The sequence below is a fragment of the Fodinicola feengrottensis genome (genome assembly GCF_039530045.1).
Taxonomy (GTDB): domain Bacteria; phylum Actinomycetota; class Actinomycetes; order Mycobacteriales; family HKI-0501; genus Fodinicola; species Fodinicola feengrottensis.
Genome location: NZ_BAAANY010000009.1, coordinates 665,169 through 774,450 on the forward strand (window position 1 = coordinate 665,169; position 109,282 = coordinate 774,450).

At 65.9% G+C, this 109,282-nt stretch carries 125 protein-coding genes, 5 tRNA genes, 1 other RNA gene and 1 pseudogene (2 of these 132 only partly in view); 68 read left to right on the top strand and 64 right to left on the bottom strand.

The window, feature by feature from the left end; translation table 11 throughout:
• From ABD301_RS15650 to ABD301_RS15675, 6 genes are all read left to right on the top strand, one after another.
• Nucleotides 1-549, top strand: partial view of a hypothetical protein gene (locus ABD301_RS15650; protein ID WP_344310981.1) — the 3' portion only. It extends 75 nt beyond the left edge of the window; the window shows 549 of its 624 coding nt (coding positions 76-624); its start codon lies off the left edge, out of view; its stop codon occupies nt 547-549.
• A gap of 158 nt (nt 550-707) precedes the next feature.
• Nucleotides 708-1,310, top strand: coding sequence for a hypothetical protein (locus ABD301_RS15655; RefSeq protein ID WP_344310983.1), 603 nt, complete (start codon nt 708-710; stop codon nt 1,308-1,310).
• A gap of 162 nt (nt 1,311-1,472) precedes the next feature.
• Entirely contained in the window at nt 1,473-2,498 is a 1,026-nt protein-coding gene (fbaA, locus tag ABD301_RS15660) for a class II fructose-bisphosphate aldolase (protein WP_344310985.1), read from the top strand.
• A gap of 2 nt (nt 2,499-2,500) precedes the next feature.
• Complete coding sequence (locus ABD301_RS15665; RefSeq protein ID WP_344310987.1) at nt 2,501-3,028, top strand: SigE family RNA polymerase sigma factor; 528 nt, start codon at nt 2,501-2,503, stop codon at nt 3,026-3,028.
• Nucleotides 3,025-4,320, top strand: a complete 1,296-nt coding sequence (locus tag ABD301_RS15670; protein ID WP_344310989.1) for a hypothetical protein — start codon at nt 3,025-3,027, stop codon at nt 4,318-4,320. The genes ABD301_RS15665 and ABD301_RS15670 overlap by 4 nt, the downstream gene beginning before the upstream one ends.
• Before the next feature lie 64 nt (nt 4,321-4,384).
• Nucleotides 4,385-4,795, top strand: a complete 411-nt coding sequence (locus tag ABD301_RS15675; protein WP_163572309.1) for a DUF3151 domain-containing protein — start codon at nt 4,385-4,387, stop codon at nt 4,793-4,795.
• Here the strand turns inward: ABD301_RS15675 and rocD are convergent.
• Both rocD and ABD301_RS15685 read right to left on the bottom strand, forming a co-directional pair.
• Nucleotides 4,792-5,991, bottom strand: a complete 1,200-nt coding sequence (rocD, locus tag ABD301_RS15680; protein WP_344310992.1) for an ornithine--oxo-acid transaminase — start codon at nt 5,989-5,991, stop codon at nt 4,792-4,794. The genes ABD301_RS15675 and rocD overlap by 4 nt on opposite strands.
• Nucleotides 5,992-6,474: 483 nt before the next feature.
• On the bottom strand, nt 6,475-7,110 hold the full coding sequence (locus ABD301_RS15685) for a bifunctional 4-hydroxy-2-oxoglutarate aldolase/2-dehydro-3-deoxy-phosphogluconate aldolase (RefSeq protein WP_344310994.1): 636 nt from the start codon (nt 7,108-7,110) through the stop codon (nt 6,475-6,477).
• A 105-nt stretch (nt 7,111-7,215) separates the two neighbouring features.
• On the opposite strand from ABD301_RS15685, the gene ABD301_RS15690 reads away from it, so the two are divergent.
• Nucleotides 7,216-7,548, top strand: a complete 333-nt coding sequence (locus ABD301_RS15690; RefSeq protein ID WP_344310996.1) for a hypothetical protein — start codon at nt 7,216-7,218, stop codon at nt 7,546-7,548.
• Between the two features lie 3 nt (nt 7,549-7,551).
• On the opposite strand, the gene ABD301_RS15695 is transcribed toward ABD301_RS15690, so the two are convergent.
• The 3 genes from ABD301_RS15695 to ABD301_RS15705 all read right to left on the bottom strand — a co-directional run bounded on the left by ABD301_RS15695 (nt 7,552) and on the right by ABD301_RS15705 (nt 9,967).
• Nucleotides 7,552-8,421: a polysaccharide deacetylase family protein gene (locus ABD301_RS15695; protein ID WP_344310998.1), complete on the bottom strand. Its 870-nt coding sequence runs from the start codon at nt 8,419-8,421 to the stop codon at nt 7,552-7,554.
• An 89-nt stretch (nt 8,422-8,510) separates the two neighbouring features.
• Nucleotides 8,511-9,530 (bottom strand): LacI family DNA-binding transcriptional regulator, encoded by a 1,020-nt coding sequence (locus ABD301_RS15700; protein ID WP_163572313.1) that lies wholly within the window; start codon nt 9,528-9,530, stop codon nt 8,511-8,513.
• A 176-nt stretch (nt 9,531-9,706) separates the two neighbouring features.
• Nucleotides 9,707-9,967 (bottom strand): UBP-type zinc finger domain-containing protein, encoded by a 261-nt coding sequence (locus ABD301_RS15705; protein ID WP_163572314.1) that lies wholly within the window; start codon nt 9,965-9,967, stop codon nt 9,707-9,709.
• Between the two features lie 175 nt (nt 9,968-10,142).
• Here ABD301_RS15705 and ABD301_RS15710 point away from each other — a divergent pair, with 175 nt between their 5' ends.
• Both ABD301_RS15710 and ABD301_RS15715 read left to right on the top strand, forming a co-directional pair.
• Nucleotides 10,143-11,741: a Na+/H+ antiporter gene (locus ABD301_RS15710; RefSeq protein WP_163572315.1), complete on the top strand. Its 1,599-nt coding sequence runs from the start codon at nt 10,143-10,145 to the stop codon at nt 11,739-11,741.
• Nucleotides 11,738-12,367 (top strand): phosphoribosyltransferase, encoded by a 630-nt coding sequence (locus tag ABD301_RS15715; protein ID WP_344311001.1) that lies wholly within the window; start codon nt 11,738-11,740, stop codon nt 12,365-12,367. Before ABD301_RS15710 ends, ABD301_RS15715 begins: the two co-directional genes overlap by 4 nt.
• A 168-nt stretch (nt 12,368-12,535) precedes the next feature.
• Here ABD301_RS15715 and ABD301_RS15720 read toward each other — a convergent pair whose 3' ends face one another.
• Complete coding sequence (locus ABD301_RS15720) at nt 12,536-13,246, bottom strand: hypothetical protein (protein ID WP_344311003.1); 711 nt, start codon at nt 13,244-13,246, stop codon at nt 12,536-12,538.
• Nucleotides 13,247-13,359: 113 nt separating this feature from the next.
• Between ABD301_RS15720 and ABD301_RS15725 the strand changes: the two genes are divergently transcribed.
• The 6 genes from ABD301_RS15725 (at nt 13,360) to ABD301_RS15750 (ending at nt 17,087) form a co-directional block, all read left to right on the top strand.
• Nucleotides 13,360-15,144: a phosphatidylglycerol lysyltransferase domain-containing protein gene (locus ABD301_RS15725; protein WP_344311005.1), complete on the top strand. Its 1,785-nt coding sequence runs from the start codon at nt 13,360-13,362 to the stop codon at nt 15,142-15,144.
• Nucleotides 15,145-15,232: 88 nt separating this feature from the next.
• Nucleotides 15,233-15,322 (top strand) — tRNA-Ser (locus ABD301_RS15730).
• Nucleotides 15,323-15,361: 39 nt separating this feature from the next.
• A tRNA-Arg gene (locus ABD301_RS15735) sits at nt 15,362-15,434 on the top strand.
• Between the two features lie 257 nt (nt 15,435-15,691).
• The gene (locus ABD301_RS15740; RefSeq protein ID WP_344311007.1) at nt 15,692-16,333 is read left to right on the top strand and encodes a type IV toxin-antitoxin system AbiEi family antitoxin domain-containing protein; all 642 of its coding nucleotides are present in this window, start codon (nt 15,692-15,694) and stop codon (nt 16,331-16,333) included.
• A gap of 1 nt (nt 16,334) precedes the next feature.
• Nucleotides 16,335-16,511, top strand: coding sequence for a hypothetical protein (locus ABD301_RS15745; RefSeq protein WP_344311009.1), 177 nt, complete (start codon nt 16,335-16,337; stop codon nt 16,509-16,511).
• 12 nt (nt 16,512-16,523) lie between these two features.
• Complete coding sequence (locus ABD301_RS15750) at nt 16,524-17,087, top strand: nucleotidyl transferase AbiEii/AbiGii toxin family protein (protein WP_279582371.1); 564 nt, start codon at nt 16,524-16,526, stop codon at nt 17,085-17,087.
• Between the two features lie 58 nt (nt 17,088-17,145).
• Here ABD301_RS15750 and ABD301_RS15755 read toward each other — a convergent pair whose 3' ends face one another.
• On the bottom strand, nt 17,146-17,682 hold the full coding sequence (locus tag ABD301_RS15755; protein ID WP_163572318.1) for a GNAT family N-acetyltransferase: 537 nt from the start codon (nt 17,680-17,682) through the stop codon (nt 17,146-17,148).
• A gap of 118 nt (nt 17,683-17,800) precedes the next feature.
• On the opposite strand from ABD301_RS15755, the gene ABD301_RS15760 reads away from it, so the two are divergent.
• Nucleotides 17,801-18,154, top strand: a complete 354-nt coding sequence (locus tag ABD301_RS15760; RefSeq protein WP_163572319.1) for a hypothetical protein — start codon at nt 17,801-17,803, stop codon at nt 18,152-18,154.
• Nucleotides 18,155-18,185: 31 nt separating this feature from the next.
• Here ABD301_RS15760 and ABD301_RS15765 read toward each other — a convergent pair whose 3' ends face one another.
• Nucleotides 18,186-18,767 carry a hypothetical protein gene (locus tag ABD301_RS15765; RefSeq protein WP_163572320.1) on the bottom strand — a complete coding sequence of 194 codons (582 nt, stop codon included), beginning with the start codon at nt 18,765-18,767 and terminating at the stop codon, nt 18,186-18,188.
• A 231-nt stretch (nt 18,768-18,998) separates the two neighbouring features.
• On the opposite strand from ABD301_RS15765, the gene ABD301_RS15770 reads away from it, so the two are divergent.
• From ABD301_RS15770 to ABD301_RS15785, 4 genes are all read left to right on the top strand, one after another.
• Nucleotides 18,999-20,357, top strand: coding sequence for a serine hydrolase (locus tag ABD301_RS15770; protein WP_344311013.1), 1,359 nt, complete (start codon nt 18,999-19,001; stop codon nt 20,355-20,357).
• Nucleotides 20,358-20,435: 78 nt separating this feature from the next.
• Entirely contained in the window at nt 20,436-21,365 is a 930-nt protein-coding gene (locus ABD301_RS15775) for a GNAT family N-acetyltransferase (protein ID WP_163572323.1), read from the top strand.
• 67 nt (nt 21,366-21,432) lie between these two features.
• Entirely contained in the window at nt 21,433-21,996 is a 564-nt protein-coding gene (locus ABD301_RS15780) for a TetR family transcriptional regulator (protein ID WP_344311016.1), read from the top strand.
• Nucleotides 21,993-22,892: an SDR family oxidoreductase gene (locus ABD301_RS15785; protein ID WP_344311018.1), complete on the top strand. Its 900-nt coding sequence runs from the start codon at nt 21,993-21,995 to the stop codon at nt 22,890-22,892. Before ABD301_RS15780 ends, ABD301_RS15785 begins: the two co-directional genes overlap by 4 nt.
• On the opposite strand, the gene ABD301_RS15790 is transcribed toward ABD301_RS15785, so the two are convergent.
• From ABD301_RS15790 to ABD301_RS15820, 7 genes are all read right to left on the bottom strand, one after another.
• On the bottom strand, nt 22,889-24,715 hold the full coding sequence (locus ABD301_RS15790; protein ID WP_344311020.1) for an AMP-dependent synthetase/ligase: 1,827 nt from the start codon (nt 24,713-24,715) through the stop codon (nt 22,889-22,891). The genes ABD301_RS15785 and ABD301_RS15790 overlap by 4 nt on opposite strands.
• Nucleotides 24,716-25,122: 407 nt before the next feature.
• Entirely contained in the window at nt 25,123-26,562 is a 1,440-nt protein-coding gene (gene gndA / locus ABD301_RS15795; protein ID WP_344311022.1) for an NADP-dependent phosphogluconate dehydrogenase, read from the bottom strand.
• A gap of 202 nt (nt 26,563-26,764) precedes the next feature.
• Nucleotides 26,765-27,787, bottom strand: a complete 1,023-nt coding sequence (locus ABD301_RS15800; RefSeq protein WP_344311024.1) for a PHP domain-containing protein — start codon at nt 27,785-27,787, stop codon at nt 26,765-26,767.
• Nucleotides 27,788-27,796: 9 nt separating this feature from the next.
• A complete protein-coding gene (locus tag ABD301_RS15805) occupies nt 27,797-28,159 on the bottom strand; it encodes a hypothetical protein (RefSeq protein ID WP_344311026.1) in 363 nt (120 codons plus the stop codon).
• Nucleotides 28,160-28,236: 77 nt separating this feature from the next.
• Complete coding sequence (locus ABD301_RS15810; RefSeq protein ID WP_344311028.1) at nt 28,237-29,178, bottom strand: prephenate dehydrogenase; 942 nt, start codon at nt 29,176-29,178, stop codon at nt 28,237-28,239.
• Nucleotides 29,171-30,205: a LacI family DNA-binding transcriptional regulator gene (locus tag ABD301_RS15815; protein ID WP_344311030.1), complete on the bottom strand. Its 1,035-nt coding sequence runs from the start codon at nt 30,203-30,205 to the stop codon at nt 29,171-29,173. The genes ABD301_RS15810 and ABD301_RS15815 overlap by 8 nt, the downstream gene beginning before the upstream one ends.
• A gap of 269 nt (nt 30,206-30,474) precedes the next feature.
• Nucleotides 30,475-30,765, bottom strand: coding sequence for a hypothetical protein (locus tag ABD301_RS15820; RefSeq protein WP_279582379.1), 291 nt, complete (start codon nt 30,763-30,765; stop codon nt 30,475-30,477).
• A gap of 508 nt (nt 30,766-31,273) precedes the next feature.
• Here ABD301_RS15820 and ABD301_RS15825 point away from each other — a divergent pair.
• The 8 genes from ABD301_RS15825 to ABD301_RS15860 all read left to right on the top strand — a co-directional run bounded on the left by ABD301_RS15825 (nt 31,274) and on the right by ABD301_RS15860 (nt 36,386).
• Complete coding sequence (locus tag ABD301_RS15825) at nt 31,274-32,524, top strand: helix-turn-helix domain-containing protein (RefSeq protein WP_163572332.1); 1,251 nt, start codon at nt 31,274-31,276, stop codon at nt 32,522-32,524.
• Between the two features lie 32 nt (nt 32,525-32,556).
• Nucleotides 32,557-33,366, top strand: a complete 810-nt coding sequence (locus ABD301_RS15830) for a creatininase family protein (RefSeq protein ID WP_344311033.1) — start codon at nt 32,557-32,559, stop codon at nt 33,364-33,366.
• A complete protein-coding gene (locus ABD301_RS15835) occupies nt 33,344-33,673 on the top strand; it encodes a hypothetical protein (protein ID WP_163572333.1) in 330 nt (109 codons plus the stop codon). The genes ABD301_RS15830 and ABD301_RS15835 overlap by 23 nt, the downstream gene beginning before the upstream one ends.
• Nucleotides 33,674-33,771: 98 nt before the next feature.
• A complete protein-coding gene (locus tag ABD301_RS15840; RefSeq protein ID WP_344311036.1) occupies nt 33,772-33,939 on the top strand; it encodes a hypothetical protein in 168 nt (55 codons plus the stop codon).
• 2 nt (nt 33,940-33,941) lie between these two features.
• Complete coding sequence (locus ABD301_RS15845; RefSeq protein WP_163572334.1) at nt 33,942-34,445, top strand: tRNA adenosine deaminase-associated protein; 504 nt, start codon at nt 33,942-33,944, stop codon at nt 34,443-34,445.
• Nucleotides 34,446-34,502: 57 nt separating this feature from the next.
• Nucleotides 34,503-35,228 (top strand): tRNA adenosine deaminase-associated protein, encoded by a 726-nt coding sequence (locus ABD301_RS15850; RefSeq protein ID WP_344311038.1) that lies wholly within the window; start codon nt 34,503-34,505, stop codon nt 35,226-35,228.
• A 20-nt stretch (nt 35,229-35,248) separates the two neighbouring features.
• Complete coding sequence (locus ABD301_RS15855) at nt 35,249-35,680, top strand: nucleoside deaminase (protein WP_344311140.1); 432 nt, start codon at nt 35,249-35,251, stop codon at nt 35,678-35,680.
• Between the two features lie 37 nt (nt 35,681-35,717).
• On the top strand, nt 35,718-36,386 hold the full coding sequence (locus tag ABD301_RS15860; RefSeq protein ID WP_344311040.1) for an alpha/beta fold hydrolase: 669 nt from the start codon (nt 35,718-35,720) through the stop codon (nt 36,384-36,386).
• A gap of 11 nt (nt 36,387-36,397) precedes the next feature.
• Here the strand turns inward: ABD301_RS15860 and ABD301_RS15865 are convergent, their stop codons facing one another.
• A complete protein-coding gene (locus tag ABD301_RS15865; RefSeq protein ID WP_344311042.1) occupies nt 36,398-37,186 on the bottom strand; it encodes an HAD-IIA family hydrolase in 789 nt (262 codons plus the stop codon).
• Between the two features lie 68 nt (nt 37,187-37,254).
• Between ABD301_RS15865 and ABD301_RS15870 the strand changes: the two genes are divergently transcribed.
• A tRNA-Ser gene (locus ABD301_RS15870) sits at nt 37,255-37,344 on the top strand.
• An 82-nt stretch (nt 37,345-37,426) separates the two neighbouring features.
• Here the strand turns inward: ABD301_RS15870 and ABD301_RS15875 are convergent.
• On the bottom strand, nt 37,427-37,906 hold the full coding sequence (locus ABD301_RS15875; protein WP_163572338.1) for a DinB family protein: 480 nt from the start codon (nt 37,904-37,906) through the stop codon (nt 37,427-37,429).
• Between the two features lie 114 nt (nt 37,907-38,020).
• On the opposite strand from ABD301_RS15875, the gene ABD301_RS15880 reads away from it, so the two are divergent.
• Nucleotides 38,021-38,596 carry a hypothetical protein gene (locus ABD301_RS15880; protein WP_344311044.1) on the top strand — a complete coding sequence of 192 codons (576 nt, stop codon included), beginning with the start codon at nt 38,021-38,023 and terminating at the stop codon, nt 38,594-38,596.
• Nucleotides 38,597-38,611: 15 nt separating this feature from the next.
• On the opposite strand, the gene ABD301_RS15885 is transcribed toward ABD301_RS15880, so the two are convergent.
• Nucleotides 38,612-38,842, bottom strand: coding sequence for a LuxR C-terminal-related transcriptional regulator (locus ABD301_RS15885; protein WP_163572339.1), 231 nt, complete (start codon nt 38,840-38,842; stop codon nt 38,612-38,614).
• Nucleotides 38,842-40,011, bottom strand: coding sequence for an acyl-CoA dehydrogenase family protein (locus ABD301_RS15890; protein WP_344311046.1), 1,170 nt, complete (start codon nt 40,009-40,011; stop codon nt 38,842-38,844). The genes ABD301_RS15885 and ABD301_RS15890 overlap by 1 nt, the downstream gene beginning before the upstream one ends.
• Before the next feature lie 68 nt (nt 40,012-40,079).
• Here ABD301_RS15890 and ABD301_RS15895 point away from each other — a divergent pair, with 68 nt between their 5' ends.
• The 3 genes from ABD301_RS15895 to ABD301_RS15905 are packed head-to-tail and all read left to right on the top strand — an operon-like array spanning nt 40,080 to nt 43,037.
• Complete coding sequence (locus tag ABD301_RS15895; protein WP_344311048.1) at nt 40,080-40,736, top strand: TetR/AcrR family transcriptional regulator; 657 nt, start codon at nt 40,080-40,082, stop codon at nt 40,734-40,736.
• The gene (locus ABD301_RS15900; RefSeq protein ID WP_163572341.1) at nt 40,733-41,719 is read left to right on the top strand and encodes a DUF4240 domain-containing protein; all 987 of its coding nucleotides are present in this window, start codon (nt 40,733-40,735) and stop codon (nt 41,717-41,719) included. The genes ABD301_RS15895 and ABD301_RS15900 overlap by 4 nt, the downstream gene beginning before the upstream one ends.
• A gap of 43 nt (nt 41,720-41,762) precedes the next feature.
• Nucleotides 41,763-43,037, top strand: a complete 1,275-nt coding sequence (locus ABD301_RS15905; protein WP_344311051.1) for a hypothetical protein — start codon at nt 41,763-41,765, stop codon at nt 43,035-43,037.
• 78 nt (nt 43,038-43,115) lie between these two features.
• Here ABD301_RS15905 and ABD301_RS15910 read toward each other — a convergent pair whose 3' ends face one another.
• The 3 genes from ABD301_RS15910 to ABD301_RS15920 all read right to left on the bottom strand — a co-directional run bounded on the left by ABD301_RS15910 (nt 43,116) and on the right by ABD301_RS15920 (nt 45,500).
• On the bottom strand, nt 43,116-43,901 hold the full coding sequence (locus ABD301_RS15910; protein ID WP_163572342.1) for a hypothetical protein: 786 nt from the start codon (nt 43,899-43,901) through the stop codon (nt 43,116-43,118).
• A gap of 126 nt (nt 43,902-44,027) precedes the next feature.
• A complete protein-coding gene (locus ABD301_RS15915; protein WP_344311053.1) occupies nt 44,028-44,915 on the bottom strand; it encodes a bifunctional helix-turn-helix transcriptional regulator/GNAT family N-acetyltransferase in 888 nt (295 codons plus the stop codon).
• A gap of 9 nt (nt 44,916-44,924) precedes the next feature.
• Nucleotides 44,925-45,500 carry a TetR/AcrR family transcriptional regulator gene (locus ABD301_RS15920; protein WP_344311055.1) on the bottom strand — a complete coding sequence of 192 codons (576 nt, stop codon included), beginning with the start codon at nt 45,498-45,500 and terminating at the stop codon, nt 44,925-44,927.
• A gap of 96 nt (nt 45,501-45,596) precedes the next feature.
• Between ABD301_RS15920 and ABD301_RS15925 the strand changes: the two genes are divergently transcribed.
• Nucleotides 45,597-46,718 (top strand): DHA2 family efflux MFS transporter permease subunit, encoded by a 1,122-nt coding sequence (locus ABD301_RS15925; protein WP_344311057.1) that lies wholly within the window; start codon nt 45,597-45,599, stop codon nt 46,716-46,718.
• Nucleotides 46,719-46,729: 11 nt separating this feature from the next.
• Nucleotides 46,730-47,026: an MFS transporter gene (locus ABD301_RS15930; RefSeq protein ID WP_344311059.1), complete on the top strand. Its 297-nt coding sequence runs from the start codon at nt 46,730-46,732 to the stop codon at nt 47,024-47,026.
• Nucleotides 47,027-47,171: 145 nt separating this feature from the next.
• Here the strand turns inward: ABD301_RS15930 and ABD301_RS15935 are convergent, their stop codons facing one another.
• A complete protein-coding gene (locus tag ABD301_RS15935; RefSeq protein WP_344311061.1) occupies nt 47,172-47,606 on the bottom strand; it encodes a PIN domain nuclease in 435 nt (144 codons plus the stop codon).
• Nucleotides 47,603-47,818: a type II toxin-antitoxin system VapB family antitoxin gene (locus ABD301_RS15940; protein WP_163572343.1), complete on the bottom strand. Its 216-nt coding sequence runs from the start codon at nt 47,816-47,818 to the stop codon at nt 47,603-47,605. Before ABD301_RS15940 ends, ABD301_RS15935 begins: the two co-directional genes overlap by 4 nt.
• 631 nt (nt 47,819-48,449) lie before the next feature.
• Between ABD301_RS15940 and ABD301_RS15945 the strand changes: the two genes are divergently transcribed.
• Nucleotides 48,450-49,481, top strand: coding sequence for a Fic family protein (locus ABD301_RS15945; RefSeq protein WP_344311064.1), 1,032 nt, complete (start codon nt 48,450-48,452; stop codon nt 49,479-49,481).
• 1,182 nt (nt 49,482-50,663) lie between these two features.
• On the opposite strand, the gene ABD301_RS15950 is transcribed toward ABD301_RS15945, so the two are convergent.
• The 3 genes from ABD301_RS15950 to ABD301_RS15960 all read right to left on the bottom strand — a co-directional run bounded on the left by ABD301_RS15950 (nt 50,664) and on the right by ABD301_RS15960 (nt 52,694).
• A complete protein-coding gene (locus ABD301_RS15950) occupies nt 50,664-51,248 on the bottom strand; it encodes a flavoprotein (protein WP_344311066.1) in 585 nt (194 codons plus the stop codon).
• Nucleotides 51,245-52,282, bottom strand: a complete 1,038-nt coding sequence (locus tag ABD301_RS15955; RefSeq protein WP_344311068.1) for a hypothetical protein — start codon at nt 52,280-52,282, stop codon at nt 51,245-51,247. The genes ABD301_RS15950 and ABD301_RS15955 overlap by 4 nt, the downstream gene beginning before the upstream one ends.
• Nucleotides 52,283-52,397: 115 nt before the next feature.
• Nucleotides 52,398-52,694 carry a helix-turn-helix domain-containing protein gene (locus ABD301_RS15960; RefSeq protein ID WP_163572347.1) on the bottom strand — a complete coding sequence of 99 codons (297 nt, stop codon included), beginning with the start codon at nt 52,692-52,694 and terminating at the stop codon, nt 52,398-52,400.
• 422 nt (nt 52,695-53,116) lie between these two features.
• On the opposite strand from ABD301_RS15960, the gene ABD301_RS15965 reads away from it, so the two are divergent.
• A complete protein-coding gene (locus tag ABD301_RS15965) occupies nt 53,117-53,464 on the top strand; it encodes a hypothetical protein (protein ID WP_344311071.1) in 348 nt (115 codons plus the stop codon).
• On the opposite strand, the gene ABD301_RS15970 is transcribed toward ABD301_RS15965, so the two are convergent.
• Nucleotides 53,435-53,522 (bottom strand) — tRNA-Ser (locus ABD301_RS15970). The two genes, ABD301_RS15965 and ABD301_RS15970, sit on opposite strands and share 30 nt — an antisense overlap.
• An 86-nt stretch (nt 53,523-53,608) precedes the next feature.
• Between ABD301_RS15970 and ffs the strand changes: the two genes are divergently transcribed.
• The 5 genes from ffs (at nt 53,609) to ABD301_RS15995 (ending at nt 58,302) form a co-directional block, all read left to right on the top strand.
• Nucleotides 53,609-53,705, top strand: an RNA gene (gene ffs, locus ABD301_RS15975) — signal recognition particle sRNA small type.
• 47 nt (nt 53,706-53,752) lie between these two features.
• Nucleotides 53,753-55,807 (top strand): DNA polymerase III subunit gamma and tau, encoded by a 2,055-nt coding sequence (locus ABD301_RS15980; protein ID WP_344311073.1) that lies wholly within the window; start codon nt 53,753-53,755, stop codon nt 55,805-55,807.
• Nucleotides 55,808-55,870: 63 nt separating this feature from the next.
• Complete coding sequence (locus tag ABD301_RS15985; RefSeq protein ID WP_163572348.1) at nt 55,871-56,218, top strand: YbaB/EbfC family nucleoid-associated protein; 348 nt, start codon at nt 55,871-55,873, stop codon at nt 56,216-56,218.
• A gap of 21 nt (nt 56,219-56,239) precedes the next feature.
• Nucleotides 56,240-56,839 carry a recombination mediator RecR gene (recR, locus tag ABD301_RS15990; protein WP_344311075.1) on the top strand — a complete coding sequence of 200 codons (600 nt, stop codon included), beginning with the start codon at nt 56,240-56,242 and terminating at the stop codon, nt 56,837-56,839.
• 230 nt (nt 56,840-57,069) lie between these two features.
• A complete protein-coding gene (locus tag ABD301_RS15995; RefSeq protein WP_344311077.1) occupies nt 57,070-58,302 on the top strand; it encodes an MFS transporter in 1,233 nt (410 codons plus the stop codon).
• A 149-nt stretch (nt 58,303-58,451) separates the two neighbouring features.
• On the opposite strand, the gene ABD301_RS16000 is transcribed toward ABD301_RS15995, so the two are convergent.
• From ABD301_RS16000 to ABD301_RS16045, 10 genes are all read right to left on the bottom strand, one after another.
• A complete protein-coding gene (locus ABD301_RS16000) occupies nt 58,452-59,672 on the bottom strand; it encodes an MFS transporter (RefSeq protein WP_344311078.1) in 1,221 nt (406 codons plus the stop codon).
• 273 nt (nt 59,673-59,945) lie between these two features.
• Nucleotides 59,946-61,676 (bottom strand): 2-isopropylmalate synthase, encoded by a 1,731-nt coding sequence (gene leuA, locus ABD301_RS16005; protein WP_344311079.1) that lies wholly within the window; start codon nt 61,674-61,676, stop codon nt 59,946-59,948.
• A 730-nt stretch (nt 61,677-62,406) separates the two neighbouring features.
• Entirely contained in the window at nt 62,407-62,973 is a 567-nt protein-coding gene (locus tag ABD301_RS16010; protein WP_344311080.1) for a hypothetical protein, read from the bottom strand.
• Nucleotides 62,970-63,509 carry a DUF6286 domain-containing protein gene (locus ABD301_RS16015; protein WP_163572355.1) on the bottom strand — a complete coding sequence of 180 codons (540 nt, stop codon included), beginning with the start codon at nt 63,507-63,509 and terminating at the stop codon, nt 62,970-62,972. Before ABD301_RS16015 ends, ABD301_RS16010 begins: the two co-directional genes overlap by 4 nt.
• The gene (locus ABD301_RS16020; RefSeq protein WP_344311081.1) at nt 63,509-63,907 is read right to left on the bottom strand and encodes an Asp23/Gls24 family envelope stress response protein; all 399 of its coding nucleotides are present in this window, start codon (nt 63,905-63,907) and stop codon (nt 63,509-63,511) included. The genes ABD301_RS16015 and ABD301_RS16020 overlap by 1 nt, the downstream gene beginning before the upstream one ends.
• A complete protein-coding gene (locus ABD301_RS16025; protein WP_344311082.1) occupies nt 63,904-64,089 on the bottom strand; it encodes a DUF2273 domain-containing protein in 186 nt (61 codons plus the stop codon). Before ABD301_RS16025 ends, ABD301_RS16020 begins: the two co-directional genes overlap by 4 nt.
• 15 nt (nt 64,090-64,104) lie before the next feature.
• Nucleotides 64,105-64,341: a hypothetical protein gene (locus ABD301_RS16030; RefSeq protein WP_163572328.1), complete on the bottom strand. Its 237-nt coding sequence runs from the start codon at nt 64,339-64,341 to the stop codon at nt 64,105-64,107.
• Nucleotides 64,338-64,643 carry an Asp23/Gls24 family envelope stress response protein gene (locus ABD301_RS16035; protein WP_344311083.1) on the bottom strand — a complete coding sequence of 102 codons (306 nt, stop codon included), beginning with the start codon at nt 64,641-64,643 and terminating at the stop codon, nt 64,338-64,340. The genes ABD301_RS16030 and ABD301_RS16035 overlap by 4 nt, the downstream gene beginning before the upstream one ends.
• Nucleotides 64,640-65,119, bottom strand: a complete 480-nt coding sequence (locus ABD301_RS16040) for an Asp23/Gls24 family envelope stress response protein (protein ID WP_344311084.1) — start codon at nt 65,117-65,119, stop codon at nt 64,640-64,642. Before ABD301_RS16040 ends, ABD301_RS16035 begins: the two co-directional genes overlap by 4 nt.
• Nucleotides 65,120-65,212: 93 nt before the next feature.
• On the bottom strand, nt 65,213-65,983 hold the full coding sequence (locus ABD301_RS16045; RefSeq protein ID WP_344311085.1) for a hypothetical protein: 771 nt from the start codon (nt 65,981-65,983) through the stop codon (nt 65,213-65,215).
• A gap of 72 nt (nt 65,984-66,055) precedes the next feature.
• Between ABD301_RS16045 and ABD301_RS16050 the strand changes: the two genes are divergently transcribed.
• From ABD301_RS16050 to ABD301_RS16080, 7 genes are all read left to right on the top strand, one after another.
• On the top strand, nt 66,056-66,904 hold the full coding sequence (locus tag ABD301_RS16050) for an EamA family transporter (protein WP_344311086.1): 849 nt from the start codon (nt 66,056-66,058) through the stop codon (nt 66,902-66,904).
• A 134-nt stretch (nt 66,905-67,038) separates the two neighbouring features.
• The gene (locus ABD301_RS16055; RefSeq protein WP_344311087.1) at nt 67,039-68,304 is read left to right on the top strand and encodes an aspartate kinase; all 1,266 of its coding nucleotides are present in this window, start codon (nt 67,039-67,041) and stop codon (nt 68,302-68,304) included.
• On the top strand, nt 68,301-69,374 hold the full coding sequence (locus ABD301_RS16060; RefSeq protein WP_344311088.1) for an aspartate-semialdehyde dehydrogenase: 1,074 nt from the start codon (nt 68,301-68,303) through the stop codon (nt 69,372-69,374). Before ABD301_RS16055 ends, ABD301_RS16060 begins: the two co-directional genes overlap by 4 nt.
• Before the next feature lie 142 nt (nt 69,375-69,516).
• Complete coding sequence (locus tag ABD301_RS16065; RefSeq protein ID WP_163572360.1) at nt 69,517-71,034, top strand: FAD-dependent oxidoreductase; 1,518 nt, start codon at nt 69,517-69,519, stop codon at nt 71,032-71,034.
• A gap of 229 nt (nt 71,035-71,263) precedes the next feature.
• A tRNA-Arg gene (locus ABD301_RS16070) sits at nt 71,264-71,335 on the top strand.
• 25 nt (nt 71,336-71,360) lie between these two features.
• On the top strand, nt 71,361-72,578 hold the full coding sequence (locus tag ABD301_RS16075; RefSeq protein WP_344311089.1) for an RtcB family protein: 1,218 nt from the start codon (nt 71,361-71,363) through the stop codon (nt 72,576-72,578).
• 195 nt (nt 72,579-72,773) lie between these two features.
• Nucleotides 72,774-73,145: a YccF domain-containing protein gene (locus ABD301_RS16080; RefSeq protein ID WP_163572373.1), complete on the top strand. Its 372-nt coding sequence runs from the start codon at nt 72,774-72,776 to the stop codon at nt 73,143-73,145.
• On the opposite strand, the gene ABD301_RS16085 is transcribed toward ABD301_RS16080, so the two are convergent.
• The 5 genes from ABD301_RS16085 to ABD301_RS16105 form a co-directional block, all read right to left on the bottom strand.
• The gene (locus tag ABD301_RS16085) at nt 73,142-74,230 is read right to left on the bottom strand and encodes a GDSL-type esterase/lipase family protein (RefSeq protein ID WP_344311090.1); all 1,089 of its coding nucleotides are present in this window, start codon (nt 74,228-74,230) and stop codon (nt 73,142-73,144) included. The genes ABD301_RS16080 and ABD301_RS16085 overlap by 4 nt on opposite strands.
• Before the next feature lie 89 nt (nt 74,231-74,319).
• Nucleotides 74,320-75,111, bottom strand: a complete 792-nt coding sequence (locus tag ABD301_RS16090) for an amino acid ABC transporter ATP-binding protein (protein WP_344311141.1) — start codon at nt 75,109-75,111, stop codon at nt 74,320-74,322.
• A 19-nt stretch (nt 75,112-75,130) separates the two neighbouring features.
• A complete protein-coding gene (locus tag ABD301_RS16095; RefSeq protein ID WP_344311091.1) occupies nt 75,131-75,934 on the bottom strand; it encodes an amino acid ABC transporter permease in 804 nt (267 codons plus the stop codon).
• Between the two features lie 89 nt (nt 75,935-76,023).
• A complete protein-coding gene (locus tag ABD301_RS16100) occupies nt 76,024-76,875 on the bottom strand; it encodes an ABC transporter substrate-binding protein (protein ID WP_279582396.1) in 852 nt (283 codons plus the stop codon).
• Nucleotides 76,876-76,988: 113 nt separating this feature from the next.
• On the bottom strand, nt 76,989-77,813 hold the full coding sequence (locus ABD301_RS16105) for an ABC transporter substrate-binding protein (protein ID WP_344311092.1): 825 nt from the start codon (nt 77,811-77,813) through the stop codon (nt 76,989-76,991).
• Nucleotides 77,814-78,021: 208 nt separating this feature from the next.
• Here ABD301_RS16105 and ABD301_RS16110 point away from each other — a divergent pair, with 208 nt between their 5' ends.
• Together ABD301_RS16110 and ABD301_RS16115 are read left to right on the top strand one after the other, a co-directional pair.
• Entirely contained in the window at nt 78,022-78,240 is a 219-nt protein-coding gene (locus tag ABD301_RS16110; RefSeq protein ID WP_163572364.1) for a hypothetical protein, read from the top strand.
• Between the two features lies 1 nt (nt 78,241).
• Complete coding sequence (locus ABD301_RS16115) at nt 78,242-78,412, top strand: hypothetical protein (RefSeq protein WP_344311093.1); 171 nt, start codon at nt 78,242-78,244, stop codon at nt 78,410-78,412.
• Here ABD301_RS16115 and ABD301_RS42425 read toward each other — a convergent pair.
• The 5 genes from ABD301_RS42425 to ABD301_RS16135 all read right to left on the bottom strand — a co-directional run bounded on the left by ABD301_RS42425 (nt 78,409) and on the right by ABD301_RS16135 (nt 85,032).
• The gene (locus ABD301_RS42425) at nt 78,409-78,510 is read right to left on the bottom strand and encodes an MFS transporter small subunit (protein WP_425551942.1); all 102 of its coding nucleotides are present in this window, start codon (nt 78,508-78,510) and stop codon (nt 78,409-78,411) included. The two genes, ABD301_RS16115 and ABD301_RS42425, sit on opposite strands and share 4 nt — an antisense overlap.
• Nucleotides 78,507-79,901: an OFA family MFS transporter gene (locus ABD301_RS16120; RefSeq protein ID WP_344311094.1), complete on the bottom strand. Its 1,395-nt coding sequence runs from the start codon at nt 79,899-79,901 to the stop codon at nt 78,507-78,509. The genes ABD301_RS42425 and ABD301_RS16120 overlap by 4 nt, the downstream gene beginning before the upstream one ends.
• Nucleotides 79,902-79,996: 95 nt before the next feature.
• Nucleotides 79,997-80,983: a methylmalonyl Co-A mutase-associated GTPase MeaB gene (gene meaB / locus ABD301_RS16125; RefSeq protein WP_344311095.1), complete on the bottom strand. Its 987-nt coding sequence runs from the start codon at nt 80,981-80,983 to the stop codon at nt 79,997-79,999.
• A 3-nt stretch (nt 80,984-80,986) separates the two neighbouring features.
• Entirely contained in the window at nt 80,987-83,191 is a 2,205-nt protein-coding gene (scpA, locus tag ABD301_RS16130) for a methylmalonyl-CoA mutase (RefSeq protein ID WP_425551943.1), read from the bottom strand.
• Nucleotides 83,188-85,032, bottom strand: coding sequence for a methylmalonyl-CoA mutase family protein (locus ABD301_RS16135; protein ID WP_344311096.1), 1,845 nt, complete (start codon nt 85,030-85,032; stop codon nt 83,188-83,190). Before ABD301_RS16135 ends, scpA begins: the two co-directional genes overlap by 4 nt.
• A 139-nt stretch (nt 85,033-85,171) precedes the next feature.
• On the opposite strand from ABD301_RS16135, the gene ABD301_RS16140 reads away from it, so the two are divergent.
• Entirely contained in the window at nt 85,172-85,678 is a 507-nt protein-coding gene (locus ABD301_RS16140; RefSeq protein WP_344311097.1) for a DinB family protein, read from the top strand.
• An 82-nt stretch (nt 85,679-85,760) separates the two neighbouring features.
• The gene (locus ABD301_RS16145; RefSeq protein ID WP_344311098.1) at nt 85,761-85,997 is read left to right on the top strand and encodes a hypothetical protein; all 237 of its coding nucleotides are present in this window, start codon (nt 85,761-85,763) and stop codon (nt 85,995-85,997) included.
• Here the strand turns inward: ABD301_RS16145 and ABD301_RS16150 are convergent.
• On the bottom strand, nt 85,984-86,499 hold the full coding sequence (locus tag ABD301_RS16150; RefSeq protein WP_344311099.1) for a hypothetical protein: 516 nt from the start codon (nt 86,497-86,499) through the stop codon (nt 85,984-85,986). The genes ABD301_RS16145 and ABD301_RS16150 overlap by 14 nt on opposite strands.
• Before the next feature lie 113 nt (nt 86,500-86,612).
• Between ABD301_RS16150 and ABD301_RS16155 the strand changes: the two genes are divergently transcribed.
• Nucleotides 86,613-87,059: a hypothetical protein gene (locus tag ABD301_RS16155; RefSeq protein WP_163572368.1), complete on the top strand. Its 447-nt coding sequence runs from the start codon at nt 86,613-86,615 to the stop codon at nt 87,057-87,059.
• A complete protein-coding gene (locus ABD301_RS16160) occupies nt 87,028-87,420 on the top strand; it encodes a VOC family protein (RefSeq protein WP_163572369.1) in 393 nt (130 codons plus the stop codon). Before ABD301_RS16155 ends, ABD301_RS16160 begins: the two co-directional genes overlap by 32 nt.
• Here the strand turns inward: ABD301_RS16160 and ABD301_RS16165 are convergent.
• Entirely contained in the window at nt 87,417-87,917 is a 501-nt protein-coding gene (locus ABD301_RS16165; protein ID WP_344311100.1) for a GNAT family N-acetyltransferase, read from the bottom strand. The genes ABD301_RS16160 and ABD301_RS16165 overlap by 4 nt on opposite strands.
• A gap of 74 nt (nt 87,918-87,991) precedes the next feature.
• On the opposite strand from ABD301_RS16165, the gene ABD301_RS16170 reads away from it, so the two are divergent.
• Both ABD301_RS16170 and ABD301_RS16175 read left to right on the top strand, forming a co-directional pair.
• Nucleotides 87,992-88,885, top strand: coding sequence for a S66 peptidase family protein (locus ABD301_RS16170; protein ID WP_344311101.1), 894 nt, complete (start codon nt 87,992-87,994; stop codon nt 88,883-88,885).
• Entirely contained in the window at nt 88,885-89,637 is a 753-nt protein-coding gene (locus ABD301_RS16175) for a hypothetical protein (protein WP_344311102.1), read from the top strand. Before ABD301_RS16170 ends, ABD301_RS16175 begins: the two co-directional genes overlap by 1 nt.
• A 40-nt stretch (nt 89,638-89,677) precedes the next feature.
• On the opposite strand, the gene ABD301_RS16180 is transcribed toward ABD301_RS16175, so the two are convergent.
• Nucleotides 89,678-90,334: a class I SAM-dependent methyltransferase gene (locus ABD301_RS16180; protein WP_344311103.1), complete on the bottom strand. Its 657-nt coding sequence runs from the start codon at nt 90,332-90,334 to the stop codon at nt 89,678-89,680.
• 313 nt (nt 90,335-90,647) lie between these two features.
• Here ABD301_RS16180 and ABD301_RS16185 point away from each other — a divergent pair, with 313 nt between their 5' ends.
• The gene (locus ABD301_RS16185) at nt 90,648-91,160 is read left to right on the top strand and encodes a hypothetical protein (RefSeq protein ID WP_344311104.1); all 513 of its coding nucleotides are present in this window, start codon (nt 90,648-90,650) and stop codon (nt 91,158-91,160) included.
• A 148-nt stretch (nt 91,161-91,308) separates the two neighbouring features.
• On the opposite strand, the gene ABD301_RS16190 is transcribed toward ABD301_RS16185, so the two are convergent.
• From ABD301_RS16190 to ABD301_RS16210, 5 genes are all read right to left on the bottom strand, one after another.
• Nucleotides 91,309-91,515, bottom strand: coding sequence for a hypothetical protein (locus tag ABD301_RS16190; RefSeq protein ID WP_344311105.1), 207 nt, complete (start codon nt 91,513-91,515; stop codon nt 91,309-91,311).
• A 640-nt stretch (nt 91,516-92,155) separates the two neighbouring features.
• On the bottom strand, nt 92,156-92,617 hold the full coding sequence (locus ABD301_RS16195) for a nitroreductase family deazaflavin-dependent oxidoreductase (protein WP_344311106.1): 462 nt from the start codon (nt 92,615-92,617) through the stop codon (nt 92,156-92,158).
• Between the two features lie 43 nt (nt 92,618-92,660).
• A complete protein-coding gene (locus tag ABD301_RS16200) occupies nt 92,661-93,227 on the bottom strand; it encodes a dihydrofolate reductase family protein (RefSeq protein WP_344311107.1) in 567 nt (188 codons plus the stop codon).
• Nucleotides 93,228-93,300: 73 nt separating this feature from the next.
• The gene (locus tag ABD301_RS16205) at nt 93,301-93,459 is read right to left on the bottom strand and encodes a hypothetical protein (protein WP_344311108.1); all 159 of its coding nucleotides are present in this window, start codon (nt 93,457-93,459) and stop codon (nt 93,301-93,303) included.
• Between the two features lie 150 nt (nt 93,460-93,609).
• The gene (locus ABD301_RS16210) at nt 93,610-93,786 is read right to left on the bottom strand and encodes a dihydrofolate reductase family protein (protein ID WP_344311109.1); all 177 of its coding nucleotides are present in this window, start codon (nt 93,784-93,786) and stop codon (nt 93,610-93,612) included.
• Nucleotides 93,787-94,168: 382 nt separating this feature from the next.
• Between ABD301_RS16210 and ABD301_RS16215 the strand changes: the two genes are divergently transcribed.
• Together ABD301_RS16215 and ABD301_RS16220 are read left to right on the top strand one after the other, a co-directional pair.
• Entirely contained in the window at nt 94,169-97,039 is a 2,871-nt protein-coding gene (locus tag ABD301_RS16215) for a helix-turn-helix transcriptional regulator (RefSeq protein WP_344311110.1), read from the top strand.
• A gap of 809 nt (nt 97,040-97,848) precedes the next feature.
• Nucleotides 97,849-98,109 (top strand): hypothetical protein, encoded by a 261-nt coding sequence (locus ABD301_RS16220; protein ID WP_344311111.1) that lies wholly within the window; start codon nt 97,849-97,851, stop codon nt 98,107-98,109.
• Nucleotides 98,110-98,182: 73 nt separating this feature from the next.
• On the opposite strand, the gene ABD301_RS16225 is transcribed toward ABD301_RS16220, so the two are convergent.
• From ABD301_RS16225 to ABD301_RS42430, 4 genes and pseudogenes are all read right to left on the bottom strand, one after another.
• On the bottom strand, nt 98,183-98,371 hold the full coding sequence (locus ABD301_RS16225) for a hypothetical protein (protein ID WP_344311112.1): 189 nt from the start codon (nt 98,369-98,371) through the stop codon (nt 98,183-98,185).
• Between the two features lie 157 nt (nt 98,372-98,528).
• Nucleotides 98,529-98,969 carry a VOC family protein gene (locus ABD301_RS16230; RefSeq protein WP_344311113.1) on the bottom strand — a complete coding sequence of 147 codons (441 nt, stop codon included), beginning with the start codon at nt 98,967-98,969 and terminating at the stop codon, nt 98,529-98,531.
• A gap of 333 nt (nt 98,970-99,302) precedes the next feature.
• Nucleotides 99,303-99,695: an SCO6745 family protein gene (locus ABD301_RS16235; protein WP_344311114.1), complete on the bottom strand. Its 393-nt coding sequence runs from the start codon at nt 99,693-99,695 to the stop codon at nt 99,303-99,305.
• Between the two features lie 67 nt (nt 99,696-99,762).
• A pseudogene (locus ABD301_RS42430) lies at nt 99,763-100,173 on the bottom strand (SCO6745 family protein); the annotation flags it as partial.
• Nucleotides 100,174-101,576: 1,403 nt separating this feature from the next.
• On the opposite strand from ABD301_RS42430, the gene ABD301_RS16240 reads away from it, so the two are divergent.
• Entirely contained in the window at nt 101,577-102,362 is a 786-nt protein-coding gene (locus tag ABD301_RS16240) for a hypothetical protein (RefSeq protein ID WP_344311115.1), read from the top strand.
• A 41-nt stretch (nt 102,363-102,403) separates the two neighbouring features.
• Here ABD301_RS16240 and ABD301_RS16245 read toward each other — a convergent pair whose 3' ends face one another.
• Nucleotides 102,404-103,516, bottom strand: a complete 1,113-nt coding sequence (locus ABD301_RS16245; RefSeq protein ID WP_344311116.1) for an XRE family transcriptional regulator — start codon at nt 103,514-103,516, stop codon at nt 102,404-102,406.
• Between the two features lie 238 nt (nt 103,517-103,754).
• On the opposite strand from ABD301_RS16245, the gene ABD301_RS16250 reads away from it, so the two are divergent.
• Entirely contained in the window at nt 103,755-103,988 is a 234-nt protein-coding gene (locus ABD301_RS16250; RefSeq protein WP_344311117.1) for a hypothetical protein, read from the top strand.
• Nucleotides 103,989-104,125: 137 nt separating this feature from the next.
• Entirely contained in the window at nt 104,126-104,602 is a 477-nt protein-coding gene (locus tag ABD301_RS16255; protein WP_344311118.1) for a GntR family transcriptional regulator, read from the top strand.
• Here the strand turns inward: ABD301_RS16255 and ABD301_RS16260 are convergent.
• Genes ABD301_RS16260 through ABD301_RS16270 form a run of 3 tightly spaced genes read right to left on the bottom strand, consistent with a single transcriptional unit; the run spans nt 104,599 to nt 106,966 of the window.
• A complete protein-coding gene (locus ABD301_RS16260) occupies nt 104,599-105,429 on the bottom strand; it encodes a phosphotransferase (RefSeq protein ID WP_344311119.1) in 831 nt (276 codons plus the stop codon). The two genes, ABD301_RS16255 and ABD301_RS16260, sit on opposite strands and share 4 nt — an antisense overlap.
• Entirely contained in the window at nt 105,426-106,106 is a 681-nt protein-coding gene (locus ABD301_RS16265; RefSeq protein WP_344311120.1) for an HAD family hydrolase, read from the bottom strand. Before ABD301_RS16265 ends, ABD301_RS16260 begins: the two co-directional genes overlap by 4 nt.
• Complete coding sequence (locus tag ABD301_RS16270; protein ID WP_344311121.1) at nt 106,103-106,966, bottom strand: GntR family transcriptional regulator; 864 nt, start codon at nt 106,964-106,966, stop codon at nt 106,103-106,105. Before ABD301_RS16270 ends, ABD301_RS16265 begins: the two co-directional genes overlap by 4 nt.
• Nucleotides 106,967-107,101: 135 nt before the next feature.
• On the opposite strand from ABD301_RS16270, the gene ABD301_RS16275 reads away from it, so the two are divergent.
• From ABD301_RS16275 to ABD301_RS16295, 5 genes are all read left to right on the top strand, one after another.
• Nucleotides 107,102-107,545 (top strand): hypothetical protein, encoded by a 444-nt coding sequence (locus tag ABD301_RS16275; RefSeq protein WP_344311122.1) that lies wholly within the window; start codon nt 107,102-107,104, stop codon nt 107,543-107,545.
• Between the two features lie 48 nt (nt 107,546-107,593).
• Nucleotides 107,594-107,758: a hypothetical protein gene (locus tag ABD301_RS16280; RefSeq protein ID WP_344311123.1), complete on the top strand. Its 165-nt coding sequence runs from the start codon at nt 107,594-107,596 to the stop codon at nt 107,756-107,758.
• A 52-nt stretch (nt 107,759-107,810) separates the two neighbouring features.
• Nucleotides 107,811-108,095: a hypothetical protein gene (locus ABD301_RS16285; protein ID WP_344311124.1), complete on the top strand. Its 285-nt coding sequence runs from the start codon at nt 107,811-107,813 to the stop codon at nt 108,093-108,095.
• 3 nt (nt 108,096-108,098) lie between these two features.
• Complete coding sequence (locus ABD301_RS16290; protein WP_344311125.1) at nt 108,099-108,923, top strand: hypothetical protein; 825 nt, start codon at nt 108,099-108,101, stop codon at nt 108,921-108,923.
• A 79-nt stretch (nt 108,924-109,002) separates the two neighbouring features.
• Nucleotides 109,003-109,282: part of a hypothetical protein coding region (locus tag ABD301_RS16295; protein WP_344311126.1), annotated on the top strand (this coding region is incomplete at its 3' end). The annotated region continues 767 nt past the right edge of the window; the window shows 280 of its 1,047 annotated nt.

Sequence of the window (109,282 nt, forward strand, 5' to 3'; positions counted from 1 at the left end):
GCCGAGCCGGACTGCTATGAGATCATTCTGGGCTACGGGACGGTCAGCCTGCAGCGAGAATCCTTCCTGACGTGGGTCTCGGCCTTCGCCGACATCGACGTGCATTCCAAGCTGGAGCTGACCCGGGATCGGCTCATTCAGACCGCCGGGTCGATGGCCGGCGTGCTGGACGCTGCGGCGGCGGTGCAGCGGCTGGTCGACACCGGGCTGCTGGTCGAATTCGATCCGGCTGCGGACTCGATGATCGAGTTTCTTCGGTCACACCGACTTTTCCCGACCGGTGAGGGATTGGGGAACACCAGAGAGTCCCCGGAATACTTCCGGATTGGCCGGGACGGCAACGTGCTTTTTCACGTGTTGAGCGAGGTCTACACGCTCTGGGGCCTTTCTCATAACAACAAGTCGATGTGGGACAGCGTCGGAGAATTTTTCCGTGGGCTTGACCAAGATCCCGTCATCCCGTACGACAGGGCAGGCCTCGGATCAATTTTCGCCGCCGCGATTCCGCTGCTGGTGGCCGGTCGCTGCGCCTATCTGCAACCGCTATGACCGTTCCGGGGGTCGGGTCTAGTGAGCCGACCCGGTCCGGATTCGCCGCCGGAATGCGGAAGGCTTCCGCTGCCCAGAAGAGATTTCAAGGGAGCCGCCCGAAAACCTGGGCGCTGTTGGGTGCCGGCGGGGAGAGTCTAAAGAAAAGCAGCGTTGACGTGATCGCCCGAGCCGCCACGTTGGCGGCGTACAACGAAGCCGTGTATGCCGGTTGGTTGGCGACGCAGACGGTCCACGTGGACCTGGCCACTTTCGCGGTGCCGGCCGCAGCCACCGTGGTGGGCACTTTGCTGACCAAAGGTCCGGAGAATCTTCGGGCTATCGGCAAAGGCAAGGTTGAGCAGGAAAGGACCCGCAATGCCGAAAAGTTGCTCACCGAGCTGACCGAGGCCAGGGACGCCGCCTATCACCTCATCGCGACTCAAGGTCAACAGATCGACCAGCTAACCGGGGCGGTCGCGGAGCTGATCGCCAGCTCCAGCCGGCAACAGCTGGTCATTGACGGGTTGGTCGCCCGAGCTGTCGGGCAGCCGACGAGTCCCGCGGCGGTTAGTCCGCAGCGGTCCGCGGCTCCGCCGGATCCGTATCTGGTCCAGCTGGACCCGGGCATCACGGCGCGTACGTACCGAATCAACGAGCGCGCACGCCAGGCCGCGCAGGAAGCGCGGCGGCGGAATGTCCGGAGCGGCCCGGAACCGCCGGACCAAGGCAACCCACCGCCGCCTCGACCGTCACCCAGGCCGCAGTCGCCCCACCCGTAACGTGCGTAAGCGACCGCGCGTACGCGCGGCGGACCCGGGCGTGAACACCGACGCACCCTGCGCTGCGTCGAGACCCCGGCCGGTAGGGTAAACGCAGGTCGACCTGGCTGCGGCTGGGTGACCCGCGGAACGTATCTGGCTCGATACAGAGGAGCGGTTGGAATGCCTATCGCCACGCCCGAGGTCTACGCCGAGATGTTTGACCGGGCCAAGGACGGATCCTTCGCCTATCCGGCCATCAACGTCACCTCGTCGCAGACGCTGACCGCGGCGATCCGCGGCTTCGCCGAGGCCGAGAGCGACGGCATCGTGCAGGTGTCGACCGGCGGCGCCGAATACCTGTCCGGGTCGACGGTCAAGAACATGGTCGTCGGAGCGCAGGCGCTGGCCGAGTTCGCGCACCACGTGGCCGCGCAGTATTCGGTGAACATCGCGCTGCACACCGACCACTGCCCCAAGGACAAGCTCGACGCGTACGTACGACCGCTGCTCGCGATCTCCGCGGAGCGGGTCAAGAACGGCCAGGAACCGCTCTTCCAGTCGCACATGTGGGATGGCTCGGCGGTGCCGCTGGACGAGAACCTGACGATCGCCAAAGAGCTGCTGGCCCAGGCGGCCGCGGCGAAGATCATCCTGGAGATCGAGGTCGGTGTGGTCGGCGGCGAGGAGGACGGCGTCGCCAACGAGATCAACGAAAAGCTCTACACCACCGTCGAGGATGGCCTGAAAACCGTCGAGGCGCTCGGGACCGGTGAGAACGGCCGCTATATCACCGCCTTGACTTTCGGCAACGTGCACGGAGTTTACAAGCCAGGCAACGTAAAACTGCGGCCGGACATCCTGAAGGAGATCCAGGAAGCGGTGGGCGCCAAGGTGGGCAAGGAAAAGCCGTTCGACCTGGTTTTCCACGGCGGATCCGGTTCGCTGCCGGAAGAGATCGCGGCCGCGGTGAGCTACGGCGTGGTCAAGATGAATGTAGACACCGACACGCAATATGCGTTCACCCGCCCGGTCGTGGACCACATGTTCAAGAATTACGACGGCGTCCTGAAAATCGACGGAGAGGTCGGCAACAAGAAGGCGTACGACCCGCGGGCCTGGGGCAAGGCGGCCGAGGCGGGCCTGGCTGCCCGAGTGGTCGAAGCCTGCCAGAACCTCAGTTCGGCCGGGACTTCGCTGAAAAACTAGTGGTGGCCGAAAAATCGGGGCGGGCGAAGGAAAAACAGCGGCAGTACGAGGAGGAGTTCGAGGCCTTCCTTACTTACCGCTATGCCGTCCTGCTCCGGTTCGGCTATTTGCTGACCGGTGACATCGGTGCTGCTGAGGACATGCTCGACTCGGCGCTGGCTGGTGCGTACCGGCACTGGCGCAGCACCCGGCTCGCCGGCGCCGAGCAGGTCGTCCGCAAGACGATGTTGTCCGGCGCGCTTTCATCGTGGTGGCGGGAATCCCTGACCCAGCTGACTGGTTGGCAGGGGCGTCGCCCACTGCCGGTACGGGCGGAATTGCCGGGCGCCCCAGCGAGCGAGGAAGCCGAGGATCTCTGGCATCGGCTGGCTGGGCTGCCGCGGTTGCAGCGGGCGCTGATGGTGTTGCGCTACGACGAAAATCTGGAGCTCGACGCGATCTCCGAGCTGATTTCCCAACCGCCTCGCCGGGTCACCCGGCTGATCGAGGAGGCGCTGCATTCTTTGGCCGTGCGGGAGGTCGTCGAATGAGCCTGCCGGACACCCAGGAATCGGCCACCGAGACCTTGCTGCGGGAGTCGTTCGCGGCGCCGGCCCGTACGCCCCTGGTGCCGGTCGATCCGCGGCCGGCGATCCTCGCGCTGGATCGTCGGCAGCGCCGCCGCTTCCTCGCAGTTTTCGTTGCGGTGGTGGTGATTATCCTTGCCGCGGTGGGCATTCCAGCGGTGACCACCGCGCTGTCCGCCGACCCGGCGGTGGCGCTGGAGGCGCCGGCCGCTGGCAGTGGCCTGCTGCCTTGGGCGCCGCGTGGCGACCGGGTGACGGACAAGACCGCGATCGCCGTCGCCGAGCGGTCCTGGGTGCGCCGGGCGGAGGCCGATCCGGCCGTACGCGATGTCCATCTGCTCTACGCCAACACGTCTTCGGAAGGCGTTTGGGTTGTCCTGCAAGGCATCGACAAGAACGGCCAGCCGACGGCCGCGCAGATCCGGTACGCGGCTGGCGGTGCTTTTGTTGAGTGGGCTGCCAAAGTGCCCAAGCCGGCGCCGCTCGCGATTTACCTGCCGGACGGCCTGTTGGCCACCCGACTGCTGTTCGCGCCGGGTCTGGCCGCCAGCAAGGTCACCTTGCGCGAAGACGGCTGGCCGGCTCCTGACGCCGGCCCCAGCGCGGGCGTAGCCGCCGATGGGCTGTCCCAGCCGGTGCCGCTGGCGACCGAGATGCCGTCGAACGATCCGTTCGACTTCGACGTTTCGGGGATCCGCGGCGGCCGGCTCGTACCGATCGCGTCCGGCACCGCCGCCTACGGCTCGCTGTTCACCACCTCGAATGCCATCAGCATCAGCCCGCCGCCCGCCGGCTGGTCGTCCGACGCGCTGCCGTCCGGCCGGATGATCTCCCTGGCCAAGGCCGCCCGCGCCCAGTTGGGCGTACGGTCCCTGGACGTGGCCGAGCTCGGCCAGTTCACGCCGGCCACGGTTGCCGGCAAGCAGGTCACCGGTGAGGCGCTGCTCGTACGTGACGGCGGCCGGTCGTGGCTGGTCACCGGTTTCGCGGTCGGCGACGACACGATGCCGTGCGTACGAGTCGAGGCCATCGCCGCCGTTCCCAACGTCGTCGCGGGCAGCTGCCAGAGTGGGTCCGTACACGCTCTTATGGGCTCCGCCGCAACGCCCGCGGCCTCTTTATGGCTGGCCGGCAGCAAGGTCGCCGACCAGTCGTCGGTGACGGTCGCCGACCCCGCGCCCGGCACCGCCGGCCGGCACCTCCAGGCCCGCTCCGCCACCGGCCAACCCCTCGGCGCCGCCCCCATCCCCAACTAGCGATGACGGCTGCTTCGGCCAGGTCGCGTCGTCGCCGGTCTGGTGACCTGAGCATGATGGGGTCATGACTCACAACCTGCTGGGCGAACCCGCTCCCACCCTGCTGCCCGTGGACCCCGCGACCGCCGCGCTGGAGTCCCTCGGCGACGGCGACCTGTCGTCGGTGGCGGCGCGGTTCCCGTCTTCCAGCGCGGCCTGGGGAGCGCTCGCTGATCGGGCCTTCGCGGCCGGCGATCCGGTGGCTTCGTACGCGTACGCGAGGACCGGCTATCACCGCGGCCTGGACCAGCTGCGGCGGTCCGGCTGGAAGGGCTTCGGCCCGGTGCCGTGGTCGCACGAGCCCAACCGCGGGTTCCTGCGTGCGCTGCACGCGCTGGGCCGCGCCGCCGCCACGATCAACGAGGCAGACGAAGCGGCCCGCTGTGCCCAGTTCCTGAAGGACTCCGACCCGGTCGCAGCTGACGCCCTCCGCTAGGAAACGACGGCGCGGATCTGCTCGACGGCCCAGTCGATCTCGTCGGCGGTGATGACGATCGGCGGGGCGAGCCGGATGGTGGAGCCGTGGGTGTCTTTCGCCAGCACTCCACGCTCGGCCAGCCGCTCGCAGACCTGCCGGCCGGTGCCGACCGACTCGGCGAACTCGACACCGGCCCACAACCCGCGGCCGCGCACCGCGACAACCGCCTCGGACGGCAGCTTCGCCAGAGATTCATGCAGGTGGGCGCCCAGCTCGGTGGCGCGGCGCTGGAAGTCGCCGGTGGCCAACAAGTCCACCACGGCGGTGCCGACCGCGCACGCGAGCGCGTTGCCACCGAACGTGCTGCCGTGCTCACCCGGCTTGATCACCCCGAGCACCGGCCAGTCAGCCACCACAGCGGAGACCGGCAGGATGCCGCCGCCGAGCGCTTTGCCCAGCACGTACATGTCGGGCACCACGTCTTCGTGGTCGCAGGCGAAGGTCGCGCCCGTACGCCCAAGGCCGGACTGCACCTCGTCGGCAAGCATCAGCACGTTGTGCCTGGTGCAGGCCTCCCGGATGCCTGCGAGGTAGCCAGCCGGCGGCACGATCACGCCGGCCTCGCCCTGGATCGGCTCGACCAGGATGGCGACCGTACGCGGATCGGCGATCTCCTTGACGGCGGCTTCCAGATCGCCGAAGGGCACCACGACGAAGCCAGGCGTGTAGGGGCCGAAGTCGGCGCGGGCTTCCTCGTCGGTGGAAAACGAGATGATGCTGACCGTACGGCCGTGGAAGTTGCCTCCGCAGGTGACGATCCGGGCCTCGCCGTCCGGCACGCCCTTGACCCGGTAGCCCCACTTGCGGGCCACCTTGATCGCGGTCTCCACCGCCTCCGCGCCGGTGTTCATCGGCAGCACGGCGTCCTTGCCGGCGAGCCGCGCCAGCTTTTGGCAGAACTCGCCGAACCGGTCGTGGTGGAAGGCTCGGCTGGTCAGCGTTAGCCGGCCGAGCTGGTCGGTGGCGGCGGCGACCAGCGCGGGGTGCCGGTGGCCGAAGTTGAGCGCCGAGTAGCCGGCGAGCAGGTCGAGATAGCGCCGACCGTCCACGTCGGTCACCCAGCTGCCTTCGGCTTCGGCGATGACCACCGGCAGCGGGTGGTAGTTGTGCGCGGCATGCTCTTCCGCGTACGCCACCGCGTTCGATCCGGTCATGGGCACAGGGCTACTGGTCAACGAGGTCACGCTGTCAGTATCAGGGCCGACCGGGCGACCGCAACAGCGGCTCACCTCATCATCCTGCGCAAGAACATTGCGTAGCAGCCGTACGAACCGGTGGTTCGTTGCGTCCCTCGCGAACTCGGCGTTCCGGTTGCCGACTCGCCTGTGGTGACGACAAGCTCGCGGATGGTGAAATTTTTGACGCGCGCGCGTCCTCAAACCCACCCCCCACCCGATCACTGGGTGGGGGCTAGGGCGCGTCTCCTCATCCCAGGCGGCGAGGGCCGAGCCCAAACGCCGCCTGCGAGCACCGGACGATCACACTCATACAACAAAGGTATGAGCGCGACCGCCCGGCACTCGCAGGACGACGCTTGGATCTCGACCCTCATCCACCTGGAATGAGGAGACACGCCCTAGAAAACAGTGTGGGTACGACAGTTTCGCGCCGCACCTGGGTCAATCGGCGGGTCCTTGTTATTCGGCCAGCATCGCGAGGAAGGTGCGGGCTCGCTCGCGCAGTTCGGCCTGGTTGCCGCCCGAGGCGGCGTCGCCGACCAGAGGTGAGCCGACGCCGACCGCGAGCGCGCCCGCGTTGAGGTAGGCGCGTACGACGTCAGCTCCCACCCCGCCGACCGGGACGAAGTGCAGGTCCGGCAGCGGGTCGCGGAGGGCCCGTAAGTAGCTGGGTCCGCCGGCGGAGGCGGGGAAGAGCTTGACGGCGGTAGCGCCGGCGGCGTCCGCGGCGAGTGCCTCGGTGGCGGTGAAGGCGCCGGCTAGTACGGGCAGACCGGCGTCGACGGCGGCCGTGACGCCGGCCGAGAGGCCGGGGGTGACCACGAAGGTCGCGCCGGCGTCGCGGGCGCGGTGGGCGTCGTCAGCGGTGCGTACGGTCCCGGCGCCGACGCCCAGGCCGGCGGCACCCAGCTCGGCGGTCGCGGCGGCGATGACCTTCGGCGCGTCCGGGGTGTTCAGCGACACCTCGACCAGCGGCACGCCGGCCGTCACCAGCGTGACGACCGTACGCAGGGCCGCGTCCGGGTCGGCGCCCCGCACGATCGCCACCAGCCGGTGGGCCGCCAACTGGTCGCGAAGTTCCTGGCTCGTCAGCATGTCCCTCATCATCGCTGGCCGCCGGCCCGCACCTGCCGGCGGCAAAGCAACGGTGACGGATTACCTTGACGGAGCACTTACAGCGATCGAGATGGGGCGAGCGAGATGCCACGCGGACAGCGGCTGGCGACGGCGGCTGTGCTCGCCGTGATGGCCGCCGGGCTGGTCACCGGCTGCGGTCAGACCAGCGGCCAGGCCACCTGTCAGGGCACCACCTGCACGGCCACCCTCTCCGGGGCTGGCGCGCTGATCACGATCGACCGGATCAAGACGGTCGTACGGCTGGATTCGGTCGGCGACGACGGCGCGACCGTGTCGATCAACGCCAAACCCGTGCCGCTGCGCGTCGGTCAGACGACGACCATCGCGCAGACGCAGGTCACTCTCAAAAGCGTGAGCGACGGCACGGTGATCGTCGTCCTGCAGCCGGCTGACTGACATCTATTCCGGTCGTGGTGTGACGAAGGTCAGGCCACGGGATTTCAGTGCTGGCAACGCTTTCTGCAGCGCCGCATAGGTCTGGGTACGATTCCCGCCGCCGTCGTGGCAGAGAATGATCGACCCGGGTTTGGCGTTCTTGATCACCGTGGTGATGTGGGCGACCCCCGGCCGGGACCAGTCGCGCGGATCCACGCTCCAGTCCAGCGGGGTGAGTCCGACCTTGCGGGATTCGGCGAGCAGCCGTGAGGTCCAGTTTCCGCCGGGCGCCCGGAAGAACACCGGACGGACGCCGCCGCTGGCCTTCATGATCACCGCGGTGGTGGCGGTGATGTCCTGGTGGATGGTGCTGGTGCTCTTGGTGCCCAGGTGCTCGTCGTGATGCATGGTGTGGTTGCAGAGCAGGTGCCCGCCGGCCACGATCTGCTTCACCAGATTCGGATACCGCTGGACATTCTCCCCAATAAGGCAAAAAACCGCCTTTATGTGAAGTTTGGCCAACAGGCGCAGGTATTCCGGGGTGTACGTGGGGCTCGGGCCGTCATCGATCGTCAACGCGATGTTCTTGCCGCCGACCGTACGCAACGGGGATTTTCCGCCGCCTGGCAGCGATGCCGGCTGTCCACGGAACTGCGCGGTGGGCGGCTGCGAGCCGTCGACCGCGCCGCCGTCATCGTCGGATGAACCTGAAGGTGAGGGTGACACCGATGGGGTGGGCGAAGGAGATGCCGGTGCGGACGGGGAGCTGATCGACGGCCGCGGGGTGCTCTCGGCGACGGTTTTCTTGCCGCACGCACTCACCAGCAGGAGCCCACTGAGCGCGAACACCAAAGCGAACAGCGGCCATCGCCGGCCATTTTGCCGAGTAGTCATAAATCCTCAGACGCTTGGGAGCAAGATCCGGTTGCCCAGTAGTTGCCGCCAACCGGTCGGATATTACCGTACCCGCCCCTGCGCAGAAATTATTCGGCCGTCCGGCCGCCGGTGCTTTCCCTTTCCATCAAACGGAAATCCGCCTGCACCTCGCGAGGTGGCGCGTCCCGGTCGCCGTCGATCCTGGACTGCAGGAATTCCAGCGACAGCCGGGCGATCTGTTCCTTGTCGGGCGAGATCGTGGTCAGTGTCGGAGTGGAGAAACGGCCGTCCTCGATATCGTCGATGCCGACGATCGCGATGTCGTCCGGCACTCGGGCGCCTATCTCGTACGCACCCCGAATGGCACCGAGTGCCAGCAGGTCGTTGAAACAGAAGACTGCGTCCGGCGGCTCAGGAAGCGACAGCAGGTCCTTGACCGCCTGGATGCCATCCGCGCGGTGGAAGGTCGCTCCCTGTTGGATCAGGTCCTCGTCCACTGGCAGCCCAGCCGTCGACAGGGCGTCCAGGTAACCCTGCAGCCGCAGCCGCGCGGTGCCCTGGCCGTCCGGCGGCTGGACGCCGATGGCCGCGATCCGGCGCCGGCCGAGGGCGACCAGGTGCTCGGTGGCGATGCCGGCGGCGGCCACGTTGTCGATGGCGACGTGGTCAGCCGGCCCTTCGAAAACCGTCTCACCCAACAAGACCATCGGCGTGTTGTCCGTACGCGCCGCGAGTTCCTCTCGACCAACCGACAGTGGGCTCACGATCAGGCCGTCCACCAGCTGCGGCCGGATGCCGGCCAGGACGTGCCGCTCGCGCTCCAGCCGCCCGTCGGTCTGGTCGATCAAAACCGTGTAACCGCGCTCTTCGGCGGCGCGGATGACGCTGCGGGCGAGCTCGGCGAAATACGGCGAGTCCAGCTCCGGCAGCGCCAGCGCGATGATGCCGGACTTGCCGCGGCGCAGGTTCCGGGCCGACAGGTTGGGCCGGTAGTTCAGCTCCTTCAGCGCCGCCTCGACCTTGGACCGGGTAGTTGGGGTGACGTGCTCGTACCCATTGACCACGTTTGAGACGGTTTTCACCGAAACGCCGGCCCGCAGTGCCACATCTCGCAAACTGGCACCCATCGAGTGGGCCTCCCCTCATCGCCGCAAACCGCACAACCGGGTCGTACGTACGCGTTAAGTATCACGGATACGCTTTACAAGCGCACGCCCGATACTGTTAACTTCTCACAACCTGCTGTGGTGAGTGGTTCCCGCGGCACGAAGAGCCAGACCCTGGTGTGCGGTGCCGGACTCCCTCACACCAGGGTCTGATCAACGAAACACCATCTCCAGTTCTCGCCCGGTTCGGCCGAGGCCATCACCGGGTGGTCGTCGGCGGCGAAGTGCGCGCTCGCGTGCCGGGACGGCGACGAGTCGCAGCAGCCGACCTTTCCGCAGCTCAGGCACAGTCGAAGATGGACCCAGCGGGTGCCGGCGGCGAGACAGTCCTCGCAAGCGCCCGGTGTCCGCGGCTCGATGTCCGGGTTGACAGTGCCCACATGAACGCAACTGGGCATTGGCGATCTCCCCTACTGAAGTCAGATGGTGGTCAAAGTAGTGCCCCGGCGGACCAGCGTAGGCCGGTGACGCGCCAACTGCCGGAATAGCCTTCGACCGGGCCCGCTTGGGTGGGAGTGCGGCCTGCTTCATCATGGGGGCGAGCACCGGTCAGGCAGCAGCGCAAGGAGAACAATGCACGGTACTTTCACCCTGTTTGGGCTGGTCGTCGGCGCTGTGCTGGTGGCAGGAGCGGCCCGGAAGCTGAAGCTGTCGGCGCCCATCCTGCTCGTCCTGGTCGGCCTCGCGGCCGCTTTCGTGCCCGGTTTGCCGGACTACTCCCTCACTCGCCTGGATCCAGAGGTCTTCCTCTTCCTGGTGCTGCCGCCGCTGCTTTATTCGGAGGCGGTGGACAGCTCGTACATGGGCTTCCGGCGAAACATGCGGGCGATCGGGCTGCTGTCGGTCGGCCTCGTACTCATGACGACCATCGTCGTCGGGGTGGTCATGCACATGGCCGTGGGCCTGTCCATCGCGGCGGCTTTCATGCTGGGCGCGCTGGTGGCGCCGCCGGACGCGGTCGCGGCCATGTCCATCGGTCGTACGCTCGGGCTGCCGCGGCAGATGCTGACCGTGCTGGGCGGCGAGAGCCTGCTCAACGACGCCACCGCGCTGACCGCGTACAGGGTGGCGCTGGCCGCGGTCCTCGGCGGTGGCGTCTCGCTGTTGGAGGGCGCGACCGGCTTCCTGATCGCGGCCGCCGGCGGTGTCATCGTGGGCCTGATCGCGGGCCCGATCCTGCACTGGGTCCGGATGCGGCTGGCCGATCCGGTGCTGGAGAACGTGCTGGCACTGCTCATCCCGTTCGTGGTGTACGCGTTGGCCGAATCGCTGCACCTCGGTTCGTACGCGGCATCCGGGGTGCTCGCGGTGGTGGTCGTGGGGCTCTATCTCGGGCACCGCAACTCGCAGACGACGTACGCGGCCCGGCTGATCGCCGGCGGGGTCTGGAAGATGGTCAAGTTCTTCCTGGAGTCGATCGTGTTCGCGCTGATCGGCCTGCAGCTGCCGAGCGTGCTGGCCGGGCAGACCGGCAAGTCCGCGACCGTCCTGATCATCAGCGGGGTGGGGATCGTGCTGCTGGTGATCGTGATCCGTTTCGTGTGGGTGTTCCCGGCCTCGTACCTGCCGCGGATCCTGGTGAGGCGGATCCGGGAGGACAACCCGAACTACAGCTGGCGGAACCCGACCATCGTGTCGTGGTCCGGGATGCGCGGAGTGGTCTCGCTGGCCGCCGCGTTCGCGATCCCGACGAACGTGCCCGGCCGCGGCACGATCCTGTTCCTGGTTTTCTGCGTGGTGCTCGGCACCCTGGTCGTCCAGGGCCTGACCCTGCCATCGCTGATCCGCCGGATCGGCATTTCCACCAACGACACCTTCTCCGACAACCTGGCCGAGGCGAACGCCCAGCATGCCGCGATCCGGGCCGCTGTCGACCGGTTGGACACCGTCTTGGAATCCGAGGACATCGAGCCGCCGGACGGTGTCGCCGACCGGCTGCGAGCATGGGCCGACAGCCGGCAGTTGGGCGCCTGGGAGCGGCTCGGCTCCGGGCCGGGACGCGATGCCAAGGAGACCCCGTCGGCGGCCTTTCGAAGGCTTCGTCGGGAGATGCTCACCGCGGAACGGGATGTCTTCGTGTCGATGCGGGACAGCGGCAGCATCGATGACGAGGTGCTTCGGCGGGTCTTCCACGAGTTGGATCTCGAAGAGGCCATGCTGGCTCGGGAATGATCTACGCAAACCGCCATAATGCCGGCGTACGACTGGCCGGGCTGGTCGCCGACTTCGTACCGGCCCACCCGCTCGTCCTCGCGCTGCCCCGCGGTGGAGTGCCGGTGGCGGCTCCGGTGGCAGCCGCGCTGGGCTGCTCGCTGGATGTCCTGGTCGTACGCAAGATCGGCCTGCCCTGGCAGCCCGAGATGGGTGTTGGCGCGATCGCCGAGGGTGGTGCGTCCGTGCTGGATGAGGACGTGTTGCGGCAGCTGCGGCTGGACCGGGCGGCGCTGGAGCCCGTCCTCGCGCGGGAACGGGCCGAGCTGGACCGGCGGGTCGCCGCGTACCGGGATGGGCTCGCCCTTTCGCTCGCCGGCCGTACGGTCGTCCTGGTCGATGACGGCTTGGCGCGCGGGGTGACGGCCCGGGCGGCCGTGGCGGCGGCTGGCGCGCTGGGAGCGACGGCGGTGTGGCTCGCGGTGCCGGTCGCCGCGCCGGCCGGGTTGGCCGGGGTGGTGTGCGATCGGGTGATCTGCCCGTGGCAGCCGGCCGGGTTTGGGGCGGTCGGGCAGTATTACCGGGATTTCGCGCCGGTCCCGGACAGCGAAGTGCAGGAGCTGCTGCGTGCCGCTCGTCCGTGCTGACGGGACGTTTTACGCGGGTCGTCGTTGCTTACGCGCGCGAAACGCGTGGCTTTTTGTGGTGACGTCTTAGACCCACGTACCCACCCCCCGCCCGTTGGGTGGGGGCCCACCATGGCACATAAGAAATCGGCAAAACGGGCATTTGGTCTGTTGTCCACAGGCCGAGCTTTAGCTGGGTTCGGGTGCGATCGCCGTACGTCCGCTGCCCCGGCGCTGCTCGTACATCGCGATCGTTTTGCGGGCAAGCTGCTTGGTCGAGTGCGCGTTGCCCATCGCGGCGAGCGGTACCGAAAGGACGGGTACGGCCCGCAGGAGGGCGCGTTTGCCCAGCTTGAGGCCGACCATCACGGCCAGCCGGCGGGCCACGTCCCAGGTCGAGCCGCCTCCTCCGTGCGCCAGCAAATCCGTCGCGGGCGTGCGGCGGGCGGCCACCCTGACCGCCGTCTCGGCCAGGCTCATCGCCTCGTGGACGCCGGTCAGCACCAGGATCTCGGCGGCCCGCTCGCGGTCGCACGGGTCGAGCTCGTAGACCGCCGACAGGAAGATGATCATCCGCGCCTGGTTCCAGGCCAGCACGCCCACGTCGGCGACCGCGCCGGGCAGGCCGAGGACGCCACCGGCGGCGCCGGAATAGCGGGAGAGCCGGGTGAAGCGGTCACGGACCCGCTTCGCCAGCCAGCGCGGAGTCGTACGCCCCGACCGCGCGCGTGCGAACCAGTCGCGCGCCTCGGGCCCGGTCCGGCGTACCGCCTCCAGCGCCAGATGTTCCGGCGCGTGCAACGGGTCGGCGCGCAGCTCAGCGAACAAGCCATCGGGCAGAATTGGCCGGCCGGCGTCCGGGTCAGGGGCTGGAACGTTCTGCTGGGCTGCGGCGTTCACCCTGTTCAGGATAGGGACTGCGAAGTCCACGTTGGCTCACCCGACCGCGCCGCCGCGCCGTAGCTGAAGGCGCCTGCGCGCGGATCGCGGGGCACCGGGCAAACTGGAGCATTGTGGAGACAAAGCACGGGGAAGGCACGACTCCGTGGTGGCTCAGTCAGCGACGCTGGCTGCCCGCCGCGCTCGCCGTCCTTTCCGCGCTCTACGGGGTAATCAGCATTTGGAGCGCGGTCAGCCCGCACGACCGCTACCGGTTCAAGATGCTCGCGGAGTTCGTGCCGGGGCCAGTCACGTTAACGGCCGGGCTGTTGGTGGTGGCCTCTGGAATGGTCCTGATCCTGCTCGCGCACGGCCTGCGTCGGCGCAAGCGGCGGGCTTGGCGGCTCGCGGTCGGTATCTGCGCTGTGCTGATCGTCACGCATGTCGGCAAAGGGCTCGACCTTGAAGAGGCGTTCCTCGCGCTGGTCCTGTTGGCGCTGCTGGTGTACGGCCGGGCCGAGTTCACCGCCAAGGGCGACCGCTCGACCCGGTTGATCGCGGTTGCCGCGGTGGTCGTCATCTACGCGGTCGGGTTCATCGCCGGCATGCTCGCCATCGGCGTCTACCACCGCAAGCTCACCGGTCATCCGACCCTGTTGGCGGCGGCCTGGACCACCGTGCGGGGATTCATCGGGCAGACCGGCCCGGTGCAATACCGGAACGTCCGCTACGAGAGTCTCGCGACGACTTTTCTCGTCAGCGTCACCGTGCTGGCGATCATCATCGGCGCGTACTTGCTGCTCCGCCCGTTGGAACCCAAGGCGTACCTGACAAACGACGACTCCAAGCGCCTGCACGAGCTGTTGGACAGGTTCGGCTCCCGCGACTCACTCGGATACTTCGCCCTGCGTACGGACAAAAGCGTGGTCTGGTCGCCCACCGGAAAGGCCGCCGTCCCGTACCGGGTGGTCGCCGGAGTGGCGCTGGCCAGCGGTGATCCGATCGGTGATCCGGAGGCCTGGCCGGGCGCGATCAAGCCGTTCATCGAGCTCTGCCGCGAATACGCCTGGCTGCCGGCTGTCATTGGCTGCTCGGAACAGGGCGGCACTGTGTACGCCCGTGAAGCCGGCCTGCACGTGCTGGAGATCGGCGACGAGGCGGTCGTTCAAGTCGCTGACTTCAGCCTGTCCGGTCGCACCATGCGCAACGTCCGGCAGACCGTCAACAGGGTCAAGCGCGCCGGCTATGTGGCCCGCGTACGACGGTTGAGCGAACTCACCCAGGCCGAGGTCGCCGAGATCGCCCGGGTGGCGGCCGCCTGGCGCGGCGCTGAGACCGAGCGCGGTTTCTCCATGGCGCTGGGCCGCTTCGGTGACCCTGAGGACGGCGACTGCGTCGTCGTCACCGCCCACACAGTGGACCCTGAGGAGCCCGGAGCCGAGCGACTGCGTGCGCTGCTCAACTTCGTACCGTGGGGCCCCGATGGCCTGTCTCTGGACCTCATGCGGCGAGACCGGGACGCCGACGGCGGCCTCAACGAGTTCCTGATCTGCTCGCTGATGGAACAGTGCGGCGGCCTCGGGGTGAAGCGAGTGTCCCTGAACTTCGCGATGTTCCGCTCAGCCCTCGCCCGCGGCGAGAAACTCGGCGCTGGCCCGGTCAGCCGGATGTGGAGCCGGCTGCTCACCTTCGCCTCCCGCTGGTGGCAGATCGAGTCTCTCTACCGCTTCAACGAGAAGTTCGCCCCCACCTGGATGCCGCGGTTCGTCTGCTACCCCTCGGCCGGCTCACTGATCCGCATCGCCATGGCCGCCATGGAAGCCGAGGCATTCTGGACCCGCCCCGCCGCCATCCGCCGACTCGCCGGCCGGGTCCCGCTCGGCTACGGCGAGCGCCAGGCCGTACAGAACAGCCAGTGACCGCCGTCACTGGCCGACCCTGCTTTACCCGGCAGTTAGCTGGCTGTGTATCGTCATTTGCCGGTGGCCCGTTGATTACGAGGCACCGGGAGGCTTCGCCTAGTTGGCCTATGGCGCCGCACTGCTAATGCGGTTGGGGGCTTAAACCCCCTCCCGGGTTCGAATCCCGGAGCCTCCGCGCACCATCGCACTATTGTTGTATCGCAGCGAAAGCTGTGCGCCCGTAGCTCAACGGATAGAGCACTTGACTACGGATCAAGAGGTTGTAGGTTCGAATCCTACCGGGCGCGCGTCAGGTTGAGACAGGTCAGAGGCCCTACACCGGATCACGGTGCAGGGCCTCTGTTCTGTCCAGGGAGCCAGGTGCAGCAGCAAAGTGCAGCAGCGAAGTAAAAAAACTGCCTACGCGACCTCCGGGCCATTGTTGAGGCGCTTCGGAGCCTCGCGGGTCTGCTTGGATGAAGCTCGGAGCGTGTCAGCCATGGCCGACCCTGTTGGGCTCATCACTGGCATATCTGTAGTGTTAGACACTACGGAGGTGACACTCATGGCCACTCAAGTCGCTGCACGAGTACCCGCTGATCTGTTGCTTCGTGGCCGGGTGCTCCGGCCCGTTGACGCCGAGCACATTTACAGCAATCCTCGGGCCGAGTTCGCTCGGCTGGAGCGAGCAGGAGCGCTCCACCGGCTCGCCCCTGGGCTTTTCGCCGCTGTCCCGGACGATCACGTAGGCAGGAAGTGGCGACCACCGCTCGAGGCCGTCGCGCTCGGCACCGCGGGCACCGGCGGCCACACGACCAGCAGCGCGTTGATGGGCATCAGTGCAGCGCGCGTTCATGGCGCTTTGCCGCGCGCTCTCAATGTCGCGGTCGTCGCCGTGGAACGCCATAGAAACACTTTGCAACTCACCGACCGCAAGGCCGCAGTCCTTTTCGTCCGCCGCGCCGTCGCGCGCCTCGACGTTCAGCGTCACCAGACCGAACTCGGCCAAGGCTGGGTCACCACCGTTGAGCAGACTCTGCTCGACCTCATCGCCCGTCCTGAACTGGGTGACGTTCCAGACGCTGCGAGAGAAGCCGTGGCGTCCTTGATTCCGCGCGCCGACATGGCGCTGCTACGCGACCTCGCAACCCAGCAACGCCGACGCCGCGCGCTCGATGACGCGCTTGACGCTCACGAGGCAGCCTGACGTGCTCGAACCGACCGAACTACGGGACGTCTCCGCCGCCTTCGGCGTCGACGAGGGCCAGGTTCTGCGGGATCACCTGATCTCGCATTTACTTGCCGCGATCAGCGCAGAGGCCGTTCATGAAATCGTGTTTTTCGGCGGCACAGCGTTGGCCCGCAGCGTCGTCCCCGACGGCTGACTTTCGGAGGACATCGATCTACTCGCGATCGGCAGACGTTCCGAGGTCGCGGCACAGCTCACGGCAACGCTCCCACGAGCGCTGCGACGGGAGTTCCCCGACCTCGGCTGGGATCCCGCACTGACCGAGGTACGAGAGCCCGCACCAGCCATTCTCCGCAGCGCCGACGGCCTGATGGTCCGCATCCAGCTGCTTAGCGCCACAGGATATCCACGGTGGCCCACCGAAGAGGTCAATCTAGTGCAGCGCTATTCCGACGCCGGGCCTGCTCGGCTCGTCGTGCCGACCGCTCCCGGATTCGCCGCAGCGAAAGCGACGGCCTGGTACGACCGCCGCGCCTCCCGCGACCTCTGGGACCTGTGGGCTCTCGCCGTGCGCGGCCACATCAACCGTAAGGCGGCCGACCTCTACGCTCGTTTGGGTCCGACCAACCGCACGCCCAACCCCAAGGACTATGCGACACCACCGGGCCAGGATCGCTGGAACCGGGACCTTGGCGCTCAGATCCGGCTGACAGTCACCGCTGCGGAGGCCGCGGAGACAGTCGCTGAGGCTTGGCGCGAAGTGGGCAGCTAACCACGGAATCAATGGAGAAGGTGGATGCCCGCGCATCGACTACTTCGCTCGCTCCAGCTCATGAAGAGAGTTCCCGCTCGACGTCGAGGAGCCCGAGAATGACCTCGTCGATGAATTCCCCGTTTACCCATGCCGCGCGGCGCAAGGTTCCTTCGAGTACGAATCCTGCGTGGCCGGCCGCCCGAATCATCGCGGCATTGTCGGCCAGTGTCTCGATCTGCAACCGGTGCAGGCCACGGACCTGGAAACCGTAATGGCACAGCACCCGTACCGTGTCGGTGCCCAGCCCACGGCCGCGGAACGCCGGGCGCAGCGAGAGCCCGAGGTGGGCTGTTCTGTTGTGGACATCGATGCCCCACAACAGCGCCTCACCCGCCAGCTCGCCGTCAGCGAGGTGGACCGCGGAGAAGAACGCCACCTCATCGGAAGGATCGGCGACGGCGTAGGGCGACGCGGAGGAGCCGGGCGCGATGGGTCGCCATGGACGTGAATCTGCCCGTGACCGGGTCGCCACATCGTCATAGAGCTCAGACTGTAGAACGGGGACGTCGGTTTGGAACCGGGCACGCAGTCCGATCTTGTCACCACGGAGCATGCCGTGATCCTGCCTGACGCGACAGGCCGGACCAACCTCATTCTCGGCGTGCTCCTGCGGGGCAAGCTGCGCGCGTACGTCTCGGGGACGGTGGCGTGGGGCCGGTAGAGTCGGGCAAATGGTGCCACCGGTCGTACGTGCCAAGGAATGGGACGACACGAGCTGGGACGACCCGTCCGAGGAGAAACTGCACGACCTGCTCGCTGACCTGAACTTGCGGTCGAGGTTCGTCATCGTTGACCGGCTGGACCGCGAACCTGAGGGCCAGCATTACATGCAGGCCTATCTCAACGACGACCTGAGTTACACGGTGGAATACCGCGATGGTGGCGAGGACCGGCACTTCCGGGCCGAGGTCCCGGCGCAGCCGACGGTGATCGGGTGTGAGCCGGTCGCGCGGGTGGTCAACGACTGGATCGCCGACGGGCCGAATTGGCGCCAAGCGCTGGCGTGGAGCCGAATTCGCCTCTGATCGGGCCGCGGTGCCGTCTGCAAACCGTGCCTTATATCGGGCGAAAGTTGACGACGAACCCAGCTGCTAAAGAGCCGACCGCCAAGAGGCCCAGGACCACAAAACCGGCGATCATGACGCGTTTTCGGTAGGTCGCCAGAAGACTCGTCTTTCCGTACGTGCAGAGATAAACAGCGAGCCAAAGTGCTGCCCAGATGGCCGCGATCCAGACGAAGACTCCGGCCAGTGCGGTCAGAGCGTACGAAAAGCTGCGAGGAACGGCCTCGCTGTTTCCGATCATCGCGACCGAAACGGTGTCGCCAAGCGCGTGCTGAGCGCCGTCGTCGAGAAGAACTCCCGGAAGGGCCGTGCCATCGGCCAGGTGCACCGTTCCCACCGCGGCCGACCTGCTCCCATGCCCACTGGAAATGGTCCGATGGGAGGCCACGGTCAGGACACCCTGCTGGCCGCCGACCCCGAGAGCGCGAGCTACCGAAGTCACGGACTTCGCCCCTTGTGCGCAGCCCAGCAGCGACAGGACGCAAATGACCCCGACGAGAATGACGAGCCAGCCGATGGGGAGCCGCTGTCGCTGCTCAAATGACGATGTCTGCTGCCGAGGCGGCACCCGCATGCCCTTTCCGACTTGGGGTTGATATTTACGAGTATGAGCCGGCCGCGACCCTCGGGCTTTGGGTACGGATCACGGGATCCCCTGCGGCCTCCAGTGATGGCCCTTTCGGGCGATACGGGAGATTGATTCGCGTTTCGCCGGTGCGGCCAACTGTTCTTGAGCCTGGCTCTGGAACAGCCCTCTGACCTGCGTACGCTTCGCTGAACGACGTCGAAGTCCACAGGGGGACCGATGGCAGCGGGGGCCTATCCACGATGGCTGGCGGCCGCGGCCGCGCTGGTGTTCCTGGCCGGCTGTACGTCCGCGCTTCCGGCACCCAGCAGGGGCAGCGGTAGCCCGTCGCCCGCGGCCTCGCCGACACCGACGGTGGATCGAAATGGTCGGTTGGCGACCGAACTGTTACAAGCGGTGCGGCAACAGAATTTTCGCGGGGTGACCGATACGGCCTTGCCTGGCGGCGGGTCGGGGCCGGCCCGCCAAGTTCCCAATGTGGACGTGACCGTCGTTGAGCTGGCCACCGACGGGCGGCCGCTGTCGACCGCGGATGTGCTGCTCAGCCCGCGTTATCCGGACGGCAAGGTGGTGCCGGTGGACACGAATCTGGCCACCGACCAGGTCCGCTGGCGCTATTGGGACGACTCGGAATGGGACCGCCAAAACGGGCAGGGCAGCAGGGATGTGTTGCCAGGGCTGGAAAAGGCGCCAATCGACTACATGTCGCCCTATCCTGCCTCCATTCTCAAGCTGATGGTCGGCTATGGAATTCTGCGACTGGTCGATCGCGGCCAACTGTCGCTCGACCAGACGTATTCGTACGAGCCGACGCTTCCCGACGGCTTCTGCGGCGGTTCGGTGAGCCGCAAGGTAAGGCAGTTTTTCGATGACATGATCACGGTTTCCAGCGATGCCTCGACTTGTGCGCTGATCCAGGTGCTGCGGGACCATGGCGGGATCGACGCGCTCAACAACCAGTTCACCCAGCTCGGCATGCCGACGCTGAAGCTGGTCGGCGGGTTCACCGGCTCGAACATGGGCGCGCTGGACACCGCGAAGCTGTTGCTGCTCATTTCCGGCGGGCCCGGCACATTATGGACCGCGCCAGGCGGAAGAGCCGTCACGGCCGCGGAGCTGACCGCAGCCTCTCGCCAGTTTTTTCTCTCTGAACTGGGAAACCAAGGCCTGAACCAGGTGCTGTCGACCAGTAACTGGTGTGGCCGCGGCTATCCGTCGGCCGGAATTCCGCAGGTCACCCCGTCCCGGTGGATCAATCCCAGCAATGGCACGGTGACCGCCGACGGTCGTTATTACGGCCGGGACGTACGTCCCTGCAACGCCACCGCGGAGGTCACTTTCGCGCACAAGACCGGCCTGGTCGTACGCGCCGGTGGCGATGCCGGGATCGTCCATTCACTGCCCGGGAAACCTGGCCGGAACTACATCATCGTGGTGCAGTCCCATCTCGGAAACCGGTATGTCGACCCGCATCGGCCGGCCGATCCGTCCGGTGTCTATCCGGTGGCGTACACCCAGAAATTTGGTCAGCTCGGGCTCGCCATCGACCAGATCGTCACCGCCCACCACAACAGCTGAGGGCAGCAGAAAACCTGTCGACACCTGTGAGAGCCCGTCCTACGCTCAGCCGAGTCTCTTACGGGCGGGGTGGTACGGATGCGCGTACAAGTTCAGCGATGCACGGAAGAACAGCTGCCGGAGGCCGCGAAACTGGCCGCTGACCTGTGGGCGAGGGCGCGGCTGGACGAGCCGCTTCTGCCGGTCTCGCACGAAGATCCCATGCTGGTACGGGAATACCTGCGCGATCAGGGGGAAATCTGGGTGGCCACCCGCGGCGCTGAGGTGGTGGCGGTGCTGGCCGCGACTCTCGGGACGTACGGCGCGTATTCGCCGCAACTGGGGGTGGCCGGTGATCCGGACGCGCTGCCCGAGCTGTACGCGCAGGCCGCGGTGGAATGGGTGGCCAAGGGCGAGTTGACGCATGCCGTACACATTCCACTGGTTGCTCGCGAACTCATCGAACCCTTCCTGCGGCTCAGTTTTGGTTACCAGTCCGAAGTCGGCGTGCACGCTTTGAAGACGCTGCCGTTGGCGCCTGAGGTTCCTGATCTGACCGTTTCCCTTGCGGACATGGACGATTTCGAAGACGTGGTCCGGCTGGTTCACGCGCTGCCCGAGCACCTTGCCGAGTCACCGGTTTTCATGCGCCGGCCGGACAAGTATTACGGGTCGCTCCGAGGCGTCCATGCGGGCAATTTCCGAGCCGCGAAGGGGCAGTATTTCCTCGCGCGGGTGGCCGGTCAAGCCGCCGGCCTGGTGGTCGTGCACGGGGACGACCTTGAGCCGTTGGAGCCACTGGGCTGTCGATACCTGAACATCGGTGTGGTCTTCCCGGAGTATCGCGGCACCGGCGTCGGGCTCGCGCTGACGCGTGCGGCGCTGGCGGACGCGGTGGAGCGGCGGGCGACCTCGATGAGCAGCGACTGGCGGACGACGAACCTGCGGGCTGCCCGGTTCTGGCCGGCGGTCGGATTCCGGCCAACGTGCGTACGGCTGAGCAGGAGCATCGACCTGACGCCTCGCTGATCGCTGTTGACGGAAGCGAGCTCTTGAGGTTCAATAATGAACAGTCATTATTGAATGGAGTTGAGGCATGGCCGGTCGGCCACGGACGATCACCGATGAGCAGTTGCTGGCGGCCGTTGGGTCGGCCGTACGAGCGATCGGGCCGATCAAACTCACCATGGCCGACGTGGCGCGTACGGCTGGCGTCTCGACTGGTGCGCTCGTGCAGCGGTACGGGTCCAAGCGCGGGATGCTGCTCGCGTTCCTGAAAGCGGGCAGTGTCGGACCTGGTATGCGGGCCGCTTTCGAGGCGGCGGCCGATCCCGTCGACGGCATTCAGGCTGCGCTGGCGTACGGGATGGCCGCCGACCAGTCGCCGGACGAGTTCGCGAACAGTCTCGCCTTCCTGCATCTGGACCTCTCGGACCCGGAGTTCCGCGAGGTTTTGGCGGGCTATCAGGAAAGTCAGCTCGCGGATCTCCGGTCGTACCTGGTCATCGCCGGGGTGGAGAGGGCTGGGCTGGCGGAGGTCCTGACCGCGCTGCGACACGGGACGCAGATCGCTTGGGCGATCAGTCGGGATGGCGTGCTGCTGGATGCCTTGCGCGCAAATGTCGAAACCGTACTTGCGCCTTATCGGAAGAAAAAATGACCCTCAGCAATGCGGTGGTGCTGGTCGCGGGTGGTACGCGCGGCGGCTCGCGGGCGATCGCGGTGCAGTTCGGCGCCGCTGGAGCGACCGTCTACGTCACCGGCCGATCGAGCCGGGCCGGGCGTTCGCCGATGAATCGGCCGGAAACCGTTGAGGAAACCGCGGAAATGGTGGACGCGGCTGGCGGCCGGGGGATCGCCGTCGCGGTCGACCATCAGGATGAGAAGCAAGTCCAGGAACTTGTCGAGCGTATCGACCGCGAGCAGAATGGCCGGCTGGACATCCTGGTCAACGGCATTTGGGGCGGCGATCCGCTGGCGCATTGGGACGTACCATTCTGGGAACAGCCGATCGGCGACGCGATCCAGCTGCTCCGGCAGGGCGTCGAAACCCATTTGATCACCAGCCGATTCGCGGTGCCGTTGATGGTGGCGCGAAAATCCGGCTTGATCATCGAGCTGACGGACGGCACAGCCGACAGTTATCGTGGCAGCCTTTACTACGATCTGGTGAAAAGCTCGGTCAATCGGCTCGCGCTCGCGCAGGCCGCGGACCTGCGTTCGTACGGGATCACCGCGGTCGCCCTGTCGCCGGGATTCCTGCGGTCCGAGGCGATGCTGGACCATTTCGGAGTGTCCGAGGAAAACTGGCGGGACGGCACCCAGAAAGATCCGCATTTCATCATTTCCGAAACGCCAACCTATCTGGGCCGTGCGGCGGTTGCGCTCGCCAGCGATCCGGATCTGCGACGCTGGAGCGGAAAAGCCGTAGGAACGCAGGAACTTTCCAGCGTTTACGGCTTCACCGACATCGATGGCACTCGCCCGGACACAGAGCGGTATTTCGCCGAGGTCGTCTACGGAAACAAACCCCCGAGCGAAAACTACCGGTCTTAGGAGTCCGAAGCCTTGCTGCCCTTGCGAGGGGCGTAGAGAGCTTCGATGTCATCCGCGAAGTCGCGGGTGATGATAGCGCGCTTCAGCTTCAGAGACGGCGTGATGTGGCCGCCTTCCTCGGTGAAGTCAACGGAAAGTACGCGGAAACGACTGATCTTCTCGGCGGCTGACACCGTCGCGTTCGCGGCGTCGATCGGCTTCTTCAGCTCCGCCAGCAGGGCCGGGTCCTCGACCAGGTCGGCGACCGCGGTGTTCTTGTCCCGGCCGTGGGTTTCCAGCCACTGCGGGAGCGACTCGGTGTCGATGGTGATCAGCGCGGCGATCGAGTTGCGACCGTCGCCAACGACCAGCGCCTGGCTGATCAGCGGGTGCGCTCGTACGACATCCTCCAGTGGTCCTGGCGAGACGTTCTTGCCGGCCGTGGTGACCAGGATTTCCTTCTTTCGCCCGGTAATCGTGAGGTAGCCGTCGGCGTCGAGCTTGCCGAGGTCGCCGGTACGGAACCAGCCGTCGTCGGTCAGCGCTTCCTTGGTGCCGGTCTCGTTGTTCCAGTACCGGTGGAAAACGTGGCCGCCGCGGAGCAGGATCTCGTTGTCCTGCCCAATGCTGATCTCGAACCCGGGCAGCGCGCGACCGACTGTCCCAACCTTGATGTGGCCGCGGGTGTTCACCGCGGCGGCCGCGGTCGTCTCGGTCAGGCCGTACCCTTCCAGCACGGTCACGCCGGCGCCGCGGAAGAAATGCGCCAGCCGGGAGCCGAGCGCGGAGCCGCCGGAAACCGCCCAGCGGACCTCGCCGCCCATCGCGTCCCGCAGCTTGCTGTAGACCAGCTTGTCGAAGAGCGCGCGCTGGGCCGCGACGATTGGTCCGGGACGGCCCTTTTCCAACGCCTTGCTGTAGTTGATCGCGGTGTTCACCGCGCGATCGAAGATCTTCTCCTTGCCGCCGGAGACGGCCCGGCTGCGGGCCCGGTCGTACACCCGCTCGAAGACCCGCGGCACGGCCAGGACGAAGGTCGGCTTCACCGGGATTAGGTCGACGGTCAACCGGCCGACATCGCTGTGCGCCAGTTTGGCCGCGGACATCAGCACGGCCATTTGGATCATCCGGCCGAAGACATGCGCGAGCGGCAGGAACAGCAGCGTACTGGCGTCCTCGCTCTCGAAGAGTTCTGGCAGCGCCTCGATCGCGCTGGTGATCTCGGCCAGGAAGTTGCCGTGGGTGAGCTCGCAGCCCTTCGGTCGGCCGGTCGTGCCCGACGTGTAGATGATGGTGGCGAGCTTGTCTGCGTTGAGGTTCGCGCGGCGGCGGTCCAGCTCGGCGTCGTCGACCTCGCGGCCGGCCTCGATCAGGCTGGCCAGCGTGTGGCCGGCGTCCTTGCCGTCGATCACCCAGTGGTCGCGCAGCTCCCGGAGCCGTTCGGTGAGCCCGGCGAGGCGGCGGTCGTGCCCGGGCGTCTCGACGATCGCGGCGACCGCGCCGGAGTCGCCCAGGATCCACTCCAACTGGTCGGCTGACGAGGTCTCGTACACCGGCACGGTCACCGCGCCGGCGGCCCAGATCGCCGCGTCGCAGAGCGTCCACTCGTACCGCGTCTTGGACATCAGCGCCACCCGCTCGCCCGCCCCGACCCCGCGCGCGATGAGTCCCTTGGCGACCTCGACCACCTCGGCGTGGAACTGCGCGGCGGTGACCTGCTGCCATTCACGGTCGACGCGGCGCTGCATCACCACCTTGTCCGGGATCTTCTCCGCATGCCGGACGGTGATGTCGGCGAGGCTACGCGGGGCGGTCGGACCGATCCACCAGGTGTCGAGGCTCATCGGGCGCATCCCTGTCGGGTAGTCGAAGTCACGCAGGGACCTTACGAAACATGGCGTTAACGGTCCAGGACGGCCACCCTAACGCACCAAAGCATGTTCTTCTTTCGCCACCTGAATGATGGGGTATGCGGTGTTTGGCAGCCTTCGCCGAGTGTCCTTTAGGGAGCCCGTCGGCTCGGGAGCCCTGACGGCACTTGCCTCTGGGTTCTCGTACGTTGGGTGTGCGCTTACTCGCGCGTGTTACTTAGGTGACGTCTAAAACCCACGTACCCACCCCCCGCCCTTGAAGGGCGGGGGCCAAAAATTTCACGTCGGTACGACAGTTTCGCGCCGCACCCGGTCTGGGAAACGCGGAATGGGGTGTCCGTTTCCGGGCTCGGAACCGATGACGTGCGGGTCGGGTCAGGTCAGTCGGCGGAGATTTCCGGGCGGCCCTCTTCGGCCCAGAGGGTGTGGAAGGTGCCGTCCTTGTCGATGCGCCGGTACGTGTGGGCGCCGAAGAAGTCGCGCAGGCCCTGGGTCAGCGCGGCCGGCAGTCGAGACGCCCGCAGGCCGTCGTAGTAGCTGAGCGCGGAGGCGAAGCCGGGGACCGGCAGGCCGTACTGCGCGGCGCCGGCGACCACTCGCCGCCACGCCGACTGCGCCTGCCCGACGACCGACGAGAAATAGTCGTCGACCAGCAGGGTTGGCAGGTCGGCCTGCTTGTCGTACGCCTCGCGGATGCGGTTCAGGAAGCGGGCCCGGATGATGCAGCCGCCCCGCCAGATGGTGGCCATCTCACCGAGGTGCACGTCCCATTCGTACGCCTGCGAACCCGCCCGAATCTGGTCGAATCCCTGCGCGTACGCGACAACCTTGGAGGCGTAGAGCGCTTCCCGTACGTCCGAGATGAAGGCGTCCCGGTCGGTCACACCCCAGCCGCCGGACGGGCCGGGCAGCTCGCGGGCCGCGACCCGCTGCTCGGCGTGGCCGGACAGCGCCCGGGCGAACACCGCTTCGGCGATGCCGGTGACTGGTACGCCCAGGTCCAGGGCGGACTGGACGGTCCAGCGGCCGGTGCCCTTCTGCTCGGCGGCGTCGGTGATCACGTCCACCAGCGGCTTGCCGGAGTCGGCGTCCACGTGGCCGAGCACCTCGGCGGTGATCTCCACCAGGTACGACTCCAGGTCGCCGGTGTTCCACTGCCGGAAGACGCCGGCGATTTCCGCGGGCGTCATGCCCAGGCCGCTGCGAAGCAGGTCGTACGCCTCGCCGATGAGCTGCATGTCGGCGTACTCGATGCCGTTGTGCACCATCTTCACGAAGTGGCCGGCGCCGTCCGGGCCGACGTGCGTGCAGCACGGGGTGCCGTCCACGTTAGCCGCGATCGACTCCAACAACGGGCCGAGCGACTCGTACGCCTCAACCGACCCGCCAGGCATGATGCTCGGTCCGTTGAGCGCGCCCTCCTCGCCGCCGGAGATGCCGGCGCCGACGAAGTTCAGCTCGTGTTTACGCAGCTCGGCCTCGCGCCGACGGGTGTCGGTGAACAGCGCGTTGCCGCCGTCCACGATCACGTCGCCGGGTTCCATCAGCGGGACGAGCTCGTCGATCACCGCGTCGGTGGGGCCGCCGGCCTTCACCATGATGATCACCCGGCGCGGCTTCTCCAGGGAGGCGACGAACTCCTGCATCGAGGACGCTGGGATGAAATCGCCCTCGTCGCCATGATCGGCGACAAGCGCGTCCGTACGAGCCTGGCTGCGGTTGTGCAGGGCCACCGTGTGCCCGTGCCGCGCGAGGTTGCGGGCCAGGTTGCGACCCATCACCGCCAACCCGGTGACGCCGATCTGTGCCTTCTCCGCCATGCCCGCTCCCCTGTAGGTCTTTCTGCCGCACTCGTTCCTACCAGGCGCCCATCCCGGCCGCGTGCTGGGAGCCCGACTGCCAACGTGGCGAACCCCACGTCGTCGCGAAGTAGTCCCGGCGCGGCTGGGCGATCCACCCGAATTGCCGATTTTCCTTTGTCCCAAAGGGACCCTTTGGGGCAGTCAACGCCCCAGAATTCCGTTAGCGCTGGCCAGCGGTCCAGGCCAGCAGCTCGTCGACCGGCCACGTGTTGACGATGTGGTCGACGGGCGCGCCGCTCAGAGCCGCGCGTTCGCAGCCGTACGGTTGCCAGTCGAGCTGGCCGGGGGCGTGCGCGTCGGAGTCGATGGAGAGCAGGCAACCGGCCTCGATGGCCAGCCGGAGCAGCCGCTTGGGCGGGTCGAGACGGTCCGGCCGGGAGTTGATTTCCACCGCCGTACCAGCGCTCGCGCAGGCCGGGAAGATCCGCGCCGGGTCGAACTCGGACTCCGGCCGGTTCTTGCCCTTGACCTTGCGGCCGGTGCAGTGCCCGAGAATGTCGGTGTGCGGGTTCTGGACGGCGGCCAGCATCCGCTCGGTCATCTGTTCCCGACCCATCCGCAGTCCACTGTGGACGGACGCGACCACCACGTCGAGCTGGGCCAGCAACTCGTCTTGCTGGTCGAGCGAGCCGTCGTCGAGGATGTCGACCTCGATGCCGGTGAGTACGCGGAACGGCGCGACAGCCTCGTTGACCTTCGCGATCTGCTTCAGCTGCTTCGACAGTCGTTCGGCGGACAGCCCGTTGGCGACCGTGAGCCGCGGCGAATGGTCGGTGATCACGAGGTAGTCGTGGCCCAGGTCGATGGCCGCGGAGACCATCTCCACCAGCGGCGATCCGCCGTCCGAGGCGTCCGTGTGACTGTGGCAGTCGCCGCGCAGCGCGGCCCGGATCCGCTCGCCGCCGACCGCTACCGGTTCGCCGCCAGTGGCCTCTAGCCGGCGGAGGTAGACCGGTTCCTCGCCGGCGAGGGACTCACCGATGCAGCGCGCGGTCACCTCGCCGACTCCGCGTAGCTCGCCAAGCGTGCCGGCGGTGGCACGCTCGGCCAGGTCATCGCGGCCGGCGATCGCGGTGGCCGCGGACCGGAAGGCCTTCACCCGGTACGTCGACTCGCCGGCCTTCTCCAACAGGAAGGCGATCCGCTTGAGGTCAGCGAGCGGGTCCCGGGGGTCTGCGGCCATCAGGCTTTTCTAGTGCAGCCGCAGCGACGCCGCATCGGCGCCGCCGGTGGCCAGCAGCTGGGTGGCGGCGACATGCACCTGCTCGGCCCGCCGCTCGGCCTGCCGGACGCTGCCGGCGGCCGGGATCTCGGCCCAGTGGTAGTGCCCGCCGGCGACCGGATGCCAGTGCTCGTGCCCGACCGGTTGCACGTAGAGCATCGCCTCACCGTCCGGCAACACCTCCGTGCGCAGGGTCACTGGCCCGCTGACCGTGCCCGCGTCGTCAGTGTGGATCCCGCCGTTCCGTGGCTCGACGCCACTGATGAACGACCAGCCATCCAGCGGCGGAATGGCGTCGATCCCGGTCCCGTTTGACGTATCGAAAGTACGCACAAATACAGCATCTCCCATCACGGAAGGTCATCGTTTCCGGGGGACTCCAGCGTTACCGGGCTTGACCAGCCGGTCAGTCACCGAGCTGGCCGGACGGTCCGTACGGACTGGCCACTATCGGCCACGCCGGTGACCCAGCCGCCGCTCCGGCCGAGTTCCAGCAACGTTCTCCGATCCGCGCGTTCGACCTGCTCAGGACCTGATTCGCCGGGCCATCCGGCGCGTACGCGCTGACCCGCCGCCAACCACGACGTCAGGGCCGCGATCGGGTCCGGCGCGGTCAACAGGTGGCGTGCCTCGGTCAGCTCGGCGATCAGCCGGTCCAATCGCCGGGCCACCGCGGCGCTATTCCCGCCACACATAGCCGCCGTCAACGCCGCCCGAGTGGCGGCCACTCGCGTACCGTCCGCGAAGGACCCGGCGGCCAGCGCGAGCGCGAGCGGCTCGTCGGCGCCGGCCGCGACGGCACTCGCGACGACGTGCGGCAGGTGGCTGATGGCAGCGACGGCACTGTCGTGCTCGGCGGCGGTGGCCGGTACGACCCGGGCGCCCGCGCTGGTATACAGATCGGCCAGCCGCAACCAGTCAGCTACCGAGGTCCGCTCGTCCAGGCACAACACCCACACCCGCCCAGTGAACAGCGCCGGATCGGCGGCCGCGAAGCCGGACTTCTCGGTGCCTGACATCGGGTGCCCGCCGACATAGCGAGCCGCCGGGAAAGACCGCGCCACGATCTCGGCCGGCCGCTGCTTAACCGACGTGACGTCGGTTAGTACGCCTTCGAAACCGGCGTCTCGTACGAGCGTCACCACCTTCTCCACCGCGGGCAGCGGCACCGCGAGCACGGCGATGTCCGCGCCGGCGACCGCCCTCGCCCCGTCATCCATAGGCTGACCAGCGGCTTCGAGGGTTGCCGGGTCGGTGTCATAGCCGACCACGTCATGACCAAGCTCGGTCAGCCGCAGCAGCAGCGAGCCACCGATCAGCCCCAGCCCGAGAATCGCGATCCGGTCAGCCATGGCCGCCGGTCGACTCCCGAATCACCAGTTCCGGCATGAAAACCAGCTGTTGGTGCCGGTGTTCGGCGGGCCGGTCGCACTCTTCCAGCAGCAGTTCGCCGGCTCGCCGGGAGACCGCCGCGGTCGGCTGCCGTACGGAGCTGAGCGCGACCGGCGAGGCGGCGGCGATCTCGATGTCGTCGTACCCGATCAGGGCCACGTCCTGCGGGACCTTCACTCCGTGCCGCAACAGGCCGCGAAGGACACCGAGCGCGAGTACGTCATTCGCGCAGAAGATGCCGTCCGGCAGTCCCTCCGCGAGCAGGTCCTCGACGGCTTGCTCACCCGCGGCCGGCGTCATCATCTCCGGCACGACCAGTTCCCGCAGGTGATCGCGTACGGACAGCCGGGCCCGCCGGAGCGCTCGCCGGACGCCGGCCCGCCGGTCGGCGCACTGCCGGATGCTCCACGTCGAGGAGATGAAGGCGATCCGGCGCCGTCCGATCGAGAGCAGGTGGCTCGCGGCCAGGTCACCGCCGTGCACATCGTCGACCGCGGTGCTGCACTGGTCGGGCTGCTCACTGGCCCGGTCGACCAGCACCACCGGGGTGCCACGGGCTCGCAGCGTGTTCATCACCGCCGGAATCTCCTGCAACGGCGTCAGCAGCACGCCACTGACCTGCTGCTCGACCAGGGCGCGGAGATACGCGGCCTCTTTCTCCGGGGAACCGGCGCTGTTGCACAGGTAGAGCAGATAACCGCTGTCTGTCGCCGCGTCCTCGGCGGCACGTGCGACTTCGGTGAAGAACGGGTTCATCACGTCCTGCACGACCAGCCCGATCGTGCGCGTACGCCCCTGGCGTAGGTGTCGGGCGGAGGCGTTGCGAACGAAGCCGGTCCGGGCGATCACTTCCTCCACCCGCTCGCGGGTGGTGTCGGCGACCATGTGCGGCCGGTTGAGCACGTTCGACACCGTGCCGATGGAGACGCCAGCGACCCGTGCCACGTCCCGGATGTCGTGGATGACGGAGGTATCGGTCGTGCTCATAAGCCCACCCCTATGCGCAGCCAGTGCCTCAAAAGAGTAGGGCCTGCCGGGAGCGCTCGGTGACAGCGGAGAGAGACCACAAGTTGACACAACGTACGACCGGTGTGTGAAAATACAACTGACCACAATGGACGGTCGATGCGCACGGTCACATGCTGCTGTTATGCGTGTGCCGGATGTGGCCAGTGACCGGTGGTCCATCGAACGCACGTGCACCGGGTTGCACGTGCAAACGCACAGTCAAGGGTCCCTTACGGCCCGAATTGGCGTCAGTCGCGCGTGTCCAGCCAGATGAGTTCGGTCAGTCCGTCATGGCCGTGAACACCGAGAATGTCCTCGACGTGGTCCCAAACGGTGACCTGGCCGATGCCGGTGGTGGTGCCGCGCCAGCGCGTGACGGCCTTGCCGTCCGCGTACGCGGTGCCCCAGGCGACCACTCCGACGCCGGAAACTCCGCTCACATCGGTGTGCCGATAGAGCACGAACTGGCGGGGAAGCTCGTCGGGTGCGATCGGTATGGCGCCGAGCTCGAAGCTCGGCGCGATCGTCGGTCCACTCACGCGAACCGTCCCTGAGCTGCGAGTTTAGTTGCCAGCGGCGCCGCCATTGCCGCCGCTGGCAGATCTGTGGGCAGAGGTGGTGGGGAGCCCGGTCGCGTTGGTTTACTTCCTCGCGTAACCGGTCGAACTGACCCCGATGGGTTCACGTCCGATTCCCCCTCCGCGTCGCGGATGCACCTCGATGTGCGTCGGGTCCGGCCAAAAATGCCACCAACATCCCCCTCGGTGACGACCTACGTACCCGTCGTGACGAAAAGCATATGAGTTGTCGGTAATCGTGCATCTGCACGTGCAGCATAAGATATATTCGGCCCGCGCATAAACGACAAAAGTGGAGTTAGCGTGGACACGCCGATCATCACCAATCGGTGATCGGCCTTGGGGGGTGAGATCAGTGTCGGCTAGGTATTGCGCCGGTTGCGGCGCTCGCCTCGCGCACGACAACAGGGAAAGCCGGTGCTCGCCGTGCTCGCGGGTGGAAAGCTCGCAGGGACAGCAGGCGCCGGAGATGAGTCCGGAGTTCTGGGCTACTGACCAGATGCGAGACGCACTGGGCAGCCGGGACATGGGCGTGGTCGTACGCGCCTATCGGCGTCATCCGTCCCACGGCCCGCGCCCGTTGTCGCAAGCGAGACTCTGCCGTTGGCTAGGCATCACACAAGGTCAGCTCAGTCGGATCGAAACCGGCCACAACCGGGTCCGCGAGCTGGAGAAGCTCATCGACTATGCCCGCTGTCTGCGCATTCCCAGCGAGCTGCTGTGGTTCGACGTGGACGACCAACCGACTCGCGAGCGGCCGGAACTCAGTGTCGGGGCGATGATCCCGCTGCCCGGTGGCCCGATGGTCTCGGCGGCCGCCAGCCGGACCGAGCCGGCGCTGGCCGAATCGCTGTTGGGCACCCTGCGGCAGTACGCGACGACCGACAACATCGCTGGTCCGCGTTCGCTGCTCGCGGTCGTGCCACAGCAGGTCGCCTTCATCGAACGACTGCTGGACGGCACCAGTGGCCGTGGCCGGGTGGACCTGCTCAAGGCCGGTGCCCGGTTCGCCGAGTTCGCTGGCTGGCTCTACCAGGACGTGGGTGACCTGAGGTCCGCGATGCAGTGGACTTCCGGCGCGCTGGACATGGCCGACGAGGCCAACGACCGGCACCTCGCGTCGTACATCCGGATGCGCAAGAGCAACATCGCCAGCGATGCGCGCAAGCCCGACCTGGCGCTTGCCCTCGCCCGGGCCGCCCTGCAGACCCCGCAGGTGCTGGCACCGCAGGTGCGTGCGGTCGCGTTGCGCCAGGAGGCGTACGCGCACGCTTTGAAAAACAACCATGACGCCTGCGCCAGGGCTCTGGAACAGGCATTTCGTTACGCGGTCAGCGGCAAAGAGGCCGGGACCAGCAACGAGTCGGCCGATCTGGCCAACTACTGCACCACCGAATACCTGGAAATGGAAGCGGCCCACTGCTGGGTCGAGCTGAACAAACCCAAGAAAGCCATTTCCACTCTGCAGGAGGGTTTGGCCGCCTGGCAGCCGACTTTCCGGCGCGACCTCGGCCTTTGTCTGGCCCGGCTCGGCGTGGCGCACGCGCGCGACAACGAGCCCGAGCACGCGGTCACGGTGGCGGAGCATTCCATCGCCATCGCCGCCCAGACCAGGTCCCATCGCACCGAGAAGCAGTTGCGGCGGATCAACGACATTCTGCTCGCGGGCGGTGCCCGCGGCGAAGCCCAGCGATTGCAGCACGCGCTAGCGGCACTGTAGTCGGCTGGGGAAAACCTGACAGGAGATTCCCCGTGCACCTGTTCACGACAGCGACGTCGACAGATGAGTACGGGCGGGACTCGCGCATCGCGGTACTGCCCGTCGGAAGCTTTGAACAGCATGGTGACCATTTACCGCTGGCGACCGACACCATTGTCGCCTGCCTGATCGCCAAGCGAATTGCCGAGGCGAACAGCCTTTTCCTACTGCCTCCGGTGACGATGTCGTGCTCGCACGAACATGAGGGCTTTCCGGGCACCGTCGCGGTCTCCGCCAAGACCTTGATGTGCATCGTGGACGACGTACGGGCCAGCCTGGCCCGAGCGGGTATCCGCCGGCTGGTGATCGTCAACGGGCATGGCGGGAACTACGTTCTCTCCAACGTCGTCCAGGAAGCCAACGTGGACGGGCCGTGTGTCAGCCTGTTCCCCGGCCGGTCCGACTGGGAAACCGCCCGTAAGCACGCCGGCATGATTTCCACCGACGCGGAGGACATGCACGGCGGCGAGGCGGAAACCTCGATGCTGATGCACGCCTGCCCGGAGTTGGTCCGGCCGACGTACATGACCAGCGACTACCACGCGACCGAGCGGCCGCATCTGCTGGTCGTGGGGATGCGCGGCTACACGCCGAGCGGCATCATCGGACGGTCCTCCGAGGCGACCCCGGAAAAGGGTCGGGACATGCTCGACAGCCTCACCGCGGCCTTCGCGGACCACCTGCGCGTACTGGCTCTGCAGCCGGCACCGGTACCGGGCGGTTCGCTGCCGGGGCTAGTGTCGGTGCATTGCGACGGTCCACGCGCGGAGGAGGTCTTCGGTGTCCGGATCAGCGGTTCCTAGTTGGTCTGGCGGCTGGTCAGGTGGTACGCCGCGAACCGCCTTCCGGGAGACCCGGCCGGTTCGCGGCTGGTTGGTGGTCGCCGGTTTCGCCGGCACCCTGATCTTCTACGCCCTGGTGGCCGTCGCCAGTTGGACCCCGACGGTCCTGGTGGCCGCCCTCACCTGCGCGATCGTCGCCCTGAGCGTGGTGGCGGGCTTGCTGCTGCGCCGCGGTGACCGGGGGGTGGCGGTCGGATCCGCGCTGATGACCGGCTTCGCCGCGGCCATCCTGGTGCTGGTCCTGATGATCGCCTCGCTGGTGGGTTGATGGGTTCTCGAGGCGAAAAATCGGACCGACCGCTTGACCGCGGGCAGTCTTCTCGGCAGGGTTTTTCCATGCCCGGTTTCGCGATGTCTGATTTTTCGATGTCCGGCCCGTCACTGCGACGACTCGACCCCGAACGCTACCGTCGCCGTGTCCAACTGCTGGCCGAGATGGCCGAGGCACAGTCCTTACGGACCCGGGTGGCGCTGCGGCGGGCCCGGATGGACCGGTTGCGCGAGATCATCGCCGAGCGCAAGCGCATCGCCTGATCATGACCACGACGCAGGACCGGCCCGACGGGCTGGTCGGATTCGCTCTCACGGTGGGGCGCAACGAGGGCATCTGGTCGGTCACCCGGCTGCCCGATCCGCTCATCGACGACCTGGACGGCCTGCTGGAAGTGCTGGCCGATCGCAACCCGGCGGTCAGCCCGTTCGTCTTGGTGGACGTGGACGACGAGTTCTTCGCCATCCTGCGTCCGGGCCCTGGTCCGGAGCCGCGGGTGCTGCTGTCCGATGTCACCGCGGCGGCTGACTACGACATCGCCGCGGAGCTGCTCGACCTGCTCGGCGAGCAACTGCCAGAAGACCTCAGCGAGGTGTGGCCGGCCGGCGATCTCGGCATTCTGGCCGATTACGGACTTGCCGAGATGGAACTGGGCGCCATCCTGGCTGACATGGACCTTTACGCCGACGACATGGTTTCGGCCATTGCGCACCGGCTCGGCTTCGCTGCGGAATACTCCTCTGCGGTGGACCTGGGACCGGTCCCTTAAGGACTCGTTCAGCCGCCGGTTATTTTGTAGGGGCATACGTCGAAACCGAGGAGAGCCGTGTCGTACTACGCCGTTGCCCTCGCCCGTACGGATACGGGCTGGAGTGCCGCCGAGCTGGATCTCGACGATGTGGCCGATGTCGACGAGACCGCCGAGCGGCTCCGCGAGGAAGCCCCGGACGCCGATCTCGCGCTGCTGTTCGTCGAGGCCGATGACGAATATCTGGTGGTCCTCCGGCTGGACGAGGACGACGACTTTCGGGTCTTTGGCAGCGATGCCGCCTTCGCGTCCGAGTCCAAGATCGGCGAGATGCTGATCGGCGACCTGGAGCCGGTCCGCCGGCCGACCAAGGCGGTCGCCGAGATCGAGGAGATCGCCGACACCGAGGACGAGGGCGACATCGAGGTGCTCGCCGGCCTGGAGAACGAGCTCGACGACGACTCCGATGACGACGACGTCGACGAGGACCTCGACGACGGCCTGCACGAGGGCGAGGCCGGCAGCGGCGACGAGCCGTCCGATCGTACGGACAAGCCAGCCAAGGGCCGCGCGTCCGACGATGACGACGACGAGGACCAGCCCGACGGCGGCCGCGAGGTGGCCGCCGCCGGTGATCCGGTCGGCGACGCCGGGCTGCTGTCGGACCTTGGTACGGGTCCGGTCCAGCTGCTGGAGCTGTGCGCGCACGAGGGCATGCTGCCCAGCGACGTGATCGCCGAGGTGTGTGGGAAGGCCGGCTGCGGGCAGGAGTACGAGGAGCTCAGGGACTCTGCCACGCTGTGATCGCCGCTGACCAGGCCCGGATGCGTCGCGCTCTCGTCGTCGGCGCGGCCGCGCTGGCCAGCGGTGATGTGCCGGTCGGGGCCGTCGTGTACGACCCGGGCGGCGTCGAGCTGGCCGCCGCCGGCAACGCTCGGGAGGCCACCGGCGACCCGACCGCGCACGCCGAGGTCCTGGCGCTGCGAGCGGCCGCTCAGGTGCTCGGGACCTGGCGGTTGGCCGGCTGCACGCTGGTGGTGACCCTGGAGCCGTGCACGATGTGCGCCGGCGCACTCGTACTGGCCCGCGTCGAGCGCCTGGTCTTCGGTGCCTGGGATCCGAAAGCGGGTGCGGCCGGGTCGCTTTACGACGTCGTACGGGATCGCCGGCTGAACCATCGGCCCGAGGTGGTTGGTGGCGTACTCGAGGACGAATGCGCTGAGTCGTTGAGGGAGTTTTTCCGCTCGCACCGGTGAGGTGAGGAGCGGCGCGGTTATCGCGTACGGTCGTCCCGTGGTCGAGGTCATCAATCGCGGCAAGCCGACGAACCCCACGCTGGTGTTGTTACCCGGCCTGGGGCTCGGACCCGACCTCTGGGAGCCGCATCTCGACGCGCTTACCAAGAATTTCCGCGTAGTAGCGCCGGAATTGCCTGGTTTTGGGAGTTTCAGTGGTCGCGGGCCGTTTCGTTTCGACGACGCGGCGAGTTTCGTCGCGGACCTGATCGGCGATGACCGCGGCGCGGCCTTCGTCTGCGGGCTGTCGCTCGGCGCGTTGGTCGCCCTCCAGCTCACCGTCGACCACCCAGGCCGGGTGCGCGGCCTGGTGTTGGCCAGCGGCATCGCCCGACCGAACCCGACGGCGTACAAACTCCAGACGGCCGTCATGCACGCTGTGCCGACTCGCCGGCTGACCCGCCCTGGCTATCCACGGGCGGCTCTTATGGCCGGCTGGCGAGAGCTGGGCAGGTCCGACTTCCGGCCAGTTCTTCGGCAGATCTCGGTGCCCACCCTGGTCCTCTGCGGCGCCCGCGACTACCTGGGCGTACGCGCCGCCCGGGTCCTCTTCACCGGCATCGGCACCGCGTCCATGCAGACCATCCCGCAGGTCGGCCACCTCGTCACCCAGTCGCCCACCTTTCCCGCGCTGCTGACCACGTTCCTCACCGCCATCCCCGACTAACTCTCCGGCGGTTATTGCGGGGTGACTTCGGGGACGAGGTCGGCGATGGAGTTGACCACTCGGGACGGGCGGAACGGGAAGCGGTCGATCTCCGACTTCCCGGTCACGCCGGTGAGCACCAGGATCGTCTCCAGACCGGCCTCGATGCCAGCGACCACGTCGGTGTCCATCCGGTCGCCGATCATCGCCGTCGTCTCGCTGTGGCCCTGCACGGTGTTGAGGGCGCTACGCATCATCAGCGGGTTCGGCTTGCCGACGAAATACGGCTCGACCTTGGTCGCCTTGGTGATCAGCGCCGCCACCGAGCCGGTGGCCGGCAGCGAGCCCTCGTTCGACGGCCCGATCGGGTCCGGGTTGGTGGCGATGAACCGGGCCCCGTTGTCGATCAGCCGGATCGCCTGGGTGATGGCCGAGAAGCTGTACGTACGAGTCTCGCCGAGCAGCACATAGTCCGGATCGGTGTCGGTTAACACGTACCCGATCTCATGCAACGCTGTCGTCAGCCCCGCCTCGCCGATTACGAACGCCGAACCGTTCGGTCGCTGCGAGTCCAGGAACTGCGCGGTGGCCAGCGCGGACGTGAAGATGTTCGCCTCTGGTACGTCCAATCCCGACCGCTGCAGCCGCGCGTGCAGGTCACGCGGGGTGTAGATCGAGTTGTTCGTGAGCACCAAAAACCGCTTCCCGGAGTCCCGCAGGCCGCGCAGGAACTCGGCGGCCCCGGGCACCGCCGTACCCTCGTGGACGAGCACCCCGTCCATGTCCGTCAGCCAGCATTCGATGGGCGCGCGATCGATCATGCCCGCCATGGTCGCAGCATGGACACCTGTCTGCAGACCGCCCCGCCGCCGCCGGTATCATTCTTCCCGGTGGTGTGTCCGAGCGGCCGAAGGAGCACGCCTCGAAAGCGTGTGAGGGTTTGCGCCCTCCGTGGGTTCAAATCCCACCACCACCGCCAGTACGCAGGCAAAACGCCCGGCGCTCCGATCGGAGCCGTCGGGCGTTTTCGCGTCTGGTCTCAGTTTTTGGTCTCAGAAAGCTCAGACGGCGAGGAGCTGTTCGCGCAGGATGTCGGCGTGCCCGCAGTGGTGGGCCAGTTCGCGCAGGACCTGCAAATACACCCAGCGCAGCGTGCGGGGTCCGGCCCGGTGACCGGTCACGATGGCGTCCAGCGGCAGGTCGGCGACCACCGCTCGGGCCGTCGCGCACGCCTCTCGGTGGGCCGCGGTGACGGAGGCGATGCTGTCGTCGTCGGCGAGCCGGAAGGACTCGTCCGGGCTCCGTACCAGGCCGAGTTGCTGACGGGACGTGCCGCCGACGCACTCCTGGAACCACACTCGCTGCATCCACGTGACGTGCTTGAGCAGCCCGAGCAACGTGGTCGCGGACGAGACGAGCTGGCGCCGAGCCTGCTCGTCGGTGAGGCCGTCGAGGGTCCGCTCGATGGCGCTCCGATAGTCCTCGACGAACGTGTCGAGCTGCGTACGTTCGTCGTCCAGCAGCACATCGAACGAGCCCATCAGAGTCTCCGATCACACCGCAGGGTTCAATGCCAAAGCAAAAGGCCTCGGATGAGGCCGGCGTTTTCGTCGCGCAGTCTCATTTGTAGCCATCGGCGTGCTTGACTGACAGCCGTGAGCGATCCGACGTTCTCGGTGCGGCCACTGGATGAGGACACCTGGCCCGCGTTCGCCCAGTTGGTCGAGGCGAACAACGGTGTGTGGGGCGGCTGCTGGTGCATGGGCTTCCACGTCCGGCTCAAGGGGCGTACGGCTGCGCAGAACCGGGCCGAGAAACAAGAACGGGTCCGCGAGGGCCGTACGCATGCCTCCCTGGTACTGGACGGCGACCAGTGCCTCGGCTGGTGCCAGTTCGGTTCGCCAGCGGAGCTGCCGGAAGTCAAGAGCCGGCGCCTCTACGAGAAGGGCCTGACCAAGCTGCCCGAGTGGCGCATTACCTGCTTCTTCACGGGCAAGGGGCTTCGCCGCCGAGGCGTCGCCGACGCCGCGCTCGGTGGCGCGCTGACCGAGATCGCCCGCGAGGGCGGCGGTCTGGTCGAGGGCTACCCCGAGGAAACCGACGACCGTGCGGTGTCCGGGTCCTTCTTGCACACCGGACCGATGGCCGCCTTCGAAAACCACGGTTTTACTCGTACGCGCCCGATTTCCCCACACCGCTGGGTTGTCACCCGCACCGTTTCCCCCACCTGAAAGCGGTCATCGGCATTATGCGGCCATGGCGAAGAACCTGAGGTAGGCAAGGGTGGCCAACACCCGTCGATGAGAGTGGGAATCCTCCGGCAATTGGAGTTTCGCGAACGTACGGCTGATGTGGCATTCCACGGTCCGTTGGGCGATCACCAGCCGGGCCGCTATTGCCTGGTTGGACAGGCCTTCTGCGACCAGCCCAAGGATTTCCCTTTCCCGGTAGGTGAGCTCCGCGACGCAGTCAGCCATCAGAACCAGAAAGTTGGCTGGTCGATGTTCAGCTGGCTTTTGGCATAGCGCTTGGAAGCCGCCGCTGAGAAGAAGATGTGCTGAGAGGCAGTGTGCAGGTCGCGGAAGCAGCGCTGCAGCGGGTGGTCGAGGTGAATTCCGCTGGATCCGGCGAAACTGTAGGCGGTGTCGACCGCGCTCAGGGCGGCGCGCATCGCCTGTTGGGTCGCCAGCAAGAAACGGGCCCGTAGCTCAACATGTGGTACGTCGCCGGCGCACGCCGAATCCCACAATGCACCAATGGTGTCGAAAACGAAGGCCCGCGCGGCCTGCAGGTCACCCTCGGCTCGGGTCAGGGCGACCTGCAGGTCGGCTTCCTCGGCGATCGCCGAGGGTCCCGGTGGCCGTACTTTCGAGACAGCGAGCCGAGCGAACTCGTCCAACGCGCGGCGGGCCACCCCGAGCGGGAAGCTGACCAGGAAGAGGCCGGTGAGGGTGAAGAACGGCAGCCGCCACAGGGGGCCGTCGTGCCGCGCGGGCTCGAAGAAGGAGGCCATCGTGAGCTCTTCCGGTACGGACACGGCGGCCGCGGCGATGTCGTGGCTGCCCGTGCCGCGCAGGCCCATGACATCCCAGTTGTCGATCACCGATCCCTGGGCGGCCGGGAACACCGCGAGCCGCCAGTCCGGGCCGCGGTCCGCCAGCATCCGCGGGCCGTTGCCGTCGGTGACGAAAGCTCCTGTCATGAACCAGTCGGCATGCAGGCAGCCGCTGGTGAAACCCCATCGGCCGTTCAGCTGGAACTGTTTCGGGCCGCTGGGCGTCAGCCGTCCGGTGGGCGCGAAGGCGCAGGCGCTGAGCGCGTCCGTACGACCGCCAAACAGGTCGGTGGCGACCGCCGGGTCGAGCCACGCGGCGTACGCGGAGCCGTTGCCGATCATGATCGTCCAGCCGGCCGAGCCGTCCGCCCGGCAACATTCCTCCAGGATTTCCACGATCCGTGCCGGCGGGAGCTCAGCGCCGCCGAGCGCGCGCGGGGCCGCCAGGTGGAAAAGACCGGCTCGACGGGCCTGCTCGACCAGGTCCGGCGGCAGAGTGCCGAGCCGTTCGGTCTCCCGGGCCCGCTCGCTCAGCTGCGCCAAGATCGGGGCCGCAGTGATGTCCAGCGTTGATGACTGCTCTGCAAACATGACTTGATCCGTTCGCGAAAGGTTATACGATAGAGTGACCTCTATCTGATAGGAGAGTCTCTACTGAAATGACCGATCCCGTCAAGCCCCCGCGCCGCTACGACGCGTCCCGGCGGCAGGAGCAGGCTGAGGAGAACCGCGCGAGGGTCCTTTCGACCGCCGGGCGGATCTTCCGTGCCAAGGGGTACGCGGACACCGCGATGCCGGAGATCGCACGGGCCGCCGGCGTGTCCGTACAGATGGTTTACAAGGCTTTTTCCAACAAAGCGACGCTGCTCAAGGCGGTGTTCGACGTCTCGGTGGCCGGCGACACCGAGCAGACCTCGATGGCCGAGCGGGACGTGATCGGCGCGATCCAGGCCGAGCCGGACGCCGTGCGCAAGATCACCATGTACGTCTCCCACCTCGCCGAGGGCGCGCCTCGGTACGCGCCGTTGCAGCTGCTCGCGCGGGACGCCGCGAGCGCCGATCGGGCCGCCGCCGACGTGTGGGCGCAGATGCGGCAGGAGACGCTGACTGCGATGACGTACTTCGCGGCGGACCTGCTGGCCACTGGCCAGGTGCGGGAGGGGTTGTCGGCCGAGGAGGTACGCGATGTCCTCTGGACGTACCACAGCGCGGAGATCTACGAGCTGCTCGTCGTGGCGCGCGGTTGGACAACGGATCGCTACGGCCGGTTTGTCACAGCGGCGATGATCGCTGGCGTTCTCGGGTCGGGCACGTGACCGAAGAGGAGTTCTGGCAGGTCGTCGCCGAGTTGGGGGGCGAGGTCGCGGAGCCCGCTTTCGACCGGCTGGCCGCCCGGTTGGCGGCCGGGCCGGTGCACGAGATCGTCGCTTTCGGCACCCAGCTCGACCGGGTGCTGCGCCGGCTCGATCAGGTCGAGCTGTGGAGTCAGCGGGTCTGGGACAGCGAGGACGACCGCTCGGTCGACCCGCCGCCGTTGGACGCGGCCGGATTCTTGGACGCGCGCGCTGCAGTGGTGTGCGCCGGCCGCGACCGCTATCTGGCCGTGCTTGCCGATCCCTCCGCATTCGCCGGGGTCTGGGATTTCGCCGGTGAGATGTTGCTCTATGTGCCAGTCGAGGCGTACGAAACGTCCACCGGCCAGCAGTGGCCGTATCCCCTGCCTGGCACCGATAAAGCCGCCGCCACCGACGTGCCGGTGAGTGCTCCGCCGGTGAGCGCGGCGGACGAGGACACCGGGTCGATCCGGCTGGATGTCAGCGCCGAGGCGTACCGGCTGGTGGACGTGGTGGCCACCTATGACGTCGAGCCGATGGAGGGCATCCTCGCCGAGCCATCGCCGCGGACCGCACTGCCGCCCGGTATGGAGGTCGGCCAGTGGCCGGACTGGGTGACCGAGCGCGCGTTCGGGGTCGCCGCGACCCGGATCAGTCAGGTGATGCGCCAGCACGGCGGGCTGGCCGCGTTGGGAATGCAGCGTCTGTGGGTCGTGCTGGTGTTGGCGCAACACTGGGATTTGACGCTTCTGTTGCGTCCGTTTTCGGGCGCGGTGCACGTAAGTTCGGCCGCGGTGCAGGGGTGGACGTACGAACAGGGCGAGCGTGCGGTCTGTGCGTTAATGGCTCACGTCGTTATCGAGGTGGCGCGGGACTATCGGGTTTCGTTGGAGGCTTTCCAGGAACTACGCCAGATTCGGGACGCCGGCGCGGACCTGGTGCCCTTTGGCGCCACAACTGACTGAGGTTCGTGCATACGGCGTTTTTGCCGCCATGGAGGATGTAGCGATGGACAACGCGCTGGCCAAGGGCTGGGAACTGATGGAATCCGGCGATGTGCAAGGCGCTATGCGTGAGCTTCGGTTGCGTGCCGCGGATATTCCGCCCGCCGAGATCGCACCGCTCGTGGAGCGGGTCGCGCGGCTGGCGGACATGCCGGACCTGGCGGAGGCCAGTGCGGCCCTGATCGCCGCGCCTGATCAGGCCCAGCAGTTGTACGAATATGGATACGAATGTGTCGAGTACGGCGCGAGCTTCCTTGCCGTACCAGCCCTTTCCGCAGCGTTGGCCCTTGTTCCGGACGCACGCTCGGTGCTGGTCGAGCTGGCGAGCGCGCTCGAACGCGAGGAAAGGTACGGCGACGCCTTCGACATTCTGCGGGCGCATGAGCCCACTCTCCAGGACTGGCCCGAGCGGTATTTGCTGGCGTTCAACGCCCTGATGACCGGCGACTTGGAGGTGGCCGCTCCGCTGGCCGCCGCGGTGCCCGAGCCGGTGCGGGATGACCAGGCATGGCTGCCGATTTTCGCCCGCCTACAGCGAATCTTCGCTCGGGCCGCGCAGGTTCGGCCAGCGGACAACCGGGATCTTCGCGGCTGGCACTACGTTCTGAACGGTACGCTGCTGACGACTCTGTCCCCGTACGGCTTCGACTCTGGCATGACCGGTCGCTACGCATTCTTCCAGGAAAGCCTCGGTCACTGCCTGTTTTCGTTGAGACGGTTGAAAACAATCCTGGAAGCGGCCAACTTGCGACCGACCACGATCTCGTTGCTGGCGGACCGCTCCAGCCAGATCCTTGGCCTGGCCGCCGCTCAGGTGCTCGATCTGCCCGCCGCGCCCTACGCACCGGGCCGACCCGACACGCTCATCGTCGGGTACGACCTGAATGAAGTCGACGAGCAGCTACTGGCCAAACTTTCCAGTCGTACCAACGGAGAAGTCCTCTACGAACACGCCAGCTGCTGGACTTCGCAGCCGTCGGTGTCCGCAGATGTCTGCGCGATGCTGGTGCAGAGCTGCGTGTCGCCGTGGGGTGTCAGATTGCGGCAAACCCAAGACGGTCCGATGGAACGCATTCCAGCCGACGATCGCCCGGTCGAGAAAGTGGCCGCTGAGATTGTCGCCGCGGACCCGGATCTGGAAGACGGAGACGGCGAAACTCCGCCCGATCCGGACGAAACGCTGGCCACCTTCGCCGCCCGCCTCGCCCGTCACTGGCCAGCCGGCCCTCGCGAAAGTGCCGGCTCCCCGGGCCCCGTCCGCAGCAGCCGTTTCACGTAACACCACTCGCGATCTGGGGGATGGGGCACCGAGGGGGTGGCCCGTTGTATTGGTGGCACTCGCGGACGACCCTGGGTTCTACTTGTGCTTCTTCTTTTTCTTTTTCTTCTTCTTTTTCGGATAGTGCTCCACGTACGCGAGCTGCGTCGGGGTCAGCTTCTTCTCTTCGTTGGTCGCGAACCAGATCTCGTTCTCGATCCAGAACCGGTAGAGGAACTCCTCGAATTCGGGACCGCAGAACCAGAGCTGGTCCAGCGCTTCCTCGGGGTCCAGGTCGGCGGCGGTCTCGAAGTTGAAGGACGACACGACCACGAAAGGTGGGTTTTCTTGGTCGAGGTGCAAATACCAGAAAAGCAGGTCCTGGGAGTCGCGCATGAAACGTACGAGATAGGCGCCGTCGGCGAGCGGGCTGGGTGACGGCTTGGCCGGAATGTCCCACGTACAGCAGGTGCAGCTGGAAACACCGGATAATAGTTTTTCGTTGCCGAGAAAGGTGGTGAAGGCGGCTGGAAGGGTGAAGCCGAGTTCGGTGAGACTACTGACAAGTTCGGCGAGAACCACTGGGTGCTGGGCCGGCGCCTGCGCCAGTAGTTCCTGCTCGCGCTTGTATCTGCGGTCCCATTCGTCCATCAGGTCGTCGTTTGTCTCGCCGTTGAGGCTGACGACAACCTCGACGGGAGCCAGCTGCACGCCGGTGGTGATCGCCATCGGCTCGTCGGCCGGCGTGCCCAGCCATTCGTACGCGCCGGAGAAGAGACTCTCGTCCAGCGGCGGCAGTTCGTCGTACGAATAGAGCTGGTATGTGCCGTCACAGGCCCGGAATTTGCCAAGGTCTGTGCCGACCCAGCCGCGCTTTGGTTCCATGCTCAAGTCCTCTTTGACTCGTCCGGCGAACCGGGTTCCGCTGATCGCGTCCATGATCAGCGGACTCGGCGGCACTGGCGACGCCGAACCGTGAAGCGGCGAGGGCACCGGCAGATGCCCGTACGGTCACCTCGCCAGATTCATCTGGAACCAGTGGTGGGCGTACTTCTCGTCGTTGAAAGCAGCGACCTCGGTGAAGCCCGCCGATCGGTAAAGGCTGATGGCCTCGGTCAGGTTTTTGTTGGTCTCCAGGCGCACGACCGTGGATCCGTGGTTGTACGCGCGCATCTCGAGGGTGCCGAGAAGCCGGCGGCCGAGGCCCATGCCACGGACCGTTTTCGCCACCCACATCCGTTTGAGATCACAGACCCCGCCATCGCGGAAGCGAAGCGCTCCGCAGCCGACCGGCTCGGTGCCGAGTCGGGCCACCACCAGCAGGCCGGTCGGCGGCCGTAATTCGGACGCTGACGCGGAAATGCTTTGCTTCACGTCAAAGCCGGCATCGAATCTGGTGTTGAGTTCCGCGAAATAGGACTCCAGGCAGTGCTGCGCGTGCGGGTCTTCCGGGTCGGTGTCCGAGATCTCGATCATGCCGGCGCGCAGCAGCAGCTCGACCTCGGCCATCGCGGCCGCCAGTCGCTCCCGCTGCTTCGCGCTCAACGGCTCAAGCAGCAGCTCGGCAAGCTCGTCGCTGCGCCGGTCCAACGTCCGCCGTTCGGCGATGCCGTCGCTGGTCAGCCGGGCGATCCGTACCCGCCGGTCCGACTCCGCCGAGTCGACCGTGACAAGCCTCGCGGCCTCCAGCGACCGCAGAAGACGACTCAAGTAGCCGGAATCCAGGCCAAGGCCGGCTCGCAACGTACGGACGTCCTGGCCCGCCGGCCCGATTTCCCACAGCAGCCGCGCCTCGCCGAGCGCGCGATCCCGCCCGAGGAACCGATCCTGAAGGGCCCCCACCCGCTGAGTGACCGTCCGATTGAACGTACGCACCCGTGCCACCAGCTCCGCATCCATTCTCTGACTTTAGTCAGATACTTTGCTGGATATCGAGGCGCGTACGAGAGGAAGGAAGACCTGGTCGACGATGTCGACGAGGGTGTTTTCGGCGATGGGGTGACGGGTCAACAGCATTTCGTGGCGGAGGAGATCCGCCGGCAGGGTGACGACGCGTACGGGTAGATCTGTCACCTTGAGTTCGCCGCGCTTTTCGGCCTGCTCAAGCAAAGTGGTCATAACGCCGTCGATGACCGTGAGGAATTCCGGGGCCAGGTCTGGTGCCTCGGCCATCAGTCCGTGCAGAATTTCCGGGCCAAGGTCGCGCTGGCGTTGTGTCATCCGCTGGAGAACGGCCAGGACATCGCTGCGGAGTTCGCCGGTGTCCGGAATCTGGTCGGCGACCGACCCGATGTGGTGCCGAACGGCGGTGATGACGAGCTCGGCCCGGTTGCGCCAGCGGCGATAGAGGACCTGCTTCCCGGTCTGGGCCCGGGCGGCGACGCCCTCCATGGTGAGGCGTGCGTAGCCAACGGACATGAGTTCCGTCCACGCGGCCTCCAGGATCGAGTCCTCCAGCGCCGCACCACGCCGTCGTACGGTCACAGACTGCTCCTTTAGAGACCTTGCGTCTCTTGTTCGTTGAGCCTATCGTACTCACTAGAGACGCATCGTCTCTTATGACTAGTGAGAGGTGTGTACGTGACGACCGAAAACGGCCCGGAGCGGCTGAGCCCGGCGACGCTCAAGTTGGCCGGCATCCTGATCCTCGGCGCGATAGCGCCCCTGTTGGACAGCACCATCGTGAATGCCGCCATCCGGACGCTGGGTTTTCAGCTGCATGCGTCCGTGTCGACCATCCAATGGGTGAGTACTGGCTACCTGCTCGCGATGGCCGTGGCGATCCCGATCACTGGCTGGACGGTGGAGCGCTTCGGCGCCAAGCGAATGTGGCTGATCTCGCTGATGCTCTTTCTGGCCGGTTCGATGCTGAGCGGAGCCGCCTGGAATGTCGGCTCGCTGATCGTTTTCCGGGTGGTGCAAGGCATCGGTGCCGGTTTGATGCTGCCGATCCTGCAGACGGTGTTAATGCGAGCAGCTGGTGGCCGGGGGATTGGGCGACTGATGTCCGTGGTGACGCTGCCAGCGCTGGTGGGACCGATCCTGGGACCAGTCGTCGGCGGCCTCATCGTCGGACATCTCGACTGGCGCTGGATTTTCTACGTTAACTTGCCGGTCTGCGTACTAGCCATCCTGTTGGCCTGGCGAGGTTTGCCGGTGGATTCGCCGAAAAAGGCTCACCGCCTGGACTTTGCCGGCCTCGCACTGCTTTCACCGGCGTTGGCCGCGCTGATCTACAGCTTGTCGCAGGTCGGCGACCAAGGCGGCTTTGGCCACTGGGAAGTGATAGTCCCGCTGGTGGCCGGCGTCGCGCTACTCGCCGGTTTCGGGTACCGAGCATTGCGTACGACCGAACCGCTGATCGACCTGCGACTGCTCGGTAACCGCCGGTTCGCCGCCTCCTCAGGTTTGCTCTTCCTTTCTGGGCTCGCAATGTTCGGCCCGATGCTACTTCTTCCCCTTTACTACCAACAACTCCGCGGCCTGGGCGTCATCGCGGCCGGCCTGATGCTGGCACCGCAAGGGTTGGGCAGCCTGCTCGCCCGCGGCACCGGCGGCCTCGCCGACCGTATCGGCCCCCGTCCGGTCATTTTGGGCAGTATCGTCCTGACGGCGCTGGGCACCCTGCCCTTCGCTTTTGCCGACCAGCAGACGAATCCCCTGATTTGGCGGCCGCACTGGTCGTGCGAGGCTTCGGCCTGAGTGCGGCCAACATGGCCGTCATGGTCGGCGCCTTCGACGGGCTCGATCGCGTACAGATCCCGCATGCCAGCAGTACGACCAGAATCATGCAACAGGTCGGCGGAGCTTTTGGTACCGCCGTACTCGCCGTCATCCTGCAACGCCAACTCGCCGACCACCCAGCCGCCATCGCGTACGATCACACTTTCCTGTGGACGCTGGCCTTCACCGCACTCGCCTTTGTCCCCGCTCTCCTGCTCCCACCCGGCCGCCACACGACCGCAGTCCAGCAGACCGCTCCCGCCGAACCGGAACCGGCCCGAACCTGATCGTCTATTTCTGCCCGTACGATGTCCACCTCGTGACACGGTGTTATAGAAGTACAGTTCTATAACCTGTATCCCTACATCCTCCTGGGCCACTTCTGTCCGCGCGGCAGCAGACGCAATGTTGGAACACCGAAAGTCGGGTGTTTCAGACCGATCCGGTTGCTACCTGGGCAGACCCGTACCACTGAACTGGCTGGCCGGTCACGGCAGCGATGCAATCGAAGTCGTGGTCGCGGTGGAGCAATGTCAATCCCTGCAGCTCAGCGGTGGCGGCAACCACGAGATCTACGGGGCCTGCACTGCGGTGCTGCTCCTTCATAGTCAGGGCTTCTTGGACCTGCCAGGCACGATCGTAGGCACGATCGGCGGTCGGCACCCAGATGAACAGTGCCCGTATGTCTTCGATGCCTTTGGTGCGGTCAGCAGCTGAACGTGCGCTGAAGAAGAATTCGAGTTCGGTGATGGGACAGGTCGCAATCAGACCGGCGGCAGCAGCCTCGTCCCATCCGTATTTTTCGGCGTCGCCGCGCATGAATCGCGCGAGGGCGCTTGTGTCGATCAGGAATTGTGCGCGACTCACCGACGGTAGTTTCTCTTGTCTTCAAGAAGGTCCAGATCGAAGGCGCCGTTGTTGGCTGCGGAACGCAGCCGGGCCAGCGCCAGAGCGCGGCGGCGATTCTCCAGAACCTCCCGCAGAGCGGTGTTGACTGTTTCTTTTTTAGTGCTGGTGCCTAGGGCCTGAGCTACGTCGGCGACCAGCTCGTCATCTAAGTCGATTACGGTCCTACTCATCGGCACACCTCCGCTGATATCAATCCGTGCGCAAAGTATATCCGACGAGACACATAGATGGTAGAGCTGGACGAAGCAGAGGTGACTGAGATCAGCATGACGAACGCCGGGCAGCGAGCGCTGACCCGGCGTTGGTGCTGGCGGAGGATACGAGATTCAAACTCGTGAGGGGTTGCCCCCAACACGCTTTCCAAGTCCGCATCCACGAGTTCGGCAGGGCCGCCACCGTCTGTGACCTGCGCAAACTCCAGCAACCGTACCTCTGTGGACGGCCCCGAACGGTCGCGAATGAGACCAAAACTGAGACTAGCGACCGCGGTGGCGAACGCGGGAAGGTTGAATTACATCGAGGTAGGTTCAACCTAAGCTCCCTTAAGTTGAATCGTGGGAGCGTCGATGCAACCTACATTGAACCGATCCAAGTCGATTCAAGTTACGAGGTTGAAACGTGAACGGCAACACAAACCATTCAGGTTTAGTATGTTTTACTTGAATGATGGACCTCGACAGGCTGGCGAACTCTCCCATAGGGCGACTTGTCCCCATCTCCGGTGTCACCCCCGGCACTGGCGACACATGGCGGTACCACGCCTTTGTGCCCCAGCCGCTCCCCGTCACTCCCGCTCTCGACATGGCTGCCTTGAACAGCGCATCGAAGGCCGCGATGGAGGTGGCGAGGCTTGATCAAGCTGTCTCACAGCTACCGAATCCTCGGATCCTCGTCCGTCCCGTAGTACGTCGGGAGGCTGCAAGTACAGCCGCCCTGGAAGGTACATATGCGACATTTGGTGACGTACTTGAAGCCGACTTCCTGGAAGATCGACAGCTTTCGAGTGAACAGCGCGAGATTCGTAACTACGTCAATGCAACAGAAAAGGGAGTGGAGCTTCTCGACACGTACCCGATTAGCGTCGGCCTAGTTTCGCACTTACAAGAAATTCTGGTTCGAGGCACGTCGAGTGAAGCTTATGATTCGGGCGGCCTTCGGCAGCGGCAGGTCTATATTGGCCCACGGAATCGTCCAATTAGTGAGGCGCGCTACGTCCCGCCTCCGGAAGGGATGATCCTTGTTGAAGGTATGAGCGACTGGGAAAAATGGGTAAATACTGCTAGTGACGTACCTCTCGTTGCGAAGATTGCATTAGCGCACTATCAGTTTGAGTCACTGCATCCGTTTTCTGATGGCAACGGCCGCATAGGTCGCCTCGTTGCGCTTCTTCAATTAATCCAGGAAGGAATATTGAGAGTCCCTATCCTGAACATTTCCTCGTGGCTTGAACACAATCGGCAGGAGTACCTGGACTCCATGCTCGAAGTGACTATGAGCGGATCATATGACAAGTGGGTCGCGTTCTTTTCTGAGGCAGTCGGAAGTCAAGCTAAAGCGGGGATTGCCCAGATCGATGGACTCCTAGGGCTAAAGAGTCAGATGATTACGGAATTGCGGGCAGCTGGGATTCGAGGGTCGGCGCTTGAGGTTGCTGAAAACTTGATTGGGTATCCTGTGATCGATGTCAGAACCGCCCAATCGATGATCGAGAAGTCTTTTGAGGCTGCAAACAATGCTATATCGAGGCTCGTGGAACAGGGAATACTTCACGAGATAACCGGGCGAACAACGAATCGGCTATTTGCCTGCCGGCGCGTGCTTCAATTGGTCTAACCGGTGGATGTGAATTCGTGGGACTACGCATCTGGTTGCTACTCAGTGCCGTGTACCGCCGGATGCGTTGAGGGCTTCTCGGAGGCGCCAGGGGGTTCGGGGGCCGGTGAGGACCCCCGAGTGCGTACGGCGCGGATGGACGGACAGCAGCTCGGCCTGGTGCTCATCAGGCAATGCTTCTGGCGTGGAGCGGGGGCGTGCCTCCGGTCGTCTGGCCCAGCGCCGCCCGCAGTGGCGGCGTGGCGGGTCGGGCGCGCCGGAGGCGCGCCCTTGATCCAATACAGAGCAATTCAGCAACGAGACGCACTCGGCCGTGCGACTGCTCTGGACGTGACGCGCTGGTCCTGCTGGCAAGGGTCTACGGACCCTCGGAAGTTCTCCATGCGTACTGATGGGTTGCCCCAGTCGTCTACCACACTGCAGGCTTTTTGGTGGAATGCCGACGGAGTGGCGACATCACATGGCCACTGGGTGGAAGGTATGAGGCAAGAATCACTTTCGGAGGAGCGAGCATGAGTGCGCCACAATATCTACGGGAAATTGCCGATCATCTGCACGATTTTGCGGATGGTCTTGAAGAAGTCACCACGGAGTCTGTCGATCCAGGCTTGGCATGGATAAGTACTGCCGATGATCTTGCGGCGGTGATATGCAGGAGGCTTAACCAGCACGACAGGGATCACCGACACGGCCCTGCGATTACTCCACTGTGCATGCACGTCGCGCGCGCGATTCTTGATGCGGACCCAGGGAGGGTCGCGCGTGACGCGCGCCGGTTCGCCCAGATTCGGAACGGGAAGCCGTGATGCTAAGCAACATCTCGTTAATTATAACGAGTCTCGGAGTCGGAGGACTGTTAGGTGTATTTGCGAAATCGATCTTCGATAGGCGACACTTAAAGTTCACAAAAATATTCGAGTTCAAAGAGCGGCGCTATCAAGCCATATCCATCTTAATGTTAGCCGCGTCGAACCCGTCGAACTACGCGATTGCTAAGCTCACGCAACGGCGACCAGATATAGGCAATCGCGAAGACTTGGATAGAGAGCTTGAAGTCGAATATAACAATGCGATGCTATTTGCCTCCGACGCTGTGCTTAGGCGTCTCAAGGAATTCATTGGAGAGAAAACCCTCGCAAGGTATGAGACAGTGGCAAAGGCTATGCGGCGAGACTTGTATTTCTAAAGTGTCGGTTTAATGGTCGGCGACGTGTGCCGCTGGACTTCGCGCAAGGCAAGCGACCAAGGGAAAGAATCGAATCGGGCGGAGCCGGACCCTGGTGAATGCGGCTCCCAGTCGCCAGGGCCAAAGAGGATACGGACTCCTTCGGCGCGAAGTTCTTGCAGAGCCCGACGGAACGGCCTACGGGCGGCGAGAGCCGAATTTACGAACGGGAGTATGACAATTAGGGTGCCGCGACCGAGGTTCTCCGAGAGTAGGTCGAGGGCGTATGTGTCGGCGGTGCCGTGGGCGAGTTTGTTGATGGTGTTGTAAGAAGCGGGCGCAACGATGATCGCGTCCGGCGCGGGGCGGCCGGTGGCGCGGCGTTCGGATGAGGTGCGGTGGCTGGTGCGTACGGGGTTGCCGGTCTGCTTCTCCAGGGCCTCAATGTCGATGAAGCCTGCGCCAGCTGGTGTGGCGATGAGGTGTACGTCCCAGCCGTCATCCTGAGCGAGGGACACGAGGATCCCGACTCGGGCGGCGGGGCCAGCGCCACAGACGAAGACCCAGAGGACGCGCGATTTCTTGGTCGGTTCGTCGGTCATTCCGCGGCTCCGATTCGGGCGGCGAGTTCGCGTACGCGCGGTTGCAGACTGGGCGGTGAAGCGGTGGCGAGCTGGTGGACCAGACCGTGAACCGATGACCGGTTAGTCAGCTCCTCCGGCGCGATGGCTTCGGCGTGGCGGATCGCGAGGTACGCCGGTTCGTGCTTGCCCCACTGGGTAAATCCGGCGGCCACGTCGAGATAGAACGTTGCGCGACGCTCAACCAGTTCGATGGAAGCGTCGTCCACCTCGCGAGCAATCGCAATGGCGCTGCCGGCGTCTCCGAGCGTGACGGCGAGGTTGATTCGGTGCAGTTGAACGTTTGTCGGGCCGAATGCGGTCCAGGCGTGGTTGCCGTCGTGGCCGAGCATGGTGGCGGTTCGTTCTGCCTCGCCGACCAGTTCAAGGGTCGTGTCTCGGTCGCTTCCCCGCGCTGCGGCGACAGCGCCTCGCAAGAGCAGTGAACCGTAGACGGAAAGCGATGATTCGTCGTCGGGGTCGAGGTGGGCTTGGAAGCCTTCGGCGAATCGTTTGACGTATGTGCTGGCTTGGCGGGCGCCGCCGCTTCCCATGAGTGCGTGGGAAACGATGCGGGCGCTGGCTCCAATGGTGACCGGGATTTCGCTGTCGCGGGCGGCGTTCATGCTGCGGTCTGCGGCGACTGCGGCGGGGCCCTCGTTGCCGACTTTTAAGAGAATGCCAGCAATAACGTGGTACGCATCGGAGATTGCAGACTGCAAACGGGATTTGAAGTCTCCGCTGGAGACTGTGACTGCGGCTTGTAGTGCGGGGACGAGCTCGGCGAGTGTGCCGGCGGCGGCGTCGTAGCGGCATGCCTGGTACTGGTTGCGTACTCGCACGCTGAGGCGCAGCAGCTGATCCGGCGGCACGGCTCGCTCGGTCGGCGATGACGGTGCTAGCGGGAAGGGGATCAGCAGCTCGGTAAGGAAGCTCGAGGCGGTGTTGGCTGCTGAGGCGAGTGAGCCAGCGAGGGTGGAAGCTCCGGCCAGTGCCAAGAGGTCCCGCCTGCGCATGGCGTTGTCTGCTCTCTCGTCCGCCCCGTCCAGTACCCGATCCCACGAAAGTAGCCCGCTGTCAGAGTCCGAGCTATCCATCGCTGAGATAGGTCCGATGTCCAACACGGACGCTTCAGAAGGCACATGAGGGGGTAAGGCCGAGATGCATCCGGGACAGGTCTGGCATGCCCAGACCGTCAGCGACCCGTTCCAGGAGCACGATGCTTTCGGCCTGGTGTATGCCCTTCATGAACTCGCTGATCCGGCCTTGCTTCATGTCTGTAGCGATGCCGATCTGCGTCTGCGTGATCTGGTGGTACTGGCGCAGCAACCGGAACAGACGGCCGAGGTCACGGGCGTGCAAGGCGTCGCAGACCTGGGGGCGAGTCCAGAACGTGGAGGGAAGGTTGATCAGGTCGTGTGCTGGCACCCGCCCGGATACCTCCCGTCTAGTGTGCCTGAGCTGCGGAAACTTCCTGGCCAGTGATCCTAAGCCCGCAGAGGGTCACTGTGGGGTGCCGGACTATCTCATCCCCGGATATCTCATCGTGGGGTGTCCGCGTGACCGGTGGCTCGACAAGCTCTGTGACGTGGGCAGATCAGAGCAAGCACAGACGTGCCGGTCCTGCGAGGGCTGTGGCCGGTTCGCGGTTGCTGGTCTATGCCTCGTCTCGAACCGGAGGACCGGGCCGGGTAGATCCTGGCCGTCTTGATCCGGCACCAGGGCAGGTGTACACGAAATCCGTTTCCGTTTCGATGCAAGGTCGGGATTCGGTTCGTGGTGATCGGCAAATCCGCCTGTCCTGGTGCCCTCCACTCTTTCCCACGCCAGCGCCGAAAGGAGACCTGCCCATGAAATTCCGCGACGCCCACACACAGCCAGAGCTGGACGAACGAACCATCTTCGAAGCATTGGACGTACGCACGGAAAATGTCCAGGACTCGCTGCTGTGGGAGCTGGCCGCGCGGGTCTGCGATGACCACCGCAAGGGAATCGGGTACTGCCTGATCTGCCAGCAGGAATGGCCGTGCTCGGCTTACCTGCTCGGCGTCAACGGGTTGGACTCCTCGATGCGGCCCGCGTGGCGGCGGCTGTCTTGGCGGTCCGGCCTGCAGCAACTCCGCCGGTCAGCTCGCAGTGGAGCTGACCGGCGTTTTGCCTGGTGGGCATGGCGGAGGATACGAGATTCGAACTCGTGAGGGGTTGCCCCCAACACGCTTTCCAAGCGTGCGCCCTAGGCCACTAGGCGAATCCTCCGTCGAGCATCGTACCTACCCGGTGGAGGGGACCTGACCGGCGGGCCGGCGGCTGAACTGACTGTCGGGGGGCGGGGTAAAGTACTGAGTAGCCCCTCGTGCGGCGTGCATCCTGTGAACTCCCCCAGGGCCGGAAGGCAGCAAGGGTAAGCGGGCTCTGGCGGGTGCGCGGGGGGTCCTTTCTTTTTAGCCGAAACCAGCGCTGACAGGCGAAGAGGGAGGCGGTGTTCAGTGGCGAACCTCGCGCTCTACCGAAAGTATCGTCCGCGGACCTTCGCCGAGGTCGTCGGGCAGGAGCACGTCACCGGCCCGCTCATCCAGGCGCTGAAGAACGGCAAGCTGAACCACGCGTACCTGTTCAGCGGTCCGCGCGGCTGCGGCAAGACCTCCTCTGCTCGCATCCTGGCTCGCTCGATGAACTGCGAGAAGGGCCCGACCCCGACGCCGTGCGGTGAGTGCGACTCCTGCGTGGCGCTGGCGCCGAACGGTTCCGGCAGCCTCGACGTGATCGAGATTGACGCGGCCAGCCACAACGGCGTCGAAGACGCGCGTGACCTGCGGGAACGGGCTTTCTTCGCGCCGGTGTCCAGTCGCTTCAAGGTGTACGTGATCGACGAGGCGCACATGGTCACCACGGCGGCGTTCAACGCGCTGCTGAAGCTGGTGGAGGAGCCGCCGGAGTTCGTGAAGTTCGTTTTCGCGACCACCGAGCCGGAAAAGGTGCTGCCGACGATCCGTTCGCGTACGCACCACTACCCGTTCCGGCTGATCCCGCCAGCGCAGCTGCGCGACCTGCTGGACGAGATCTGTACGAACGAGAACGTGAAGATCGAGCCGACCGTGCTGCCGCTGGTGGTACGGGCCGGTGGCGGCTCGGCCCGGGACTCGCTGTCGGTGCTGGACCAGTTGTTGGCCGGCGCGGGCGAGGACGGTGTGACGTACGAGCGGGCCATCGCGCTGCTCGGAGTCACCGACGCGACCTTGCTCGACGACGTCTGCGACGCGCTCGCCGCGGCGGACGGTGCCGCCGTTTTCCACGCGGTCAACAAGGTGGTCGAGGGCGGCCACGATCCCCGCCGATTCGCCACTGACCTGCTGGAACGGCTCCGCGACCTGGTGGTGCTGGAGCGCGTACCGGATGCCGGCGCGAGCGGGCTGATCGACGTGCCGGCGGACCAGTTGGAGCGGATGACCGGGCAAGCGCTGCGGCTCGGGCCGGGGTCGCTGTCCCGGATGGCCGACATCGTGCACGAAGGGCTCATCCAGATGCGGGGTACGACCTCGCCGCGGCTGGTGCTTGAGCTCCTGTGCGCACGCATGCTGCTGCCGGCGGCCGAGGAGAGTCACAGCGCGCTGATGCAGCGGCTGGAGCGGATGGAGCGCCGTCTGGAGATCGGCGGGATGACCTCGCCGGCGCCCCCGCAGCCAGCTCCGGTTCAGCAGGCGCCCGCCCAGCAGCCGGCTCCGGTGCGGCCGGCGCCAAGCGTTCAACCTGCGGCTCCAGCTCCGCAAGCTCCGGCTCCTGCCGCCCCAACCCCAACCCCGCCTGCGCCGGCGCCGGTTCAGCAGGCACCGGCGCAGCCGGTCGCCCCGGCGCCAAAGCCGGCCGACCCGGTGCCCGCGGCTTCGCCACCGGCAGCTCAGTCGCGTACCGAAGTGGCCCCCGGCGCGATGGACACCACGGCCGTACGGCAGATCTGGCCGCAGGTTCTGGACAAGGTGAAGGGCATCCGGCGGGCGCACTGGTCGGCCTTGATGGACTCGACGCCCAGCGACATCGAGGGCACCACCCTCGTTATCACGGTGAAGAACCAGGGCAACGCGGCCTGGCTGGGCAAGGACGAGGCGATCCAGGCGGTCGCCCAGATCCTCAACGAGCTGCTGGGCGTCCGCTGGTCTTTGCGGTACGTGACTGGCAAGGCACCAACCGCCCGCGCCGCCGCGCCCACGGCCGCGCCGAGCCGGCCGGAGCCACCGGCGCCCGCCGCTCCGGCACCGACCCCGCCGGCCGCGAGCGCACCGCCGGAGAACGACTGGCCGGACGTACGAGCGGTGCCCGGCGGCAACGCGGCGCCCGACCCGGCACCGGAGAAGACGAATGGCGGCGGGCCGCCGCCCGGCGCGAAGATCGTCGACATTGAGCCGCCACCGGACCCGTACGACGAGCCGTATCCGGACGACGAAGGCTCGACGGGCCTGACCGCGCCGGGCGAACGGGTCGACGTGATGAGCAGCGCCATCCAGGCGATTCAGGTCCTGGGCGCCACCGAAATCAAAGAGACCTGAGCCTGACCAGTAGTTCGCCGCCGGCCGGCTAGGCTGGCGGAAAGCCAACAGAGGGAGTCAGCCGTGAGGCCCGGTGGCCAGCCCAACATGCAGCAGATGCTCAAGCAGGCGCAGAAAATGCAGCGCCAGATGGAGCAGGCCCAGGCCGAGCTCGCGGCCGCTGAGGTGACCGGCTCGGCCGGCGGTGGTTTGGTGACCGCGACCGTCACCGGCTCCGGAGAGCTCACCGCGCTTGCCATCGACCCGAAGGTCGTCGACCCCGACGACGTCGAGACGCTCGCTGATCTGGTGCTCGCGGCCGTACGAGCAGCCAGCGACCAGGCGAAGAAGCTCGCCGAGGAGAAGATGGCCCCGGTCACCGGCGGACTCGGTGGCGCCTTGGGTGGCCTGCCCGGCGGCCTCGGCCTGTGACCAAGGACCGGTAGGCCGGCTGTGTATGAGGGAGCGCTCGCCGACCTGATCGACGAACTCGGCCGATTGCCCGGGATCGGGCCCAAAAGCGCGCAGCGGATCGCGTTCTTCATCCTGTCCTCGGACCCTGCCGACGTGACCCGGTTGTCGGCCGCGCTGACCCGGGTCAAGGACCAGGTCCGGTTCTGCACGATCTGTTTCAACGTGTCCGAGCAGGAACATTGCAAGATCTGCCGGGACACCCGTCGTACGGACGAATTGATCTGCGTGGTCGAGGAACCCAAAGACGTGGTGGCCGTCGAGCGTACTCGCGAGTTTCGCGGGAAATACCACGTTTTGGGCGGCGCGATCAATCCGCTGGACGGCATCGGCCCAGACGATCTGCGGATCCGTGAGCTGATGGCGCGACTGTCGTCCGGCCTGACCCGGGAGATCATTCTCGCCACCGACCCGAACACCGAGGGCGAGGCCACTGCCACCTATCTGGCGCTGATGCTCAAACCCATGGGGCTTTCGGTCACCCGGTTGGCGAGCGGGCTGCCGGTCGGTGGTGACCTGGAATACGCCGACGAGGTCACACTTGGTCGGGCATTCGAAGGTCGCCGTGTCCTGGACGTTTAGGAATTCCGTCGTACGGAACGAAAGACACTGTCCACAATGGACAAACCTGTCACGGCCATCACAATACGAGGATATTCGCTAACGACGTCCTACCTTTGCGGCGAGTTCTTAGTGTGACTTCCACGGTTCCCTCCGCGTCCCCGTCTGACCCTTCTTTACTCGGTCCGGTCCCGATCGTCAGATCGCGGCCGGACTACTCCAGACTCGCCTGGCCGATGTGGCTGCTGGGCATGAGCGTTTATGCGATCGCTGTTTTCCAACGCAGCAGCCTCGGCGTCGCCGGGCTCGCTGCCGCCGCGCATTTTCATGCCGGGCCGGCCGCGCTTTCTCTTTTCACTATTCTCCAACTGTCGGTCTACGCCCTCATGCAGGTGCCGGTCGGGTTGCTCGCCGATCGGGTTGGTCCGCGCCGGATGTTGGCCACCGGGCTGATGCTGATGGCGGTCGGCCAGCTCGGGGTCGCGCTCAGCGACCAACTGGCTGGTGGCATCGCCGCTCGGGTGCTGGTCGGCGCCGGCGACGCGATGAGTTTCGTTTCTCTCCTGCGGCTGATTTCGGCCTGGTTTCCGGCGCATCGATGCGCGCTGATGACGCAGCTCACATCTTTGGCTGGAATGGTGGGAAACCTTGCCTCGGTGCTGCCGATGAGCGCGCTTTTGCACGCGTACGGCTGGACGCCGACCTTCCTGGCGAACGCTGGCGTTGCGGCGGTCATGCTGCTGCCGGTGGTTCTTCTGCTCCGCGATCGGCCGGGCGGCCGGCGTACCGCTGGGCCGATTCACACCGCGTCCGTACGACGCCAGCTCGCCGAGTCTTGGGCGCAGCCAGGCACTCGACTCGGCACCTGGACACATATGTGCACCCAGTTTTCGTCTTGTGTTTTTGGGCTGCTGTGGGGATTTCCGTTTCTGATCAAGGGTGAGGGGCTGCATACCGCGACCGCCGGTGTGCTGTTGACGGTGCTGGTACTCGCCGGTGCCGCACTCGCTCAGGTTTTCGGGGTTGTGTCGTCACGTTGGCCGACCGTCCGGCACCGGCTCGCGCTCGGGGTCGTGGTGACGACCATGTTTTCGTGGACGATCGTGTTGCTGTGGTCGCCGCACGTGCCGCTGCCGGTGTTGGTCGTTCACATCATCGTGCTGAGTGCCGGTGGGCCTGCCTCGATGCTGGGCTTTGAACACGCACGGGAGGCGAATCCGCCGCAGCGCGCTGGTACGGCGTCGGGGCTGGTGAACATCGGCGGTTTCAGCGCGTCGGTGGTGGCCATGTTGCTGATTGGGCTTGCACTGCAGGTTTTCGGCGGGCTGGGCGCGACCGCGTACACGATCGCCTTCGCCCTGCAGTTCCTGCTCTTCGCGGTCGGGCTGCGTCAGATGGTGCGCTATGGCCGTCTCGTCGCCGCCGTCAAAGGCAGGGCACCGCAACGAACGCTGCGCGCCATTCCTGTCGGCCACCGCCGATAGCGTTGATTCGGGGGGCCCTGGCGCCCCCAAGGGGGATCGAGGTCCCCTGAATTCACGTTATCGGGCGGCACTGACAAAACGGAGCCCCACAGGTCGTGGCACGAATCCGGCGAACCGCCCTTGGCCGTCCCGGCGGGACAGCGCTGGGTTTAGCTGGCGGGGGCGGTGGCCGCCGCGGTCGAGAGGGTGACGCGGCGCGTACGCCAGCCGTTGCCGGAGCCGAAGCGGCCGATCGCGATCGCGGCCAGCGCGAGTGCCACGCCGACGCCGCCGGTGATGGCGAAACCCCAGGTGGCGCCGAGGTAGTCGATCGCGAGGCCGGCCAGCGGAGCACCGATCGAGACGCCGGCGGTGCCGGCGGTGCCGTGCCAGCCCATCGCCTCGCCGCGGCGTACCGGCGGGACCAGTCGGTTGACGTCGGAGACGGTCGCGGAGATCGACGGAGCGCACAGCATGCCGACCGGGAGCAGCGCGATGGCGAGAACCCACCAGTTCGGGGCGGCGGTCAGCAGCATGGTGGCGACGCCGAGCGACACGACGATCGCGGCACTCGAAATCGCCTTCGACAGCCCGCCATAGAGCAGCCCGCCGATCATCGAGCCGACCGCCCAGACGGCTAGTACGACACCGATCCACACGTCCTGGTGTTGGCCGCGGAGCACCGCGATGGCGGCCACCTCGCTGCCGGACAGCGCCAGAGTGGAAGACGCCATAAGGACCAGCACCGACACGAAACCAGGACTGGCCATCCCGGCGCGTTGCGGCTTGTCAGCGACGGCTTCGGTGGCCGCGCTGACCACCCGCGGGTTGAGCACGACCAGCGTCAGGCAGGCGATCACCTGGAACGCGCCCAGGCCCACCATCGTGACTGCCGGCGACAGCGCGGTGGAGGCGAGTACGCCGGCGAGCGGACCCACCATGTATGACATTTCGACGAGCACGGAATCCAGCGCGAAACCGGTCCGGCGCAGTTCCTCCGGCAGCATCGAGCCGATCGCCTGCCGGGAGATGCTGAAGACCGGCGGGTTGAACAGGCCGGCGAGCACGGCGGCCGGAACCAGCCAGACAAAACTCAGCAACGGCGCCACGGACCAGAAAATCGCGACCGCGACGATGGAGGGCAAGAGTGCCTTGCGTACGCCGAAGCGGTCGATCGCCCGGCCCCGCCACGGACCGCTCAGAGCCGTACCGAGGGTCATCGCGGTGGCCAGCAGGCCCGCCTCGGCGTAACCGCGATGCAGGCCAACCACCACGTACAAGGTGAGCACGATGCTCGCCGCGAGGCCGGGGATGCGGGCCAGCGTGGTGACGGCCAGCAGCCGGGTCATCCCCGGCACCGCGAGGACGCGGCGATAGGGATTCTGTTTCATACCGATCATTCTCCGGTCCGGTTGACGAGCAGTCCACGCATTTTCCGGCCCGCGGTGGTGGGTGTGCTCACAATTTCGCGCGGCTCCATGGGAGCACCCACCACCGACAGTTTCGGTGGCCAGCGGACCATTTCTGCACAATCGGATTCCGATTGTGCAGACGTACGCAGGGACTCCTCTCACTCATACGAGAGAGAGGAGTCCCTGCGGGCACAACGGGACAGCGGTCGGCGGAGCGTGGTCGACGGCGCCGGCGGCGGTCCTACGAGTGAGTCAGCGGAAAGCGCGGTTTACCGCGCTGACTACTGCCCGCAGAGAGGCGGTGACGATGTTCGCGTCCACCCCGACCCCCCACAGCGTCCGGTCGCCGATCTGGCATTCCACGTACGCGGCCGCCTTCGCGTCCTCACCAGCGGTGAGGGCGTGCTCGGCGTAGTCGAGAACCCTGGTTTGGATGCCGGCCTCGGTCAACGCCGAGGTGAAGGCCTCGATCGGGCCGGTGCCGATGCCTTCCAGCGCGCGATCGGCACCATCAAACGTGACGTCAGCCACGAGCTGGTCCTCACCGCTCGCGGTGGCGTCCGCGGTCGTACGGTGGCCGCGAAGGTGCACCCGCCCCCACGGCACCGCCGAGCCCGGCAGATATTCGTCCGTGAAGATCTCCCACATCCGCCGCGGCGAAACCTCGCCGCCCTCGGAGTCGGTGAGCTGCTGGACGACCTGACTGAACTCGATCTGCAGTCGGCGCGGCAGATCGAGCTGGTGCTCCGTCTTCATGATGTACGCGACGCCGCCCTTGCCGGACTGCGAGTTCACCCGGATGACGGCCTCGTACGTACGACCCACGTCCTTCGGGTCGATCGGCAGATACGGCACTTCCCACGGCATATCCTCGATGGACTTGCCGGCCGCGTCGGCCTCCCGGCGCAGCGCGTCGAAACCCTTGTTGATCGCGTCCTGGTGAGAACCGGAGAACGCGGTGAAAACCAGGTCGCCGCCGTACGGGTGCCGCTCGTTCACCGGCAGCTGGTTGCAGTATTCGACGGTCCGCCGGATTTCGTCGATGTGGGAGAAGTCGATTTGCGGGTCGATGCCCTGGCTGAACAAGTTCATGCCCAGCGTCACCAGGCAGACGTTGCCGGTCCGCTCACCATTGCCGAACAGGCAGCCCTCAATGCGGTCCGCGCCAGCCATATATCCCAGCTCGGCGGCCGCGACACCGGTGCCACGGTCGTTGTGTGGGTGCAGCGAGAGCACCACCGACTCACGGTATTTCAGATGCCGGCTCATCCACTCGATGGAATCCGCGTAGACATTCGGCGTGGCCATTTCGACGGTCGCCGGCAGGTTGATGATGACCGGCCGGTCCTTGGTCGGCTGCCAGACATCGTTGACAGCGTTGCAAATCTCAACGGCGTATTCCAGCTCGGTGCCGGTGTACGACTCCGGCGAATACTGGTAGCGAACCTTCGTGTCGCCGACGGTTTCGGTCAGTTTCTGGATCAGTCGTGCGCCCTGCACGGCAATATCGGTGATTCCGTCTTTCTCCAGCCCGAAAACCACCCGCCGCTGCAGGATGGAAGTCGAATTGTAGAGGTGCACGATGACTTCGCGGGCACCCCGAATCGAGTCGAAAGTACGCTCGATCAAGTGATCCCGCGCCTGCGTCAACACCTGGATCGTGACGTCTTCGGGAATCAGGTCGTTCTCGATGATTTCCCGTACGAAGTCGAAATCGGTCTGGCTGGCGGCCGGGAAACCGACCTCGATTTCCTTGTAGCCCAGTTGGCAGAGCAGCTGGAACATCCGGCGCTTACGCTCGGGTGTCATCGGGTCGATCAGGGCCTGGTTGCCGTCGCGCAGGTCAACCGCGCACCACAGCGGCGCCTCGGTGATGCGTTTGGTCGGCCACGTCCGGTCCGGCAGGTCGATGGTCTGGACGAGTTCAGGAAAGGGCCGGTAGCGCTGGAACGGCATCGGGGATGACTGCTGCGGTGCGGGCATTGGGAGGGTGGCTCCTCAGGAGGCTGCCGTGACTGGCAGGGCGGTGAGGGCCGGCGGAGGGCAACAGCAAACTCCGCGACGGGGAGCCGGCCTGGTGATTCGTCAGGCCCCGCCGCGGCAGCGAAGAAGAAGCAGCGCCATCCGCACAAAGATCACAGTAGGCGAGTCCCGCCCCAGGATGGAAACCCCATCCCACTATGTGGACTCCGCGACTCTCCCCATACCCGCTCCCGCCGAAAATTTTCACGCGCGCGCGTCCTCAAACCCACCCCCCCCACCCGATCACTGGGTGGGGGCCAGAAAACAGCATCGGTACGACAATTTCACGCCGTAACAGATACCTCACACCCATCCCACCCACACCGGCCCCCAACCCAGCCACACCGGCATTCAACTCAGCCCCGTCGGCATTCACCCCAGCCACGCTCGCGCGGCGGCCGGAGGCCGCCCAGGTTCGTGGCGGTGGGGTGCCCGTTCTTTGGGCGCCCCGGCGACGCGAGCCGGATGCGCCGCCGCAGGAACTGCGGCCGTCAACTCAGCCACACCGGCATTCAACTCAGCCCCGTCCGCGCGGCGGCCGGAGGTCGCCCAGGTTCGTGGCGGTGGGGTGCCCGTTCTTTGGGCGCCCCGGCGACGCGAGCCGGATGCGCCGCCGCAGGAACTGCGGCCAACAGCTCTGCGAGCCGGATGCGCCGCCGCAGGAACTGCGGCCAACAGCTCAGCAGTGCGGTCATGACACAGCACGTACCGGTGTGCCGCCGGCGACGGTGAATTCGAGGCGGACCTGGATGTCGGTTTCCAATGCCATCCGTACGTGTGCGATCGCCTCGGACTCGACCTGGCGGCGGACCGCGCCGAGGTCGGCGCCTGGTTCGACGGTGACCTTGAGCACCAGGCGGGGATGGGCCGGCCGGCCGGTCAGTCGGGCGGTGGCTCGCCACACGCCGGCGTAGTCGGCGATCTCGTTGCCGACCGCGTCCAGGATCGCCCGGGTCAGCAGCATCGTGCTGCCGGCGGCCGGGTCGCTGGCCAGCTCCAGCCGGCTGACCCGGTCACTGGCCAGCTGCGCGGTCACCCACAGCAGCCCGAGCAGGGCCAGCAGCACCGCGGCGGCGACCACGGCAGGCCAGAACCAGGAGTGGTTCGCGGCGATGAAGGTGGTCGCCTCGGCTGGGAGTAAGGCGTCGTTGCCGAACAGGAACAGCCCAGCCGCGATGCCGGCCGCGCCGGCGACCAGCAGGACGAAACCCAGCAGCGCGAGGACGATCCGGTTGGCCCGGTCGGCGCGCGGGTTCACCGGTCGCCTCCGGTGATCACTCGTACGGTCACCCGCGGTGGTCGGGCCAGTCCGATGTCGGCGATCCGCTGCGTCACCCGCTGGGCCACCCGGGTCGCCACTTCCTTGTCCTGTTCTTCGTCGTGCCTGGTGGTCACGAGTCGGATGATCGCCCGCCGCGGTCCGAGGTTGACGGCCGTCGCGCGTACGCCGTCCTCAGCGGCCGCGGCGGCGTCGATCGCCTTGCGCAGCGAGCTGCGCGGCAGGACGGGGTCGATGCCGTCGGCGGCGCCGGACAGCTCCACGAAACGGCGCTGCCGTGGCCACAGCTGGGAAATCAGCAGTACGAGTCCGACGACCGCGACAGCGACCAGCACGGCCCGTACCGAACTGGATTGCCAGGTGCGCCCGGCGAGCAGCGCGGCGACGTTCTGGTACGGGATCAGCCAGCGCGCCTGGCCGAGGTTCGCCAGCACCACCTCGACGGTGACCAGCACCGCGATGGCCACCATCGCGATGCCGATGACCAGCGCCAACATCCGGTTCACGAGCCGCATCAGACCACCCGCGGCCCGGTCGGCGTGCTCACATCGGACAGCGCCGCGACAGTGATGTCGACCGCGGTGACCGGCAGCCCGGTGAAGGTGGTGACCCGTTCGGTGACGTGGTCGCGGACCTGCTGGCAGACCGTACGAATGCCGTGTGGCCATCGCACGCAGACCTGTAGGTGGACGCTGGCCCGGCCGGCGACGATCCGGGCGCTGGCCCGGGGTGGCGAGTCGATTCGGCCGATGGACGCGCCCAGCACTCGCCGCGGCGGGCCGGAGACGGCGTCGATCTCGGCGGCGGCGGTGGCCGCGATCCGCTCCACCACCCGGTTCTCGATCTCCAGGCCGCCGCGTTGGCCGGGGTCGTCCAGCTCAACCGTCTTGGCCAGGCTGACCGGTTCGGTCATCGTGGCCGGCGGCCGTTGCCGCCCAGGTAGCTGGAGATGTCCAGGTCGCCGTCCAGGATCTTGCCGACGCCCAGGCCCACCGCGCCAAAGACGATCGCGGCCAGGAATCCGAAGAACCCGCCGACCGCGGTCGCGATGGCGATCAGCAGTCCGGCGAACAGACCAATCGTGGTGCGTGACATGGGAAAGTCCTCTGGTCAGTGAACGCGTGGATGGAACCGGCGCTGGATTCTGCGGTTGATCCAGGCGGTGACGCCCGGATTCCACCACCGCTGCCGGTACGCGACCGTGGTGCCGGCGACCGGGCGATCCCGCAAGGATGCCACCCCGGCCGCGAAAACCTCTGGGTCACCGCCCCGGTCGGGGTGGTTTTCCCGTACGAAGGCACGGAAAGCGCGCCGGCGTTCGGTGGGGTCCGCTGGCCAGCCGGTCATGGCGCGAGGACCACGTCGTCGACCGTGACATCGATCGGCAGATCTCCGACAATGTCCCGTACGGCAGCTCGGACGCCTTCAGCGACCGCGAAAACCGAGTGTCCAAACAGGACGGCCACGTCCACGGCCACCCCGTCCGGACGCAGCCGGACACCCAACACCCGGCGGCCGGGAAGGTAGGTGGCGACCTCACCGAACCGCCCGGACCGTAGCCCGGCCACGCCAGGCGCAAGCAGCACCGCCGCGGCGACGGTGTCGGCCAGTACGCCGTGGACGGTGGTGGAAGGCAGGGGTTGGCTCATACCACCCGGGCCGACTCCTCGGCCTCCGGCTCGTCGCCGGGGATGTGGATGTCGTTGACCGCGATGTTCACCTCGGTCACCTCCAGGCCGGTCATCCGCTCCACCGAGTCGATGACGTTGCGCCGGATGGCGGCCGCGAGATCGGCGATGGACACGCCGTATTCAGCCACGATGTTCAGGTCGACGGCGGCCTGCCGCTCGCCCACCTCGACTGACACGCCCTGGGTGATGTTCGGGCCACCGGCGCCGACCGGGATCCGTTCGCGCAGCGCGCCGAGCGCGCGGCCGACCGAACCACCCAGCGCGTACACGCCCGAGATCTCCCGGGTCGCGATGCCGGCGATCTTCTGGACGACCCCGTCCGCGATGATCGTCCGCCCCTCCGGGCCGGTCAGGCTCTCGATCTCGGCGCCGGGTACGAGGGTGGTGTGGCCCGGCTTGGACGCGGACTTGCTGGCGTTCGCGGACTCAGCCATCGCGACCGTTCCCTTCCGTTGGTCATTCACTTGTCTGGCAGTGAGTTTATGTGAGGGCGGTCACCGGCCGCATTTGGTGCATTCGGTACGCGACTATCTCCCGCTCGGGCTGCTGCTGGGCGTCGGGGTCGGGGACACCGGCGCGCCGGCCGCGACCAGTGGCGCGGGCAGCGCGAGCGCCGCCGGCGGCGCTCCGGACGACACCAGTTTCAGGGTGCCGGTGGACGTACGCAGCCCGGTGAGAACACCGTTCGCGTCATAGCAGTACGTGCCGGGGTCGACCGGTGCCGCGATGGACGCGCTGACGATGTCGACCTCGAAACAGACGCCGGTGGGCGCCGGCGGACTGCTGGTCACGTTGACGGCGATCGCGGTGGCCGGGTTGGCCAGTTCCTGCGGCCAGGCGGTGAACACCTTCAGCAGCGCGAAATCGTCGTCCGCAGGTGGTGGCTGGCCGGCCGCGGCGACCTGCGCACAACTCGGCGCGGCTCCACTCAGAGTGCATTTCCAGGTGCCGGCGGTGGTGTGTACGAGCGAGATGACCTGCGCCGAATCCCCGATGTCGAGCCGCCATCCGTCGGCCGTACGACTGATCGTCACGCTCTGGCTGGCCGGCGCCGAGGACGAGGCCGCCTGCTGGGCGTTGCCGCCGGTCAGGGCGTAGGTGGCGGTGAACTTCAGCGCGGTGGCCTGCGCGGCCCGGGCGGCCAGCTGCTGACGCGGCGGAAGCTGTGGCGTCGCGCTCGTGGTGGGCTGCGGCACCGGTGCGGGTCCAGCGCAGGCGGCCAGTGCCAGCAGTGGCACCGCACAGACGGCCGCCACCCACCTGCCGGGCCGCGTTGCCCGGTCGCCCCTGGTCCCCATCTGGCCCAGTGTGTCAGTCGCCACCACGAAAACCTGGCTACCGCGATGCCCGTGTTGGGTGAAGATGGCCGTATGTTCGCGGTAATTCTCGCGGTGATCGCCGCGCTGGCGTACGGCAGCTCCGACTTCGTGGCCGGAGTGGCCTCCCGGCGCATGCACTACGCGCGGGTCGCCGTGCTCGGCCAACTCACCGCGTCGGTGGTGACTGTGACCGCCTCGCTCGTCGTCGGTGGCCATCCGAGCACCGCCGCAATCGGGTGGGGCGCGGTCGGTGGCATCGGCGGTGCGCTCGGGACGCTCGCGCTCTACCGCGGTCTCGCCCGCGGCCGGATCAGCGTGGTCGCGCCGCTGTCCGGAGTGGTCGCGGCCGGCGTGCCGGCGCTGGTCGGCCTGGTCCTCGGGGAGCGGCCGACGGTGGTGGCCGGCGTCGGGCTGCTGCTGGCGTTGCCGGCCGTCTGGCTGGTGTCCACCAGCGCCGCTCCCGAGCAGGACCAGGCTCGTACGTCCGGAGTCCTGGACGGCGTCCTCGCCGGCCTCGGCTTCGCGCTGCTGTTCGTCGCCTTGCAGCGGGCCGGCGACGGCGTGGGCCTGTGGCCGACGGCGGTCGAGCAGGTCGTCTCGATCGTACCGGTCGCCGCCCTCTACCTGGTCGTACGTGCGCGTACGACCGATCGCGAGCGTTGGACCGTACGCACCGCGGCCGGCCCAGCGATGGCCGGGGCGTTGGGTGCGGTGGCGGTGGTCTTCTACTTCCTGGCCACCCACTTCGGGATGCTGACCGTGGTCGCCGTGCTGACCTCGCTCTACCCGGCCGCGACCATCGCGTTGGCCCGGTTCGTGCTGGCCGAGCGGATCAGCCGCTGGCAGGGCGCCGGCCTCGTACTGGCCGGGGTGGCCGTGGCGCTCATCACAGCGGGATAAGGTCTCGCGTCACAGCGGCCTTTCGCCGCAAAGTTTCGCGAGTCTGATCACACCGGCGGCTAACTGCGTTGTGGTCCGACCCCCGCTCGCGGGTAACCTTTGCCCGTCGATAACCGCCGACCGAGGGGACCAAAGTGGGACTCGTCGTGCAGAAATACGGCGGCTCCTCGGTCTCGAGCGCGGAGCGGATCAAAAGGGTCGCTGAGCGCATCGTCGCCACCAAGAAAGCCGGCGACGACGTGGTCGTCGTCGTGTCGGCCATGGGCGACACCACCGATGAGCTGCGCGATCTGGCCAACCAGGTGACGCCGACCCCGCCCGGTCGCGAACTGGACATGCTGCTCACCGCCGGCGAGCGCATCTCGATGGCGCTGCTGGCGATGGCCATTCACTCGCTCGGATCGCAGGCGCGGTCGTTCACCGGCTCGCAGGCCGGCGTGCTCACCACCTCCAAACACGGCAAGGCCCGGATCATCGACATCACGCCGGGCCGGATCTCGGCCGCGCTGTCGGCCGGGTCGATCGCGATCGTGGCTGGTTTCCAGGGCATCGCCCAGGACACCAAGGACATCACCACGCTCGGTCGAGGCGGTTCGGACACCACCGCGGTCGCGCTGGCCGCCGCGTTGAAGGCCGATGTCTGCGAGATCTACACGGACGTGGACGGCGTCTACTCCGCCGACCCGCGGATCGTGCCGACCGCCCGGCACCTTGCCGAAGTCACGTACGAGGAAATGCTCGAACTGGCCGCGTGTGGCGCGAAGGTGCTGCACCTGCCATCAGTGGAGTACGCGCGACGAAACCAGATCCCAGTGCACGTGCGGTCGTCGTATTCGGACCGCCCGGGCACCATGGTCACCGGCTCGATTGAGGACCTCCCGATGGAAAAAGCAGTCATCGTCGGCGTCGCACACGACCGCAGTGAAGGCAAGATCACCGTGGTTGGGGTGCCGGACCGGCCCGGGGTCGCGGCCCGGATCTTCCAGGCGGTCGCGGACGCCGAGATCAACCTCGACATGATCGTCCAGAACGTCTCCTCGGCGGACACGTTCCGTACCGATGTTTCCTTTACTCTCCCCAAAGCCGACGCACCGGCCGCCATGGCCGCGCTGGAGCAGGTGCAGGACGAGCTGGGCTTCACGCACCTGATTTACGACGACAACGTCGGCAAGCTGTCGCTGGTCGGCGCCGGCATGCGGTCGCAGCCGGGGGTCTCGGCGAAGTTCTTCAGCGCGCTGGCCAAAGCCGGCATCAACATCGAGATCATCTCCACTTCGGAGATCCGGATTTCGGTGGTCGTACGGTCCGAAGACCTCGACGCGGCCGTACACGCCGTGCACGAGGCATTCGAGCTGTCCGGCGACGAGGAAGCCACCGTCTACGCAGGGACCGGCCGATGAGCGTACGCAAACCCACCCTGGCTGTTGTTGGCGCGACCGGCGCCGTCGGTACGGTGATGTTGTCGATCCTGTCCGAGCGGGCCGACATCTGGGGCGAGATTCGGTTGCTGGCATCGAAAAGATCGGCCGGCAAGAAGCTGAAGGTGCGCGGCGAGGACGTCGTCGTGCAGGAGCTGACCGCCGAGGCGTTCCACGGCGTCGACGTGGCGATGTTCGACGTGCCGGACGAGATTTCCGCGCAGTGGGCGCCCATCGCGGCCGCCGCGGGTGCGGTCGCGGTCGACAACTCCGGCGCTTTCCGGATGGATCCTGACGTTCCGCTGATCGTGCCGGAGGTCAACCCGGACGCGGCCCGGAACCGGCCGCGGGGCATTATTGCGAACCCCAACTGCACGACCCTGACCATGATGGATGGAATGGGCGCGCTGCACGCGAAATTCACCCTGACCGAGTTGGTCGTCGCCTCGTACCAGGCCGCTTCCGGCGCTGGTCAGGCCGGCGTGGACCGGCTTTACGACGAGCTCGCAGTGGTCGGTGGCCGGCGTGATTTGGGGGTACGAGCCGGGGATGTGAGGGCTGCGCTGGTCGACAAGCTCGGAGACGCTCCCTCCCCATTCCCGGCGCCGCTCGCGCTGAATGTGGTGCCGTGGGCGGGATCGCTCAAAGATGACGGCTGGGCCTCGGAAGAACTCAAGGTCCGCAACGAATCCCGCAAGATTCTGGGAATCCCGGACCTGAAGGTGTCGGCCACCTGTGTACGAGTGCCGGTGATCACGACGCATTCGTTGGCCGTGCATGCCACTTTCGCGTCACCGGTGACGGTCGCCCAGGCTCACGAGGTGCTGTCGGCCGCGCCCAACGTGGTGGTGATCGACGACCCGGCGACCCTGCAGTTCCCCACCCCGGCCGACTCGGTCGGCGCCGACCCGACTTTTGTCGGCCGGGTCCGCCAGGCGCTGGATTTCCCGAACACACTGGATCTTTTCGTGTGTGGCGACAACCTGCGCAAGGGTGCCGCCCTGAACACCGCCCACATCGCCGAAATGATCGCCGCCGAACTCACCGCGTAGCGGTAGCCATCTTGGTGGCGCCGGTGGCCATCTTTGCCGGCTGACCAGCGTCGGTGTGCCCGAACGTGCTGTTGTTGAGTCTTGCCAGCCCCCGCCGCGAACAGCGGCGTCTACAGTCCGAGCTAGACCGAAGGTGGCCGCGGTGGACCGTTGTGACGTGGTGATCGTGGGGGCTGGACCGGCCGGGTTGACGCTGGCCAGCGAGCTGGCACTGGCTGGCGTGCGGGCGCTGGTCATCGAGCGGTTGACCGAGGCGGAACAGGCCGAATCCGACCGTACGATGGGAAACCGGTCGGTCACCGTGCCGTCGGTGCGGGCATTTGACCGGCGTGGACTGCTCACGGAACTGCGCGAAGCATCGCAGCGCGGCTTCAACGTGATGGCTGCCGGACAGCCGGACGACGGTCCAAAACTTTACCAGCATTTCGCGTTTCTCTTTCCTCGCCCCGAACTTCTCGATCAAGCCGCGCTGGGGTGGCCCGTCCTTGAGGGATGTTTCGTGCAACGGGCGGACATTCGACGGTTGCTGGCCGGGCGGGCCCGCGAGTTCGGCGCCCAGATTCGTTACGGCGTTGAGGTGACCGGGCTCGCCGCTGACGCCGACGGCGTCACGGTTGAGGCCGGTGCAACGGTGATCCGGGCCGGCTGGCTGGTCGGCTGCGATGGCGCGCACAGCTTGGTGCGTACGATCGCGGGCTTCGATTTTCCAGGCGTGGAACCGGAAATTCTGTTCCGGCAGGCCGCTGTCGACCTGGCCGACCCGGACCTGCTGCCGGTTGGCTGGTTCACTGAGCCGGGAGTTTTCGGGCACGTGCCGCTGCCGTCCGGAGTGCACATGGTGTTCACCGGCGAATTCGGTGCCAAGACGGACGACGTGTCGATGACAGTGGCCGAAATGCAGGAAAGTCTGCGGGCGGCCAGTGGAACGGACGTGACGGTCACCCGAATCCATCAGTTCGGCAAATACACCGACGTGAGCCGGCAGTCGTCGACGTACCGAAAGGGCCGGATTTTCCTCGCCGGCGACGCCGCTCACGTCCATCCGCCGCTGGGCGGCCAGGGGATGAACTTGGGTATCGGCGACGCGACGAACCTCGGCTGGAAGCTGGCCGCGGCCGTACGCGGGGACTCACCGGATGGGCTCCTCAACACGTACACTCCCGAACGGCATCCGATCGGGAAATGGGTGCAGGACTGGACCAGGGCGCAGGTGGCGTTGCTGCGCCCTGATCCGCGCAGCCGCGCTTTACGTGAGGTGATGCGCGAATTGGCGAACACCGCGGACGGATCCACCTATCTGGTCGAAAAAGTCTCCGGTCTCTGGCAACTGCCGATGGCGTCCGGCGGGCATCCGCTGACGGGCCGTACGGTCCCGGAGCTGGCTTTCGCCGACGGCAGCCGGCTGGCCGATCACTGCCACCGCGGACGCGGACTGCTGGTCGACCTGATCGGCCACCCCGCACTGCGAGAGACTTTTCGCGGTTATTCCGACCGGATCGACACGCTGACGGCGAAATCGGAGAATTCCGGAAAACTGGCCGGGCTGTTGGTACGGCCGGATGGGGTGGTGGCCTGGGCCGCGGACCGTACGGTCGGGCCTGCCGACTTGGTCGCGGTCCAGCAGGCGTTGTCGACATGGTGGGGCGATCCGCGGAGCTGAGCGAAAAACCAATGTTGCGTACGAGCGCTCCCGCAGTATGGTGGTTGTGGACTTACCAGCGACGAGACTGATCCCGGGAGGTGGACGCGGTGCCGGTGCGCACACTCAAGCGAGAGCAACGCGTCCTGCCGGGCTGTTGCCCTGGGCGCCTGATCCGGCGTTCGTATCGGCGCACCTCGCTGCCCGCCGGCCAGTGGCGCCGGCGGCCCAGCCGCTAACGAAGTCCCTTCCCTCTGTAGCTCAGCGGAAAGAGCATCGGCCTCCGACGCCGTGTGCGCAGGTTCGAGTCCTGCCAGGGGGACACCCAAAATCAAGGAGTACCAATAATGTCGTACCACGTGCTGGGCGGCACTCGCGCGCCCGTATGGATGTGGGCCGATCCGGCGACCGTCGAATCGCAGGCGTTGAACCAGCTGCGAAACATCGCCCAGCTGCCCTGGACCCACGGCGTCCGGGTGATGCCGGACGTACACCTCGGAAAAGGCGCCACCGTCGGCAGCGTCATCGCGATGGCAGGTGCCGTTTCGCCGGCCGCGGTCGGAGTGGACATTGGCTGTGGCATGACAGCCGTACGCACCACTTTGCGGGCCGAGGATTTGCCTGATGATCTGGGAAAACTTCGGTCCGCGATCGAAAAGCAGATCCCGGTCGGATTCACCTCGCACAAGACACCGGTGAATCCGAACCGGCTGCGGGACGACCGGGGCCAGCTCCGAGTGGAGTCGCGCGGTTGGGCCGACTTCTGGTCCGGATTTGATGATTTGCACCCGGACGTCCAGAAACTGCGGTCGAGGGCGATGTCCCAGCTGGGATCTTTGGGCGGTGGCAACCACTTTCTGGAACTCTGCCTCGAGCAGGACGGTGTGCACGAGGGCCGAGTCTGGCTGATGCTGCATTCGGGTTCCCGCAACATTGGCAAGGAACTGGCCGAGCGGCACATGTCGACGGCCCGCGGCCTGCCGCACAATGCTGACGTGCCGGACCGTGATCTCGCGGTTTTCCTTGCTGGTACGCCAGAAATGGCGGCGTACCGGCGGGATTTGTTCTGGGCGCAGGACTATGCCCGGCGCAACCGGGACGTGATGATGGCACTCTTCCAGAACGCGGTGACCACCGCGCTGCCGCAGACCCGTTTCTACGAGCCGATTTCCTGCCACCACAACTACGTGGCGCAGGAGCGGATCGACGGGGTGGAGCTGCTGGTGACCCGGAAGGGGGCGATCCGGGCCGGTGCCGGCGATCTGGGCATCATCCCCGGGTCGATGGGCACCGGCAGCTACATCGTGCGGGGCCTGGGCAACCTCGACTCGTACGAGTCCGCGTCGCACGGGGCCGGCCGGCGGATGAGTCGTACGGCCGCGAAGAAGGCGTTCACCGCGGCGGACCTGCGCGCCCAGACCGAGGGCGTGGAGTGTCGGAAGGATGCCGGTGTGGTGGACGAGATCCCGGCCGCGTACAAGGACATCGAGGAGGTCATCTCGGCCCAGCGCGACCTGGTCGAGGTGGTCGCCCGCATCAAACAGGTCATCTGCATCAAGGGCTAACCTTTTCCGCAACCGCAGTTTGTCCGCAACGCCCCGTTGCTTGCGCCAGACGCAAGCAGCGGGGCGTTGCGGACGTCACGGCGGGGCGGGAGGTAGCCCGGCAATACTGACGGCAGTGAGGTGGCATTGCCGATAAGGGGGAAATGGGTGACATCCCCGATGCGAAACGCCGATCGGCCGGTGATGATGGGCATTGTGCGTACGATTCTGAACGTCATTTGGTTGGTGCTGTGCGGCATCTGGATGGCCATCGGCTACTGCATCGCCGGGGTCATCTGCTGTGTGCTGATCGTCACCATTCCCTTCGGCATCGCTTCTTTCCGGATCGCCGGGTATGCGCTGTGGCCGTTTGGCCACACCATTGTCGACCGGCCCGGTGCGGGCATCGCGTCCGCGATCGGCAACGTGCTGTGGATCATCGTTGCTGGGTGGTGGCTCGCCATCGGGCACGTGCTGACCGGGATCGCTTTGTGCATAACGATCATCGGCATTCCGTTCGGGATCGCCAACTTCAAGATGATCCCGGTCTCGCTGGTGCCGCTGGGCAAGGAAATCGTGGAAATCTAGGCGGCCGGCGTGGTGAAGTCGATCTCGTCCATTTCCGCGTAGCAGTCACCCTTGGTGAACTTGAACGTGTTGGCGCCGGCGGTGACATTCACGTTCACCCCGGTGATGCTCCAGTAATCCCACCCAAAAGACGGGTAGGTGACCGGGAACGGGGTCGCGCCGTTGACGGACAGTTGGTGGCTGCACGGCATGTTCATCCCGTCATCGGCCCGGACGTAGATCCGGCTTGTGCCGGTTTTCGGGGCGTACACGGTGAAAGTTAAGGCGCTGTCTGGAAAGTCGATGTGCCCCACCCGGACGCCTCCAGAGCTGCGATTGCCGGCCACCTGTTGGGTGTCGGTGGAGGTCGCGTTCGCCGCCTGCTCCGACTCGTACCGATAGAACGGGGTGCCGACGATCGCGGAATACCAGCGGGCGGCCATCCGCGAATAGCCGCCGACGGTGGGATGGATGCCGTCCACCAGCTCAGCGGTCGGTACGGCGGAATGCATGTCGACGAAGCTCACGTTCTTGCCGGCCGCCGCTTTGGCGCCGACGATTCCCGGAATGGTCGCGTCGTACGCGAGCACCCGGTTCGCCCCGGCGGCATCGGCCAGCGGGATGATCGAGGCGACATAGACCTTGGCCGCCGGTACGGTCTGGGTGATTTGGTCGAGCAGAGTGGACAATTCAGCCGGCGCGGCCGCACTGGTGGCATCGGTGTACATGTCGTTCGTGCCGATATGCAGCAGAACCATGTCGGGTTTGTACGTTGTCAGCCAACCAACGACCTGCTGACTGAGCTGGGCGATGGTCCAGCCGGGGTGGCCCTCGTGGTTCTGGTCGGGCAGATTCGTCGGCCCACTGGTCTGCGAGCCGACGAAGTCCACGGATCGGCCGTCTGTCTCGAAAAAATGCCAGAGATCGGTACGGTAGCCGGCGTCCGCCTGACCGTCGGTGATCGAGTCGCCCAACGGCATCACCTTCAGCGGGACAGCAGCCGGCACGATATGCGCGGCCGGCACGGTATGTGCGACCGCTGGCGCCGCGCCGGCCACCAGGGCCGCGACTATCGTTGTCAGGGCAGCAAAACGTACCAACCTCATGAGGTGTCCCCTTGATGGGAGAAGGATGCGGCCGGGCCGCACGCTAACACCGGGACTGCACTCGCGAAAGGCCAAAACCAGAGCAGCTGTCAATCCGCACTTTCCGGCGCGGTGACCGCGGTGGGGTTGAGCACCCTGGACAGGAATGTCTTCGTACGCTCGTGTTGCGGATTTCCCAGCACATCGGCCGGTTGACCCTGCTCGACGACCACTCCGCCGTCCATGAAAATCACCCGATCGGCGACATCGCGGGCAAAAGACATCTCATGTGTCACGACCATCATGGTCATCCCGTCGGTGGCGAGTTTTCGCATCACCGCGAGCACATCGCCGACCAGTTCCGGGTCGAGCGCGGAGGTCGGCTCATCGAAAAGCATCAGATCCGGCCCCATCGACAGCGAGCGGGCAATGGCCGCCCGCTGCTGCTGACCGCCGGAAAGCTGCGCTGGGTACGCGTGCACCTTGTCCGCCAACCCGACGATCTCCAGGTTCTGCAGCGCCACTTTCTCGGCTGCGGCCTTGGAGCGGTGGAGCACCCGCCGTTGCGCGATCGTCAGGTTGTTCAGCACTGACAGATGCGGGAACAGGTTGAACTGCTGGAAAACCATCCCAATGGACCGGCGGATCTTGTCGATGTTGGCGTTCGGGTCGGTGACCTCGTTGCCACTAACGAAAATCTTGCCGCTGGTTGGTTCTTCCAGCAGGTTCACGCAGCGCAGCAACGTCGATTTTCCGGAGCCCGAAGGTCCAATCACGCACACTACTTCGCCGCGGTTGACGGTGAAGTCGATGCCTTTAAGCACCTCGAGTTTGCCGAAGTACTTGTGCAGCTCGCGAATCTCGATAGCGATCTCGGCGGCGGGCCCGGACTCTTTGCTCATGGTCATCGCGTCCGGCCTCTCATCGGGACTTCTGGTAGCGGCGTTCAAGTCGTTGCACCAGTTGGGAAAGCGGCAGGCAGATGATCAGGTAGCAGAGCCCGGCGATGACCAGCGGGGTCGGGTTGACCCGCGCGTTGACCTGGTCCGAGCCGAACTTGGTCAGCTCGATGCTGGTCGCGGTGACACCCAGCACGTACGCCAGCGAGGAGTCCTTGACCAACAGGATGATCTCGTTGGTCAGCGGTGGGATGACGATCCGGAAGGCCTGCGGCAGGACGATCGACAACATCGCCCGGGTTCCGGACATGCCCAGCGAGCGGGCCGCTTCGACCTGCCCCTTGGGGACCGCCTGGATGCCGGCGCGGATGGTTTCGGACATGTACGCGGCCGCCGGCATGCCGAGGCCGATCGTCACCTGCCCGTACACACCGCCGGCGATCTGGTATTCCGGAAACGCGGTCGGCACCGCGTACGCGACCATGAAAAGCCACAGAAGTGCCGGCAGACCACGGAAAATCTCGACATAGATGGTGCCGAGCCAGCGGTACGGAGGCACCCTCGACAGCCGCATGAGCGCGATCAGCAGTCCGACCGCAAGGCCGAAAATGAACGACAGCAACGTAAAGACCGCGGTGTTGCGCAGCGCGACGGTGATGATGTCGGGGAACAGACTGGCCGCGATATCGAGCCGGAAGAAGCTCGCTCCCAACTGCTTCCAGTCCGCGGAGAGGGCGAAAAGCAGCACGATGACGGCGAAAATGCCGTACTGGATGCCGAGCGAAGTGCGCCGGCGCTGGGTGCGCGTCAGCGTGAGCGAAGCCATCCGGCCTCCTGGTTCGAGAAACGGGACCGTACGAACACCGTCCCGGCCGCTCCCTTGAGCCGGCCGGGACGACAGGGTGTTCTACCGGACTAATCCTGCGGCGGTGTCATGCCCTGGGTGACCAACGGGCTCGGCGCTGGCAGCTGCATCCATTTGGTGTAGAGCTTGGCGTACGAGCCGTCCTTCAGCGAGCTGGTGATGACCTCGTTGACGGTGGCCAGCAGTTTCGGGTTCGCACCCTTGGCGACCGAGTAGCCGTACTGCTCGTTGGTGGCGAACTTGGTGGCGATGGTGAACCGCTTGTCCTCGGCCACCAGCACCGTCCAGATCGGCAGGTCGTCCATCGCGCCCTGGATCTGGTTCGTCGCCAGCGCCTGCTGCAGGGTGGTGGTGTCCTGGTACTCCACCACCGTGAAGCCGTATTTCGCCGCGTTGTTCTGGGCGAACTTCAGCCCGGTGTTGCCGACCTCGCCGCCGATCTTCTTGCCCTTGAAGTCGGCCAGCGTCTTGTACGGCTGACCGGCCTTGACCAACAGTGACTGGGTGTTGTCGAAATACGGCACCGAGAAGTCCATCACCTGCTGGCGCGTCTTGGTGATGGTCATGCCGGCCGCGGCCACGTCACATTTGCCGATCTTGAGGTCCTGGCCGGACTTGATGCCCTCAAACGGCGTGTCGACGATGGTCTGGGTGAGCCCGAGTTTCTTGGCCACCAGATCCATGTAGTCCACGTCGAAGCCGACGATCGCGCCCTTGGTGTCCCGCACCTGGAAGGGTTTGAACGGCAGGTGGGTGCACACGGTGAGTTTGCCCGCGGCGGCCAGCTTCAGGCCGTCCGCGGTCGAGCCGGCATTGGACTTCACGCAGGCACTCGCGCCCGCGGCCAGTGCCACCATCGCAAGCAGTGCGCCGGCGCCTTTGAGCGCCTTTGGCGTCCGCACTGACGCCACCTCCTGTCGGTACAAAGGCGGCCGTCGGCCGCCGTCTCGGCGACCATGGTCGCAGAGAATGGGTTTCCGTGCTGTTAACCTTTCACATTCCTGACGGTCGTACGCTAATTTTGCGCCGACGCCGGAGCCTGGGTACCAATCCATTTCTGGTAGATAGCCGCATAGGCCCCATCGTGTTTGGCACCGGTGATGACTTCGTTGACAACGCTAAGCAGTCGCGGGTTCACGCCCTTGGCCAGTGCGATGCCGTATTGCTCGCCGGTGGTGAACGTCGAAGCCACCCGATAGCCGGGGGTGTGTTTCACAAAGTCGGTCCACACTGAGAGATCGGCGACCGCGCCGTCGATCTGGCCGGTCGCGAGCGCCTGCTGCAGCGTCGCGATGTCCTGGTATTCCACGACCGTGTAGCCGCCGGCCTTCGTGTGCGCCTTCGCGTAGTCGAGACCGGTCGTACCACTTTGCGCACCGACCTTCTTACCGTGCAGGTCACCGATCTTCTGGTACGGCGTACCAGCCTTCACCAGCAGTCCTTGGGCGTCGTCGAAGTACGGGACCGAGAAGTCCAGAGCGGCCCGCCGCTCGGGCGTGATGGTGATGCCGGTGGCGGCGAGATCACACTTGCCCGTACGCAGATCCGAGCCGGAGCGGATGCCCTCGAACGGGGTGTCGATGAAGGTCGACCTGAGGTTCAGCTTCTTCGCGATGAGGTCGACCAGGTCCATATCGAAACCGATGAACTTGCCGGTGGAGTCCTTCGACTCGAATGGTGGCGCGGGCAGGTGCGTACAAGCGGTGAGTACGCCCTTGCTGACGAGCTTGACTCCGTTGGGCAGCGTCTCGCCGGGACTGGTCTTCGTGCACGCTGTGACGGTCAGCACAGCGAGCGCCAGGGCGAGCAGGCGTACGACTGGGCGCGGGGTCATCGGCATACCGGCTCCATATCGAGGCGTTTTACATCGTTGAAGTGCCCTCATCGTGGCAGCCGGCCGGCTGCGGCCAGTCCTCGACCCACCGGTTATGCGGCGGCGGCATGACCGATATGCGCGGCTTGGGCGTTGGCAATCACGGATCGTCCATAAGACTGAGCGCTTAGTGGCCGTTCAGGTGAGCGTGTCGCTGCCGGAGGGGGGACGTTCTATGCATTCACGGAGGTATCTTCATCGGTGCCCACAGGGCCCGCACCAGCCCGAGGGCTGGATGATGATCGTGACGGCACCGTCGGTGTCCGCCGAGACCGGGACGCACGTCCATCTCGACGGCCTGTGTGCGGACTGCGGCTCGGCATGGCCGTGCGAGCGCTCGGACGTGTCGGCGTACCAGTTCCCGATGCGCCCGAAGCTGTTGGAAGCGGTCTGACGTGACGACAATGGTGCGCCGCATCGCCATCCCGACGGTGCAGAGCCGCCATGACCGGCACCGGGCCAACCACCCGCGCCGCGAGCCGGAAATCGTCGTCGAGCCGGTCCGCTATCGCGCCGTCGCCATTCGTACGGCCACCGGCCGGATGATCGTCAACCGCCCGACCTAACCAGTGAAAAGGTTGGCAGCCTTCAGCAGCGTTTCGTAGACGCCGTACGCCAGCAGGACGCTGACCAGGATCCACCCGATGGCTACCCGTGCCTTCATGCTGTCGCTCCTTCCGCCGCTTTTGGCTTGCCCTGGTGGAAACGCTCGGCGACCGGTCGGATCAGCAGGTTCGCGACGAAGCCGACCAGCAGGATGCCGATCATGGTGAACAGCGCCGGTTGGTACGCGGCCGCTGTCAGGGTGCCGGGCTTGCCTTGCGCGTCAAGGAAACCGTTGATGATCAGCGGGCCGGCGACACCGGCGGCCGACCACGCGGTGAGCAGTCGGCCGTGGATCGCGCCGACCTGGTACGTGCCGAAGAGATCCCGTAAATAGGCTGGCACGGTCGCGAAACCGCCGCCGTAGAACGACAGGATCAGGAACGTGATCAGCACGAAAAGTGCTGTCGACGTGTGCCCGGCGAAGGTCAGCGTGACGTACAAGAGGACACCGACGCCCAGGTAGATCATGTACATCGGCTTGCGGCCGATCAGGTCCGAAGTGCTCGACCAGAGAATGCGGCCGCCCATGTTCGCGATCGACAGCAGGCCAACGAAACCACCGGCCGCGGCGGCCGCGACCGTGGTGACGCCGTTGATGTTGGCACGGAAGAAGTCCTGGATCATCGGCGCGGCCTGCTCGAGAATGCCGATGCCGGCGGTGACATTGCAGAAAAGCACGATCCAGAGCAGGTAGAACTGCGGAGTCTTGATGGCATTGGCGGCCGAAACGTCGTTGGTGGTCACCAACGGCCTGGCGGCTACCGTGGCCGGGTCGAAGCCGGCCGGGCGCCAGCCCTCAGCCGGCACTCGTACGGTGAAGACGCCATACATCATCACGATGAAATAGGCGATTCCCAGCGTGACGAACAAAGCAGCCACCGCGCCGCCGCTGGCCACCGAGGTCGGATCGGTCGGGTGGTATTTCGAGTCGTACAAACCAAGCAGTTGTGTTGAGAGCGGGCTGGCGATCAGCGCGCCACCGCCGAAACCCATGATGGCAAGGCCAGTGGCCAGGCCCGGCCGATCCGGGAACCACTTGATCAGCGTGGAAACCGGAGAAATATAGCCAATACCGAGCCCGATGCCGCCAATCACGCCATAGCCCAGGTAAATCAGCCACAGCTGTTTGGTGCTGATGCCGAGCGCGCCGACCAGGAAACCGGCTGCCCAGAAACAGGCGGCGGTGAACATCGCCTTGCGTGGGCCGTTGCGGTCCACCCACGTGCCGGCCACCGCGGCGGACAGGCCGAGCATCACGATCGCGATGGAGAAAATGATGCCGACATCGGTTTGGCTGACCCCGAGATGCTTCACCAACGCGGTCTTGTAAACGCTGGTGGCGTACGCCTGGCCAATGCATAAGTGGACGGCCAGCGCGGCGGGCGGGATCAGCCAGCGGCTGAAAGACGGTCCGGCGATAGTGCGCTCACGGGCCAGGAAATTGCTCACTACGGGCCTCCGTACGGCCGATGCCGATGGGGAAATGCCGTTCGTATAGGGTATGCAATATTCTTCTTATCACACCTTCGGGCGTGGAAATAGCCTCAGTCCGAGCCGAATGCTTTCAGAATGCGCTCGGCGGCCAGCGTCGGCGTGAGATCGCCGGCCCGTACCTGTTTCTCCAGGTCTGGAGCGATAAGTCGTACGTCTGGATGGTGCCGCAGCCGATTCTCGATCTGGTCGCGAACGATGGCCCAGGTCCAGTCAACCTGCTGGCGCCGGCGTTTTTCCTGCAGTTCGCCGGATTCGGCGAGGATTTTGTGGTGATTTTTCACCTCGGCCCACACTTCGTCCAGCCCGCCGCCGGTGAGGCCGCTGCAGGTGAGCACCGGCGGCCTCCAGTTGGCGTCCGGTGGTTGCAGCAGGCGCAGCACGCTGGCCAGCTCGCGGGCCGCCTTGCCGGCGTCCTTCTCATGTGGACCGTCGGCCTTGTTCACCGCGATCAGGTCGGCGATTTCCAGCACTCCGCGCTTGATGCCCTGCAGCTGGTCACCGGTACGGGCGAGCGTTAGATAGAGGAAACAGTCGACCATCCCGGCCACCGTGATCTCGGACTGCCCGACGCCGACCGTCTCCACCAACACCACGTCATAGCCGGCCGCTTCGACCAGCACGATGGATTCCCGGGTCGCGGTGGCGACGCCGCCAAGCGTGCCGGAGGTCGGCGACGGGCGTACGAACGCGTGCGGATCGACGGCCAGCCGGGTCATTCTTGTTTTGTCACCCAGAATGCTGCCGCCGGACCGGCTGGAGGACGGGTCCACCGCCAGCACCGCCACCTTGCGGCCGGCCGCGGTCAGCCGGGTGCCGAGGGTGTCGATGAAGGTGGATTTTCCCACTCCTGGCACGCCACTGATGCCGACCCGGTGCGCGCCGCCGGCCGCCGGCAGCAGCTCGACGAGCAGCTCCTGGGCCTGCTGGCGGTGATCCGGATGCCGCGACTCGACCAGCGTTATCGCGCGGGCCAGGTGGGTACGCGAGCCGGCCCGCACCTTTTCGGCGTACTCGGCCACATCGACGGATCGGACCATGGATCAGCCCGGATGTCCCAGCCGTTCCGACAGGTCGTCCAGCAGCCTGCCGGCGGCGTCCGCGATCACCGTGCCGGGCGGGAAAATCGCCGCCGCGCCGGCTTCGGTGAGGGCGGCGAAATCCTGCGGCGGAATGACTCCGCCGACCACGATGAGCACGTCAGACCGGTCCAGTGCGTCGAGTTCCTCGCGCAGCGCCGGCACCAGGGTGAGGTGGCCGGCGGCCAGCGAGCTGACGCCGACGATGTGCACGTCCGCCTCGACCGCCTGCATCGCGACTTCGCCCGGAGTCTGGAAAAGCGGGCCCACGTCGACGTCGAAGCCGAGGTCGGCGAACGCGGTGGCGATGACTTTCTGGCCCCGGTCATGGCCGTCCTGGCCCATCTTCGCGACCAGGATGCGCGGCCGGCGGCCCTCCTCGGCCTCGAAGGCCTCGACCTTACGCCGGACGGCCTCCACATTGGCCACCTTGCCGACCTCCTGGCTGTACACCCCGGAAATGGTACGGATCTGGCCCGAATGCCGCCCGTACACCTTCTCCATCGCGTCCGAGATCTCCCCGACGGTGGCCTTCGCGCGGGCCGCGTTGATCGCCAGCGTCAGCAGGTTTTGGTCCAGCCCGGACCCATGGGCGCCATCGCCGGCGGCCTTGGTCAGCGCGGCGAGCGCGGCCCGTACGTCGTCATCGTCCCGCTCTTCCCGCAGCCGGCGGAGTTTTTCCAGCTGTTGCTGGCGTACGGACGAGTTGTCGATCTTGAGTACGTCGATGTCCTCGGCTTCTTCGAGCTGGTAGCGGTTCACCCCGATCACCGGCTGCCGGCCGGAGTCGATCCGCGCCTGGGTGCGGGCCGCGGCCTCTTCGATGCGTAGTTTCGGGATGCCCTGGTCGATCGCGGACGCCATCCCGCCGGCCAGCTCGACCTCGGTGATGTGGTCCCAGGCCCGCCGGGCCAGGTCGTAGGTGAGCCGTTCAACGTACGCGCTGCCGCCCCACGGGTCGATAACCCTGGTCGTACCGGACTCCTGCTGCAGCAGGAGCTGCGTGTTTCGGGCGATCCGCGCGGAAAAATCAGTCGGCAGCGCGAGAGCTTCGTCCAGCGCGTTGGTGTGCAGCGACTGGGTGTGGCCCTGCGTCGCGGCCATCGCTTCCACGCAGGTGCGTACGACGTTGTTGTAAACGTCCTGCGCGGTCAGGGACCAGCCCGAAGTCTGGCAGTGCGTACGCAGGCTCAGCGATTTTTCGTTGGCTGGCTCGAATTTCTTCACCAGCTTCGCCCACAGCAGCCGGGCCGCGCGCATTTTGGCGACCTCCATGAAGAAGTTCATCCCGATCGCCCAGAAGAACGACAACCGCGGCGCGAACGCGTCGATGGTCAGGCCACCGGCGAGGCCGGCCCTGATGTATTCGACCCCGTCCGCCAGCGTGTAGGCGAGTTCCAGATCGGCCGTCGCGCCGGCTTCCTGCATGTGGTAGCCGGAAATCGAGATCGAGTTGAACTTCGGCATTCGCTGGGAACTGAAGGAAAAAATGTCGGAGATGATCCGCATCGAGTGCTGCGGGGGATAGATGTACGTGTTGCGGACCATGAACTCTTTGAGGATGTCGTTCTGAATGGTCCCGGACAGCTTCTCCGGCGGCACGCCCTGCTCTTCCGCGGCCACGATGTAGAGCGCCAGCACCGGAAGCACGGCACCGTTCATCGTCATCGACACGCTCATCCTGTCCAGCGGGATGCCGTCGAAAAGCTGTCGCATGTCGTAAATCGAGTCGATCGCGACGCCGGCCATGCCGACATCGCCGGCCACCCGCGGGTGATCGGAGTCGTAGCCGCGGTGGGTTGGTAGGTCGAACGCGATCGACAAACCCTTCTGACCGGCAGAGAGATTGCGGCGATAGAAGGCGTTCGACTCCTGGGCGGTAGAAAATCCGGCGTACTGCCGGATGGTCCACGGCTGGTTGACATACATCGTCGGGTAGGGGCCGCGCAAATACGGCACGATGCCCGGATACGTGTCAAGGAAGTCCACATCGGACAGATCGGCGGCGGTGTAGACGGGGCGTACGCCGATGCCTTCCGGGGTCTCCCAGACGAGCGCGTCGGCGCCCTTGCCGGTCTCCTTCTGTACGGCAGACTGCCAACTTTCGGTGGTGGCGTCCGTGGTCGCGTCGCCCAGTTCGACCGTACTGAAATCCGGGATCGCGCTCACGCCGGCACCTCCAGCAACTCCAACAGGGCGGTGAGGATCTCGACCGCGTTGCTTCCGGCACGTACGAAACCGTCCACGCCGTAGTCGTCTTTCGGTTTTCCAGCAAGCAAAACCGTGACCGATCCGGCCTCTTTAAGAGCTTTTGCGGTGTCAGCAGCGTGCTCGGCATAGACCTCGTCGGACGAGCAGATGCACGCGATCTTCGCGCCGCTGGTTGTGAAGGCCTGGGCAGCCGCGGAAGCTGAGTCCAACTGACCAGGAGTGACTGGCTCAATGCCGCCGGCCTGGAACAGGTTGCTGGCGAAGGTGGCTCGCGCGGTATGTACGGCGACTCTGTCCAGCGTGGCGAGGAAAATCTTCGGCCGGTCGCCGGTGCTGTCCAAATAGGCGTCGCTGCGATCGCGCAGCCGCTCGTAATCCTCGGCATATCGATATCGCGGCAATCCGCCCGAATCGATCGCCGGCGCGGCCGTACGCGCCACTGGTTTCTCGGCCAGGAAGGGAAATTCGCTGACCCCGGTGATCGGGTCGCGGCGGTGCGCGATGGCGTCCCGCCGACGTTGCCGAGTGGCCGCGATCCGCTCCTGGACGATCCCGCTGTCCAGCCCGCCAGCTTTTTCGATGTCCTGGAACCATTTCCAGGCCGCGTGCGCCAGCTCGTCGGTCAGGTTCTCCACGTACCAGGAGCCGCCGGCCGGGTCGATCACCCGGGCCACATGCGACTCGTCCATCAGCAATGCCTGGGTGTTTCTGGCGATCCTGCGGGCAAAGGAATCCGGCAGGCCCAGCGCGGAATCGAAGGGCAGCACGGTGATCGCCTCGGCACCGCCAACACCCGCACCAAAACAAGCCAACGTCGTACGCAGCATGTTGACCCACGGGTCGCGGCGGGTCATCATCGCCGCCGACGTCACCGCGTGCTGCCGCTGCGCTCGTACGCCCGCACTGGCGCCACTGACCTCGGTCACCCGCGACCATAGCCGCCGGGCGGCCCGCAGTTTGGCGATGGTCAGGAACTGGTCAGCGGTCGCCGCGTACCGGAATTCCAGCTGCTGGCACGCCTGGTCGACGGTCAGGCCCGCATCGGTCAGCGCCCGCAAATAGGCCACTCCGGTGGCCAGCGTGCAGCCGAGTTCCTCGGCCTCCGAGCCGCCCGCTTCGTGGTACGGCGTGCCGTCAGCGACGATGGCTCTGAGCTGTGGAAACTCTGCCGAACTGCGGTTCGCGAGCGCGATCGCGGGGTCTAGTGACTGCGGGCGGCCGGTCCGAGCGCGCAGGCCCAGCGGGTCGGCGCCGAGGGAACCGCGAACCTCGCTCGCCGGCACCTGCCGCCGCTCGTACAGGTCGAACATCGCCTGCGCGGCGGCCGTGGTCTGCTCGCCGGCGTCCAGCACGATCGGCGCCAGGTCGAGCAGCACGTCGGCGAGCGCCTGCGGCAGGTCGGCGGGCTGAATGCCGCCTTCGCCGACGGCCAGCCAGACCGACGTGACGCCGTGTTCGAGGTCAGCCAGCACCGCTTTCGCGGTGACCGCCGGATCCGGGTCGGCGTGCCGTTGCCGCACGTCCCAACCCGTCGGGATGGCGCCAGTCGGGCGGCTGTCTCGTACGTACGGTGGCAGGCCCGGCAAGCCGATTTCGTTGGTGGCGTCGGCGCGCGTGTAGAGCGGCCGCAGCGTGATGCCGTCGTACGTGCTGCTTTCCAGCGCCGACTCGACCGGCGCACCCTCGGCCACCCGCAGCCCGGACTTGCCGACCACCTTCGCGACCAGCTCGCGCCACTGCTCCCCGCTGGCCGCCGGGAACTCGGCCGCCAGCGCGAGCCGCTCTTCGGACGCCGTCATAACCGGATCGTAGGGAGCCGAGCCGGTTCTCCGCGCTCCAGAACGGTATGAGATTTGTCCCTGGCAGGCATCGGAATCGGTGCAGACAGCGGCGCAAATCAATTCGACAGTCGGTCGGCGTCCCGGCAGGATGCGCGCGATGACCAGAACAGATCTGCCTGAGGGCCCGCTCGACGAGCGAAACGTGCTGACCACGCTGCTTGACTACACGCGTGCGACCGTACGAGCGAAATGTGAGGGCGTCTCCGAGGAGCATGCCCGGAGCATCCAGCTCCCCGGCTCGCCGCTGATGACGTTGTCCGGACTCGTCAACCATGTCCGCTGGGTCGAGTACCACTGGATCGAGGTGATCCTGCTCGGCGGGTCGGACGCGGCGCCGTGGACGGACGAGGACCCGGACCGGGAGTTCCGGATCGCCGTCGACTTCCCGATCGGACAGCTGCTCGACGAGTACGACGAGCAGAGCCGGCGCTATAACGAGCTGTTCGCCGGGATGGACCTCGAAACCGAGTCCAAGGGCACGATCCGCAGCGGCCGCCGGATCAACCTACGGTGGATCCTGTTCCACCTGGTCGAGGAGATCGCCAGGCACAACGGCCACCTCGACATCATCCGCGAAATCGCCGACGGCACGGTCGGCGACTAGATCGCTTCGATCTTGAGCGGCCACCGGACGTACGACAGTGGTGGTCGCCGAAACTGTCGGTCCGCGCTGCGACCGTCAAAGCATGGACAGCCCAGTTGTTTTCGCGCTCGTCAGGTCAGCGGACCCGTCCGGTGTCTCCGGGGTCGGGGTGGTCGCGTGGGGAGTGCTCTTCGGGGACGGCCGGGCCGTCACCCAGTGGACCGGCGAGACCACCGGCGTGCGGCAGATCATGGTGTGGGACTCGATCCGGGACATCGAGACCATCCACGGCCACAGCGGTGCTACCCGGGTGGTGTTTGGGCCGGTCAGAGATGGTTGACGGTGAGGACGACCGGGCCGGGACCGAGCGCGGTCAGGCCGCCGCTGGTCAGGCACTGAGTGACGTTCGGTGTCACGAAGATGGCCTGTTCGACCGCGGTCGCGCCGCGGAAGCGGCCGGCCGTGATGGTGCCGGCGAAGGTCACCGTGGTCTGGCCCGCCGCGTTGGTGATCGCCCGGTGATAGGCGAAGGCGCTGGTCGAGCCGTCGCTCCAGTGAATGACCCTGGTCGCGTCCAGGCCGGCGGCCAGGGTGTCGCACGACAGCGTCGCCTGGAAGGTCTGGCCGTAGGAGCCGGAGGTGATGTCGGTTGTCGGTGAGGTGCACGGGCTGAGGAGGCCGCTGACCGCGGTGTGGACATTCTTCGCCCGGAGGGTGAGCCCGGGCTGGTAGGTGGCGGTTTCGGTGCCCGTACAGCTGACGTCCACCGACGCGGCATGCGCCGGGGTGGCGACGGTCAGGGCCATCGCGAGCAGGGCGAGTGTCGTGACGAGTCGGGTCATCGCAGCCACCTCTTCCGGGGGATTTGCGGCATATCGTCCCATAAGTTGCGGGCTTGTGGGCTAGTTCTACGCGGCGTAGAATTCTACGGAATGTAGAAGATCGGGAGGCTGCCATGAAGGCGAACGTGCCCGGACAGCGAGTGCTGGTGACGATCCTGGTCGCGAGCATCGTGTCGACTGCCCTGCATTACACCAACAACTACCTGCAGATCGATCGCTATCCGTCGCTGCCACCGATCACCAACGGGCAGACCCAGGTGGCGATTCTGGTGTCGTGGCCGCTGCTCACCGCCATCGGCGTCTTCGGATATTGGCTCTATGTAAGGGAACGCGCCTGGCCGGCCCGGGCCTGCCTGATCATCTACTCGTTCATCGGTCTGGTCAGCCTCGGCCATTTCCTGCAGGGCGTCCCGGCCGTCGACTGGTGGTGGCTCGGCACCATCGGGACCGATGCCATCACCGCCCTCGCGCTGTGGGCTTTCACGTATTGGTCGATCTCCCGGGAGTCCGCGGACTATCGTCATGCATATGCAGGTCGGTCTGGTCACTCTCGTAGTTGATGAGTACGACGCCGCCATCGCGTTTTTCGTTGACGTGCTGGGGTTTGATCTCGTCGAGGACTCGCCTTCCACGGCCACCAACGGGCGGCCCAAACGGTGGGTCGTGGTACGCCCGCCCGGTGCTGAGACGGGTTTGCTCCTTGCTCGTGCGGACGGCCCGGAGCAGGCCACCGTGGTCGGAAAACAGACCGCCGGCCGGGTTGGTTTCTTTCTGCAGGTGGACGATTTTGAGTCCACGTACGAACGACTGGTGTCCGCTGGGGTGGAATTCGTCGGGCCCGCACGTACCGAACCCTACGGCCGAGTGGCAGTTTTCGTTGACATCGCTGGGAATAGCTGGGACCTGCTAGGTCCTGCTTAGACATTCTGTTTCGGGTGGTAAAAGTACGCCATCAGGATGTCGTCGACGAGGTCGCCGTCGAGCAGGAATTCGCCCCGCAGCACCCCTTCGACGGTGAATCCGCAGCTTTCGTACAGCCGGCGGGCGCCGGTGTTGGGGCCTAGGACACGCAGGGACAGCTTGCGGGCTTGCCGTCGACCGGCTTCCTCAATGGCGGCCATCACCAGCGAACGGCCGGCGCCCGCGCGCTGCAGGGTCGGGTCGACGGCGATGCCGGTGAGTTCCAGAACGTGCTGGTGGGACGGCAGCGGGATCGACTGGCCCAGCTTGGCGTACCCGGCGACTGCCGCCGTCGCTGTTTCCGCGACGAGCACGTTCTCGGGCCGCGTTTGTTCGTCGAAGAACGGCGTACCGGCGGGTGGCGCTGGAGCCGGGGAGACCGCGGGCGTCCAGGTCGCCAGGTCGATCCTCGCCAGCTCTGTCTCGTCCGCGATCGACGCGGGGCGCACCTTGATCATCGGAACACCATCACGTGGCAGCATCGGTTTGGCCAACCGAATTTCCGGTACGACCCGGATGTCAGGATGGGGAGGTGGCACTCACTCTGCGCGGTCGGGCATTACGGGCCGGCGATCGGGTGCGGCTGGTGTCGCCGGCCAGCTACCCGAGCCGCGAGTGGGTGGACGAGCTGGTCCGGCTCCTGACCGGGTGGGGGCTGGTGGTCGAGATCGGCGAGCACGCGCTGGACCGCTGGGGGTTCATGGCCGGCCGCGACGAGGACCGGATCGCCGACCTGGACGCGGCTTTCGGTGATCCGGGCGTACGCGCCGTGGTCGCGACGCGGGGCGGCGCTGGCGCGTACCGGATCGTGGACGGCCTCGATTTCGCCGCGATCCGCGCCGATCCGAAGCCGCTGGTCGGCATGAGCGACATCACCAACCTGCATATCGCGCTGTGGCGGCACTGCCGTCTCGCCACCATCCACGCCTGGCCGGCCGGCGACCGCGCGATCGCTTCGCTGCACCAGCTGCTGACCACCACGAAGCCGCTCACGGTGGTACGCGATCTGTCGTCACCGACCGCTGCCCTGGACGTGCCCGGCACCGCGAGTGGCCCGCTGGTCGGTGGCAATTTCACCGCGATCCAAGGTTTTGTCGGCGCTGGAGTGCCCAGCCTCGAAGGCGCGATCCTGTGTGTGGAAAGCCCCGTCACCCCGGCCGATCCGGTGCTGCTGGACGCCAGCCTCCGCCCGCTGGTCGAGTCAGGTTCGCTCGATGGCGTACGAGCGGTGGCGATCGGCGACCTCGGCGCGATCGACCCGGACGGTTTGCAGGTGTGGCGCGTACGGCTGGGTGAACTCGCAGTGCCGGTCCTGGGTGGGCTGCCTTTTGGGCATCTGGAAGACCAAACCAGCCTTCCCTTGGGCACGCCAGCGACCTTGGACACCGCCGCTGGCACGCTGACCGTCGCTCCGGCGGTGGCCTGATGCTTCGACCAGGCGACCGCGTACAGATCGCCACGGCCGCCCATGCCGCGAAGTTCGAAAGCTGGGGCCTGCGTGTTTTCGTTGACACAGACCTGAATTCTGGGCTGCCCGATTCGACCGTACGAGCGATCGTGACCGAAGGCGTCGATCACCGGCTCCTCGCCGGCCTCGATTTCGGTGTCATAGCGCGAGATCCCAAACCAGTCGTCGGTGTGAACACGTATTTGCACCTCGCTGCCGGCATTCCCGCTGTCTACGACTGGGGAAACGAGCCAACCGAGGAATTGCGACGAGTTCTCATGGAAACTGGACCGCTGGTCATCTCCGCCGACCCGACCGCGTACACCGGAACCCTACGTTTTCCCGGCCGTTGCTCAGGAATCCTGGTCGGCGGCAGCCTGTCCGCGCTGCGCGGCATGATCGGCGCCGGCCTGCCCAGCCTCGCTGGCACGATCCTGCTGCTGACCGATCACCGTACGATCGGCCTCGGCAAGGTCGACCGCCAACTCACCCACCTTCGCCGCGCCGGAGCCCTCGACGGCGTACGCGGTGTCGTGGTCGGGCCATTCCCAGGTTTCGAGGACTTCACCGACCGTGACTGGACGGTCCTCGACGTCCTGCATGACCAGTTGAGCCACCTCGGCATCCCTTTCCTCGGCGGCATTCCCACGACTCCCGTACCCCTCGGCATCCCCGCCACCCTCGACGCCGACGCCGGTACGCTGGTCATGGCAACGCGTTCGAAGCTCTAGCAGGCCGGCAAGACGCGGCACTGACGCCGCGGGCCTTCCGTCAGCGATCCCGTTGAGCGACAAGCACCACGCCAGGGCCAATTTGTCCATCGCCAGGAAGCCGCAACTCAGCTGTCAGACGCAGTCCTGCTTGTTCGATCAGCGTGTGGAGCTGGTCCGGCTGCCATTTGTAGGTCGTCCAACTGACCGCGACACCGCCGTATGCCTCGGTACGAGCCACCTCTTCATCACCCACATGTGTCGCGATGATCAGTTGTCCACCAGGCATCAACGCTCGTGTGAACATCGACAAGACCTGCGGCAGGACATCGCGCGGCAGGTTGAACAACGACCACCATCCCAGTACCCCACCCAATGAGAAATCGGCCAGATCGAGATCGGTCGATGACGACACGCTAAAGGTGCAGTTGGGGTACTTGCGGCGCGCATGCTCGATCATGCGCGGCGACAGATCCACGCCCGACACATCCACACCGCGATCGGCCAGATACGCCGTCACAGTGCCTGGGCCACATCCGACGTCGAGCACCGGACCAAGCCCACCGACCGTATCGGCGAACGCATCGATCGCGGCTTTGAGCCATGGGTGGGTTCGGATGTCCCCGAGACCCATTTCCACGTAGTTGTCCGCAACCCGGTCATAGGAGTCACGGACGATGTCAAGGTCGACAGGTCGCCGTACTGATGAAGAGCTCATTGACTCGACTTTATGAGAAACGGCAAGAGATCCACGCCAACGACACGCACCACCTTCGGCCGTACGACCCGCGACCAGCAGTTGGACCTCCGGGCCTTGGAGGCCGCGCACGTCGTCGACCACATCCAGGGGCGTCGCCGTCAAGGTGACCCAAGGCCAAGACGTGGCTGGACCGAATCCGCTGGATGGTCATCGGGAAGATATCCAGAGAATATCCAGACCCTCCCGTCAGGCTTGGCCTCGCCGACTTCGGCAAGGTGACCCTTTCTGGGATGGGAGTGGTGTGATGACAAGGTTTTTGCGGATCGCTGCAGTGTTGGTGGGAGTGGTGTTGTTCGCGTTGACGGGGACGGCGACCGCGGCTTCGGCCGCCAGCCCCAATTTTCAACTGAAGGCGTTCAACCTGTATTTCCACGTGGGCGAGCTGTCCAATACCAATTCCTGTATTCCAGCGTGGGTCACTGCGCGGTATTGGACCGGTACGGTCAACGCCGCGAGCAGACTGTGGCGTGCGGACGGCAGTGGTTGCTCGTCGGATGTGACCCAGCTGCAGAATTGGGGAGATTTTCAGAACACCCACAGTGACGTGACTATTCCGGCCGAACCCGCACCGGGTCAGGACATCACGGTGGCCGGCCTGACCACGCTCACCTTGACCGTGACCACCCCCAATACCCCGCCGGGGCGCCAAAAGAACGTCGAGGTGACCAGTTTCGTGATCTGGGGCGAAGACATCTACAACAATTGGTACAAGCTGGTGGACGATTCAACCAGCTTCACTTTCCAGGATGGCCATAACGACCATTCGCTCACGGTTCTGCACTGACCGTCGACCACCGGTTCAGATCTGCTGGCGCTCCGCCTCATGGTGGGGCGCCAGTTATCTCGTGACCCGGGTTTCGTTGATGACCGCTTCGACTTCGGTGGCGTAGGGCCGCGTTGGAGGTCTGTCGCTGAACAGATGGTCGCCGGTGTCAGCCGGACGGCTCGCAGTAGGCCAGCAGCTTCTCGACGCTGCTGGGCAGGCCGTATGCATCGATCATCCCGCTGAAGTTGCCGAACGGGCGGTCGCCCCAAAGCCAAGTGTTGGGAGAGTGGGCGAGCGTACGAACCAGCCGCTGCTGGCGGTCGTCCAGGTCCGCGTAGGCGGTGTCTTTAGAGCGGCTTGTCGGGAAGGCCATCCGCAGCGCCTCGCCGACCACCGGCAACGCTGCGATGCCGGAGACCGACGGGATGCGGCCGAGCAGGGCGTCGAAGGCCGCCGCCGCGTGCTGCGGGCCGACCTGACGCAGGGCGAGACTCGCGTAGCCGCTGAGGTCAGCGCCAAGGAACGGGATCTCGCTGACACGGCAGGCACGGCTCCTTCAGATGACCATGGGCTTCGACAACCACATGATCAACAAGAAGCCGTGCCTGCCCCGTCAACCGACACGCACCGACTTTGCCGGGGCCCTGCCCGCCAGGGGAGGTGCGCAGCACAGATTGCGCCTACGGCGTAAGGTAAATATCAGGGGTATTCGGATCATCGAGATACTGGCTGAGGCAGTAGTAGAGCGGTCCACGGGCCAAGCCAGCGGCCTCGCCGATGGGTGAGGATGCGGTCAGCTATAACGAGAATGGCGGCTTCTTCGACTATGTCGCACCACCCGACTGACCGGCGGCCAAACCCGCGATGTCACCCATCGGCCGCCAACCCAACGGAGCACCCCGATCCACGAAACATAAGGCGTAGTCCGGTAAAGACTCCAATCAGTCAGCAGTGAACATCAAGATCACTGTCAACGGAAGTGGGATCATTCCAGCCGAGGACCGAAACTCTGGCTAGCGCTGAGCGGGAGTGAGCAGGACGATCGGGATTTCGCGGTCGGTCTTCTGTGCGTACTCGTCGTATAGCGGGAAGATGTCCACCATCTGGGGCCAGAGGGGTTCACGTTCGGCCGAGGTTGCGGTGCGGGCGCGAGCGGTGAATCGACGGCCGCCAACCTGCACTCCGACGCTCGGGTCCGCCTCGAGGTTCTTGAACCACGCCGGATCCTCGTCGGCACCACCTTTGGAGGCGACGACGACGAAGTCCTCGCCAACGGTGCCGTAGATCAGGCAGGTGCGGCGCGAAATGCCGGTCTTGCGTCCGGTCGTGGCGAGTATGAGCATGTGGACGCCGTTCGACTCGTGTCCCTCGGCGCCACCTGAGGCCAGATACGTACGAGTCTGTTCACCGACCCAGCCCCATTCCGAGTCGGTGGCGGAGTCGGTGGCGGAGTCGAGGTCATTGGCGACAGCCATGGCGGGCGGTCCTTTCTGGAACGGAGGTCTGGTACGGACGCACTTATTTCTTGATTTCGTAGCGCAGAAGTGCCAGGCCGTTGTCGAACAAGGTGGCCTCGACAGGCTTCAGGTCGTGCCGATCTTGGAAAATGCGCCTTCCCTTGCCGCGTGACACCGGGCAGACCAGCATCCGGACTTCGTCGACGAGGCCGGCGTCCAGCAGCGAGTGCATGAGTGTCAAGCTTCCCCACAGCCAGATGTCCTTGCCGTCCTGCTCCTTGAGTTTCTGGATGGTGGCGGCCGGGTCGCGCGTCACGGTCGCGGCGGGAAAGTCCCCCCAGGGAGCGTCCTCCAGCTTCGACGAGGCGACGAACTTGGTGAGGTTGTTGAGCTTCTTGCCGTACTCGCCCTGTTCCTCGGCGTGCGGCCAGTAGCCCTTGGACTGGGCGTAGGTATTCGCGCCGAGAATCAGCGTGTCGACCGAGTCGATGAGCCCCATCACGGTTTCCTTGAACGCAGGATCGGTCTTCTCGGAAAAGGGCTCCCCTGACACGAAGCTGAGCCCGCCGTCCTCCTCCGCCGCGATGTTGTCGACGGTAACCCATTGCTGGACCTTGAGTTTTCGCATAGTGATCTGTCCTTTCAAGTCAGTACGTACGCCCGCGCAGTCGGCCTGCCCGACCCGTGTGTCATTGTCGTCATCACATCTGGGCAAGTTCGTGTCCGGTGAGCACTGGTGCGTTGTATCTGCGCCGGACGCTGGAGCCGGCGACGCGCATTTCGATGCCATGGACGTGCAGCGAAATCGCCGTACGGTCGCTGTCGTTCTGGATGTTGGTGGATGTCGCCAGGCGGCGCAAGGGCGCTCACCGATCCGACCGGGTTGCTGACGGTTCGCGCGTAGGTTGGCTCCGTTGACGGAGGCGCTGAGTGGGCTTGCGCCCAAGGTGGTCAGGGCGGCGATCTCGTGGGGTTCGACGACATTTCCCGTTCTCCTTCGTTGTCGGCTGTCAGCCAGGGATGTAGCGGAGCGTGACGATTCCGGAGTCGTACGCCTTGGACTCGGCGAGCGTCAGCGCGATCCGGTCGGTGAGGTCGGTGAACAGTGGCTGACCGTTGCCCAGGGCGACGGGGTAGAGCTTGATCCAGTACTCGTCGACGACCCGATGCCGGACGAACTGCTGCACCCGTCTCGACGCCGCCGAAGAGCACCAGGCCGTTTCCGCTGAGTTTCTTGGCTGCGCCGACCTCGGTCGGAATTTCGTGCTCGGCCAGCCGGTCCTTCGGCGATCGTAGGTCGGTGCGCAGGCGGGAGAAGACGATCTTGGGGGCGTTCAGCATCCAGTCCAGCTCGCCGGCCGGCCCGGCGACCGCGCCGTCCAGGGTGACGTTGACGACCAAGATCGTTTTTCGCATTCGGAGTACCTTTCGCCGAGTGGGCTCCGATTGACCGGCCGTACCAGCGATGCGCCAGCTAATCTGCGGAAACAGCGTCGCTGACGGGACGCAGGGGCGTCTTCGTCAGATCTGAGGAAATCCAGGTCCGGGCCGGGCCGGGAAAGGTAGGGCGTGGGACCGACGATGGTCAGTTCGGTGCTGGTCGGCCGCGACGCCGAGCGGGCCGCCATCGAGGCGGCCTACCAGCGGGCCGCGCTGGGGCAGGCGGTGACCGTGCTGGTGTCCGGCGAGGCCGGCATCGGCAAGTCCCGGCTGGTGGCGGCGACGCTGGCCGGGCTGCCTGGCGATCCGCTGGTGCTCACCGGCGGCTGCCTCGAAGTCGGCGCGGACGGCGCGCCCTATATCCCGTTCGTGGCGATCCTTCGTGACCTGGTACGTCAGCTCGGCCGTGACCGGGTGGACGCGCTGCTGCGGCTGGACGGGTCCGCGCTTGCCGAGTGGCTGCCGGGCGCGGTGCCGGGGCCGCCCGGGTACGGCCGCACCCGGCTGTTGGAGGAACTGCGTACGCTCGTCGGGCTGGTCGCCGCCGCCCGCCCGGTCGTACTGCTGGTGGAGGACCTGCACTGGGCGGACGCGTCCAGCCGCGAGCTTTTCGCCTATCTGGCGCGCAACCTCACCGACCGACCGGTGCTGCTTGCCGGCACCGTACGCACCGGCGAGCTGACCGCCGGCCATCCGGGCCGCGCCCTGCTGGCCGAGCTGGGCCGGCGGGCGGACGTGGTGCGGATCGAGTTGCGCCCGCTCGCCCGCGGGTACGTGGTGGAGCTGCTGACCGCGTTGGGCGACCGGCGACCGGATCCGGCGACCAGCAGCCGTATCCACCGGCGCAGCGGCGGTATCCCGCTGTTCGTCGAGGCACTGCACGCGTCCGGAGACAGCACCGGCAGCCTGGACGCGCTGTTCCTGGATCGCCTTGCCGAGCTGCCGCCGGACGCCCGGCGGCTGCTGTCGGTGGTCGCGGTGGCCAGCACTGGCGCGGCCGCGGTGGCCGACGAACTGCTCGCCGAGGTGACCGGGCTGGGCGAGGACGACCTACATGGCGCACTCCAGTTGCTGGTCGAGCGCGAGCAGTTGGTGTCCCGGGCCGGCGGGTACGCGATCCGGCACGACCTCATCCGCGAGGCGCTCTACCGCTCGCTGCTGCCCGGCCACCGGCGCCGCGTGCACGTACGCTGCGCCGAGGCTCTCGCCGGCGAGCCGGCGGCCGTCGCCACGCTGGCCGAGCACTGGCTGGCCGCCGACCGGCCGGAGCTGGCGCTGCCGGCCGCCTGGCAAGCCGCGAACCGGGCCGCCCGACAGTACGCGTATGACGAGCAATTACACCTGCTGGAGCGCGTACTGGCGCTGTGGGACCGGGTGTCGGTCGCGGAGTCGCTGATCGGCGCCGGCCGGGGGACAGTGCTGGAACGTGCCGCCGCGGCCTGCCACGCGACTGGAAGCTCCGCGCGTGGGATCGAGCACTGCACGGCCGCGCTGGCCATCCTCGATGGCGTCGATCCGGTACGGGAGGCCCGGCTGCTCGGCCTGCGCGGCCGGCTGCATGCCCGGATCGACGGCGGCGGCGACGGTGACTTGGCCCGGGCGATCGCGCTCGTCCCACCCGGCCGCGACGACCGGGCCCGCGCCGAGCTGCTGGCCGGACTGGCTTTCGCCGCCGCTGTGGGTGGCGACGGCCCCGTCCGGCGGTATGCGGAGGAGGTGCTGTTGATCGCGGACCGGCTGGACGACGACGGCCTGCGCGCCCCGGCGCTGCTCGCGCTGGCCAAGGCGGCCGGCGACGTTGGCGAGGCCCGGCGCCATTACGCGGCCAGCCGGCGGGCCGCCGAAGCGGCCGGCGACCACCCCACGTACCTCACCGCGATCCAGTGGGAAGCAACCCTGCTCACCATGGCCGGCCGCGCCGAGGAGAGCGCGGACCTGGCGCTAAGCGGCCAGCGGGCAGCCGAACGCCTCGGCCTGGGCCGGTCCAGAGGCAGCATGCTAGCCGTCAACCGGGCCTCGCCGCTGCACTGGCTGGGTCGCTGGGACGAGGCCCTTGAAGTGATCGACGACGCCCTCGCCGACTCCCCACCACCGCTGTACGAGGCCGCGCTCACGACCGTCAGCGCGGCGATCGCGATGCAGCGCGGCGACAGTGAGCGGGTCGACCAGCTGGTCGCCCGGCTGACCGACTTTGCCTTGCACAGCCCGCGGGCCAGCGAAGTCAACCTGGACATCCACGCGTTGACCATCCAGTGGGCCGCCGCGGCCGGCGACGTCGAGCCGGCCGACCGCACGCTGGACGGTGCGCTGGCGGCCATACCGGACTCCGGCCTGTTGGCCTCCGAAGCGATGGACCTGGTGATGGCGGCCACCCGGCTGCAGTTGGCCCGCCGGGCCGCTGCGCCGCGCAACCAGCAGGTCGCCGAAGCCGTCGCCGGCCGGCTCGCCCAGCTGCGGCTCCTCATCGACCGGGTAGCGGACCTCGGGCCTGGCATCACCGCGCTGCGCCTGACCTTCCACGCGCTCACCGGCCAGGGTGCGCTGTCCGATTGGGACCTGGCGACGCAGGCATGGCGGCAGCTCGGCTACCCGTACCAACTGGCCACCGCCCTCACCGCCGGCGCCGAGATGGCGCTGGCCGCGAGCAACCAGTCCGGCGCTCAGCTGCGGCTACGTGAGGCCCGCTCGGTCGCCCGCGACCTCGACGCGGCACCGCTGCTGCAGAAGATCGACGCGCTCGCCGTACGGGCCAAGCTGGACGACCAGTTGCCCGCGGACACCGCCGACGACGACGGCCTCGGCCTGACCCGGCGCGAGCGCGAAGTGCTCAAGGTGCTGGCCACCGGCCGGACCAACGCGGAGATCGCCGTCGAGCTCTTCGTCTCCCCGAACACCGTCGCCAGCCACGTCCGCAGCATCCTGACCAAGCTCGGCGCCAGCAGCCGTACCGAAGCGGCCGCCCTCGCCCACCGCGCCGGCCTCACCACCTCCCCGAGTTGATACGGCCGCTCTCCGCTCGGAGCCGGAAACCACCAGTTGTGGTGATGTCCTGCACGTACCAGTGCGGCAGGCTGTGGGATGTGAAGAAGGGAGGCCGGCACATGAACAAGGGCACCGTCGAGGAGTCGACCGAAGCGCGGCCGACGACAACACCTGCGACTGGCCATTCAACCAGCTCATCGACACCGGCTGGAAATCCCTACAACAAACCTAAAAACCGGCAAAGAATCCCAACAACCAGGAACGGAAACCGCCGAACCAGCGCCGGCAATCAGGCTTGCCCCGACCAAAACACAAACACCATCAAGGGCACGGACAACTACGCAGCGCCCAGACGAAAGATCGAGGCTAGCCGCCGAGTTCCACAACCGGCTCGCCGAAACGACCAATGATCGATACGGCATACCAGTCCACGCCTCGACAGGCATCGCACTCGCTCACCCGCACGCGCGGCCGACAGTGCTACCGCGGCTGCTATCCGCAGCCGACGCTGCGATGTATATGGCCAAAGAACCTGGCAGCACCGGCATCTCCACCTATCCGGCCGGAGCGCCGCTTCCACGCGTGGACCAGCCGGCCGTACGAACTCGTGACCTCGCGCCGGCCGGTCGGCTGATCGTTCGAGCCCGACCTGGCCGCAGGTCACAACCAGCTGGCTCGGCCGTTCGCTGATGCGCCAGCATCGGGCGAATTCGCGCTCTGAGGGCCGCAGGTAGGCATCAAGAAACCTTGCTAAGAAAGGAAAGCTATGGGCTACGCCAATTACGACACGCCGCTGGGAGCGGCGGGCTACGCGGTACGAGCTACGGGTGATCCGAACCAAACCAGGCTCATCATGGCCGGACGAGATCGACAAATTCGTCAACATGCTCGACGTGGCCGACCGCGACCAGTTGGCCGAACTGCTGGAGCGGCACCTGCTTGCGGCGGCTGACCGCGCAGGTGCACCGCGGCGCGATGCGCACCTCTACTCGCTGGAGATTCGAGACGTCGACAGCCAAGGCAGCGCTTACGGCAAGCCGCTTTTCCAATGGGCGCTGCCGATGGATCCGGACTATCGGTACCGTTAGGAATTGGCATTACCGGAATCGAAGCTAGACCGCCGGCAACGTCCTGCTGGTGACTGTGCAGTATTTTCGCAAGTCAGGCCGCGTTCTCGGCCTTGTCGAGCGCGGTGCGGTACTCGGTGGACCAATCGGCGTTCTGCCATCCGTCGGGAAGCGCTTCAAGTCCGGTACGCAGGTTCGCCGCAGCGGCAGCGAAATTGCCGAGTCCCAGGTGAGCGAGGCCGATAGGCAACCGGAGCCACGACGGCGTAAGCCAGTACGCCACCGGCGACGGGCGTTGCCCTTACGACGCTCGACGTAGCCGTGGAAGTTCACTCACCTCTCCGACAGCTGTCGGGACTCCTTCCCGGCAGCATGAGCGGGGCGCTTGGCGACCAAGTCAATCGCGGCGGATTGACATACGTGCGCAACGCGCACGCGCGTCAGCCGATCTGCTCGAACAGGGACACGATGATCCCTTCGGGCCCACGCACGTAGGCCATCCGCACGCTGTTCTCGTACTCGCCGATGCCGCCGATGAGCCCGTACCCGTCCGCAGCCACAGCATCGACGGCCGCGTCGAGGTCGCCGACCTCGAAGGACACGTTGCGCAGGCCAAGCTCGTTGGCCATCGCTGTGGGCGATCCGGGCACGTGGTCGGGCGTGACGAAGCTCGCGAGCTCCAGCCGGGACCCTCCGTCGGGCGGCCGCAGCATCGCGATTTCACAGTGCGCGCCCGGGATGCCGCAGACGGTCTCCACGAACTCGCCCTGCACGGATCCGGTGCCCTCGACCTCGAGACCCAGTCCGACGAAGAAGGCCGTCACCGAGTTTAGGTCCGCGACGGTGATGCCGATGTGGTCGAAACGTTGTACATGTGCCATGGGGCTCCATCCTCCAATTGATGTCTTGCCGATTCGATGCTAGGACGGAGCCGGGGCTGGGATCTCGACATGTCCTTCCGCAAAGCTGCGGCCAACCCAGATTTCGAAAGGTCATGCGGGAACGACATGTTGCTGTCGCGGCAGAAGACGTGGGTTGCAAGCCTTCGGAGCGCGGCATAGTCAGGCCCCGCACGCACGGCCGCATGGTCGGGCTCTGCCCGGAGTGCGGCTATGAGAGGACGCTCTTAAATGTTGCAGACGTTCTGCCAGTGCGGCTGGATCGGCCGCGGCTCGTCGGCGTACGACAGCTGGATCTCGGCGGCCTGCAGCCACCTACTTCGATCCCGTGGCCTCGAGCTTTATGGAAATGGGTTCGAGCAGAGCGACCAGATGGTCGAGCTTGAGCGGCTCCAGCCCGTCGTAAGGAGCTTCTGCGAGGGCGTCGGTCAGTGACTCGATCCGGCCCTTCGTCACACGCCCGGCGTCGGTGAAGCGACCTGAGGCATCGAGGAGGCCGCGGTCGCGCAGACCGTCCATGACTTCGGCCAGGCGGGCCTCGGAGAGGTGGTGGATTCGGCCGAACGACTCCGCCGGGTAGATGCCGCTGGCGAGGGCGCTGAGCACGTGGGCCTCGGTCCCGCCGATCCGTTCCGGGACCAGGGCAGCGGTATGGCCGTCCCCGCGGTGCTCGCGGACCATGTTGGCCGCGTGCCAGAGCCGGGCCACCGGCTCCTCGGGCAATCGGGAGCGTGCGGAGCGCGGCGTACATGACCCGTCCCTCCGTCGGAGCGCTGGTCGAAGCCTTGGCGAGGAGCTCGGCGGCACGCGCGAGCCCCTGAGTCTCGACGAGGTCGCCGAGGATCCGGTGCAGCGCCGGCACGCAGCCCTGCTGACGCGCGGCGTGCGCCGCCTCGGGTGCGGTCGTGTCCCATACCTTGGGGATGTGGCGGGCCACCTCATCGTCGGCGAAGCTGTAGAAGGCAGCGTGCACCACTTCGGCCGGGACCCGGCCGAGCGGCGAAGAACGTCCCGCGAAATAGCCGTCCCAGTAGTTGCGGAAACCGAGCGCCGCCATCGAGTCGTTGGGCTCCGGGGAGAAGAAGTTGACCAGCGAGATCGGCTCGGTGAGCTCGAAGAGACGGCGGGCGACAGGCTCCGGATGCTGTCTCTGTGTCATCTCCCGTGGTCGTGGCGACGCCCTCATGGGCGGCCCTCACCAGTGCTACGAACAGGTCGAGCGCCATACGACAAAGTCGCAGCGGTCTTTCTTCACCCGCGCTGGAGGAGCGGCGGCGGATGAATTCGGGATCACCCGTTGCCGTCCTCGACCGGCTTCCGAGAGGAAAGGAGGAGTAGCCGATTCTCGAGGTTTTCTCACCAAATCTCTCACCGGCAGGCACCTGAGACGCGATCAGGGCCGGCTTCCAGAATCTGGAAACCGGCCCTGAGCTGCACCTTTACCGGTCGGGGTGGCGGGATTTGAACCCACGACCTCTTCGTCCCGAACCCATTTTGGCCTGTCTAGAGGCGCTGGTCAGAGAGTCGGCTATGGTCTCTGGCCAGCGATGATGCGGCCGTAGCCGTTCGCGCTAGTTCGCCGCAAACCATGCCGCTCGGCTCCCCGTTTGGCTCCCGAATCGGTGCACTCGACGAGGATTTGCCGAACCTTACGGTCTCTTGCCATAGGCAGTCTTAACGACAGACTCAACTGGCGCTGAACTGCACAAACGTCCGGCAGAGTTCGTGGAGGTCCGTAGGGCTGTGTTCGTCCAATCTGGTCCGGCCCCAACCACAGGACACTGCGACCACCAGTACGGCCAACTGCGGAAGAACCTTTGTAACCTTCCGAGCCATACGCATCACACCCTTCTTGATCCTCACTCGCTTGATGACCTTTGCCAACTTGCGCAGAGGGGCCAGGGAGCAGAGCAAACCCGCAGCGTGACACAGACTGATGAAGACGCAGCCGCCAAAAAGGGAGTCGAACCCGGCGCTAGACCCGGGCCAGACAGGACGACCACTATGGACTGCTGAGCAGGCCGATTGATGGTCCAAGTTCTTATTTTCCGGGCGGCGCGATCGGTGTCAATTGTGTCGCGAGTACATCGAGAATCTCTTGGCATGCGTCAGCGGCGGCCGTGACTGCGGCGTTAGCCAAGATGAGTCGATCTCCGGTAATCGTTGCGTCTGCCGCAAGAGGACCGAGCGCTCTCTTGGTCGCATCGAGTTGTTCGATGTACCTCCCGATCTTCGCTCTTACGTCGGCACTCTGCGATGGCTGCATAATTCTCTGCCTTTCAGTGGAGACCGGTATGTAATTCTCTCCTCTGAGATGATGGCTATGGAATCATCTAAATGGTTGAGAGTAAACGCTCTCTAGCTGCCCGCGCCCCGGATTAGCATAGAACGTAATCGAGCCTAATAAAGTGTACTAAAACGCTACACCTGCGGGCTTTGTAGACGTTCCAGTCCGGTCGTCGACAGGGACATGGTGCCGGAGTTGAGGGTCTAAGTAGAAGTCAAGCACTCGGGTCGTCTTGGCCGACGTTCGGTGGATCCGGCCGCAGAACCGGCGCTCTTGGTGGAGTGTGCTGAAAGACTCTCCGCATGGAGATCATCCCAGAGCATGTACACCGAACGCTCCTGTATCTAGAGCTGCTTAATCGAGCCAATGTCGAACCCAGTGCCGAACGTCTGGACCGATTCGCGACGACTCAACCTCCGTTACACACACTCACTCCATTCGCCTTTTTGCAGAATTTCCAAATTCCATCCAAACCTGAGGCGCCTTCTGGATATCTCCGCCAAATGGAGTGGGTAACTGGAGAATCGGCTAACCTGCGTCTCACTGACCTTGGACGAGCGCTTGTCGCCGGCCTGGAGGGCAGCATGACCTTCCAGTCCGCCGAGCCCGAGTTGCTGGCTGTCGCCTTAGAACCGCAAGATCCGATGATCTACATCCACCTGACACGTACGTTTTCAGGTGCAGGTAAAGGCATGTTAGTCGATCCGTTTCTTAAACCTGAGGCTGTGCAATGGCTTCTCCAGGACACCACTATTCGAAGAGTCCTAATCAAATCAGCCGGCGGACGTAAGGAATTGAAACGTGACCAAGACGAGATCGCAATTGCACTAGGAGCTCTCGAACATGGTTCAGAACTAGAAATACGTCACGCGGACAGCAAGGAAATGCATGACCGTTGCCTCATTGCTGACAATGACACAGTCATGGTCATCGGTAGTTCGCTAAGCGGAATCGGAAAGAATGTTACTGCTCTGATCCAGGCCCCGCCTGACATTGCCAGAATGTATCGTGAGCGAAATGAACAGCTTTGGCAGCGGGCGACGCCGCTAGTTCCGCATGCTGCACCCAGAAAATCGCTCGCACCCTAACATGTTTGTCATAAACGAAACCAATACCGAGTAGGCAAATTTTAAAGGGACCTCAGTCGAGCGCGATAGTCGCGACTGAGCGTATGGCCCGAGAAACGGGCCTCCAATTCTCCTGCAAGTTCGTAGGCGACTAGCCGAAGTGAAGGCAGTGACTGGCGTTCGATGTTGAGTGCGGCCATGCCTTGGGCGTGTGCGCGGTCAAGGTCGCCATCGCGGGCAGCGAGAATTCCGAGCGATACCCGCACTTCGGCTATACGCATTGGCGCCAGTACGGTCCCGTCCGGTGCGGTACTCGCCGCGATCACTTCGTTTGCGTACTGGTTGGCCAGCTGCGTATGGCCGAGACACCGGTAGGTGTCCGCCGCGTAGAAGTTCCATTTATTTGGGTCGACCGCGAAGTGATGGGCCGTGTTGGTCGGATACGGCAGCGACTCGATCAACCTGCGGCTTGCCTCCAGGGCCTGCCGAACGCCGTCAGCGTCACCTAGGCGGCCAAACGCCTTGGCACGCTGCCCGTGGAGCTGGACAGCCGCTCCGGATGTCTGGGTGGCGCTCAGGCCTCGGTCAGCGGTAGCGAGAACGGCACGGTAGTCCCCCGCCGTGAGGCTTTGCCATGCTGCGATCTCATAGGCCCATCCAACGATTTCCGGATGCGCGGCCTCATCCCCAAGCGAGAGCGCTGCACGTCGAGTCGCCTCCGCGGCGCCGGACATACACAGGTCATTTTCCAGGCATGACACCAAAAGCGCCAGCCATCCGGCCTGTACGAGGATCTCGCGGTGCTGGGTGAGGCTTAGCCGCGATTCCAGCAAGGCAGTTAGGCGCCGTAGCCAGTCACGCGCTTCCTGCCGCAATGAAACCGGGTCGCTTGACCTGTATGCAGAGCACAGCCGGTCGACGGTGATTCCGAGCGTCTCTAGCGAAGCGGCGTCAAGGTCGGATCGGCGTACGCTGGTGATCAATTCCAGCGTGTCTGGCTCTGCGCCCGTGCTCAGGGCTGCCCCAGCTGGATTGCCGAAGATCGCATCCGTGACCGTCTCGAATGTGGCTGCAATCAACGCCTTGTAGTACTTGCGCGGTTCTGTGCCAGCCTCCCAGCGCCGCCAGGTGCGCGGCAGGTCGCCGGAGAGCTGGTCGCCTGTGTGCTGCTGCATCGCGCGCGCGGCATCTTGGTACGACCAACCGCGATCTAGTCGCTCGTGGCGGATCCAATCGGGCCATCGGTCGGAGGTGGGCGTTGGCATAGGGCAATCAAATGCCCTATGCACCGACCTAGTCAAGTAGTGACTGTCCGTCGAGTATCTCCTACACGGAACGTGTGCGCTGAGCGTGCGCCCGTCATCCCCGCTTCCGGAGGAGATACCCGTGCAACGGCACTATTTAGGAGGCCCCTTGTCCCCGCGTGGCGTACGCAACGCCTTCCTCAAAAGCCACCAGGACGTAGACCTCGCCGACCCCGCGCAGGGCCTCAACCAGTGGTACCGGCAGCTCAGCCAGACAGCGAAAAGCCAGCACGACATCCACTGGTTTTCGGCCACTGGCTACGCCTACACCCTCGCCCGCACGGACACCCAGCGCGTGCAGCTCCTCCTAGAGAAGGTCATGGAAGGGCTCATGAACTCCTGAAGCCGGCCGGACAGGCTCCGGTGACAATTCCCGGGCCTGTCTGGCCTCCCACCCGCCTTGCGACTTTTCGTACGTCCCTTGAACTAATTTGCCTCTACTGGGCCGAAAGCCCGTCCTCAGACGAGGAGCACAAAGCCATGGCTGATGAATTTCCCTACCTCGGTCGACTCGATCCCGCCGATCGAAAGCCGTCTTCCCAACAGATCGCAGACCGCATCCGCGAGGCGATCCGGGACAACCAGCTGGGACCAGGTGATCAGCTCCCATCCCACCACGACCTGAGCAAGCGATACCGCGTTGCACGGGAGACGGTCAAGCGTGCGATTGAGATTCTCGGGCGAGAGGGTCTGGTGATGGGTCGGCAGGGGCGTGGAGTTTTTGTTTGCTCTCCGTATCGCTGTTCAGCGTCGGAAATCCCTGTGCACGAGCCAAAGGCGCAGCTCGCCAATGACAAGCCGCTACGCAAGCGGGTCGGAGAAATACCGGTCTGCCTTGTATTCACCACTTGCGCCATGTGCGGAGTGGTGATGATCGCGCTTCGCGTCAACGATGCTGAGGTGCAACGCAGCGACTGGCACACCTACGGTGATCTCGTTATTGGGCTCCGTTTCTAGACGCGAGCTGCCATCGCAATACGCAACCAGGCGTCTATTCGGTTCTTATCAAGGCTAGTTGCGTCCGCAACGTTTGCGGTCGCGGCGAAAGGATCCGAATAGGCGCCTGTACGCATCCCAAATTTGACTGCAATAAGCGCGGCATCATAGGCAGGATCACCACGGAGCCCGCGCGGATCTATCAGGAACATTCGCCGATCGGGGCCCAGCAACACATTCCAGCCGGAGACATCACCGTGACAGAGCGAACCGTCATCGCTCGCCAGGTCAGCCAGAATCGCGAGGCACTCTCCGCGTTCATCGGCAGGAGCAACTGTCGCCCAGTCCGGCATGTCGGTCAGGGCATCGTCGACCAGGCGGCCGTACAGCCAATCAGTCAGGGACGGCAAGTCCGGATCGGGTGCCGTGTGACCGATCACCTGGCGGTACGTCTCGGCGAGCGTGACAACGTCCGCGACCGTTACGCCGACATCGGCCAGTGGATCTCCTGGCAGCACGCGGTCCATCACGGTCCAGACGCCTGTTTCGGTTGGCTCGATCTCCCTCACCTGAGGACCGACACCGGCCGCCGCGAGAGCGCTCACTACGGCCGCCTGGCCGGCCGCCAACGGGTCGGCACTCCCCCGTATCACCAGAGAGCCTTGTGGGGAATCCACGCCGACGACAAATCCGTAGCGAGACTTGAAAATCTCGCGAACGACAGCCTTATGGCGTCGACAGATCTGATCGAATTCGGCGAGTACGTCACGCGACCAGGCTTCGCCGCGATCGGGCCACTGCTCTTTAACCGCCGAGAGAACGTGCTCCGGCACCGTTAGATCGGTCATCTGCGCCCGCCGTAGTAGTCGGCCAGTTCCGACATCTCATCAACGACAATTGCCGCGCCAGCCTCGGCTAGTTCAACGCCACGCTGAGGCGTCTTCGCGTAGCCGATTGGGAAAACTCCCGCCCGTTTGCATGCCTCGATGTCGCTGACCGAATCGCCGACTAACGCGCAGTCAGCCAGGCTCACGCCAAGGAAGTCAGCGGCCAGCTCTAGGGAGTACGGATGCGGCTTCATCTTGCTTGGCCAAGCATGCGGTCGGCCAACGACAGCGTCGACGCAGCCCACCAATCCACGCGAGGAGAGGTATTTCTCAACAGCCGCGCCAGCGTTGTTACTTACGATGGCTGTCTTGACATGCTGGTGAGCGGCGACCAGGGCGTCCGCCGCTCCCTTGGTTGGCGCCGCACCGTCAACGGCGAGTGTCTCTAGCCCGCAGAGGTAGTTGTCCGCTTCCGCCGCAAGCGGACTGTCGTCTCCGATCCATGCGAGGATTTTCAGCGGGTTTGGCGCCGAGGCTAGCGGCTCCGGCAGCTCGATTCCCTTACCTGCAAGGAAAGTGCGCTCGTCATCCGCGACCACCGATGCCTTGTACGTGTGAAAGACACCGCAGACCGGACCGTCGAAATCGAACAGAAGGCCCTTGACCTGGTCGAGGTGGCTAGAAAGGTCTGCGCTCACTTGAAATTCCGAGCGACGGTCGTCCAGACGGAGTCAAACCAGGTACGCGCTTGAGCTACGAACCGCGGGCCGCTCGATGACTCGTCATCGTTCACTGAGAACGGGAACATGATCGAGTCTTTCCCCATGATGTCGAAGATGTCGATGGGGCCGCTGTCGACAGTGACCGTCCGGCTGACCACGGGATAGAAGCCGAAAAATACGTCCTCTTCGTTGAGGATGAACAGCTTGAATTCGGGCGCCAGGCGCGTAACTCGGACCTCGATCTTTACGGACTTGACGAGTCCAAGATCCCCAATCTCGCGCACATCGTGCAGTAAATGCCTGACTGACCGGCGCACGATGTCGTCAGATCGCGTACGCACTTCGTCGTGATCGTCGCCAGTGTCGGCATGGGTTGGAACGGCGAGTGGCGACGAGGTGTCCGTCACGATGGCGCGGATATTGAGCGTATCCGGCGCGTAGGTTCCGGCCCTCACCCTGTCAAGTGCATCAACCAGGGGAGTTACGAGCGTTTCGCCGGAGTGGCCAAAGAAGTCGATTGAGACATTCTCTCGCGAAAACAGGCCCTCGATATGAGGCCGGAGCTCTACCGGCCGCTCGACCTGCGCACGCACGTACGACTTGGCGCCTTGCCTGGTAATGATGAGGCGTTCCGCCTCTAGCCGTTTGATCGCCTTCTTTGCGGTGTCGCGGGCGACTCCGAAGCGAGCGGCTAGGGCATTCTGCGCCGGTAGTTGGTCGCCTGGCTGGAACTTCCGACTCAAGATCGCCGCTCGAAGCCTGTTCGCGATCTGCTCGTGCGGATGACGTGGGTCGTCATCGTCGAGGTCTTCCAGGTCATTGACGTCAGCAGCCATGGGCTCAGCTTATTACATGACTAGCCAAGCTAGCCAGATCTCTCCGCAGTCTATTGACATGACTAGTCAAGTCGTGAGAACGTTCCTCTCGAACGCACATGACTAGTCAAGCTAGTCAAGATGGAGGGAGTGGAGATGACAGACCACCGGAACCACGGGCACGGCTATTTGAGCTGGTCACACCCGTTGGCGCGGGTCGCTAACCGGCACTGCCGGGCGCACAACGAGTACAGACGGTCGGGCTGGGCCGGCGGCATTGGCTCTGTGGCGTGCGGTGCCTGCTGGGAGTGGGCCATCCGCGATGACGAACGGGTCGTGATCGAGTACGGCGTGTCACGTCACCAAGGTCCCGACATCGACGTAGTTGACGAGATCGCCATCGAGCGCGCGTGCCGTGGCGAGCAAGTGCGGCTGACCCGCGTTGAGCGATCGATTGCCGCTGCGCAGCTGCGCGACAGCGAAAACCTGACCGACTACCAGATTGCTCACCGGCTGCACACCAACAGCGAAGTCGTACGCCAGGCGCTCGCGCTGGCAGACGCCACCACGGCCGCAACCGACCTTGCAGAGGTCGCCTGATGGTCGGCCTGGAAACGCATCGAATCGGACGAGCGAGGAGTGGTTTCGGTGAAATCTCTGGCCGCCAAGATCCTGCCGACGTTGATCGGCCTGGCGCTGTTCTTCTACGTGGTGAAAGAGCCGCATCAAGCGGGCGCGCAGGTGCACACGCTGTTGAACTTTCTGATTCACGTCATGACCTCGTTTGCTTCGTTTGCGGGGTCGATCTCATGACCAAGGTCTCTGCGGTCGGTGCCACCAGCCGCCGCGCGGACGGTGGTCAGTGATGGCGACCGACATCTCTTTCCACCTGACCGGCGGCATGCACGTGGTCTGCCACGCGTACGACGACGGAGGCCCGATCCTGGCGATACACGGCGAGGGTCTGCATTTCAGCATGTCCCCGCTGCACCGCGCGGACGTGCAGCCCGAAGACGTGCGGGCAGCACGGGCGTTGCTGGCCGCGATGGTCGATTACGTCGATCAGTGCCAGCGCTGGTGCCCGGACACACACGACGACAACACGGTCGTCATCGACACCGACGATTCAGCAATGGCAGGGGTGGGCTGACCCATGACGACCGAACACACTGAAGCAGCGTCCGGTTCGGCATACCCGCCGCCGGTTGACGTGCTGCTACCCAAGGCGCGGCGGCTGGCTGACAAGCTGGGCGAGGTTCCGTCCCGGAACCGGCTGATGACTGAGTTTCGGATCGGTGCACCCAAGGCTCGCGCCATCCTCGCGGAGCTGACCGCATTGGCACAGCCCACCGATACCGAGACCGCTCCGGCGAACCGGCTGCACCTGGTGCCCTCCAGTCCGGAACCGCAGACCGGCGCCACCGATCCCGACCTACCCACCGCTGCGGCTGAGACAGCGTCCCAGGATTCCGTGCAGGTAGTGATGTCCGTAGACCCGGGGACATCGGAGAGCGCTGGAGAGATCCGGGAGACGGTCAAGCCGGTTAAGGCGTGGCCGGTCCTGCTGCTCGCCGCTCCCGCGTTTGTTGCGATCTGGTCGGGCTGGGTCGGGCTGGGTGGACTTACCGGGTTTGGGGTGGTGCACCCGTTGCCGGGGATCGTGGACGGTTTCGCGATCAATACCGCGATCACGCTCCCGATCGGCGTGGAGACCTATGCCGCGTATGCGCTGCGGGCCTGGCTCGCCGGACGTACGGCTGGCCCGACGCGCCGATTCGCGAAGTGGTCGGCAATCGGTGCGCTCATCCTCGGCGCGCTCGGTCAGGTCGCTTACCACCTGATGAGCGCCGCCGGAGTCACGGCCGCGCCGTGGTGGATCACCACCGCGGTTGCCTGCCTGCCGGTCGCCGTACTCGGCATGGGAGCCGCATTGGCACACCTGCTGCGCACTGACGAAACCTCCGCACCTACCCGTTGAATCCGCCCGGAGCGCGGCCACCAGGCCTGAGAAACCGGACCGCGCTCCGGCCACCCCCACACAGGAGGTACCGCACATCATGTCCACCGAACCGAACGACAACAACAGCGGCCAAGGCGGCGTTGACTGGGACGCTGAATTTGCCAAGCTCGACCAGAACGGCACCGGCAACGTGGTTCCGCTGCGCAAACCCGGCGCCGACGTAGAACGCCATGCCAGCTCTTTTGAGGTCGACATTGACGACCCGGACTCGCCGGAGGCCGCGCGGCTCACGGTCGCCGATCCTGGCGTGACCATCACCCTGCCGGCCGATGAAGACCGGCGCGAGCCCATCATCTCGGCCGCGTTCCTGCCGGCAA

What these genes read in the sequence shown, in the direction of transcription:
- ABD301_RS16270 (WP_344311121.1), bottom strand. Translation starts at nt 106,966, where the DNA reads ATGGCTGCTGACGTCAATGACCTGGAAGACCTCGACGATGACGACCCA.
- ABD301_RS16260 (WP_344311119.1), bottom strand. Translation starts at nt 105,429, where the DNA reads ATGACCGATCTAACGGTGCCGGAGCACGTTCTCTCGGCGGTTAAAGAG.
- ABD301_RS16275 (WP_344311122.1), top strand. Translation starts at nt 107,102, where the DNA reads ATGACAGACCACCGGAACCACGGGCACGGCTATTTGAGCTGGTCACAC.
- ABD301_RS15810 (WP_344311028.1), bottom strand. Translation starts at nt 29,178, where the DNA reads ATGGCTGACCGGATCGCGATTCTCGGGCTGGGGCTGATCGGTGGCTCG.
- ABD301_RS16040 (WP_344311084.1), bottom strand. Translation starts at nt 65,119, where the DNA reads ATGGCTGAGTCCGCGAACGCCAGCAAGTCCGCGTCCAAGCCGGGCCAC.
- ABD301_RS15770 (WP_344311013.1), top strand. Translation starts at nt 18,999, where the DNA reads ATGGCAGCGGGGGCCTATCCACGATGGCTGGCGGCCGCGGCCGCGCTG.
- ABD301_RS16050 (WP_344311086.1), top strand. Translation starts at nt 66,056, where the DNA reads ATGTTCGCGGTAATTCTCGCGGTGATCGCCGCGCTGGCGTACGGCAGC.
- ABD301_RS15845 (WP_163572334.1), top strand. Translation starts at nt 33,942, where the DNA reads ATGACCACGACGCAGGACCGGCCCGACGGGCTGGTCGGATTCGCTCTC.
- ABD301_RS15790 (WP_344311020.1), bottom strand. Translation starts at nt 24,715, where the DNA reads ATGAGCCTCGACACCTGGTGGATCGGTCCGACCGCCCCGCGTAGCCTC.
- ABD301_RS15950 (WP_344311066.1), bottom strand. Translation starts at nt 51,248, where the DNA reads ATGACCGACGAACCGACCAAGAAATCGCGCGTCCTCTGGGTCTTCGTC.
- ABD301_RS15915 (WP_344311053.1), bottom strand. Translation starts at nt 44,915, where the DNA reads ATGGATGCGGAGCTGGTGGCACGGGTGCGTACGTTCAATCGGACGGTC.
- rocD (WP_344310992.1), bottom strand. Translation starts at nt 5,991, where the DNA reads ATGACCGGATCGAACGCGGTGGCGTACGCGGAAGAGCATGCCGCGCAC.
- gndA (WP_344311022.1), bottom strand. Translation starts at nt 26,562, where the DNA reads ATGGCGGAGAAGGCACAGATCGGCGTCACCGGGTTGGCGGTGATGGGT.
- ABD301_RS16135 (WP_344311096.1), bottom strand. Translation starts at nt 85,032, where the DNA reads ATGACGGCGTCCGAAGAGCGGCTCGCGCTGGCGGCCGAGTTCCCGGCG.
- ABD301_RS16025 (WP_344311082.1), bottom strand. Translation starts at nt 64,089, where the DNA reads ATGTCACGCACCACGATTGGTCTGTTCGCCGGACTGCTGATCGCCATC.
- ABD301_RS15955 (WP_344311068.1), bottom strand. Translation starts at nt 52,282, where the DNA reads ATGCGCAGGCGGGACCTCTTGGCACTGGCCGGAGCTTCCACCCTCGCT.
- ABD301_RS16195 (WP_344311106.1), bottom strand. Translation starts at nt 92,617, where the DNA reads ATGGCTGTCGCCAATGACCTCGACTCCGCCACCGACTCCGCCACCGAC.
- ABD301_RS15825 (WP_163572332.1), top strand. Translation starts at nt 31,274, where the DNA reads ATGAGTCCGGAGTTCTGGGCTACTGACCAGATGCGAGACGCACTGGGC.
- ABD301_RS16000 (WP_344311078.1), bottom strand. Translation starts at nt 59,672, where the DNA reads ATGAAACAGAATCCCTATCGCCGCGTCCTCGCGGTGCCGGGGATGACC.
- ABD301_RS16285 (WP_344311124.1), top strand. Translation starts at nt 107,811, where the DNA reads ATGGCGACCGACATCTCTTTCCACCTGACCGGCGGCATGCACGTGGTC.
- ABD301_RS16085 (WP_344311090.1), bottom strand. Translation starts at nt 74,230, where the DNA reads ATGAGGTTGGTACGTTTTGCTGCCCTGACAACGATAGTCGCGGCCCTG.
- ABD301_RS16145 (WP_344311098.1), top strand. Translation starts at nt 85,761, where the DNA reads ATGGACAGCCCAGTTGTTTTCGCGCTCGTCAGGTCAGCGGACCCGTCC.
- ABD301_RS15755 (WP_163572318.1), bottom strand. Translation starts at nt 17,682, where the DNA reads ATGCTCCGTGGTGACAAGATCGGACTGCGTGCCCGGTTCCAAACCGAC.
- leuA (WP_344311079.1), bottom strand. Translation starts at nt 61,676, where the DNA reads ATGCCCGCACCGCAGCAGTCATCCCCGATGCCGTTCCAGCGCTACCGG.
- ABD301_RS16075 (WP_344311089.1), top strand. Translation starts at nt 71,361, where the DNA reads ATGTCGTACCACGTGCTGGGCGGCACTCGCGCGCCCGTATGGATGTGG.
- ABD301_RS16180 (WP_344311103.1), bottom strand. Translation starts at nt 90,334, where the DNA reads ATGAGCTCTTCATCAGTACGGCGACCTGTCGACCTTGACATCGTCCGT.
- ABD301_RS15945 (WP_344311064.1), top strand. Translation starts at nt 48,450, where the DNA reads ATGGCTGCCTTGAACAGCGCATCGAAGGCCGCGATGGAGGTGGCGAGG.
- ABD301_RS16165 (WP_344311100.1), bottom strand. Translation starts at nt 87,917, where the DNA reads ATGATCAAGGTGCGCCCCGCGTCGATCGCGGACGAGACAGAGCTGGCG.
- ABD301_RS16240 (WP_344311115.1), top strand. Translation starts at nt 101,577, where the DNA reads ATGGAGATCATCCCAGAGCATGTACACCGAACGCTCCTGTATCTAGAG.
- ABD301_RS16095 (WP_344311091.1), bottom strand. Translation starts at nt 75,934, where the DNA reads ATGGCTTCGCTCACGCTGACGCGCACCCAGCGCCGGCGCACTTCGCTC.
- ABD301_RS16105 (WP_344311092.1), bottom strand. Translation starts at nt 77,813, where the DNA reads ATGCCGATGACCCCGCGCCCAGTCGTACGCCTGCTCGCCCTGGCGCTC.
- ABD301_RS15690 (WP_344310996.1), top strand. Translation starts at nt 7,216, where the DNA reads ATGCCACGCGGACAGCGGCTGGCGACGGCGGCTGTGCTCGCCGTGATG.
- ABD301_RS15905 (WP_344311051.1), top strand. Translation starts at nt 41,763, where the DNA reads ATGGACAACGCGCTGGCCAAGGGCTGGGAACTGATGGAATCCGGCGAT.
- ABD301_RS15705 (WP_163572314.1), bottom strand. Translation starts at nt 9,967, where the DNA reads ATGCCCAGTTGCGTTCATGTGGGCACTGTCAACCCGGACATCGAGCCG.
- ABD301_RS15700 (WP_163572313.1), bottom strand. Translation starts at nt 9,530, where the DNA reads ATGGGTGCCAGTTTGCGAGATGTGGCACTGCGGGCCGGCGTTTCGGTG.
- ABD301_RS15930 (WP_344311059.1), top strand. Translation starts at nt 46,730, where the DNA reads ATGGCCGTCATGGTCGGCGCCTTCGACGGGCTCGATCGCGTACAGATC.
- meaB (WP_344311095.1), bottom strand. Translation starts at nt 80,983, where the DNA reads ATGGTCCGATCCGTCGATGTGGCCGAGTACGCCGAAAAGGTGCGGGCC.
- ABD301_RS15670 (WP_344310989.1), top strand. Translation starts at nt 3,025, where the DNA reads ATGAGCCTGCCGGACACCCAGGAATCGGCCACCGAGACCTTGCTGCGG.
- ABD301_RS15800 (WP_344311024.1), bottom strand. Translation starts at nt 27,787, where the DNA reads ATGGCCGCAGACCCCCGGGACCCGCTCGCTGACCTCAAGCGGATCGCC.
- ABD301_RS15815 (WP_344311030.1), bottom strand. Translation starts at nt 30,205, where the DNA reads ATGAGCACGACCGATACCTCCGTCATCCACGACATCCGGGACGTGGCA.
- ABD301_RS16200 (WP_344311107.1), bottom strand. Translation starts at nt 93,227, where the DNA reads ATGCGAAAACTCAAGGTCCAGCAATGGGTTACCGTCGACAACATCGCG.
- ABD301_RS15895 (WP_344311048.1), top strand. Translation starts at nt 40,080, where the DNA reads ATGACCGATCCCGTCAAGCCCCCGCGCCGCTACGACGCGTCCCGGCGG.
- ABD301_RS16155 (WP_163572368.1), top strand. Translation starts at nt 86,613, where the DNA reads ATGAAGGCGAACGTGCCCGGACAGCGAGTGCTGGTGACGATCCTGGTC.
- ABD301_RS15785 (WP_344311018.1), top strand. Translation starts at nt 21,993, where the DNA reads ATGACCCTCAGCAATGCGGTGGTGCTGGTCGCGGGTGGTACGCGCGGC.
- ABD301_RS16160 (WP_163572369.1), top strand. Translation starts at nt 87,028, where the DNA reads ATGCAGGTCGGTCTGGTCACTCTCGTAGTTGATGAGTACGACGCCGCC.
- ABD301_RS16245 (WP_344311116.1), bottom strand. Translation starts at nt 103,516, where the DNA reads ATGCAGCAGCACACAGGCGACCAGCTCTCCGGCGACCTGCCGCGCACC.
- ABD301_RS15775 (WP_163572323.1), top strand. Translation starts at nt 20,436, where the DNA reads ATGCGCGTACAAGTTCAGCGATGCACGGAAGAACAGCTGCCGGAGGCC.
- ABD301_RS15760 (WP_163572319.1), top strand. Translation starts at nt 17,801, where the DNA reads ATGGTGCCACCGGTCGTACGTGCCAAGGAATGGGACGACACGAGCTGG.
- ABD301_RS16110 (WP_163572364.1), top strand. Translation starts at nt 78,022, where the DNA reads ATGCATTCACGGAGGTATCTTCATCGGTGCCCACAGGGCCCGCACCAG.
- ABD301_RS15890 (WP_344311046.1), bottom strand. Translation starts at nt 40,011, where the DNA reads ATGTTTGCAGAGCAGTCATCAACGCTGGACATCACTGCGGCCCCGATC.
- ABD301_RS15710 (WP_163572315.1), top strand. Translation starts at nt 10,143, where the DNA reads ATGCACGGTACTTTCACCCTGTTTGGGCTGGTCGTCGGCGCTGTGCTG.
- ABD301_RS16090 (WP_344311141.1), bottom strand. Translation starts at nt 75,111, where the DNA reads ATGAGCAAAGAGTCCGGGCCCGCCGCCGAGATCGCTATCGAGATTCGC.
- ABD301_RS15765 (WP_163572320.1), bottom strand. Translation starts at nt 18,767, where the DNA reads ATGCGGGTGCCGCCTCGGCAGCAGACATCGTCATTTGAGCAGCGACAG.
- ABD301_RS15695 (WP_344310998.1), bottom strand. Translation starts at nt 8,421, where the DNA reads ATGACTACTCGGCAAAATGGCCGGCGATGGCCGCTGTTCGCTTTGGTG.
- ABD301_RS15885 (WP_163572339.1), bottom strand. Translation starts at nt 38,842, where the DNA reads ATGGCTGACTGCGTCGCGGAGCTCACCTACCGGGAAAGGGAAATCCTT.
- ABD301_RS16230 (WP_344311113.1), bottom strand. Translation starts at nt 98,969, where the DNA reads ATGGCACATGTACAACGTTTCGACCACATCGGCATCACCGTCGCGGAC.
- ABD301_RS15855 (WP_344311140.1), top strand. Translation starts at nt 35,249, where the DNA reads ATGCGTCGCGCTCTCGTCGTCGGCGCGGCCGCGCTGGCCAGCGGTGAT.
- ABD301_RS15675 (WP_163572309.1), top strand. Translation starts at nt 4,385, where the DNA reads ATGACTCACAACCTGCTGGGCGAACCCGCTCCCACCCTGCTGCCCGTG.
- ABD301_RS16190 (WP_344311105.1), bottom strand. Translation starts at nt 91,515, where the DNA reads ATGGCCTTCCCGACAAGCCGCTCTAAAGACACCGCCTACGCGGACCTG.
- ABD301_RS16045 (WP_344311085.1), bottom strand. Translation starts at nt 65,983, where the DNA reads ATGGGGACCAGGGGCGACCGGGCAACGCGGCCCGGCAGGTGGGTGGCG.
- ABD301_RS16150 (WP_344311099.1), bottom strand. Translation starts at nt 86,499, where the DNA reads ATGACCCGACTCGTCACGACACTCGCCCTGCTCGCGATGGCCCTGACC.
- ABD301_RS15740 (WP_344311007.1), top strand. Translation starts at nt 15,692, where the DNA reads ATGGCCACTCAAGTCGCTGCACGAGTACCCGCTGATCTGTTGCTTCGT.
- ABD301_RS15715 (WP_344311001.1), top strand. Translation starts at nt 11,738, where the DNA reads ATGATCTACGCAAACCGCCATAATGCCGGCGTACGACTGGCCGGGCTG.
- ABD301_RS15940 (WP_163572343.1), bottom strand. Translation starts at nt 47,818, where the DNA reads ATGAGTAGGACCGTAATCGACTTAGATGACGAGCTGGTCGCCGACGTA.
- ABD301_RS42425 (WP_425551942.1), bottom strand. Translation starts at nt 78,510, where the DNA reads ATGAAGGCACGGGTAGCCATCGGGTGGATCCTGGTCAGCGTCCTGCTG.
- ABD301_RS15685 (WP_344310994.1), bottom strand. Translation starts at nt 7,110, where the DNA reads ATGCTGACGAGCCAGGAACTTCGCGACCAGTTGGCGGCCCACCGGCTG.
- ABD301_RS15910 (WP_163572342.1), bottom strand. Translation starts at nt 43,901, where the DNA reads ATGGAACCAAAGCGCGGCTGGGTCGGCACAGACCTTGGCAAATTCCGG.
- ABD301_RS16030 (WP_163572328.1), bottom strand. Translation starts at nt 64,341, where the DNA reads ATGACCGGCTGGCCAGCGGACCCCACCGAACGCCGGCGCGCTTTCCGT.
- ABD301_RS15865 (WP_344311042.1), bottom strand. Translation starts at nt 37,186, where the DNA reads ATGATCGATCGCGCGCCCATCGAATGCTGGCTGACGGACATGGACGGG.
- ABD301_RS15780 (WP_344311016.1), top strand. Translation starts at nt 21,433, where the DNA reads ATGGCCGGTCGGCCACGGACGATCACCGATGAGCAGTTGCTGGCGGCC.
- ABD301_RS16290 (WP_344311125.1), top strand. Translation starts at nt 108,099, where the DNA reads ATGACGACCGAACACACTGAAGCAGCGTCCGGTTCGGCATACCCGCCG.
- ABD301_RS16020 (WP_344311081.1), bottom strand. Translation starts at nt 63,907, where the DNA reads ATGACCGAACCGGTCAGCCTGGCCAAGACGGTTGAGCTGGACGACCCC.
- ABD301_RS16015 (WP_163572355.1), bottom strand. Translation starts at nt 63,509, where the DNA reads ATGCGGCTCGTGAACCGGATGTTGGCGCTGGTCATCGGCATCGCGATG.
- ABD301_RS16035 (WP_344311083.1), bottom strand. Translation starts at nt 64,643, where the DNA reads ATGAGCCAACCCCTGCCTTCCACCACCGTCCACGGCGTACTGGCCGAC.
- fbaA (WP_344310985.1), top strand. Translation starts at nt 1,473, where the DNA reads ATGCCTATCGCCACGCCCGAGGTCTACGCCGAGATGTTTGACCGGGCC.
- ABD301_RS15840 (WP_344311036.1), top strand. Translation starts at nt 33,772, where the DNA reads ATGTCCGGCCCGTCACTGCGACGACTCGACCCCGAACGCTACCGTCGC.
- ABD301_RS16140 (WP_344311097.1), top strand. Translation starts at nt 85,172, where the DNA reads ATGACCAGAACAGATCTGCCTGAGGGCCCGCTCGACGAGCGAAACGTG.
- ABD301_RS15965 (WP_344311071.1), top strand. Translation starts at nt 53,117, where the DNA reads ATGAAATTCCGCGACGCCCACACACAGCCAGAGCTGGACGAACGAACC.
- ABD301_RS15995 (WP_344311077.1), top strand. Translation starts at nt 57,070, where the DNA reads ATGAGCGTTTATGCGATCGCTGTTTTCCAACGCAGCAGCCTCGGCGTC.
- ABD301_RS16060 (WP_344311088.1), top strand. Translation starts at nt 68,301, where the DNA reads ATGAGCGTACGCAAACCCACCCTGGCTGTTGTTGGCGCGACCGGCGCC.
- ABD301_RS16175 (WP_344311102.1), top strand. Translation starts at nt 88,885, where the DNA reads ATGCTTCGACCAGGCGACCGCGTACAGATCGCCACGGCCGCCCATGCC.
- ABD301_RS15875 (WP_163572338.1), bottom strand. Translation starts at nt 37,906, where the DNA reads ATGGGCTCGTTCGATGTGCTGCTGGACGACGAACGTACGCAGCTCGAC.
- ABD301_RS16255 (WP_344311118.1), top strand. Translation starts at nt 104,126, where the DNA reads ATGGCTGATGAATTTCCCTACCTCGGTCGACTCGATCCCGCCGATCGA.